The following is a 113,094-nucleotide window of genomic DNA, read 5'->3' as shown; positions in this document are numbered from 1 at the left end:
CCCGGAAATATCCCCTGATAACAAACCGAGGAACAAGCTAATTTGTTCCGCCTGTCCCATTTTTCCATTTGCCACCCATTGCTTCCCGTCCCATTGCATAATGCCGTCTTTTTTTACACGGAGCTGATTGGTAAAGGGTTTTTCCATTTGCCATAAAAGCCCTTTCTGTGCCAATAATACAAATTTACCTTGGGTGGTAATTGGCTTATTTAAAGATTTCAGAAAACGCTGTTGGGTAAAATCACCTTGCACATTTTGCGGGGTTTGTAACAAGGTAATGAGTTCATTTTCAGAAAACGCCCAACTCAACGGACTCAGCCACAATAAACAAATAGCCAATAAAATGCGCATTATGTGTTCTCCTGTTGAAAACTCGGGTGATTTTCCACCGCACTTCGCCAACAAGGCGGTGTCTGCAATTGCATCTCTCCGCTTTTAATTTCTACCGCAACTTGCGTTGTGCTACCCGCAGTGAGTTTCTCGTTCGTTGCAATATCACGAATAATGTAATCAATACGAATGCAAGTTTCATATTCCACCAATGAAAGCTCCACGCGAATTTTTTGACGAAACAACGCCGGTTTCACATATTTCAAATTCAACTGAACAATAGGCCAGCCATAGCCTTTTTCTTTCATTACGTCGTAGGTGTAATGAATTTCGTCCAAAAATGCACAGCGTGCCATTTCTAAATATTTCACATAATGCCCATGCCACATAATATTCATGGAATCCACATCAAAAAACTGGATTTCATATTCAGAGGCATGGTGACAATAAACGTGTTTTTTCTTTCTCAACATTTTAATCATCTTCCCAAAAATCGTAAAAATTGAACCAATACAAGGGGTTTTCTGCACATTCTTGCGCTAATAAATCCGCATAGCGTTGCATTGCCTGTTCAATATTGTCAGCTCGTTGCTTTCCACGCCCCTCGATAGGGCCGGAAAAATGACGCAATTTTAAATGATAGTCTCCCCATTTTTTTAAGCAAAAGACCGTATTAATGGGGGCTTTCAGTAAACTTGCCATCAGCCATACACCTTGTGGAAAGGATGCCTGCGTACCTAAGAAATCCACTTTTTGCGTTTTATCGCCACGTACCGGCACGCGATCGGCCGCAATCGCAATCCACTCGCCACGTTCAAGCCGTTCATGTAATTCCAACATTTTCTGCGCATCCAAATCCTCCACTTGAATTAATGGCAAGGAGGAAGCGCCCGCCTTTTCGAGAGATTCATTAAAGGCTTGTGCATGACGGTTATGCACCAAAATGTTTAGCTTAAAATTGCTATGATTTGGGTTATCGACCAACGCACGACAAATCTCGATATTGCCAAAATGAGAACAGACCAAAATTTGTCCACGACCTTCTGAACGAATGGCTTGATAGACGTTATCTGTGTCATCATCAATTAAATCAGCATAACGAATTTTTTTCTGCCAGACGGCGAAACGATCGGTGATCGCCTCACCAAAGGCTAAAAACTGACAAAATACGGGATAACGAGGCAAATGAACCTGCGGAAAGGTTTGTTGTAGCCGTTGTTGATAGCGGCGAATATTGCGGCGAGCCTTTTGAGACGTCAGGAAAAAATAGCTCACCACAAAAAAAGTGACCAGTTTAATCACCCACAACGGGCAGTACTGCACAATAAGGCGGGTTAAATTTAAGGAAAGCTTACTCCCGCGCTCATTTTGCTCTGCCCAATGCTGAGAGCTCATACTTTTCGCCCCGTCAATACTCGTGCCAACATACCGAAAAATAAACGGCAGTGCATTTTACTGATGCCCCAGTTATCTGCAAAACCACGGAAATGGGATATGCCGTCCTGTTGATAACGCACCGGCGTATCGACCCAAATTAAAGGAATTTGATGCCAATGGGCTTTCACCACAATATCAATATCGAAGTCCATACGATTTCCTAACGACTCCGCTTGCATCAAATCCAAAATCGGCGCTAAAGGATAAAGACGAAAACCGCACATACCATCTTTAATATCAAACGAGAGCGTATGAATAGCATTCCAAAAATCTGTAATTTTACGTCCGTATAAACGCGCTTTCGGTGCATCCTCGCCATAAATCGGTTTACCGCAAATAAGTGCGGTCGGATTTTTTTGCATTTCGAGCAACATTTTTACCATATCTGGAAGGTGGTGCTGACCATCGGCATCCACTTGAATACCATGTGTAAACCCCATTTCAGCCGCTTTCATGAAGCCGATTTTCATTGCAGCGCCTTTTCCCCCGTTCAGCGGACAATAATGCACAAAGACGTTAGGCGTGTGTTGCAATGTTTTTAAGACGGCCACGTGAGCCTCAGAAGAACCATCATCGACAATCAACACCGGGAGATGTTGTTTAAGCACCTTCTGCACAACATTTTCTATCGTGTTGGAATGATTATAGTGAGGAATAATAACAATGACCTTGTTCATAGACCATCCTCTTTTTCTGCTAAAAAGGCTTGCTCAAAGTCAGGCTTACTAATTTTGGATTGGCTATTACGAGGCAATGTTTCCACAAAGCGCCAAAAACGTGGCAACCCTGAATGTTCTTGAGTTTTTATTAGAAAGTGACGTAACTGACTTACCAAGGAACTTCGTCCAAGTTGCTGATAGGATTGTATACCATCGAGATTTAACGCGACCCAAGCCGCCGGTCGAAAATGCACCGGATGCTGTGCGATATAGCAATCCGCCACCCAAGGATGTCGCAATAAATCCTGTTCGATTTTTACTAACGAAATACGTTTATCACCAAATTTCACAATACGATCGATACGCCCTAATAAATGAAATTTGTCCTCAAATAATTCCGCACCATCTGCCGTTTGTTCCCGCTGATTTAACCAGGCAGAATCGACCCACAAAGCCCCTTCGCTATTCAGCCCGACCTTAGTCATTGTAGTCGGCTGCCACAAACCATCATCGGCACGGAAAGCAATTGCACCGGTTTCCGTGCTACCGTAGCACTCAATCACATCAGCTTTCAATTGTTGTCGAATGGCATTACCGGTATCTGCCGGTAACACACCGCCGGAGGAAATCATTCCCAGCAAAGGACATTGGTGTAACTTCGCATCATCCAGGTTTAAGCGGGTCAAAAGCGTTGGGCTGCTAATCCAAATACTTGCCGGCGCAGCAAAACTTTCTTCAATCAAACCTTCAGGGTAAGGCTGTTGCTGACGTGCAATCGTCCACCCCATAATAAGCGGCAACATAATACGATACGAGAGACCGTAATGATGTTGCACAGAAACGCTGGATACTAAATGAATATGATTCCCCTCCGGGAAAGGAAGGGATTGATGGATGGCTTCCGCCTCTAACCACATTTGCTGGGCGGTTTTAACTAATATTTTCGCCTGTCCGCTACTGCCTGAGGTTTTTAGCCAAATTTCCGTGGGATGATGGCAATCAAAGTGCGGTAGGTTTTCAGAGTATTTTTTTTCAATACCGTAATGATTAAACAGAGTGTCATCAAACAGAAAATCCGCATTTTCTTTGATCCATTGTTGATTTTCCGAAAGCAAATTAGGAGGAAGTAAAATACGCGTACCGGAATGAAAACACGCTAGCATAGCGCATGCGAACAATGCCGCATCATCAAACCAAAAAGCCACCGACTTAATTTGTTCTTGCTTTAATTGTGCTGAAATTTGCCATGCTCTTGTCAAAAAATCTTGCCATTGCCAGTCAGGATGGCGGGCAATTAGTGCATTAGGATCCCGTAGATTATTCATAATGTTTTTTTACTTTTTGTCTGACCAACCATTCACCGGCCATCACAATCGCCATAATGCAATAGGAAATCATACCGGTGTAGAGTGCCCAAAAATCATAATATTCCAATCCAATGGCTGTCGCAGTAATCAAGATATTTACAATAAAAACCCCACACCACAGTTGAGTGACTTTTCGGGTATAACGAACACCATGCTCATTTAAATCCGGTGTTTGAAGACGCGCTAAACGCTCCACTACCGTTTGCCCACGCAATAGGCTCCCGCCAAATAACGAGAGCATTAACACATTAATGATGATAGGGTACCAAAACATGGTTTCAATGGAGCGGGTCAGCGCTACCACCGCTAAAATCAATGCCATACACCAGGCAAAATAACGTTGCCCCTGCTGTTGAAAAGCCCCTTTACATGCCCAAAGCAACGCCATAATCCAAGGTAAATGAAACAGCATTTGCTGATTATCGGCGAATAACCAGAGTATCGGATAAGCGATACCGGTTAACGTTAGTAAAAGGTTGATAATAATCTTAATCATATTCACAAGAGGCAACACAATTTATGAGGCAAACAAGTGATAACATGGTTAACGATACGATAACACTGCGACGCCGCTACAGCACATATCATTTTCTACTTTCAGTTGGAAAGTGACTTTATCCCGTTTCTCGGCGACGTTTAATTCAAGAGAAAAACGGTCATTCGGACGTAAGAATTTTTGGAATTTCAATTTATCCAAACGGCTAAATTCAACATCCTGCGCCACCAACGCTTTAATCTTGTCACTAATCCATTGCAATTCAATTGCGCCCGGCACTAAAGGGAAATTTGCAAAATGATCTTTAAGATACAACAAATCTAATGGCACTTTGCCGGTTGCCTGATAATGATGTTCAGTTTGCTGTTCGGTTAACCAAATCGGTTCACGCTGCGGCTCAATACAAGTGCGGTTAAATTCCAGTTTGTTTATTTTAGATTGGCTATTGCGCGGCAATTTATCCGTAAAACGCCAAAAACGTGGAATCGCTGTCTTATCCTGTGTTTCAGCCAAATAGGCTTTAAGTTGATCTATCAAATGACGTCGACCATTCTCTCTTAAAATTTCAATCCCTTGTGCATTTAAGCCGACCCAAGCAGCCAATCGAGGTTGTTCAGGATGTTGCGCAATATAGCAATCCTCAACCCAAGCATGTTGGTTTAACTTGGTTTCAATACCGGCTAATGAAGTACGTTTATCACCAATTTTGACGATACGATCACTGCGCCCTAATAAACGGAATCCACCATCAAGAAACTCCACCACATCTGCCGTTTGCTCACGTGTCGAAAGCCAACATCCCTCGATCCATAACGCACCATCTTCATTACAGCCTAAACGACTATTTGGCAAGGTTTGCCATAAATGAATATCATCACGAATCGCAATCGGGCCGGTTTCCGTACTGCCATAAATTTCAATGACAGGCTGCTGCAATAAATGGCGCATTTGTTCTGAAGTTTCTTCCGGTAATGCACCACCGGAAGAAATCACACCAACGATATTTTTCGGCATTGTCGTATTAAACCAGTCAATACGGGTGAGCATAGCGGGGCTACTGACGATCACTGTCTGTTCAGTATTCCTTGCTTCAGCAAGCATACATTCCGGATAAAATTGTTGCTTACGCCCAATTTGCCAGCCATTGACCAAGGACATCATGATGTGTACGGTTAAACCATAAATATGTTGAATACTGACCGTACTAATAGCCGTCACATTATTCTCTGCTTTAAACGGCAAGGCTTCCGCCAAGACTTCCGCACCGAGCCACATTTGCTCTGCGGTTTTAATGATTGTTTTTGCCTCACCGGTACTGCCGGAGGTTTTCAGCCAGATTTCCGTTTGGTTGTCATAATCAAAGAGCGGTCGATTTTCAGCGTATTTTTGACAAGACTGTTGCGCACCAAAATCATCAAAACACACCACCAAGGAAGAGTGAATCTCCACATCGGTTAGCCACAAATCTGCATGGGCACTGACCCACGCTACACTTTCCGGCGTAACATTCGGCGGGAAAAGCACCCGCACTTTGGCATGCCAAGCGGCTAAAAGCGTACACGCCAATTTGGCGCCGTCTTCAAACCATACTGCAACAGCTCGAATGTGGCGGTGTTGGAATTCTGCGGACACTTGATACGCTTTTTGTTCGAAATCCGAATAGCACCATACAGGGGCAAATGCAATGAGATCGGTTGGGGCATATTTACGCATTATTGAGCGCTCTGGCTGATTTTTAGTACGGCTTTGACCACATCATCTACGGTACGAACATTACGAAAATCTTCCGCTTGCAATTTGTGGCCTGTTTTACGTTTAATGTGATCGATCAAATCAATCGCATCAATGCTATCAATTTCTAAATCTTCATACAGATTGGTTTCCGGCTTAATTCTTTCCGGTTCGATTTCAAATAAAGACTCAAGCGCCTCAGTCAATAAATCTCGAATTTCTTGTTCAGTCATATTACGCCTCACCTTTTTGACTACGAATAAAACTTGCCAAGGTCGCTACACTTTCAAAGTGATTACGTACTTGGGTTTGTTCACTATCCAGTTGCAAATGAAATGTTTTTTGCACTGCCAAGCCCAGTTCAAGCGCATCAACAGAGTCCAACCCTAAACCATCATCACCAAAAAGTGCGGTGTCATTTTCAATATCTTCAACACTGATATCTTCTAATGCCAAACTATCAATAATTAATTGTTTAATTTGCTGTTCCAGTTCCATTTTTGTTGTCCTTTGTGTGTAAATTAAAATAATCTTCTAAATATTTAGTCAATCTACGAGAAGCCATTGGTAAAGATTGGGTTTGTAGCCAGTCTTGAGGATCAATATCTTCCCCAACAATAAGCTCATATTGAATGCGTGTTTTCGGAATTTGATACCACGGTTGACCTTTTTTCAAATTTAACGGAAGCATTCGAATGATAACCGGAGTAATCACTTTAGCGCTACGTAAACCGATAGATACTGCACCTCGGTTAAGTTTAACCACCCCATCCCAACCGGTTCGCGTTCCTTCTGCAAAAAGCAACAAGGCTTGTTCTTTGAGTACTTCGTCGCTTTGTTCTAATAATTCGACAGACTCTGTATTGGGTAAAAAACCACAAGCCAATATCTGATTTCGCATGGTAGGGTTATTTAATAAATCTTTTTTAACAATACAGTTAAGCGTTGGCACTTTACCTAAAATTAATACTACATCTAATAGAGAAGGGTGATTTGGCAGTATTAATTGTCCAGGACGACCAAGCTTTTCAAATCCTTTATAAGTGACTTGTAATACACCAACAAAAGATAAATAACGAATAAAGTAATACCAAATCCGACCAACAAAACGGCGCGTCTTTAATTGATTTTGTAGCGAGTCAGTTTTGCGAGTAAGCATGTAGGGATACAAAACCAACTGAAGTAACACGCCTGCCGTCCCCCAAAAGAAAAAACCAATTGCTGTCCCGATAAATCGTCGAAGCCAATCTAGTTTTTCTGCCATGTCCAAACGCCTCCCGTACTATTTGGCGTTTGCCATTGTGTGCAGTTTAAATGCTGATTTTTAACCCATTCTAAGGCCGAATCCAAAACAGGTTCCATTTCAAAAGCGCTATTAGAAAGACTTAATTGGTATTGCTCCCCAGCTTCCACCACCAATGCCAACGCATAGCTAAAAGGCTGACGCATAACCGGATGAGCGTTGTATTCCAGGGCAAGAGGTGATTCTGCGACAACCACAAGAACCTGCTTTTCACCTTCCCGTAACAGGAGATAGGCTTCCAATAATGCAATCTCCAAATTGTCTTTGTTAGCAACCAGCGCTGTGGTTTCTGCTTTCACTTGACGCAATTCAGACCATTGCCCGATTAATGCATTGTGTACTGATAAACTGAAGGAGGTTGGGGATAAATCCCCTTCCGTTAATAAAGCATGCCATAAACTAAAGTTGCGATTAATTTCACTATTTGCTGACGCATAAACCACCGGTAAATTGGTTTTCTCCTCAACCAGATTCCAAGCCGCCTCAAAAATTAAACGGGCGGAATCGCTTAAACGGCGACGTTTTAATGGCGCTAAAAACTCAAGTTTAGGAACAAAATCAGGAAAACTTTCGCTGTTTTTTTGCCAATGCGTATATCCCAGAGCCCAATCACTGTCGGACAAAGTCTTATTACAAACGATTTTCCACGCTGAAATATTGCAAGAAAACTGACAAATTGTCTTAGTCATTATGGCTTATCGAAACAGTTGGTTAATCATTAAATCCGTTTGACCTTGTAAACCAACCTGATCAACACGTTCTTTCTCATCACCGCGACGTTTATACGATAATGATCCCAAAGATTGTTTTGTTCCCATCTCTTTCAACTCAAATTTAGCACGGCCAATAATATGATTATTTCCTCTCACGTTAAAAAATAAGACGTGATCACAATCCGCTTTATTTCTCATTAATTCAGCTGAAATATTTTTATTTTTTAAGCTACGCGTTAATGCATCAATAAAATTATCCGGCGCAGCTTTAATACTGCCTTTTAAACAAATATGTTTAATGTTCTGAGTCGCACTAACAGGTTTTAAATCAACAACACCGGAAGAACAAGCAGTCAAAGCAAATGCGGCTAAACTCATAGATAACAATAATTTTTTCATGAAATGATCCATTTAATTAAATTTAAAATATCAAAATGCAAATTTTGTCAATTCTACCTACCCGACCTAATTAAAGCAATCGTAAGACAATAAGAAAGGCGATATCGTCAAATAATTGAAAATATTCATTCATAAAATAAAAAAGGCATAGGTTGACTATGCCTTTTTCTTTATCAAAACACGGTAAAAAAGGACCGCACTTTTAACAACACAACGATAACAATGCCGATAAATCCGACATTTCTACCGTTGGTAACAGACGAGCATCGCTGAATTGGTGAATATGCTTTTGGGTTAAGTTTAACCAAACTGCTTGGCAGCCGGCTTGAATAGCTCCTTGTACGTCAGTTTGTAAGTTATCGCCTACGTGCAACAGTTGGTATGGTGAAATATTGAAATGCTGGGCGGTCTGCCGAAACAAATCCTCATGAGGTTTAGCTCTGCCATGCTCACCGCCACGTAATGTTAAATCAAAGTGGTGAAAGCCAATACGTGCTGGTTCTACATTGCCGTTAGTCATCGCGACAAGTTTATAGTGTTGTTTGAGTTGTTTTAGAATCTCGAAACTTTGTGGTGGCACGTCGATTTGATGGCGCCAGTGTAAAAAATACGACATGGCTTTTTCAGAAATAGCGGAAATATCCCCCGCACTTTTTTGTCGTTTTGCTAATAGCGCCTGTAAACTTTGCGTTCGCCATGCGGTAACATTTTCTTGTAGGAGAGGATTTTCTCGCCCAACCGTTTCTTTCCAAAACACCCATTCAGCATGTGTCACGTCTTGAACGCCGTCATATTGGCGTAAAAATGCCAAAAATTCACTTTCCGCTTTAATCATCACCTGTGAGTTATCGTATAAGGTGTCATCCAAATCAAAACTGATCACCTGAAAAGGCTGTAAAGTGCGGTAAAATTTCATGACGTTTCTCTTATTTTTTCCGTTTGGCTCGCGGATGCGCCGCATCATACACGTCTGCTAAATGTTGAAAATTTAAGTGTGTATAAATTTGCGTTGTTGATAAATGACTGTGTCCGAGCAATTCTTGTACCGCGCGTAAATCCGAACTGGCTTCCAACATATGGGTGGCAAAAGAGTGACGGAGTTTATGCGGATTCAAATGGCTATTCAAACCTTGTCGAATGCCCCAGCGTTCCAAGCGCATTTGAATCGTGCGCGTGGACATGCGATTCCCCAACTGACTGACAAACAACGCGTCGTCTTTTGGATTAAATAACAACCGCACTTTGAGCCATTGTTGAATCGCATGGGAAGCATAACGCCCCAGTGGCACAATGCGCTCTTTATTCCCTTTACCAATCACCCGGACTTCACGCACGCGAAGATTAATGCTGTTTAAGTTCAATCCTTGCAATTCCGACAAACGCAAACCTGAGCTGTAAAACAATTCGATCATGGCGCGATCGCGGATATCAATAGGCTCTTTGCTGTCGTTGGCAAGTAATAGCTGAATTTGATCTGTATCGATGTTTTTGGGTAAATGTTTGGGTTGCTTAGGCGCGGAAACGCCCACAGCCGGATTCACCTTGAGCTGCCCTTGATACACCAAATAACTCAAAAAGCGGCGCAACGCAGAAAGGCGTAACGCTAAGCTTTTTTCTTTTAGGCCATCCTGTTTACTGCTTTGCGCCAACACATAGCGCACCACACTTGGCGTGACTTGTTGCCATTGTTGAATTCCGGCGTCCTGCAAAATAGCGATAACGCGCACCAACTGATGTTGATAGTTGGTCAGCGTGAGAGGACTCACTTGACGTTCAATGCGCAAATAAGTCAGGTATTTTTGCAGTTCGTTTTGCATCGCAGATGATCGACCATTAGAGATAAATCACGCCGTCATAGACGTGGGTGGCGCTACCGGTCATATACAGCGGATGCCCTTCGCCTTGCCATTCAATCAGCAAACTGCCGCCGGGCAAATCCACCTGCACTTCATTGTCCAGTACGCCTTGCATAATCCCCACAGCGACTGCCGCACAAGCACCGCTACCGCAGGCTTGGGTTTCACCCGCGCCGCGCTCATGTACGCGTAATTTAATATGTTTACGGTTCACCACCTGCATAAAACCGGCATTCACCCGTTCCGGAAAACGCTCATGATTTTCTAATAAGGGCCCAAGCTGCGCCACGTTGGCGGTATGGATATCATCCACCTGCACCACACAATGGGGATTTCCCATGGATACCGCGCCACAGAGTACCGTTTGAATTTCCGTGCGCAGAATATAATTTTTCTCGAATTTATTGGCGGTAAACGGAATTTTATTTGGCTCCCAAATGGGTTCGCCCATGTTCACTCGCACATTGTCGTCTTCTTTGACGGTCAACACCATTTTGCCATTTTGCGTACTGACGGCGATATCCTTTTTGTTGGTTAAACCTTTAAGCGTCACAAAACGGGCAAAACAACGAGCACCATTACCACATTGCGCCACTTCACTGCCATCCGCATTAAAAATACGATAATGAAAATCCAATTCGGGATCATAAGGCGGTTCCACCACCAACAGCTGATCAAAACCAATGCCACGATGACGATCGGCTAAACGTTTAATGGTGTCAGCAGGAAAATAAACGTTCTGCGTAACCGCATCTACCACCATAAAATCATTGCCGAGTCCGTGCATTTTAGAAAATTGCATGTATATCCTTAAAATCGTTTAAATCATGCCAAGCATTATAATCAGCCCTATCCGTTGAGTAAATCTATTGCTTCTATGCTGAAAAAACACCGCAAAAAGAAACCGCACTTTGCCAAGCAAAAGTGCGGTCGTTTTAGAAGGTATTTTTAATCTGTGTGCCCACTCAAGAAGCCACCACTTTGGTGCTGCCATAATTTGGCATAGAGACCGTTTTGTGCGAGTAATTCGGCATGTGTGCCTTGTTCTACGATTTGTCCGTGATCCAACACAATCAGACGATCCATCGCGGCAATCGTGGATAAACGGTGCGCGATAGCAATAACGGTTTTGTTTTCCATCATTTTATCCAAACTTTCCTGAATCGCCGCTTCCACTTCAGAATCCAAAGCACTGGTGGCTTCGTCCAATAACAAAATCGGCGCATCTTTCAACATCACGCGGGCGATGGCGATACGCTGGCGTTGCCCACCGGAGAGTTTCACGCCACGTTCACCAACGTGCGCATCATACCCCTTGCGTCCCTGCGCATCGCTTAAAAATGGAATAAAATCCGCCGCTTCGGCACGCTCCGCCGCATCAAACATTTCCTGCTCGGTGGCACTTGGTCTGCCGTACACGATATTATCACGCACGGAACGGTGCAATAACGACGTATCTTGCGTCACCAAGCCGATTTGACTGCGCAGGCTTTCTTGTTGCACGTCCATGATATTTTGCCCGTCAATGGTGATAGTGCCTTGCTGTGCTTCATAAAAGCGTAACAGCAAATTCACAATCGTGGATTTACCCGCGCCGGAACGCCCAATCAACCCCACTTTTTCACCCGGTTTGATGGTTAAATTAAAATGGCTCAACAAAGGTTTTGCCGGATCGTAGGCAAAACTTAGGTCGTTAAATTTAATCTCACCGCGCGTGACATTTAACGGTGGGCAATTCGGTTTATCCAAAATGGTCTGCGGCTTGGTCAGCGTATTCATACCGTCATTTACCGTACCGATATTTTCAAACAAGCGTGCCGATTCCCACATAATCCAACGGGACAAACCGTGAACGCGCAATGCCATTGCCGTAGATGTAGCAATCGCGCCAACACCGACTAAACTTTGTTGCCATAGCAATACACCAATGATCGCGGTACTTAAAATCAGCACGACATTATTGATGTAGGTTAAGCTGTCTAGCGAGGTTGCCAAACGCATTTGGGCGTGCACCGTCACCATAAATTCTTCCATGGAACGCTTAGCGTAACCCGCTTCACGAGCACCATGAGAAAACAATTTTACGGTGGCAATATTGGAATAGGCGTCAGTGATTCGCCCCGTCATTAATGAACGGGCATCTGCCTGACGTTGCGCCGTTTTGGAAAGACGGGGAATTAACAAACGCAAAATGGTGATAAACAGCACAATCCAAACAAAGAAAGGTACGAGAAACCAACTATCTAATGAGGCTAACACTAAGCCTGAGGTCACAAAATACACCACCACATAAACCAACATATCGGCGATAGTGAGCACCGTATCGCGCACCGCAAGAGCGGTTTGCATCACTTTCGCGGAAACTCGTCCGGCAAATTCATCTTGGTAAAAACTTAAACTTTGCCCCAACATCAGACGATGAAAATTCCAACGCAGGCGCATTGGGAACACGCCTTGTAAGGTTTGTAGACGCACGGAGGAGGCTAAAAACAACCAAATAATGCTGAAGATTAACAAGCCTCCCATTCCCATGAGTAAATGGCCTTTTTCCTGCCATAAGGTTGTCGATGTATAAGCCCCCAACCAATCCACCAACAAGCCCATAAATTGGAACAACATGGCTTCCATCACGCCGTTGCCAATCGTCAGCACTGCTAACAGCAAAATCCAACCTTTCATGCCGTCGATACTCGACCAAATAAAGCGGAACAAACCGTTTTCCGGTGTTTTCGGCGATTGGTCGGGATAGGGGTTCAAGCGATTCTCAAACCAACTAAAAATTTTATTTAACATATCATCTTTCCTTAAAAACAAAGGGCAACCTTATTCGATGTTGCCCACAAACTGTGGCATATTATAGCCTAAATTGTCTTCAACCCATACTAAAGGGAGACACGTTTACGGTATTGGCTTGGACTCATACCGTAAGCGCTTTTAAAAGCCTTGCTAAAATGCGCTTCCGATTGATAGCCCACGTCTAACGCCACCGCCAATACACTTTTCTGGCTTTGGTTTAATAATAACGCCGCTTGTTGAAGACGAAGCTGAGTTAAAAATTTACCCGGTGCCATACCGATTTTTTGCTGAAACACCCGCATAAAATTCGCCCGCGACATTGCCGCCAACTCGGCCAAAGAATCCATATTCCATGCTTGTTGCGGTGCACTTAATAACTGTGCCAGCACATGACTCAAGCGTTTATCTTGCAACCCCGCCAACACGCCTTGATTTAACTGAGTTGATTGCAATCCGTGGCGCAAAATATAAATAAACAGCACCGTGACCAGTGAATCAATCAAAGATTTCGCCCCACTTTGCGTTTTGTTCGCCTCCTGTTGTAGCACCTGAATCAGTGCTAACAACGGCGTATCATGCAAAGACAAATGCAAATATGTAGGCAACGCCTCTATTAACAACGACGGACGACTGTAATACAACATGCCGCAAAACATTTTCAAATCTGGGGAATTCCGCCCAATATGATAAACCTTAAATAAATCCGTCTGGTTTTCTTGTGGTGTTGCGAGCATTGGCACTGTTTTCATTGCCGCCTGTTGCGTTTGACTGGTAATCAAGTGCGGTCGATTTTGTGGAAGAAAAAAGACATCGCCCGCTTGCAAATGAATCTGTTGATTTTCCAAACTCAACCAACAATTCCCTTGTTCAATCAAATGAAAAATGCCGACATATTGATTTTCACCAACGTCCTGCTGCACCTGCCAATCACCCTGAAATAAACAACGGACGTTCACTTCTCCGCTGACCTGCGCTAACTGAATAAGTTTATCTAAACAATCCATAATGAGATTTTAAGTATAAAAGTTAAGACGAATTGGCAAGTATGATACAAGAATTCGCCTATAATTTGTTCCGAAATTCAGAACACATTTTAAACATATTTAAGGAGAACAAAATGTTTGCAGATTGGAAAAATGATGTTGCCCATGTAAAAAAATCATTCGGCGAATTAGGTAAAAAACACCCGAAAATGTTACAAGCCTACGGCGCACTAAGCGCAGCAGCGGCAGAAGGCGATGTATTGGACGCCAAAACCCGTGAATTAATTGCCCTTGCAGTGGCCGTCACCACCCGTTGCGAAAGCTGTATCGGCGTACACGCAGCCGAAGCGGTTAAAGCCGGCGCAACCGAAGAAGAAGTGGCAGCAGCCTTAGCGATGTCAATCGCACTCAATGCCGGTGCCGCTTACACCTATTCTTTGCGTGCATTAGAAGCTTATAATACACAAAAAGACTAACTTTATTTATTAGGAACTTTATATCATCGGCACCTTTTATAGGTGCCGATTTTTTTATAAAAAACAAGATGAAAAACCACCGAACTTTTACGGCAAGAGAAGGGCTTCCATTTGTTTAACCACCTCTTTCACTTCAATTTGAGCCATCAAATTTTGCCCTTTTAACTTGGTTGCCCAAGGTAATTGCACTGAAGGTTTGCCGTATTCTTTTTGTGCATTTTGTTCATACACGGAAACCACATTGTCTAAATTGCGATAAGGTCCCGTGCGGAGCGGATTATGGTAGGCATATAGCCCAATAACAGGTGTCCCTTGTGTTGTAGCAATATGCGCTGGACCGGAATCCGGTGAAATCACTAAATCTACTTCACGAATTAATGCGGTAAGTTGGGTTAACGTTAACTTACCTGCGACCTCGACAGGAGCAAAATTGCATAAGGTTTTTATTTCCTCAATCATCGCCAATTCACGTGGCGCGGGTGAGCTGCATAAAATCACATTGATATCATGTTGATGTGCCCAATTTGCCACTGCAGCATAACGTTCCACCAGCCAGTCTTTTTCTTTTTTGCTGGAACAAGGTGACATCAGCAGATTTTTGCGATGCGGATCAAGATATTCTCGCACGGCTGTTAAATCCGCTTCCGTCACAGGTAAATCCCACTGAGGTTGAGACGAGGGAACACCAAGATAGTCGGCAAATGCCATAAACCCGTCTAATACATGCGGCTTAGCAGGATCATGAATTCGTTGATTCGTAAACAACCACTGCCCTTCTCGTGCCCGTTGCTTACCGAAACCAATACGGTATTTCGCATGGATTCCGAGAGATAAAATAGAGGCTCGAAAGGCTGTTTGCATATTCAAAAGTGCATCAAATCGACGATGTTTCAATTGCCGCCATAAATCCCACACACCACGCCAACCGCTCTTTTTATCGTACACAATAAATTCAATGCCCGACACATGGCGAAATAACTGAGCTTCCGTTTTACCAATAATCCACGTAATTTGGGTGTTCGGCCAATAACGTTGAATATGTTGCACTGCCGCTAACGCATGACAAACGTCACCGATAGCGGATAAACGTAGAATGCAGAGAGATTGAGGTGCTTGGGAGAAAAGTGCCATGGGGATTTGTTATCTCGGTTAAACTTGGGAATCGGCTTATTTTAAAGTAGAATGCGCCTATCTGCTATCTCATTTTCATCACTTAAAATGCTTGAATTTCAACTCAAAAACGACTTTTTTCTCTTTAATTTTGATCAACAGCTGGCAAACCAAGATCTGTTTTTTAATCCAACATTTTGGCAACAACACCATCGCATTATCGGCTCCGCCAAAGGGCGTGGTACTACGTGGTTTCTCCAAACCGCAGATTTATTTGGCGTAAACACGGCATTACGACATTATTATCGTGGTGGCTTGTGGGGAAAAATCAACAAAGATCGTTATCGCTTCAACGATTTGAACCATACTCGCAGCATGGCGGAATTCAACCTACTCAATCAATTACATCAAGCTGGTTTACCGGTGCCGAAACCGATTGGGGCTCGGGTGCGTAAGGGTAATTTAGGTATTTGTTATCAAGCCGATTTATTAAGTGAAAAAGTAGAAAATGCCCAAGATCTGACCGCACTTTTACAACATCATGCCCTTGAACCCAAACAATGGCAAGAAATCGGTAGACTTATTCGCCGCTTACACGATTTGCAAATCTGCCATACTGACCTCAATGCCCATAATATTCTGTTTCAACAAAACGAAAGCGACAACCAATTCTGGCTCATCGACTTCGATAAGTGCGGTGAAAAATCCGGAAGTTTTTGGAAAGACGCAAACTTACAACGATTACATCGTTCCTTTACTAAGGAAGTGGAACGAATGCACATTCAGTTTGATGAACAGAATTGGCGGGATTTACTCAAGGGATATTCAAGCTAAGGAGAAAATGCTAGTGCCGGCAAAATGCATGCACTAGTGACATAGCAAGTTACAGATGCCTACACACCTAACTCTCGTTTATGCTGCAACGCCTTTAACACGGCCGGCGGAACAAGTTGGCTCATGTCGCCGTTATGAAGATAAATTTCTCGAATCATCGTAGAAGACACATAAGACCATTGTTCGACCGGCGGAAAAAATAGGCTCTCAACACCATGCGTCAACAAACGGTTAAGATGGGCTAACTGAACTTCATATTCAAAATCTGTCGTACTACGCACACCGCGAATAATCGCTTTGACATGATATTCCGCAATGGTGTCCGCTAATAAATTATTAAACCCAATCACTTCAACATTTGGCAAATGCGCTGTTGATTGATGTACCAACTCTACCCGCTCCGCCAAACTGAATAACGGTTTCTTACTTGGGCTTTCGGCTACGGCTACCAAAACGTGAGAAAAAAGCACCGCACTTCGCTCAATAATATTTAAATGGCCATTAGTTAAGGGGTCAAAAGTACCGGGATAAATTACCGTTGTCATTTAGTTTGCCTCATTCAAATAAGGTTTTAACAAATCCATCACTCGTTGCAACGCACCGCGATTTTCATTTAATACGGCATAACCCGCATTACCATAACGTTGGCTAAGCGTCGGTGATTCTAAAAACTGTGCGACAGCCTCTGCCACGGCTTGAGGATTTTCTTCCGTCATTAACACACCTTGACGTTGTTCCAACTTAGTAAAGATTTCAGGAAAATTAAAGGTATGTTTACCACTAATTACCGGCAACTTAAACGCTAACGGCTCCAACGGATTATGCCCGCCATGTGCTACTAAACTCCCGCCAACTAAGGCAACATCTGCCATGGCGTATAGCAACATCAGCTCACCCATCGTATCACCGAGTACTACTTGCGTTTCTGCCTGTGGAATCAAATATCCGCTACGACGTGTATAATTAAAACCTTGTTGTTCAATAAGCTGTGCAACAGAATTAAAACGCTCAGGATGGCGTGGCACTAAAATCAGCAATAAATCGGGAAAGCGCTGCAGTAAAGTGCGGTGGCTTTTTAAGATGATTTCATCCTCGCCTTCATGGGTACTCGCCGCAATCCAAATAGGACGACCAGTATTCCATTGGTTTTTTAATGCCGAAATGTTAACCAATAAATCGTCTGTTAAATTTAAATCGTATTTAATGTTGCCGGTCAATTTTAAGCGTTCTGGCGCAATCCCTAATTGAGCGTAACGCGATAAACTCACCTCATCTTGCGGAGCAATTAAAGTAATATTCTCTAAAAGCGGTTTTAATGCCTTTTTAAACCAACCATAACGCTTGGTAGAACGTGCTGATAAGCGAGCATTCACAATAACAAATGGAATTTGTTTTTTCGCCAGTTGGTGAATCAGATTAAACCAAAGTTCCGTTTCAATCACCACGACTAAACTTGGCTGCACAAAACGAATAAAGCGTGCAACGGCATCAGGTAAATCATAAGGCAAATAAACATGAGTAACACTTTCTCCAAAAACCGCTTTAACGCGATCAGAACCGGTAGGTGTCATAGTCGTGACGGTAATCGGCAAATCCGAATAATCGTGCTGAATACGCTTAATCAGTGGCACTGCAGCGATGACCTCTCCCACAGAAGCGGCATGAATAAGCACACCATTAGGTTTAGGCGAGGAGAACTTACAATACAAGCCATAACGTTCACTCAAACGTTTACGGGAATTAGATGCTTTCATACTACCAACCAGCAGTGACAACCACAAAAATGGCTGGGCAAGATACATTACACAGGTATAAAAAAAACGTAACATAGAAAATACGCCGGCTTATGATAGAATTGCGAAAATTAATAATGATAAACAAGCGCTTAGTATAAGCGTTTGCAACAGATTCACAAAGGATAAAAACATGCCTACTATCAGTGTTGCAATGATTGTCAAAAATGAGGCCCATCACCTCACATCTTGTTTAGATACGGTGAAAGATTGGGTAGACGAAATCATCATTTTAGACTCAGGCAGTACAGACGATACACAACGTATCGCCGAGCAATACGGCGCAAAATTTTACCAGAATATTGATTGGCCTGGCTTTGGTAAACAACGCCAATTGGCTCAACAACATGTCACCAGTGATTATGTACTATGGTTAGATGCAGACGAACGAGTCACACCAGAATTACGCCAATCTATTCAAAATGCAATAGCACAAGATGTACCAAATACAGCATACAAAATCCCGCGTTTAAGCGAAGTGTTCGGTAGCCAAATTCGCTACTCCGGCTGGTATCCCGATTATGTCATTCGTCTTTACCGCACAGATTTCGCCCACTATGGAGATCAATTAGTGCATGAAAAAGTTGAATTGCCTGCCAATGCCGAGATTCAAAAATTAAATGGCGATTTGCTTCATTACACTTATCAAGATATTCATCATTACTTAGTCAAATCTGCCGGCTATGCCAAAGCATGGGCAGAGCAACGAGAAAAAGCGGGTAAAAAAGCCACCTTATGGCAAGGCATAACCCATGCTATCGGTTGTTTTGTAAAAATGTATTTTATTCGATTAGGTTTCTTGGATGGCAAGGCAGGATTATTATTAGCAATTCTTTCTGCACACTCTACTTTTGTAAAATACGCAGATTTATGGGTTAGAAAGAGAACTAAATAAGAGTGATATATTACGATATTTTAAGCCTATAACTCTTTAAAAATAAAAAAGGTCGAATGTTGCCATTCGACCTTTTTAGTTAATAAATTAAAATCTTATTCCGCTACAGCTTCTTCAGTAGAAACTTCCGGACGATCAACTAACTCAATGTAAGCCATTGGTGCATTATCGCCTGCACGGAAACCACATTTAAGAATGCGGGTGTAACCACCAGCACGCTGAGCAAAACGTGGACCTAATTCATTAAATAATTTTGCAACAGTTTCAATATTGCGTGTACGAGCAAAAGCTAAGCGGCGATTTGCCACAGTGTCTACTTTTGCTAAAGTAATTAACGGCTCAACTACTCGACGTAATTCTTTTGCTTTAGGCAAAGTTGTTTTAATGATCTCATGACCAATTAAAGAACTTGCCATATTACGGAACATCGCTTGACGATGACTGCTATTACGGTTTAGTTGACGACCACTCTTACGATGGCGCATAACCTTATCCTTCTCAGAAAAATCTTTAACCTACGACCAAACTAGTCTTCAGCAATACTTGCTGGTGGCCAATTTTCAAGGCGCATACCTAGTGATAAGCCTCTTGAAGCGAGCACATCTTTAATTTCGGTAAGTGATTTTTTACCCAAATTAGGTGTTTTTAACAACTCAACTTCTGTACGTTGTACTAAATCACCGATATAGTGAATTGTTTCTGCTTTCAAACAGTTAGCAGAACGAACTGTCAACTCTAAGTCATCAACAGGACGAAGCAGAATCGGATCGAATTCAGGCTTCTCTTCCTTAACTTCAGGCTGACGAACATCACGCAAATCAACGAATGCATCAAGCTGTTCTGCTAAAATTGTTGCTGCACGACGAATCGCATCCTCAGGATCAATAGTACCATTTGTTTCTAGCTCAATAACCAACTTATCCAAATCGGTACGTTGTTCAACACGTGCTGCTTCAACATTGTAAGCAATACGGTCAATTGGGCTATAACAAGCATCCACTAATAAACGTCCAATTGGACGATCCTCGTCTTGATTCTGAGTACGAGCAGATGCTGGAACATATCCTCTACCACGTTGGACACGAATACGCATATTAATTGACGCATTCTCATCTGTTAAATGGCAAATGACATGTTCAGGATTTACAATTTCAACATCACCATCATGGGTAATGTCTGCAGCAACAACAGGGCCAATTCCAGACTTACTAAGTGTCAAAAGAACATCATCTTTATTTTGTACCTTTACAGCTAAACCTTTTAAGTTTAATAGCACTTCGATAATATCTTCTTGTACACCTTCTTTACTACTATATTCATGCAGTACACCATCAATCTCTACTTCAGTAACAGCACAACCTGGCATTGAAGATAAAAGAATTCGACGTAATGCATTTCCTAGAGTATGACCGAAACCACGCTCTAAAGGCTCTAAGATCACCTTAGCTTGAGTTGAGTTAGTTTGCTCAATGTCAACTAAACGTGGTTTTAAAAATTCTGTAACAGAACCCTGCATTTTATCCTCTCTTTGCTTCTAAGCTCTATTATTTAGAATAAAGCTCAACGATCAGATGTTCATTAATGTCTGCTGATAAATCAGAACGCTCAGGAACACGTTTGAATACACCTTCCATTTTAGCAGCATCAACTTCTAACCAAGTTGGTTTTTCTTTCTGTTCTGCTAATTCTAATGATGCTTTAATACGTGCTTGTTTTTTAGATTTTTCACGAACAGCGATCACATCATCAACTGAAACTTGGAAAGATGGGATGTTTACCACACGACCATTAACAACGATAGCTTTATGGCTCACTAACTGGCGAGCTTCAGCGCGAGTTGCTGCAAATCCCATACGATAAACTACATTATCTAATCGACCCTCAAGTAATACTAATAGATTTTCACCTGTATTACCCTTTAATCGATTTGCTTCTTTGTAGTAATTACGGAATTGACGTTCTAAAATACCGTACATACGGCGAACTTTTTGTTTCTCACGTAACTGACTACCATAGTCAGATAAACGTGGCTTACGTGCACCATGTTGACCTGGCGCAGTATCAATTTTACATTTTGAATCAATCGCACGAACGCCTGATTTAAGAAATAAATCAGTACCTTCACGGCGGCTTAGCTTGAGTTTAGGACCCAAATATCTTGCCATTTTCTTTCTCCAACTATCCTATAACGTCATTAAACACGACGTTTTTTCGGTGGACGACAACCGTTATGAGGAATCGGAGTCACATCAGTAATATTCGTAATACGGAAACCTGCCGCATTTAATGCACGAATAGTTGACTCACGACCAGGACCAGGTCCTTTTACCATAACTTCCAAGTTTTTCAAGCCGAATTCTTTTACAACTTCAGCACAACGTTCAGCAGCAACCTGTGCAGCAAACGGGGTGGATTTACGAGAACCACGGAAACCTGAACCACCTGCGGTAGCCCAAGCGAGGGCATTACCTTGACGATCAGTTATAGTAACGATTGTGTTATTGAAAGATGCGTGAATATGTGCAACGCCATCTACAACTTGTTTTTTTACACGTTTACGTGCACGAACTGGTGTTTTTGCCATCTTAATTTACCCCGACTATTTTTTGATCGGCTTACGAGGACCCTTGCGGGTACGCGCATTAGTTTTAGTACGTTGACCACGTACCGGTAAACTACGACGATGACGTAAACCACGATAACAACCTAAATCTAATAGGCGTTTAATGTTAAGTGTTACTTCACGACGTAAATCCCCTTCGACGGTAAATTTACCAACTTCGTCACGCAGTTTGTCAATCTGCTCTTCAGACAATTCGCTGATCTTAACATCTTCAGCAATACCTGCAGCAGCACAAATGCTTTTTGAGCGGGTTTTGCCAATACCGTAAATTGCAGTTAAAGCGATTACAGCGTGTTTATGATCAGGAATGTTAATGCCTGCAATACGGGCCACTATGCACTCCTATTGTTAATTAGTTGACACTCTGATCTTGAAAAGCCCGTTTTCAGGATACTCAAACAGAGCGTCAAGGAAATAAATGAGTTGGGTAGTATATATACCCAACCTGTTCTTTGCAAGAAAAATATCAACTAACCTTGACGTTGCTTATGCTTAGGATCGCTACAAAGTACACGAACAACACCTTCGCGTTTAACAATCTTACAGTTACGACATAATTTCTTAACGGAAGCACGAACTTTCATTGCTTATCCTTTTTAATAATTGGACTATTGTCCAAAACCTTTGAGGTTTGCTTTTTTCAACGCAGATTCATATTTTGTAGACATCAAATGACTCTGAATCTGAACGATGAAATCCATAATGACCACCACAACAATTAGCAAGGAGGTACCGCCAAAATAAAACTGCACATTCCAAGCTGATGTCATGATATAAGGAACTAAACAAACAAATGTGACATATAGACCACCAATAAGAGTTAATCTAGTCATAATTTTATCGATATACCGAGATGTTTGTTCCCCAGGTCTAATTCCAGGTATAAATGCACCTGATTTTTTCAAGTTATCTGCTGTATCTCTAGGATTATATTGCATTGCAGTATAGAAAAAGCTAAAGAAGATAATTGCAGTAGCATAAACAATCAAGTATAAAGGTTGTCCAGGATGCAATAACATTGATAAATCAGTTAGCCATTCTAAGCTTGACCCTTGCCCAACCCATTGAGTTAATGTTGCTGGGAAAAGAATTATACTTGATGCAAAAATTGCTGGGATAACACCTGCCATATTCACTTTTAATGGAAGATGAGTCGTATGTCCCCCCAAGATTTGTCTACCTTGTTGGCGTTTAGCATACTCAATTTTAATTCTTCTTTGCCCCCGTTCTACGAAAACAACAAAATAAGTAACTACGAAGACAATTACAGCAATTAATATAAGAACAAGAAAATGCATCTGACCAAGACGAGCTTGCTCAATTGTTTGACCTACAGCAGCAGGCAATCCTGCCACAATACCAGCAAAAATAATTAAAGAAATGCCATTCCCAATACCACGCTCTGTAATTTGCTCGCCTAGCCACATTAAAAACATAGTTCCTGTAACTAAACTAATCACGGCAGTAAAATAGAACCCAAACCCAAGATTCGGAACTAGGCCTGGTAGCATGTTAGGTAAACCCGTTGAAATACCAACCGCCTGCAAGGTAGCAAGAACAACCGTAGAATAACGGGTATACTTACTAATTTTACGACGACCAGATTCACCTTCCTTTCTTAACTCAGCAAGTGCTGGATGAACCGATGCTAACAACTGAATAATAATTGATGCCGAGATATAAGGCATAATGCCCAAAGCAAAAATAGAAGCTCGGCTCAATGCACCACCAGAGAACATATTAAACATATCAATGATGGTGCCTTTTTGCTGTTCAATTAATTGAGCTAACACAGCTGCATCTATACCAGGAACCGGAATGAACGAACCAATACGGAAAACAATAAGCGCTCCAAGAACAAATAATAATCTGCTTCTCAGTTCACTTTTACCGTCTTGAACACTTCTCGTTTGATAGCCTGGTTGCTTAGCCATTAATTATTCCTCAATTGAACCGCCAACAGCCTCAATAGCTGCTTTAGCGCCTTTAGTAACACGTAATCCACGAACAACTAACTTAACTTTAACTTCACCAGCTAAAATTACCTTAGCAAACTGAATATCCTTAGTTAAAATATTAGCTGCTTTTAGTGTCTCTAAAGTTACAATGCCATTTTCAATTTTGTTTAGGTCATCTAAACGAACTTCTGCTGTTACTGCAGACTTCATTGAAGTAAAACCAAATTTAGGTAAACGACGATATAAAGGCATTTGACCACCTTCAAACCCGCGACGAACACCGCCACCGGTACGAGATTTTTGACCTTTATGACCACGTCCACCGGTTTTACCTAAACCAGAACCGATACCACGACCAAGACGTTTAGCACTATGCTTAGCACCTTCAGCCGGAGATAGAGTATTTAAACGCATCTATTACTCCTCCACTTTAACCATATATGAAATCTGGTTAATCATTCCACGTACTGCCGGAGTATCAATTAACTCAACAGTATGATGCATATGGCGAAGACCAAGACCACGTAGCGTAGCTTTATGCTTCGGTAAACGAGCAATAGAACTACGAACTTGCGTTACTTTAATAGTTTTAGCCATTATTAATTACCCCAAAATTTCATCAACTGATTTACCACGTTTAGCAGCAACCATTTCTGGTGATTTCATATTTGCTAAAGCATCAATAGTTGCACGAACAACATTGATTGGGTTAGTTGAACCATAAGCCTTTGACAATACGTTACGTACGCCAGCAACTTCTAACACAGCACGCATTGCACCACCGGCAATGATACCGGTACCCTCACTAGCAGGTTGCATAAATACTCTAGAACCTGTATGGACACCCTTAACAGGGTGCTGCAATGTTCCTTCAGTTAAAGTTACATTGATCATATTACGACGCGCCTTCTCCATTGCCTTTTGAATAGCTGCAGGAACTTCACGCGCTTTGCCATATCCAAAACCGACACGGCCATTACCATCGCCCACTACGGTCAACGCAGTGAAACTCATGATACGACCACCTTTCACAGTTTTAGATACGCGGTTTACCGCAATTAGCTTCTCTTGCAGTTCACCAGCTTGTTTTTCGATGTTTGACATCTCAAATTACCTCAATTAGAACTGTAGACCAGCTTCACGAGCAGCATCCGCCAAAGATTGGACACGGCCATGATATTTAAAACCAGAACGATCAAAAGCCACGTCTTTAACGCCTTTTGCTAATGCTCTTTCCGCAACAACTTTACCGACAACAGCGGCTGCTTCTTTATTTCCGGTATATTTCACTTGCTCACTAATTACTTTCTCAACAGTAGAAGCAGCAGCAAGCACTTCCGAACCGTTTGGTGCGATAACCTGAGCGTAGATATGACGTGGAGTACGATGAATAACTAAACGAGTTACTCCCTGTTCTCTCATCATATGACGCGCACGAGCCGCACGACGGATACGAGCTGATTTCTTATCCATAGTGTTACCTTAATTATTTCTTCTTAGCTTCTTTAATACGTACCACTTCATCAGCGTAACGTACCCCTTTACCTTTATACGGTTCAGGGCGACGATAAGCACGAATATCTGCAGCAACTTGACCAATCAACTGTTTATCTGAGCCTTTCAAAACAATTTCAGTTTGAGAAGGACACTCAGCAGTAATTCCTGCAGGTAAAACATGCTCAACAGGGTGAGAAAATCCAAGACTTAAAGCAACAGCATTTCCCTTAATTTGAGCTCTATAACCTACACCTACTAATTGTAGTTTTCTTGTAAATCCTTCAGTCACACCGATAACCATGGAATTAACTAATGCTCTAGCAGTACCTGACTGAGCATTACCACCTTCAATACCTTCGCGAGGTGAAAATGTTAATTCATTATTTTCATGCTTAACTTCTACTGAATGATGAATAGAGCGAGACAACTCACCATTTTTACCTTTAATTGTTAGTAACTGTCCGTTAAGTTTTACCTCAACACCGGCAGGAATACTAACAGGTGCTTTTGCAACACGAGACATTTTCCTACCTCTCCATTAAGCTACATAACAAATGATCTCACCGCCTAAACCCGCTTGACGAGCTGCACGGTCAGTCATTACACCTTTAGATGTAGATACTACAGCAATACCTAAACCACCCATTACTTTCGGTAATTCGTCTTTACGTTTGTAAATACGAAGACCTGGGCGACTTACACGCTGAATACTCTCTACAACCGGTTTATTTTGGAAATATTTTAATGTAATTTCCAATTCAGGTTTTACACCTTCAACTACTTTAACGCTTTCGATATAACCTTCGCTAGCTAATACATTGGCAATTGCAACTTTTAGCTTGGATGAAGGCATACTGATCGCAACTTTATTCGCAGCTTGACCGTTACGAATACGGGTCAACATATCTGCGATAGGATCTTGCATACTCATTGTGCTTTTACTCCGATTCCAAATTAAAGTGGCATACTACCAGCTAGCTTTCTTAAGGCCTGGGATTTCACCGCGCATAGCAGCTTCACGAACCTTAATACGGCTTAAACCAAACTTACGAAGAACGCCGTGAGGACGTCCAGTTTGACGACAACGGTTACGTTGACGACTAGGGCTAGAGTCACGTGGTAAAGTTTGTAACTTCATCACGGCATTCCAACGATCTTCGTCAGAGGCATTAACGTCAGAAATAATTTTTTTCAATTCTACGCGTTGCGCATAAAATTTTTCAGCCAATTTGACGCGCTTTACATCGCGTGCTTTCATTGATTGTTTAGCCATTTGCAACCTGCCTTACTTACGGAATGGGAAATTAAAGGCAGCCAATAGTGCTCGACCTTCTTCATCATTCTTAGCTGTTGTGGTAATAGTAATATCTAAACCACGTACACGATCTACTTTATCGTAGTCGATTTCAGGGAAGATGATTTGCTCACGCACACCCATACTGTAATTTCCACGACCATCAAATGATTTCGCGCTTAAACCGCGGAAGTCACGAATACGTGGAACAGCAATTGTAATTAAACGTTCTAAGAACTCCCACATACGTTCACCACGTAGTGTTACTTTACAACCGATTGGATATCCCTGACGGATTTTAAAGCCTGCAACAGACTTGCGAGCTTTAGTAACCAAAGGTTTTTGACCGCTAATCGCTGCTAAATCTGCTACTGCATTATCTAGCAATTTTTTATCGGTCAATGCTTCACCCACACCCATATTTAGGGTTATCTTTTCGATTCGTGGGACTTGCATGACAGATGAGTAGTTGAATTTAGTTTTCAATTCATTTACTACTTGATCTCTGTAGTAATCATGCAGTTTCGCCATCGCATTACTCCAGTTTGTTAAATAATTTCATTGTTAGATTTGAAGAAACGTACTTTTTTGCCGTCTTCGAATCTAAAACCTACTCGGTCAGCTTTATTTGTTGTTGGGTTGAAAATTGCAACGTTTGATACATCAATTGCAGCTTCTTTCTTCACTAAACCACCTTCTTTACCTAATGCAGGTACCGGTTTTTCATGTTTAGTGATGATATTTACGCCTTCAACAATCACCTTACCGTTAGATAACACTTTTGTTACCTTACCGCGCTTACCTTTGCTTTTGCCGGTAAGCACAATTACTTCATCATTTTGACGGATTTTTGCAGCCATTACATTCTCCTTACAGTACTTCTGGAGCTAAAGAAATGATCTTCATGAATTTCTCAGAACGAAGTTCACGAGTCACCGGTCCAAAAATACGAGTACCGATTGGTTGCTCGGTGTTATTATTTAAAATTACACAGGCATTACCATCGAAACGAATAACTGCCCCATCTGGGCGACGAACACCCTTCTTGGTGCGCACAACAACTGCTTTTAACACATCACCTTTTTTCACTTTACCACGTGGAATTGCTTCTTTTACGGTAATTTTGATGATGTCGCCAATAGCAGCATAACGACGGTGCGATCCACCTAGAACCTTGATACACATTACGCTACGAGCCCCTGAGTTATCAGCAACATCCAGCATAGTCTGTTCTTGGATCATATTAGTGCTCCGTTAAATTAAAAAACTACCCTTGCGGGACGAACCTTCCGAAAATACACATTAAATAAATGTATATGACGGAGAGGTGGCGGAGTTTAGCAAAATTAGATACAAAAAGCAACGGGATTTTATTTCTAAAAATTAACTTATAGGAAAAAATTCCAGTTAGTAAAATCTCATCTCACTCTTATGCTTATGTGAGAAAACAGAAGTGCGGTCAAAATTTCAAGCGTTTAAAAAATGAAAAGCCAATAACTTTACGCTATTGGCTTTTATTTTATTACTTTTTGTTGTTAATTAAGCAATCACTGCTTTCTCAACTACACGAACTAAAGTCCATGACTTAGTTTTAGAAATCGGACGACATTCGCGAACTTCTACTAAATCACCTAATTTAGCTTCGTTATTTTCATCGTGCACATGTAGTTTAGTTGTGCGACGGATAAACTTACCATAAAGTGGGTGTTTAACCTTGCGTTCAATAGCAACAACGAAAGATTTCTCCATCTTGTCACTTACTACACGACCTTGCACGCTACGAATTTTATCAGTCATTACTCACCCGCCTTTTCGGTTAGAACAGTTTTAATTTGTGCAATACTACGACGCACTTGTTTTAACTGATGGGTTTGTTGAAGCTGACCGGTGGCTGCTTGCATACGCAACTTGAATTGCTCACCTAACAAGTTAACCAATTCAGCATTCAGCTCTTCAACACTTTTTGTACGTAGTTCTTGAGCTTTCATTACATCACCGTCTTAGTTACGAAAGTGGTCTTAATTGGCAATTTAGCAGCTGCTAATGCAAATGCTTCTCTTGCGATCTCTTCAGACACACCATCCATTTCATAGAGAACTTTACCCGGCTGGATTAAGGCTACCCAGTACTCAACGTTACCTTTACCTTTACCCATACGGACTTCTAGTGGTTTTTCAGTAATTGGTTTATCTGGGAATACACGAATCCAGATTTTACCTTGACGTTTTACTGCACGAGTCATCGCACGACGAGCGGCTTCAATTTGACGCGCAGTTAAACGACCACGACCAACTGCTTTTAAACCGAAAGTACCGAAGCTAACATCTGTACCACCCGCGATACCGCGGTTACGGCCTTTGTGAACTTTACGGAATTTTGTACGTTTTGGTTGCAACATTTAGCGATTCTCCTTACTTACGACCTTTACCGCGCGGAGCCTTTTTAGGCTTGTCGGCAGGTTGTTGTTCCGGTTGCGCTAGCGCAGCCATTCCACCAAGAATCTCACCTTTGAAGATCCATACTTTAACGCCAATTACGCCGTATGTAGTATGAGCTTCTGCAGTGTTATAGTCGATGTCCGCACGCAATGTATGTAGAGGCACACGACCTTCACGATACCATTCAGAACGAGCAATTTCAGCACCGCCCAAACGACCGCTAACTTCAACTTTGATACCTTTAGCGCCTAAACGCATTGCATTCTGTACCGCTTTCTTCATAGCACGACGGAACATAACACGACGTTCTAATTGTGAAGCGATGCTGTCTGCAACTAATTTTGCATCTAATTCAGGTTTTTTCACTTCAGCAATGTTGATTTGAGCAGGAACGCCGGCAATTTTTGCCACTGCATTACGCAATTTTTCAACATCTTCGCCTTTTTTACCAATGACGATACCCGGGCGAGCTGTGTGAATAGTAACACGAATACTTTTCGCAGGACGTTCAATAGTGATACGTGAAACGGAAGCATTCGCTAATTCTTTGTTTAAGAATTGACGTACTTTGAAATCGCCTTCAAGATTGTCAGCGAAGTCTTGTGTATTCGCAAACCAAGTAGAGCTCCAAGGTTTTACAATACCTAGGCGAATACCATGTGGATGTACTTTTTGACCCATTGTTATTCCTCTACGATTAACGATCTGACACAACCACAGTAATGTGGCTTGTACGTTTTAAAATACGATCTGCACGACCTTTAGCACGTGGCATAACACGTTTCATGCTTGGACCTTCATCTACGAAAATCTTCGCAACTTTAAGATCATCGATATCTGCACCGTCATTGTGCTCAGCATTAGCAATCGCTGACTCAAGAACTTTCTTCACTAAAGCAGATGCTTTTTTATTCGTGTAAGTAAGAATTTCTAGAGCTTGAGCAACTTTCTTGCCACGGATTAAATCCGCAACTAAGCGAGCTTTTTGCGCTGAAGTGCGAGCGTAACGATGTTTTGCAATAGTTTCCATCTTTTACCCCTTACTTCTTAGCTTTCTTGTCCGCAGCGTGACCGCGGTAAGTACGAGTCGGTGCAAATTCGCCTAATTTATGACCGATCATTTCATCAGAAACATAAACAGGAACATGCTGACGACCATTATGGACTGCGATGGTCAATCCAATCATTGATGGAATGATCATTGAACGACGGGACCAAGTTTTAATTGGTTTTTTATCCCCGCTTTCCACCGCCTTCTCTACCTTCTTCAACAAGTGTAGGTCAAGGAAAGGACCTTTCTTGAGAGAACGTGGCATGGCTTATCCTCTTATTTAATTAAAATTATTTACCACGACGACGTACGATATATTTATCAGTACGTTTGTTATGGCGAGTTTTCTTACCTTTAGTTTGAACGCCCCAAGGTGTTACTGGGTGTTTACCAAAGTTACGACCTTCACCACCACCGTGTGGGTGATCTACTGGGTTCATTGCAGTACCACGAACTGTAGGGCGTACACCTCTCCAGCGGTTAGCACCGGCCTTACCCAATACGCGAAGCATATGCTCTGAGTTGCCTACTTCACCAATGGTGGCAGAACATTCAGCTAACACTTTACGCATCTCGCCAGAACGGAGACGTAAAGTCACATAATTACCTTCACGGGCAATGATCTGTACATAAGCACCAGCTGAACGAGCAATTTGACCGCCTTTACCTGGTTTTAATTCAACATTATGTACGGTAGAACCAACCGGGATATTACGCATTGGTAATGAGTTACCAACTTTAATTGGCGCATGTGCACCCGCTTGGATTTGATCACCTGCAGCCAAACCTTTTGGTGCTAAGATATAACGACGTTCACCATCTTTATACAGCACTAAAGCAATATTTGCAGAACGATTCGGATCGTATTCTAAACGCTCAACAACACCAGGAATGTCTAATTTATTACGTTTAAAATCAATTAAACGATAGTGTTGTTTGTGACCGCCACCGATGTGACGAGTAGTAATACGACCATAGTTGTTACGACCACCGGTTTTAGATTTAGTATCTAAAAGCGCAGCAAAAGGTTTACCCTTATGCAACTCAGGATTAACAACTTTAACAACATGACGACGACCAGCGGAGGTCGGCTTACATTTAACGATAGCCATTATCTTCTACTCCTCCGTAATTACTCTGCTGCACCTTCAACGAAGTCCAAAGATTGTCCTTCTTGAAGTGTAACATAAGCTTTTTTCCAGTCACTGCGACGTCCCATCTTAGCACCACGGCGTTTAGTTTTACCTTTCACCACAACGGTACGAACAGAATCCACTTTCACTTCAAAAAGTTGCTCTACTGCATTAGCAATTTCTACTTTATTCGCATCTAAAGCGACTTTGAAAACGATTGTGTTTGACTTCTCAGCGTTATTTGTTGCTTTCTCAGAGACATGTGGTGCTTTAAGCACTTTTAGCAAACGTTCTTGACTCATGCTAACATCTCCTCAATTTGCTTCACAGCATCCACAGTTACAACTACTTTATCGAAAGCAATTAAACTTACCGGATCAATACCTTGAGCATCACGAACATCTACTTTGTATAAGTTACGTGCTGCCAAAAACAGATTTTCATCTAAACTTGCTGTGATGATTAACACATCTTCAAGTGCTAATTCTTTTAATTTTTGTACTAATACTTTGGTTTTTGGTGCATCAATTTCAAATTTATCAACAACAACTAAACGATCTTGACGAACAAGCTCGGAAAGAATGCTTTTGATTGCACCACGGTACATTTTCTTGTTCACTTTTTGGCTGTGATCTTGTGGTTTCGCTGCGAAAGTGACACCACCAGAACGCCAAATTGGTGATTTAATATCACCGGAACGAGCACGACCTGTACCTTTTTGACGCCAAGGTTTTTTACCTGAACCGGACACTTCAGCACGAGTTTTTTGTGCACGAGAACCTTGACGAGCACCTGCTGCATAAGCAACAACAACTTGGTGAATCAACGCTTCGTTAAACTCACGGCCGAAGGTAGTTTCAGAAACAGTGAGTGCATTAGCACCAACAACTTGTAATTCCATCTCTATCTCCTAGACCTATGCTTTAACTGCCGGCTTAACGATAACATCGCTACCAGTAGCACCTGGAACGGCACCTTTTACTAATAACAATTTACGCTCAGCATCTACACGAACAACTTCAAGGGATTGAACGGTTACACGCTCAGCACCTAAGTGTCCTGCCATTTTTTTACCTTTAAACACACGACCCGGAGTTTGGTTTTGACCAATAGAACCGAGAACACGATGTGATAAAGAGTTACCATGGGTAGCATCTTGAGTACGGAAGTTCCAACGTTTAACACCACCTTGGAAACCTTTACCTTTAGAAGTACCGGTAACATCAACTTTTTTAACATCTGCAAAGATGTCAACGTTAATTTCTTGACCTAAAGTGAATTCTTCACCTTCAGTACGAAATTCCCATAAACCGCGACCAGCTTCAACGCCAGCTTTCACGAAATGACCCGCTTCAGGCTTCGTTACACGACTTGCTTTTTTAGAGCCAGTGGTAACTTGAACTGCAGTATAGCCATCGTTTTCAAGAGTTTTAACTTGAGTTACGCGGTTGGCTTCGATTTCGATAACGGTAACCGGTACAGACACGCCATCTTCATTGAAGATACGGGTCATACCGACTTTACGACCGACTAAACCAATCATTGTAATAACCTCTTAATTAACCTAGGCTGATCTGCACGTCAACGCCGGCAGCCAAGTCTAAACGCATTAAAGCATCAACAGTTTTTTCTGTTGGCTCAACAATATCAACTAAACGTTTGTGAGTACGGATTTCATATTGATCACGCGCATCTTTGTTTACGTGTGGAGAAATCAATACTGTGAAACGCTCTTTACGAGTTGGTAAAGGAATCGGACCACGCACTTGCGCACCGGTACGTTTAGCTGTTTCAACGATCTCCGCTGTGGATTGATCAATCAAACGATGATCAAACGCTTTAAGGCGGATACGGATTCTTTGGTTCTGCATGAGACCAGAGCTCCAATAAATTTAGCTAATAAAAAAACTAACACCATCACAATTCTTACATCAAAACAACAAGAAAAGGAGGTGCAAGCTACCTGTTATATAGTCCCCAAATCGGAGACATTGTTAGTATTACATATCGTAATACCCGTTTAATAAATGATTACATTAAACGGCTTCTATAATTAAAGCCCGTGAATTCTACTAAAACCCAGCCTGAACTGCAAGCCTTTTATTACTTTTTACATTGATAAAGTGCGGTGAATTTTAAAAACGTTTTCTAAAACGACCGCACTTTATTAATGAAGCAGAGAATTACAAAGGCAATTCGGTAGTGTATTTAATGGTTTTTAGCGACACTTCCGACTTTAACGTTTTAATGCCGATCTCTTTGGTCAAATATTTGGTTTTTATGGCGTGAAATTCATCCAAATCAGATACCAGCATTTTTAAAATAAAATCGTAACTTCCTGCCATCAAATGACATTCTGTGATTTGCGGAATCAATTTTACTTCAAAAATGAACCGCTCTTTGAGGGCAGGATCTTCTTCAAAAAATATACCCTGCACATAAACAAGTAAATTGCGGTTTAATTTTTTAGGATTCAATAACGCCGTATAACCATCGATAACACCGCTTTCTTCTAAATGGTTTACTCGACGCAAACAAGCGGAATTTGATAGCCCGATTTCTTTGGCGAGCTCATTATTTTGTAAGCGCCCGTTGCGCTGTAAAGCCTTTAAAATGCGCGTATCAATGTTATCGAATAATTTCTTAAACATAAAAAATCCTTTTTTAGGAAAGAAAACGCGTGCGCATTATAACAAGGCCACCTATAAAAAACTGTGATATAGGTGGCCTTTATTAAAATTGATGTTAAACGCTATATAAGGAGACTTGAACAACCAGTAGGATTGCCCCGATGACCAATAAGCAGCCAATCATCGGCATCACAAATTTCACCCATTTATTAAATGGAATGTGCAACATTTGTAATGTCACCAACACCAAACCGGTCGGTGCCAAGAACAACATGGCGTATTGACCCCAGTTATAGGCAGAAACCACGATATCACGCGGAATACCCACTGCGTCCGCAAGCGGTGCCATAATTGGCATGGAAAGCACTGCCAAACCGGAAGAAGATGGCACGATAAGGCCTAAGAAGATGAAGACCACTAATTGACCGAGGATAAAGACGCTACCCGGCATACCACTTACAAGGTTAGACATGTAGTCCAAAATGGTGTCGGAAATCATACCTTGTTCAAGCACTAAGTTTACACCACGCGCCAAACCGATAATCAAGGATACACCGACCAATTCGGAAGCCCCTTCGGTAAAGGATTCCACAATATCTTTTTCTTTCAAGCCACTGATAAACATGATGATAATTGTGATGGACAAGAAAGAAGCAGCCATTTGTGGGAACCACCAACCGCCAGCCATTACCCCCCAAATCATGATTGGGAAAGCAATACAGAAGAGGATTAAGATCAGTTTTCTTCTTAAGGTAAATTCAACCACGGTATTTGGGTCAAAGTTTTTCATATAACGATGATAAAACTCTTCTCTATCTTCATAAGTATAGGAAAAACTCGGATCCGCTTTTACTTTCTTACCATACCAATATAAGTAAGCAATAACGCAAGTTGCCCCTAACAAGAGACCAATGGCACGGAATCCAATCCCTTCAGTAAATTGAATACCGGCAGCATTAGACGCGATAACCACTGAGAATGGGTTAATTGTGGAAAACGCTGTCCCCATAGAGGAAGCCAAGAAGATTGCACCAACACAAATGATGGCATCATACCCCAGCGCTAAAAATACCGGCACCAAGATAGGGTAAAACGCAACGGCTTCTTCTTCGATACCACAAGTTGTACCGCCTAACACCATCAACACGGAAACACTAAATACAATCATAAATTCATTGCCTTTCGTGCGCCGTGCTAGTGCCATGAGCCCTGCATTAAATGACCCTGTTCTATTAATTACACCAATCATACCGCCCAACACGAAGATGAACACCATCACATCCACCGCTTCGATGGTTCCTTCCACCATGCTGATAGGAATATCTTTGATACCTTTGTAATGTTGTTCAATACGTTGATAAGTGCCCGGAATGGCAATCGGTTTTTTGATCACCCCTTCGGTGAAATTGGAGAGTTTAATTTTGATATTAAGATTATTTAAGGTTTCTTCCGTAGCAGGATAAGTTTTATCTTGCTCACCATAAGCTTTTACTACAAAGACTTTTTCGGTCGTATTATAGGTCAACTTAGAATAGGAACCGGAAGGAATAACCCATGTTAATCCCACCGCAAGGATTAAAATGAAGAATAAAATCGTGAACGCTGATGGGAAATTAAAGACCTTTTTTTTATTAGACGCTTCCATAGCAGACTCCTCGTCAATATCGAAGTTAGCAGATCGGCATAATCATTCATCAACCATGCCGACCGCACATTCTACTTTGAACTGCTAAAATACTCAAAGTGAGTTTATTATTATGAATAATAAGAAATTTCTTTCACTTTATTCGTGATACGTGTGCCGGCTTTACCTTTCACAATATCAACGATATCGGAAAGTGAACCAATCACCGCATCTTTACCCGTACTACGTGCAAAATTCACTGCCGCCTGTACTTTCGGTCCCATAGAACCGGCGGCAAAGCCCATTTTTTCAATTTCATCCGGTGGTGCTGACGCGATAGCTTTTTGTGTTGGTTTGCCCCAATCTACAAAGGTTGCTGATACATCAGTCGCGATAATGAATAAATCTGCTTCCAGATTATCGGCAAGTAGTGCAGAACATAAGTCTTTATCGATAACCGCTTCTACGCCGCGCAAATTATGTTGCTCATCGTAGTAAGTCGGAATACCGCCACCACCGGCGCAAATCACGATACTGCCTTTTTCTAACAACCATTTAACCGGATTGATTTCAAAAATGCGTTTTGGTAACGGACTTGGCACCACGCGACGATATTTATCACCATCTTGTGCAATGCTCCAGTTTTTCTCTTTTGCCAAGCGTTCGGCTTCTTCTTTGGAATACACCGGACCGATTGGTTTGGTTGGGTTTTTAAATGCCGGGTCGTTTATATCTACTTCCACTTGTGATAACAATGTGGCGAACGGCACTTCAAACGGCACTAAGTTACCTAATTCTTGTTCAATCATGTAACCAATCATACCCACAGATTCGGCACCCAATACATCCAACGGATAAGGAGGTACTTCTTTATAGGCCGCACTTTGTAATGCTAACAAACCTACTTGTGGACCATTACCATGTGCGATGACCAATTCGTTATTTGGATAAATCTTCGCAATTTGTTCGCAAGCAATACGCACGTTTAATCGCTGGTTCTCAGCGGTGAGCGGCTCGCCGCGACGCAACAAGGCATTTCCACCTAATGCAATAACAATTCTCATATACCACCTCTTAAATTAAGCTGGAATAAAGTACGGCTTTAATGGTGTGCATGCGGTTTTCTGCTTGTTCGAAAGCCACATTCATTGGAGATTCAAAGACATCTTCGGTCACTTCAATACCATTTGCTAATTCAGGGTATTTTTCTGCAATTTGGCGACCTACTTTGGTTTCACTGTTGTGGAATGCCGGTAAACAGTGCATGAATTTCACACGCGGATTGCCGGTGCGTTTCATCAATTCAGGAGTGACTTGATACGGTAATAATAATTTAATGCGTTCGCCCCAGGTTTCTAATGGTTCACCCATAGAAACCCATACGTCAGTATGTACGAAATCAACGCCTTTCACGGCTTTATCAATATCATCAGTCACCGTAATGCGTGCGCCACTTTGTTTTGCAAATTTTTCGCACATGTCAACTAACTCTGCATCCGGCAATAAGGCTTTCGGTCCACAAATACGTACATCCATACCCAATTTAGCACCGATTAACAACAAGGAGTTACCCATGTTGTTACGCGCATCACCGATGTAAACATATTTGATTTCGCTTAATGGTTTGTCGCAGTTTTCAATCATGGTTAACACGTCCGCCAACATTTGGGTTGGGTGGAATTCATCGGTTAAACCGTTGAACACCGGCACACCGGCATATTCTGCTAATTCGTCCACAATTTCTTGTTTGAAACCACGATATTCAATAGCATCGTACATTCTGCCTAATACGCGGGCAGTGTCTTTCATACTTTCTTTGTGGCCAATTTGAGATGAATTTGGATCGATGTAAGTGACTTGGGCGCCTTGGTCATAAGCAGCGACTTCAAAAGCGCAACGGGTGCGGGTAGAGGTTTTTTCAAAAATTAGCGCAATGTTTTTGCCTTTTAATTTTTGTTGTTCGGTACCGGCATATTTTGCTCTTTTTAAGTCTCGGGATAGATCTAATAAATATTTGATTTCACGTTCTGAGTGATTAACAAGACTTAATAAGTGTCTGTTTTTAAGATTGAAAGCCATAATAATCTCCTTGATTTTTGTTTATTGACTTAATCCGAATAGCCAAGCTATTCACAAACTATTTATTCGACATACAACCTACTCCTTGCGAACGTCTTCATTTTAAAAGAAAGGCAAGTGAATATCGTGTCGAATTTCGGCTCCTAATGTAAAGATTTTGAACAAATGTCTAACAAAGGACTTTTTATTGGTATAAAATTCGAACAAAAAATTTTCTATGTGAAAAAATTTTAACCTCATCACCCAACATTAATCTCATCATGAACACTGCGCTTCTTTTTTTACGTCATAACGCCATTAAAGTGCGGTATGTTTTACACAAGAAATTACGTCAAACCTATCGAATCTCCCATAAAACCCTCGAATTTACCTGTTTACTGATCGGCGCCAGCTTGGTCTCGCTGTTTTCCCTTGGCTTTGCCAAACTTGCGGATTTGGGCTTGGAATGGAATGCCCAATGGACACAGCAACATCCGATTGCCGTTTGGTTTATCTTGCCCGGCGGTTTGGCACTCTTAACCTGGTTCGTCGCCAAATACACGCCTTATGTCGGTGGCAGTGGCATCCCGCAAGTGATTGCCTCGCTTAGCCTTCCCCATCACGCCAATAAAAACCGTTTAGTCGCCTTTGGACAAACTCTATGGAAAATTCCACTCACGTTTTTAGCGATGCTTATCGGCGCCTCCGTAGGACGGGAAGGTCCTTCCGTGCAAGTCGGTGCTGCCGTGATGTTATGGTGGGGCAACTTGTGCCGAAAATACGGCGTGGCATTTAATGGATTGAGTGCGAATGAACTGATGGCAACCGGGGCGGCCGGTGGCCTTGCCGCTGCATTTAATGCGCCTTTAGCCGGCGTTATTTTTGCTATCGAAGAATTAGGACGTGGCGTGTTATTGCGTTGGGAACGGCGCGTATTGTTAGGGGTGCTCGCTGCCGGTTTTATTTTGGTGGCGATTGAAGGCAACAACCCCTATTTCCCAACATATCAAGGTGTCACCGATATGCCTTATTTATGTTTATGGGTTTTAGTTTGTGGTGCGGTAAGTGGTGTCAGCGGGGGAATTTTCGGCCGCTTGTTAATCAAAGGGGCTGCTGGCACCATCCCTTTCTGTCGTCATTGGATACGCAAGCACCCTATTTTTACTGCCATTATTTTAGGCCTAATTTTGACCGCACTTGGCGTTTACACCAATGGACAAACTTACGGCACCGGCTACCAAGTTGTCACCCAAGCACTCGATGGCCAAGCGGTACAACGCGACATTGGCATCATGAAACTGTTCGCCACAGTAGGCACATATTGGACAGGCATTGCAGGTGGTATTTTCACCCCATCGCTTACCATCGGCGCAGGACTTGGCGTGCAAGTTGCCGCCTTTACTGATGGTTCAGTCGACCAGCGTTTGCTGGTGTTGTTATGTATGGCAGCATTTCTTGCGGGCGCTACTCAATCGCCGGTCACCGCCAGCGTTATCGTGATGGAAATGACCGGCTGCCAACCCGTGTTAATTTGGCTATTGATTTGCTGCCTGATTTCCTCCATTATTTCACGCCAATTTAATCCGAAGCCGTTTTATCACATGGCGGCAGGGCGTTTCCGCCAGCGGATAAAAGAAGAAATGCAAAAAGACATGAAGGAAAGCCCATAAAAATGTCCCAAAATCAACCGCACTTTTACCGTGGCCGCTTCGCCGTTGCCCCGATGCTGGATTGGACAACGCGCCATTGCCGTTATTTTCACCGCCAATTTTCCCGTCACGCCTTGCTTTATACGGAAATGGTGACAACACAAGCCATTATTCATGCCAAATACGATCATCTTGATTTTGATGCGGCAGAAAATCCGGTGGCACTGCAACTGGGTGGTAGCGATCCTGAGCAACTTCAACATTGCGCTCAATTAGCGCAACAGCGTGGTTACCAAGAAATCAATTTGAACGTAGGTTGCCCATCCGACCGCGTGCAAAACGGTATGTTCGGTGCGTGTTTAATGGCAAAAGCGGAACTGGTTGCGGAGTGCGTACAACAAATGCAAAGTGCGGTGCATATTCCCGTCACCGTAAAAACCCGCATTGGCATTGATGATTTTGACAGCTATGATTTCCTGTGTGATTTCATCCAAAAAGTGGAACAAGCCGGCTGTCAGGAATTTATCGTGCATGCACGCAAAGCCTGGTTATCCGGTTTAAGCCCGAAACAAAATCGTGAAATTCCGCCGCTGAATTACGAACGCGTGTATCAACTAAAACAGGATTTCCCCCATTTGCTCATCAGCATTAACGGTGGCATTAAAACCCTTGAAGAAATGCAGCACCACTTGCAGCATGTAGATGGCGTCATGGTGGGGCGAGAAGTTTATCAAAACCCCGCGTTGCTCGGTCATATCGACCACGCATTGTTTGACGCAAATGCCCCGATTATCACCCCACGCCAAGCGGTAGAAAACATGTTTCCGTACATCGAAAAGCAACTCAGCCAAGGCGTCTATCTGAATCATATCGTGCGCCACATGCTTGGCGCCTTCCAAAACTGCAAAGGCGCACGCCAATGGCGTCGTTATTTAAGCGAAAACGCCTACAAAGAAGGCGCAGGCATTGACGTAGTAGAAACTGCATTAGGGTTTGTGGAAGCGTAAAAGTGCGGTCAGTTTTAGATGCAAAAAAAGCACGCATGAGAAAATGCGTGCCATCAATAAATCAGTTATAAAACAAAAGTGCGGTGGATTTAAAAAACGTTTTGCAAACCCACCGCACTTTTTCATCTATTACAGAATATGTTGATATTCTTCTAACATTTCTTTCGGCCAAACGCTGGATTGCACTTCACCGATATGTTTTTTACGTAATAACAACATCGCCAAACGAGATTGACCGATACCGCCACCAATACTTAACGGCAATTTGCCTTGTAATAATTCTTGGTGCCAATCCATGTTGAGACGGTCTTCATCACCGGTTAAGCTCACTTGTAAACGTAACGCCGCTTCATCCACACGAATCCCCATAGAAGACAACTCAAAGGCTTTGCCGAGTTGGTCGTTCCAAACCAAGATATCTCCGTTCAAGCCTTTGTAGCCGTTTTCTGACTCTGTTGTCCAGTCATCGTAATCCGGTGCACGTCCATCATGTGGTTTACCGTCAGACAATTTACCGCCGATACCGACTAAGAAAACGGCGCCGTATTCTTTACAAATCGCATTTTCACGCTCTTTGCCGCTCATGTTTGGATAACGTTTCACGAGGTCTTCACTGTGTACGAAAGTAATGTGTTTTGGTAGTACGGATGGAATATCAAAACGGGCTTCCACCGCCAATTCTGTTAAGCGAATCGCACGATAAATCGAATTCACGGTTTCTTTTAAATAGGCGAAATTGCGACGACCTTCCGGAATCACTTTCTCCCAGTCCCATTGGTCCACATACACGGAGTGTGTCGGATCTAACGAATCTTCATCGGGACGCAACGCTTTCATGTGCACAAATAAGCCTTCGCCTTCTTTAAAATGGAAACGAGCCAATGTATGACGTTTCCATTTTGCCAAAGAGTGAACCACTTCAAACACCGCATTTGGAATTTGTTTTACATGCACTTGAACCGCTTTTTCAATACCGGAAAGGTTATCTTGCATGCCATTACCAACCTGACTTAAGATTGGGCCTTGAACTTCGATGATGCCTAATTGCTCGATGAGGTTTTGAGTAAATGTATTTTTTACAAAACTAATCTCTTGTTGTTGCAAAATAAATGTCTTTTTCATTGTTTTTACCCTATATTATTTAACGTTTCTACATTAATGCGGTAGATTCTCCCCATTCTTTATGATTAATGCAACACAATTTAGCCAGAATTAAAGAAACTTCATCATTATTTAAATAACATCTAAAAAATAATATAATTATTTAGAGTTTTTAAAACAAAGGAGTGTGTTATGCACAATATCGACAATTTAGATCAACAAATATTGCGTGTATTAACCAAAGATGCCCGAACCCCTTATGCAGAAATGGCGAAAAATTTTGGTGTTAGCCCCGGCACCATTCATGTTCGGGTGGAAAAAATGCGCCAGTCAGGCATTATTGAAGGGACAAAAGTGAAAATCAATGAACGCAAACTGGGTTATGATGTTTGCGGTTTCATTGGCATTATTTTGAAATCGGCAAAAGATTATGACAAAGTGATCAAAAAGCTCGAAGCCATTGATGAAGTAGTAGAAGCCTATTACACCACCGGCAATTATTCTATTTTCATTAAAGTCATGACACACACGATTGCCGAACTGCACTTAGTCTTATCGGCTAAAATTCAGTTAATCGACGAGATTCAATCCACAGAAACCTTAATTTCCATGCAGAATCCGATTTTGCGTGATATTAAACCGTAAAAAACAACGAACAAGAAAGGAGGATGTTATGTCTGAAGTCTTTCACCTTGGCTTAACGAAAGCCATGTTAGATGGGGCTAAATTAGCCATCGTCCCGGGCGCACCGGAGCGTGTGGAACGCATTGCACGTTTATTAGATCGCCCAAAATTCCTCGCCTCCACCCGCGAATTTACCTCTTGGCTCGGCTATATTGAGGAACACGCCGTGGTCGTATGTTCCACCGGTATTGGCGGTCCATCGGTTTCCATCGCGGTAGAAGAGTTAGCCCAACTCGGTGTGCGTACTTTCTTACGTATCGGCACAACCGGTGCCATCCAACCGCATATTCACGTTGGTGATTTATTAGTCACGACAGGAGCGGTACGTCTCGATGGAGCCAGCCGTCATTTTGCGCCGTTAGAATATCCGGCGGTGGCAAACTTTGAGTGTACCGAGGCCCTTTACAAAGTGGCTAAAGAAGAAGTCGGCGATGCCGTCCATGTGGGTATCACCGCCTCTTCAGATACTTTCTACCCGGGTCAAGAACGTTATGACACCTACACCGGCAAGATTTGCCGTCATTTCCAAGGTTCATTAAAACAATGGCAAGAATTGAACGTGATGAACTATGAAATGGAGTCTGCCACCTTGTTCACCATGTGCTCCGCACTGGGTTTACGTGCCGGCATGATCGCAGGGGCTATCGTCAACCGCACCCAACAAGAAATCCCGAATGAGGCGACGATTCAATCCACGGAAGAAACTGCCATTCATGTGGTAGTGAAAGCGGCAGGCTTGTTAGTGTAATTGACGTCAACACACAGCTTATCGCATAAAAAGAGCGGTCGAAAAACACCATGAATTTCGACCGCTCTTTTTATTGTCTGTATTAAATCAATGGCAATAAAAAAGCCTCCGTTAAGAGGCTTTTTTTAGCATTTTATTTTGAGTATAACGGTGCAGGACCTGTTTTACCCATCGTTTTCGTGCCTTCAGCTTTTACTAACGCTCCGGAAGAGGAAATCTCTACACGACGGTTAGGTGCTAAGCAATCTTTTAGTGCTTGACCACTGCCATCACAAGCTTTTACTTGGTTTGCTTTACCGTGTCCGATAGCTACGATGTGCGCTTTCAAGCCTAATTCAGCTAAACGCGCTTTCACACGGTCTGCACGACGTTGTGATAAAGCTAAATTATAACGATCAGAACCTAAGCGATCGGTATAGCCGTCAACAGTGACTTCTTTAGCTTTAGCAGATTTTAACTGCTGTGCAATATTGTCAATCACTTCTACACCTTGTGCAGTTAATGTGTCCTTGTTGAACTCGAATAAAAAGTCACCGGACAAACTGTACGTGTAATTGCTGTTACAAGCGTTTGGATACCAATAGAAATTTTGTGCGTTCATGTCTGAATCGAACAATACTTTAAATTGGCATACTTTATTTGCGCCGTTTTCACGGTAGTTAAACACATAATCCCATTCGCGCACGCCAAATAAGCCTTCCGCAAAATGCGGGCGACCGATCAAATAATAAAGTTGATCTTTATTCATGCCTTTTTCAATCATGCGAACGTTATCCCAGTTCGGCCAAGAACCGTATTGGCTACCGTCATGATTAAATGTGGAATCTTCAACTTTAGGCCACACTAATTGGGTGTTCTCCACCAGTGCGCCATCTTTAGATACGTGACTTAAGTTACCGCAAGCAACCAACATAGTTGCAGCGATAGTTGATAATAACATTTTTGCTAAGGTCATCTCTTCACCTCGTAGAATTCATAAAATAGTTGTTTGTTTCAACCTTGGGTTGCTTCTCTTTGGTTACCAAGGGAAATCACATTATTTAACCGGATTGCACATAAAAGTGCGGTCGATTTTTAGCGTGAAATTCACCTTGGTATGCCTTCAAAAATAGGAAAGCTATCGCTTCCCTATTTTATTAGGCGAACGGTATTACCATTGGTAACCCGCACCTACACCAGCACCAAAGTTGCCACGGGTGTCGCTGTTACCAGTCAATTTCACCACAACTTTACCGTTATCAGAAACGCGGGATACACCTAATGCAATCGCGCCTTCACCACGGTAAGTACCGGCAGAAACAGCAACCATGTTTTTACCCGGCAAGTAAGCTTGCGGTAAAGATGCCGCTGCGTTAGCGCCTGCTACACCGGCACGCAGATTTCTGTCAACACGGTTAACCTTGCCTTCAAGAATGCGTAACTGTCCAACATTCACTGCATCGGTATTGTTCACGCCTGGTGCAACATTTTTGATGGTCATATTGTTAGCATCGATACCATTGCTCTTCGTCATGCTTGGGCCATCTTTAATGGTTACGCCATCATTGGTAATTTTGGTAGTACCACCAACAGTCACGTGTTCAGTTGCAGTAACGCTATTGACATTAACATCTTTTGCCAAGCCTACAGTCACGGTGTTTCCTTCGACTTTGGTCATAATATTGCTACCGCCATCAAATTTAGTCCAATCCGTGTTTGTCGCAGCACCTTTAATATCGACTTGAGTATTAAGTGGGGCCTTATGAACTGCACCGTCATTTGCTCCAAATTTTAATCCGTCATTTAAAGTTGCAACCAATTCACGTGCACTACCGTCAACATCGTAAACGATACGAGTTTTCTTCTCACCCGCTGCACCATTTACGTCAGTTGCACCTTGGGCAACAGTGACCTTGCCTTTAGCATCTGCACCATCAATATCGATAGAACCGTCTTTGCCGTTTAAAGTAACGCTGTTTTGATCGTCTTTACTTTTCACCGCTAAAGTACCGTCTTCTTTTTGACCGTCCTTACCATCAGCACCCTCGCTACCACCGAGAGTAACGTTATTGCTCAAACTAACTTCTAGCGCTTTTTTACCGTCTTTTGCATCAACTACTTTAGTGTTGACATTCTTATCACCGGTAATTTGAGCCGTAGTACCTAAGTTTTGTTTAAACTCATTACCCGCTTTGTCTTTCAAACCGAAAGCGTCTGTCGCTACCTTTTTCAAGTCACCAACATTAACAGCACTTTTTAGTTTTGTGTCATCTTCCACTTTAGTGACATCTGTAACACCATCTAAAACACTCTTAAGTCCAGTAATTGATTTGTCATTCATCGCAATACCGTTCTTAGTCATGCTTGGGCCATCAGTGATGGTAACACCTTGGCTATCAACCGTAGTACTATCGTTACCCTTAACGAACTGAGCACTTGTTAAGTCTTTCAGTTCTTTGTTCAACGTCACGTTAACATCATTACCATTGGCTGTTGTTGTGATGTTGGTATCGCCTTTAATGCCAACTTCATCACCCAATTTTCTTACTTCTGTTTTCGAATTTTTGTCCGCAACAAAAGTTAAGCCTTTAGTATCGACTATAGTTTTAGCATCAACACCTTTTTGAATATCGGCTTTAGCTTTGTCAGATAAGTCAACTTTATAGTTTGTTACATGAACAGTGCCTTTTTTCGCTTCTGCTTCAGCGTCAACTTTAATCATGTCAGAACCGTTTGAAACAGAGGCTGAAGTATCTTTAGCAGAGACGGTGTAAATAGTCTGTTTACCAGTACCTGTTTGAGTAGTAACGGTAACATTTTCACCCGCTTCAACTTCTGTCTTCGCAGCTGTAACCGCAGTCTCAAGATCGGTTTTCACTTTATGCAACTGACCACCGTTAACGGCATCTTTACTGTCTGCTGCAATTGTGCCATCAGCCACATTGGTGATTTTCTCGTTACCTGCGTTGATACCATCAGTTGTCACTGACACCTTACCAGCAGTTAGCCCGTTGTCAGTCACTTTTACATTGGTGCCAACAGCCAAGCCCTCTTTATTCAAGGTAGTTGAGCCAATTTCAACACTGCCGTCTTTAGTAAGATCAAGATTTTTGTTTAATCCAACAGTTACATTACCACGATCGTGAGTCACAGTGATATTTGTATCACCACTGATGTTGACTTCATCCTCAGGCTTAACAACATGCTTGTTGTTATCACCTGTACCGGTACTGAGCGTCCAACCTTTACCTGCTGTTGCCGCAGAATCTGCTACTTTCTTCAACTGACCATAGTTCACTGCATCAGTATCATCTTCACCAGCTTTAACATTAGTGATTTTCTTATCACCTGCATTGATACCGGTAGCTTTCACACTTGGACCATTGTCGATGGTAACGCCACTATTATTCACTGTAGTATTGCCAACTTTGACGCTTCCGTTTTGAGTGAGATCAAGATCCTTGTTTAATTCAAGTTTTACGTTGCCTTGAGTATTGCTTACAGTAATATTTGTATTAGCAGAGCTAATATCGACATCACCACCCGGTGCAACGTTATGCTTAGTAGCAGAGCCAGCTGTGGTAAGATTCCAACCTTTTTCAGCGGTTTCTTTCACTGCATTTAATTGGCTACCGTTAACCGCATCTGTACTGTTTGCGTTAACATCACCAGCTGCCACTTTAGTGATTTTGTTATTGTTAGCATCGATAGAGTTCTTAGTAAAGCTTGGACCATCTTTAATGGTTACACCTGAACTATTAACGGTTGTATTGGCATTATCATCACCGAACTGAGCACTTGTTAAGTTTTTCAGCTCTTTGGCTAATTTGATATCAACTTGATTTGTGCCATTTACAACAGTACCGATATTGTTATCAGAAAGCGCTCCTGTGGCACCACCGTTAAGTTTAAGTGCTTGTCCGGCTGCGCGTTTAACCATAGTGATACTTGCATCATCAATAGCTAAGCCATTCAGATCTTTTCCTTCTGCACCGGAATTATCCGCAACAAATCCCATTGGACGTGTGTGTGCATACAATTGGCTACCGTTGATTGCATCAGTACTGTTCTCTGCCACTAAACCAGCCGCAACACCTTGAAGACGGCGAGTCTCAGTAGCATTACCGATCGTAACAACACCTACCGGTGCACCACCTGCATACTGATAAGCTGGGAAACCTGCAGAGTTAAAATTACTGTAGTTGTCTTTTCCTGCAGAGACTGTACCAGCCCCAATAAATGCAGAGCTTGTACCTAAGTAAACAGAATTTTGCAATGTTGCATTAACGTTGTTACCTAAGATGAAATAACCTTTACCGATCTTAGCTTTTTGACCGGCAGCAGCTGGATCAGATGGATCCTCAGCGTTATCGAGTAGGTCATTTGATTCATTAATGGTGTTTCCGGTACCAATAACATAGGAATCAGTAATTTTTAATCCATTAGCAGCAGGCGACGTACTACCAATAGTATTGCCCGCCCCCATTACAAAAATATTTTTGCTATCTTCTAACGGGTTATTAGCGGTATCAATGGTATTGCCGTGACCGGTAACATAGACATTTTTCACTGGCAATGCATCGGCATCTTTTGCCGCAAGGTTGCCAATTTTGTTGTTATTCCCCATAACACGCATATTTTGAGAACCACGTACTAAGTTATTATTACCGAATACGCCAGACTCATTAGAAGGAATTTCACCATTCATATTACCGATAGAGTAAGTACCACTACCGCGTACTCGCGTTGCTCCTGGACCATAGTCACCTAACAGAGAAGCACCGATACTTTTATTGGTAAATGTTCCTGCATAACCAATACTACCTGAGTTTTCACCAACAACCTGTTGATGTGAACCAATAGCGATAGAGTTTGCGCCTGCCGCCATAGCAGCTGTACCGATCGCATTTGCTGATTGTGCTAATGCTTGTGCTTGGCTACCAAATGCGTTAGCTTGTAGGGAATTTGCTCTAGCACGCTCACCAATCGCATTCGCTTTAGCTCCTGAAGAAACAGCGTAATAACCAAGTGCAATTGCGCGATCAATGCCACCTTCCGCAAGATTTTGAACTGAGGTTGCGGCTAAGCTACCAATGGCAATTGAATTATTACCTTGAGTCTGAGAGCCTGCCCCCAAAGCAATGCCATATTTATAACCTTCGTTTTGTTTAGATACGGCAGTTGTATTGTCAGTTTTTTTACCATCATCTAGTTCATCACTACCAACATATTCTGTCCCGATAGCAATACCACCCTCATCATAGTTGGTCACTTTATTACCTAAAGCAACACTATTATTGGCATAAGTAGCCGCTGAGGTTCCGATTGCCATTGAGCGTTCACCTTTCGCGCCCATATTATCGTAGTTAGCGATACCTGTTTGCTTAGCATCATTGACACTAAAATAATGGTGAGAGTTTTGAGCAATTTCATCTTTCAATTGTTTCACATTTACAGCATCAGTATCACTCTTTCCTGACGCAACATTTTGTAAACGTGTAAGTTTTGCTGGACTACCAGCTGGACTACCAGCTGGTCCACCAAATGTAACACTGTTTGTCTCAGGATCATTATCGCCATCATCAGTGTCATAAAGAACAGCACCGGCAACAGATGCACTGGTATTCTTAGCAACAGTAATTGTTTTTGCTAATTCTACTTCTAGTTTTTTCAATTGTTTTACAGTTACTGCATCTTGATCATCTGCGCCATCTGCAACATTAACTAAACGACGATAAAGGCTATCGTTACCAACAGATACCACCGATTTAGATGTCATTCCAGTATATACACCAGCACCATCTTTATCATTAGCAACTGAATGAGCACCTAAAGCTACACTACCACCATGAGCTTGCGCAGAAGAACCAATTGCAACTGACTCTTCCCCTTCTGTCGCAGACTCATTACCAATTGCTACCGATTTAGATTTTTTAGCTTTAGCGCCATAACCCACGGCAGTTGCCATATCTTCAGCTTGCGTTTGAGAACCTAAAGCCGTTGCTCTCACGACAGAAGACTGACCATCACGGGCATTTGCTTGGTTACCAATAGAAACATTCTCAATCAGCGTCTCAGGACTAGAACTCGAACTGATATTCTTACCAGCCTCTAAACCAATTGCGACACTAGCCTTACCTCTAACATATTGACCAGCTTTCTCACCCAAAGCCACATTAAACTGACCAACTACATTCGTACCTGAGTCAACACCAATATTAATATTTGAATGTTTTGTTCCTGTAACATCAGCATCTTGTCCAACACCCGCATTTAAACCAATAGAAATTGTTTTATTTTGGTTTGCTGAAGCCGACTTACCAATAGCAATCCCATTCGTGGTTGAACTAGCTAACTCACCTAATGCGACACCCGCTTCAGATGATTTTGCAGTAGTACCAATCGCTAAACCGCCTTTCTCTGCGGAAGCTGCATGACCAATTGAGATTGTATTAGCATCTTTAGATTCTGCATCTTGCCCCATTGCGATAGAAGAATCAGCGCCCCAATGATTCAGAGCTCCGTTACCAAAAGCAATAGCAGAATTTGAACCAATGCTCCGCGCTCCAGAACCAATTGCGATACTCTTAGAAGCTAATGTCTCCGCTTTGTCTTTATTTGTTGTTAATGCATCTTTACCAATTGCGATACTCTCATCACCCCTGCTGACAGCATGATCACCAATCGCAATACCACTTTTACCATCACCAATCATAATCTTCTGAGCGCCGTCATATTTAGGGTCCTCAGTTTTAGTACCTACTTGAGCACTATGGCCTAAAACAACTGAAGATGAGGCAGTGCCTGATGCAGCTGCTCCATGACCAACAGTAACAGACTTAGCACCATAAGAAGAAGCGTTCATACCTACTGCAACAGTATTATTCCCAGCTGCTTTAGCTTCTGGACCAATTGCAACAGCGTCAGTTCCACCGGCTGTAGCATCGGCTCCTGTTGAATTTGCACGGAAATATTTAATACCGTTGTAAGTTGTTCCAATGCCTAATTTCTCTGTAGCAGTTTTTAGCTTTTCAAGTTTATCGTCAGTATCAGTTTTGTGGTTATTAAAATCAGTTTTTAATGCATCTAGATCGCCTTGGCTAGCTTTACCATTCACTGTGTTTTGTAATGCAGTTAAATCAGCTTGGTTAGCTTTACCATTCACTGTGTTTTGTAATGCAGTTAAATCAGCTTGGTTAGCTTTATTTGCTAAATCATCGGTAGTCGCTAAATTTTTACCATTCAATGTAGCAGTACCATGTAATGTTGTTGTACCTGTTGCAGCACCACCTGCAGTGCCTGCAGCACCAACAGTTAATGATGTCGTTGCGGTAACATTTGGTGTATTAACATCAGCAGCAAACACTGAAGATGCGCCGAAGCAGAATGAAAGGGCGACAGAAAGTGCGGTTAATTTTGTGCGTACTTTTGCCGTGTTGCTTGATGCCGCTGTTGAATTGCGACCGGATACCCCTTTAGAGCGCGCTAATTCGGATACAACGACTAATACGTTAGTTACCTTACTCCAGATAACCTTGTATATATTATTCATGGAAGTTTTCCTAATGGTTAAATTTAATCAAGATATATTAGTATATAACTTTAATGGATAAATACTTTACTCTTCATAACGAAGATGGATATGTGATGCATGAACAAAAAATATGTTGAGCAATGACTATTGCACAACATAAGAAAAAGCGAATGCATCACTAGTAGGCCTAATAGATACCCATAACTCTAAGGCCTTCTATCAAAACACCTACGGAATCGCTAAAAACAGACTCCTCTCCCTCGAAACAACATCATTGACAACGCCCATACATTTGAACAACTAAACTATACAAATAAATTGTCGCCAATGATGCTGTCGCCACAGGTATAAATTTAAAACAGCTCCTATTGCACTTATTCAATAAGTAACATATAAAAAATTATGCCTATGGTATGGCGTGCGAATTTTAAAGCTAATTCGATTCATCGTCAATTAATACTGCTTCTAATGCAATTTTAATCATTTCATTAAAAGTGAGCTGACGTTCTTCCGCACTGGTGAGCTCGTGGGTGCGAATGTGGTCAGATACAGTACAGATGGTTAATGCGCGTGCACCATATTCTGCGGCAACGCCGTAAATACCGGCAGCTTCCATTTCCACGCCAAGAATGCCGTATTTTTCCATCACATCAAACATGGAGACATCCGGTGTGTAGAATAAATCGGCAGAGAATAAGTTTCCAACGCGAGCTTTCACACCTAACTTATTTGCCGCCTGCACGGCTGCTTGCGTTAAACCGAAATCCGCGATAGCAGCAAAGTCGTTATCTTTAAAACGAATACGGTTTACTTTGGAGTCAGTACATGCACCTACACCGATAACCACATCACGCAATTTCACATCCATACGTACTGCACCGCAAGAGCCAACACGAATCATTTTTTTCACGCCGTATTCAGTGATAAGTTCTTTTGCGTAAATGGAACAGGAAGGGATCCCCATACCATGTGCCATCACGGAAATGCGACGACCTTTATAGGTACCGGTGAAACCTAACATATTACGTACGTTAGTCACTTCCTGTGCGTTTTCCAAAAAAGTTTCCGCAATATACTTCGCACGTAGCGGATCGCCCGGCATTAATACAGCATCAGCAAATGCACCGGCAGGTGCGTTAATGTGTGGAGTCATAAGTTTTTCCCTCTTGTTGACATGATGAAGCAAACGTTTCCGTTGCTTATAAACGACAACACCACGAACGTGGTCGTGGTGTCATCATAAAAAACATGGCAAAATCATACCGCACTTTATAGCACGGCACCACTTAAACCAATAAATAAACCTGCAATTGTTGCGCTCATTAAGTTAGATAATGAACCCGCAACGACGGCTTTCAAGCCTAAACGAGCAACGTCGCTACGACGATTTGGTGCCATACCGCCTAAGCCGCCAATTAAGATCGCGATTGAACTGAAGTTAGCGAAACCACAAAGTGCGAAGGTAATAATCGCTTTGGTTTTATCACTTAACACCACAGCCGAATCCGGTTGTAAATATTTAGCAAATTCTAAATAACCCACAAATTCATTCACTGCTAATTTTAAACCAATCATTTGACCGGCAATGGCAGACTCCTCCCAAGAAATCCCGATTAAGTATGCCAATGGTTTGAAAATCCAACCTAAAATCACTTGTAAAGTTAAATCCGGTTCGCCAATAACACCGCCAAAACTACTTAAAATCCAGTTGATCAAAGCGATCACAGAAACAAACGCGATTAACATGGCACCCACGTTCATCGCTAAGTGCATACCGTCACGCGCACCGTTTGCTAATGCTTCAATCGCATTAGATGGTTTTTCAACGTCCGCACTTTCTTTTAATGAGTCATCCGTTTTTTCGGTTTGTGGGAACATGATTTTAGCAAACAATAAACCACCCGGCGCCGCCATAAAAGAGGCTGCGATTAAGTAAGTTAACGGCACACCCATACCGGCATACCCCGCCATCACAGAACCGGCGATAGAGGCAACACCACCAACCATAACCGCAAATAATTCAGATTGCGTCATACGACTGATAAATGGTTTGACGATTAATGGCGCTTCTGTTTGACCCACGAAAATATTGGCAGCCGCAGACATAGATTCCGCTTTTGATGTGCCTAATAATTTTTGTAATCCACCACCGATTAATTTAATGACCCATTGCATGACGCCAATGTAATAAAGCAAAGAAATCAAAGCAGAGAAGAAAATGATGACCGGCAACACTTTAATCGCAAAGATAAAACCGAAACTTTGGCTTGGGTCAGTCAAACCACCAAATAAGAAACTAATCCCTTCGTTACCGAAGCTAATGATTTTACCGATAAAATCAGAAGCCGTTTGTAACGCACTGCGTCCAGCCGGTACATAAAGTACGAAAGCTCCGATAGCGATTTGAATAGCCAACGCACCAAAAACGGTACGCAGATTGATCGCTTTACGGTTGTTAGAGAACAAGACTGCAATCCCTAACAGGACGAAAATACCAACAACACTAATTAAAATGTCCATAAATACCTCAAAAGTCATTGAATAAAATTTTCCGTATTCTACTGGTTTTCCATAAAAAAGGAGAGTGAATTTTATTGATTAATATCATAATTAGCGCAACCCGCTATCCTTAAAGACAAAAGACATCATTAAAAATGGATAAAGTGCGGTCAAAATTCAACGTAATTTATTTAGACAGCAGTAATAAAGACTGGGATAATGCGCGCCACTTAGTAACAAACGATGGATTAAAGATTAATGAAGAAAGCACATGTTCTGCCGCATACACCTTGGGCAGCAAAATCCCTCTGGGCATTTGAGCCGAAATCATTTAGCGTGCTGCTTTTATCTTTAAGTGTCATGGGATTTGGCGACGCGTTATTACTTCTCTCCGATTTGGGCTCCGCGCCTTGGACCATATTATCGCAAGGCGTGGCGTTACGATGGGAGTTTAGTGTCGGTTGGGCGTCATGGATAATCAGTTCAATCGTGATGTTAGCGTGGTTTCCATTAAAACTGAGGCCGGGACTTGCCACCGTCATGAATATTTTTGTGATCGCCCTCTTTCTTGGCTTAACCGTTTATTTGCTAGAAAAACCTACCGCACTTTATCTGCGTTTCATTTACGCTGTCGTCGGTATCTTATTGTTCGGTATCGGTAATGCCTTTTACCTGACCTGCCACCAAGGGCCTGGCCCGCGCGATGGGTTAATGGTGGGGCTTTGCTATCGTTTCCATTGGAAAATCGGCATCGTGCGAACGTCCATTGAAGTTTTAGTGTGCCTCTTCGGCTATCTGCTCGGTGGCGTGCTAGGCATCGGCACACTCATGTTCGCACTGGGGATTGGCTGGGTAGTGCAATACACCCTATTCTTTATTCGCTGTCGCGCGCCACACTTGAATGACAAACCGCACGATCTCGTCTAATTTCTCATCAATATGAATTTTGCTTAAATCCGTTTGGCTCGCTTTGTCATTCGGCGGACAAAATGCCAAATGTTTATCGACATCATTAATTGGACGCCAACGCAACGGTGTTGCAGAACGACGGCTTGGATAAAAACCGATGGTCGGGACATTTAATGCAGCACTTAAATGCAATGGCCCGGTGGAGCCGGCAATAAACAAATCAGCACACGCCAGAGATTGGGCAAAATCCACCATGCCGTTATTTTTGTCATAAACGACCACCCGAGAATCCTGCACCAAATTTGCCAGTTCGTGGGCTTTTTCACTTTCATTCGGCCCAGCCGTTAAAATCACATAGGCGTCAAACCGCGCTAATAAGCCGCAAATGAGCTCCGCATATTGTGCCAAGGATAAATTATTGGCAGACCCGCCCGAACCGCTGTGTACAAAAATCCATTTTTTCTCAGCATCAATGTTTAACTGATGGCACAAAGATTCACGCTGAAAATCCACCGCACTTTTAGAAAAGCTAAGGTATGGTGGGTGCGGCTCGACAACAGCGATGCCATGATCGCGTAAAAACGTACGGGCCAAATCCAAGTTATATTCAAACTCCGGCTTAGCCGATTGGGAACGGCGTTGCGTTAGACGATGATTATAAAAGAATTGCACCCATTTGGTTGCCGGCGCTAAACGGTAAGGAATGCGACATTTCCATGCTAATTTTGCGTTATGTGTATTGGAAAAGAAACTGATCATGGCATCAAATTGGCGCGCTTTAATGTTGTTCACCACTCGCTGAAACGCGGTTTTATCACCTTTCGGCGCATCAATAATAATGTCATCCAAATAAGGGCACGCGCGAGCAATGTCTGCTGTGTAAGCCGGCACAAGTGCGGTCAGTTTTAGTGATGGTTCTGAGGCTTTTAACATGGCAAAGGATGGCCACGCCAACATAAAATCGCCCAATTTATCGTTACGAATCACCAATACGTTTTTCATTATTTCATCCTATACAGATTCTTTCCCAAATTAGGCGTTATTCTAGCCTGACCAACCGCCATTAAAAAGCGACAAATAAAAAATCAGCGCCTAATCCATTAGAACGCTGATTTTGACTAAATAAAAAAGTTAATCCTTCGACGTACTATTTGTCGATTTGTTCACTTTTTATTTATTTAATTTTGCTTTATAGGTCGGATTCATCAAGTTTTCTACGGAAAGGATGTCATCCAATTGTTCTTTGGTTAACAAGCCTTTTTCCAAGACTACTTCACGCACGCCTTTACCGGTTTGCGCACAGATTTTACCCACTAAGTCGCCGTTGTGGTGACCGATGAATGGGTTTAAGTAAGTCACAATACCGATAGAGTTGTAAACATAGTTTTCGCACGTTTCTTTGTTGACAGTGATGCCATCAACACATTTATCGCGTAAGTTCACACAGGCGTTGCCTAAAATCTCAATGGATTCAAACATGGCTTGTACAATCACCGGCTCCATTACGTTTAATTGTAATTGACCTGCTTCTGAGGCGAAGGTCACCGTGGTGTCGTTACCAATCACTTTGAAGCACACTTGGTTCACTACTTCAGGCACAACAGGGTTCACTTTTGCCGGCATGATAGAAGAACCCGCTTGTAATTCAGGCAAGTTGATTTCTTTAATACCTGCACGAGGGCCGGAGGAAAGTAAACGTAAGTCGTTACAAATTTTTGATAATTTTACGGCAGTGCGTTTTAACGCGCCATGCACGGAAACGTAGTCACCGCAGTCAGAAGTGGCTTCAATTAAGTTTTCTGAGCCAGTGCAATGTAATCCGGTGACATTGGATAAATGTTTCACGATAGAAGGCACATAACCTTGCGGCGTATTTAAACCGGTACCGATTGCAGTTGCGCCCATGTTTACTTCAAGCAAGTGTGCTGCAGCGGCTTTTAAGTGTTTCACTTCTTCCGCCATTAACACCGCAAATGCTTTGAATTCTTGGCCCACAGTCATTGGCACTGCGTCTTGTAATTGAGTACGGCCCATTTTCAACACTTTCTCGAATTCTTTCGCTTTGTTTTCAAAGCCTTGTTGCAAATAAGCGACTTTTTCGAGAAGTTTGATCACGCTGTTGTACACGGCGATGTGGAAACCGGTAGGGTACGCATCATTGGTGGATTGGCTAGCGTTCACATGATCCATTGGGTCAAGGTATTTATATTCACCTTTTTTGTGACCTAAAATTTCTAACGCTAAGTTGGCAATCACTTCATTGGTATTCATATTGACGGAAGTGCCTGCACCACCTTGGTAAATATCGGACGGGAATTGATCTAAACATTTGCCGTTTACTAAGACTTCATCACAAGCTTTTACGATTGCTTCTGCAATTTCTTTTGGAATGGCACCCAACTCACCGTTTGCCAATGCCGCTGCTTTTTTCACCATCACCATGCCGCGTACAAATTCTGGCACATCGGAAATGGTGACATTCGAAATATTAAAATTTTCTACCGCTCTTAAGGTGTGAATCCCCCAATAAGCGTCTGCCGGGACTTCACGTTCACCTAATAAATCCACTTCTTTTCTGTATTGTGTCATTTGAGCTTCTCCTTTTATGCATAACAGACATCTTTAAGTCATTTAAATTATAGAAAGTTTGACTGAAAGTAAATTGATCTAGGTCACAGATTTTTGACGCGCCTTTAAGAGTTATTTTTATTTTTCAGATTAGTTTTTTTAACCCGAAAGATGTTGAAATGAATAAAAGTTGCACCACAAAATAAAGCGGGTAATATGCACATCCAACGTATTTTTAAGGAGCGAACATGCCTTTTATTACCTTTCTTTTCGCTGTTTTTCTATTTATTTATGTGGAACTGAGCCTACTGGTTTGGCTAGGAAGTCAGTTGGGTATCCTCATGCTCATTTTGTTGTTGATTGGCTCTTCGTTACTGGGCATTGCCATTATCCGCGCACGTGGTTGGTACAGCCTCACGCGAGTGAAACAGCAGCTCACACAAGGCGAATTGCCCACTGACACAATTTTCAGCTCGCTACGCTGGCTTGTTGCCGGTGTGCTTTTTGTCATTCCCGGCTTTGTCACTGACATTTTCGCCTGTGTGCTGTTAAGCCCCCTCGGTCGTTACCTGATAAATACATTCATTCGTAGCCGATTCGTGCTCTTCCAACAAAACATCTTTAAAACCGACCGCACTTTTTATTCGTCCCAAGGCAATGGCCAGAATGACAGCGAGATTTTTGAGGCGGAATTTGAAAAGGAAGCGGATGAAAATAAACGGTTAAAATAATTTTGTCTTTCCCTTGAAAGCGGAAAAATGATTCCCATATAGAAGAAGCTTTTTTATTAATTTAAGAAATAGAGGAAATTTCAGATGAATATTCGTCCATTACACGACAAAGTGATTTTAAAACGTGAAGAAGTGGAAACTAAATCTGCCGGCGGTATCGTATTGACCGGTTCTGCAGCCACCAAATCTACCCGCGCGAAAGTGTTAGCGGTCGGCCCTGGCCGTTTATTAGAAAACGGTAGCATTCACCCAATGCACGTAAAAGTAGGCGACATCGTGATTTTCAGCGACAGCTATGGCGTGAAAACAGAAAAAATTGATGGTGAGGAAGTACTCATCCTTTCCGAAGGCGATATTTTAGCGATCGTTGAATAAGCAAAAACACGCTGAAAAACGACCGCACTTTAAACGAAATAGATCATGGTGAGAGCAATCTCACGCAACAAAATAAAAGGAAATTAAACATGGCAGCAAAAGACGTAAAATTTGGCAATGATGCTCGAGTAAAAATGTTAAAAGGCGTAAATATTTTGGCAGACGCAGTAAAAGTTACTCTTGGTCCAAAAGGCCGTAACGTAGTGTTAGACAAATCGTTCGGCGCACCAACCATTACTAAAGACGGTGTGTCTGTGGCACGCGAAATCGAATTAGAAGATAAATTTGAAAACATGGGCGCACAAATGGTGAAAGAGGTTGCTTCTAAAGCCAATGATGCCGCCGGTGACGGTACAACCACGGCAACTGTTCTAGCACAAGCCATCGTAAACGAAGGTTTAAAAGCTGTAGCGGCAGGCATGAACCCAATGGATTTAAAACGCGGTATTGACAAAGCGGTTGCTGCCGTCGTTGCCGAGCTTAAATCCCTTTCCAAACCTTGCGAAACCTCTAAAGAAATCGAACAGGTGGGTACCATTTCCGCAAACTCCGACAGCATTGTGGGTCAATTAATCGCACAAGCCATGGAAAAAGTGGGTAAAGAAGGCGTGATTACCGTAGAAGACGGCACCGGCTTAGAAGACGAATTGGATGTAGTTGAAGGGATGCAATTTGACCGTGGTTACCTTTCCCCGTATTTCATCAACAAACCGGAAACCGCGACTGTAGAATTAGATAACCCATTCATTTTATTAGTCGATAAAAAAATCTCTAATATTCGTGAATTATTACCGGTATTAGAAGGTGTGGCGAAAGCAGGCAAACCGTTATTAATCATTGCTGAAGACGTAGAAGGCGAAGCGTTGGCAACATTGGTAGTGAACACGATGCGCGGTATCGTGAAAGTGGCTGCAGTGAAAGCACCAGGCTTCGGCGATCGTCGTAAAGCGATGTTACAAGACATTGCGATTTTAACTGCCGGTACGGTGATTTCTGAAGAAATCGGTATGGAACTTGAAAAAGCGACATTAGAAGATTTAGGTCAAGCAAAACGTGTTGTAATCAATAAAGACAACACCACAATCATCGACGGTATCGGCGATGAAGCGCAAATCCAAGGTCGTGTGACTCAAATTCGTCAACAAATCGAAGAATCCACTTCCGACTACGACAAAGAAAAATTGCAAGAACGCGTAGCGAAACTCGCGGGCGGTGTTGCAGTGATTAAAGTCGGCGCAGCAACGGAAGTAGAAATGAAAGAGAAAAAAGCCCGCGTTGAAGATGCGTTACACGCTACCCGTGCTGCAGTAGAGGAAGGTGTGGTTGCCGGCGGTGGAGTCGCGTTAATTCGCGCAGCCAGCAAAGTTGCTGATTTACGTGGCGACAACGAAGAACAAAACGTTGGTATTAAACTTGCCCTTCGCGCCATGGAAGCTCCATTACGTCAAATCGTTGCGAACGCAGGTGAAGAAGCCTCTGTGGTTGCAAGTGCGGTGAAAAACGGCGAAGGAAACTTTGGTTATAACGCAGGCACTGAGCAATACGGCGATATGATTGCGATGGGTATTTTAGATCCGACTAAAGTAACTCGTTCCGCATTGCAATTCGCAGCTTCTGTCGCCGGTTTAATGATCACCACCGAATGTATGGTGACCGAATTACCGAAAGACGACAAAGCTGACCTCGGTGCTGCCGGTATGGGTGGCATGGGAGGCATGGGCGGAATGGGCGGAATGATGTAATTCTTCCCTTGTCGAAAAAACAAAAGCCCTTGAGTTAACTCAAGGGCTTTTTTATCTCTGTAAAAACGCTATTTTTTATGACCGGAATTTTACACTAAATTTTCATGCTTTTCATAAGCAGAAAGCGTATTGTACATGAGCATTGCTACCGTCATTGGGCCAACGCCACCCGGCACCGGTGTAATATACGCAGCACGGTCGGCAGCAACCTCAAACTCAACATCGCCAACCAACTTGCCATCAATACGGTTAATCCCGACATCAACGACAACAGCACCTTCTTTAATCCATTCACCTTTAATAAATTTAGGTTTACCCACAGCAACCACTAAAATATCCGCTTGGCGAATATGACTCGCTAAGTCCTCGGTAAAACGGTGAGTTATCGTGACGGTACAGCCGGCAAGTAACAATTCTAATGCCATTGGACGACCAACAATATTGGACGCACCAACAATGACAGCATGTTTGCCATAAAAAGAAATACCGGTGGTTTCCAATAATTTCATCACACCATAAGGCGTACAAGCACGTAATGTTGGAATACGTTGACACAAGCGCCCGACATTATAAGGATGAAAACCATCTACATCTTTTTCCGGTGAAATTTTTTCAATCACTTTGGTGCTATCGATATGCTTTGGTAACGGTAACTGCACCAAAATACCATCAACCTCAGGATCTTGATTTAACTGCTCAATGAGATCTAACAATTCTGATTCAGAAGTGGTTTCCGGTAAATCGTAAGATTTGGAAAAAATACCGATTTCAGCACAACTTTTACGCTTACTTCCCACATAAACCTGAGAAGCCGGGTCTGCTCCAACTAGAATTACTGCCAGACCAGGAGCACGTTTACCCAGCTCAATATACTGTGCAATTTTTTGTGTAATATTCAATTTAATTTGCTGGGATAACTGAGTACCTGAAATAATTTGAGCTGCCATTGAATTCTCCGCATGAGGTAAATATTAACGCACGCTATTTTGTCAGAAAAATCCGTTTTATGTAAACTGAATTGAAATAAATTTAGACGATTGGCAGTAAAACCATAAAAATTGATTGACTGAAAATGAAAGAAAACTATAATGCTACACATCTTTCGGCGAGTAGCGCAGCTTGGTAGCGCAACTGGTTTGGGACCAGTGGGTCGTAGGTTCAAATCCTATCTCGCCGACCACCTTTCTCTATTCTTTCATCATCCCATTTTAAATGCGCCCTTAGCTCAGCTGGATAGAGCAACGCCCTTCTAAGGCGTGGGTCAAAGGTTCGAATCCTTTAGGGCGTGCCATTTAATAAGCCAGACTAAATATTTTTTACTTCCAATCCAAGGAAAATAGAATGAAAAAATTAGCATTTATATTGCTAACATCCTTAGCAACATCGAGCTTTGCTCATAACCTCCAATTCAATACAGCTCTCCCTTATGTTTCCGTTCAAACTGACGGAGAAGTAATCATAAACAATGGAAGCATCAACTATAAAAACTGGGAATCGCCAGCACTTGCAGGAAAAGTACGAGTTCTTCAGCACATGGCAGGAAGAAGTAGCGTTAAAGAAAAAAATGATAGCTTAATGGAAATGATCAAATCTCAACGCTTTGATGCTAGCAAATATCAAACAACAACGATTATTAATGCAGAAGACGCTATCTTCGGCACGGGTGCTTTCGTCAAAAGTAGTGCTGAAAAAGGCAAAAAAAATAATCCACACAGCCAAGTGATTTTAGATCAAACAGGTCAAGTTAAAAAAGACTGGGGATTACAGCCTAAAGAAAGCCTAATTGTAGTATTAGACAAATCTGGAAAAGTGAAATTTGCACATGAAGGGAAGTTATCTGAGCAACAGATGAATCAAGTCATCGAACTAATTAAAAACTTAGTTCAGTAGAAAGTAGTAAAAATAAAAAGTGAAAAGATAAGAAAATGAATGGCAGGGGCGGAGAGGCTCGAACTCCCAACACCCGGTTTTGGAGACCGGTGCTCTACCAATTGAACTACGCCCCTATTGGTACTTAACTTTGGAAAAGTTATAAAATTGGCGGAATGGACGGGACTCGAACCCGCGACCCCCTGCGTGACAGGCAGGTATTCTAACCAGCTGAACTACCACTCCGAGATTGGGATTAGCAGTGACCTACTCTCACATGGGGATGCCCCACACTACCATCGGCGTAACAGCATTTCACTTCTGAGTTCGGTATGGAGTCAGGTGGATCTACTGCACTATGACTGCTAAAAAATTTTTATTACTTTAGTTAACTAATAACATTTAATTAACTAAAGTAATAAATTTGGCGGTGACCTACTCTCACATGGGGATGCCCCACACTACCATCGGCATTACGGCGTTTCACTTCTGAGTTCGGTATGGAGTCAGGTGGGCCCACCGCACTATCGCCGCCAATATTCTTTATGATTTCTATCTCTTCTTATTCGCGTCTTCTTAATCTAAAAACAAGCCTTCTCTCAACTCTCTCTTCTACGTCCATTCTCTTAACTGTTATCCTTCCAACTCGCTCATGTCCAGGGTAACCCCAAAAACACTTGAGCGTTGTATGGCTAAGCCTCTCGGGCAATTAGTATGCGTTAGCTCAATGTATCACTACACTTATACACCGCACCTATCTACGTCTTAGTCTTAAACAACCCTTACTGTCTTAAAGACAGGGAGAACTCATCTCTTGGCAAGTTTCGTGCTTAGATGCTTTCAGCACTTATCTCTTCCGCATGTAGCTACCCAGCAATGCCTCTGGCGAGACAACTGGAACACCAGTGATGCGTCCACTCCGGTCCTCTCGTACTAGGAGCAGCCCCAATCAATTCTCCAACGCCCACGGCAGATAGGGACCGAACTGTCTCACGACGTTCTAAACCCAGCTCGCGTACCACTTTAAATGGCGAACAGCCATACCCTTGGGACCTACTTCAGCCCCAGGATGTGATGAGCCGACATCGAGGTGCCAAACACCGCCGTCGATATGAACTCTTGGGCGGTATCAGCCTGTTATCCCCGGAGTACCTTTTATCCGTTGAGCGATGGCCCTTCCATGCAGAACCACCGGATCACTATGACCTACTTTCGTACCTGCTCGACTTGTCTGTCTCGCAGTTAAGCTTGCTTATACCATTGCACTAACCTCACGATGTCCGACCGTGATTAGCAAACCTTCGTGCTCCTCCGTTACTCTTTGGGAGGAGACCGCCCCAGTCAAACTACCCACCAGACACTGTCCGAGACCACGTTTCGTAATCTTCGTTAGAACATCAAACGTTAAAGGGTGGTATTTCAAGGACGACTCCATAATCACTGGCGTGACTACTTCAAAGTCTCCCACCTATCCTACACATCAAAATTCAATGTTCAGTGTCAAGCTATAGTAAAGGTTCACGGGGTCTTTCCGTCTAGCCGCGGGTACACCGCATCTTCACGGCGATTTCAATTTCACTGAGTCTCGGGTGGAGACAGCCTGGCCATCATTATGCCATTCGTGCAGGTCGGAACTTACCCGACAAGGAATTTCGCTACCTTAGGACCGTTATAGTTACGGCCGCCGTTTACTGGGGCTTCGATCAGGAGCTTCTCTTTCGATTACACCATCAATTAACCTTCCAGCACCGGGCAGGCATCACACCCTATACGTCCACTTTCGTGTTTGCAGAGTGCTGTGTTTTTAATAAACAGTTGCAGCCAGCTGGTATCTTCGACCGGTTCAACCTTCGCCCGCGAGGGACTACAATCTACGCCGGCGCACCTTCTCCCGAAGTTACGGTGCTATTTTGCCTAGTTCCTTCACCCGAGTTCTCTCAAGCGCCTGAGTATTCTCTACCTGACCACCTGTGTCGGTTTTCAGTACGGTTTAGATAAACCTGAAGCTTAGTGGCTTTTCCTGGAAGTGTGGTATCAGTTACTTCAGCTCCGTAGAGCCTCGTCATCATCTCTCAGTGTTAAGGAAGTCCGGATTTGCCTAAACTTCCCACCTACCAACTTAAACGTGCATATCCAACAGCACGCTAACCTAACCTACTCCGTCCCCACATCGCAGTTTATCCAAGTACGGGAATATTAACCCGTTTCCCATCGACTACGCTTTTCAGCCTCGCCTTAGGGGCCGACTCACCCTGCCCCGATTAACGTTGGACAGGAACCCTTGGTCTTCCGGCGAACGGGTTTTTCACCCGTTTTATCGTTACTTATGTCAGCATTCGCACTTGTGATACGTCCAACAGCCCTCTCGAACCATCTTCATCCGCTTACACAACGCTCCCCTACCCAACAGACTTACGTCTGATGCCGCAGCTTCGGTGCTATATTTGAGCCCCGTTACATCTTCCGCGCAGGCCGACTCGACTAGTGAGCTATTACGCTTTCTTTAAATGATGGCTGCTTCTAAGCCAACATCCTAGCTGTCTAAGCCTTCCCACTTCGTTTCCCACTTAATATAGACTTTGGGACCTTAGCTGGCGGTCTGGGTTGTTTCCCTCTCCACGACGGACGTTAGCACCCGCCGTGTGTCTCCTGAGTATCACTCTTTGGTATTCGTAGTTTGCATCGGGTTGGTAATCCGGGATGGACCCCTAGCCGAAACAGTGCTCTACCCCCAAAGGTGTCCGCTCAAGGCTCTACCTAAATAGATTTCGGGGAGAACCAGCTATCTCCCGGTTTGATTGGCCTTTCACCCCCAGCCACAAGTCATCCGCTAATTTTTCAACATTAGTCGGTTCGGTCCTCCAGTTAGTGTTACCCAACCTTCAACCTGCCCATGGCTAGATCACCGGGTTTCGGGTCTATACCTTGCAACTAGCCGCCCAGTTAAGACTCGGTTTCCCTTCGGCTCCCCTATTCGGTTAACCTCGCTACAAAATATAAGTCGCTGACCCATTATACAAAAGGTACGCAGTCACCCTTTCGGGCTCCCACTGCTTGTACGTACAAGGTTTCAGGTTCTATTTCACTCCCCTCACCGGGGTTCTTTTCGCCTTTCCTTCACAGTACTGGTTCACTATCGGTCAATCAGGAGTATTTAGCCTTGGAGGATGGTCCCCCCATCTTCAAACAGGATATCACGTGTCCCGCCCTACTTGTCGTTAGCTCAGTACCACAAAAGTATTTTCGAGTACGGGATTATCACCCTCTACGATTCGGCTTCCCAGCCAATTCCTCTAATACTTCCGCTATCACTAACAGGCTCCTTCGCTTTCGCTCGCCGCTACTCACAAAATCTCGGTTGATTTCTTTTCCTCGGGGTACTTAGATGTTTCAGTTCTCCCGGTTCGCCTCATTATCCTATGGATTCAGATAATGATAGTAGGTTCTTCACCCACTGGGTTTCCCCATTCGGACATCTTGGATTAAACGCCTCTTATCGACTCATCCAAGCTTTTCGCAGATTAGCACGTCCTTCTTCGCCTCTGATTGCCAAGGCATCCACCTTGTACGCTTTGTCACTTAACCATACAACCTCAAGTATTCTTACCTTATTATTTAAATAATATTAAACAACAACTTTCAAACACTTCAGCTACGATTAATAACAGTTAATTAAGAGCAATCGCCTTTTATCAATTACTCTCACTCAGACTTTCTTGAAAGTCTCGTTTTCAGCTTGTTTCCAGATTTTTAAAGAACAGATAAAACAATGTAAGTAAGTCAATTAACTACTTACCATCATCATAGTTAAATTCATTTCAGAGAATAAAGTTTTACACTACCTATCAAGATGGTAATAAAAATATTTAAATAAACTTAACTATGATGATATTGGTGGAGATAAGCGGGATCGAACCGCTGACCTCCTGCGTGCAAGGCAGGCGCTCTCCCAGCTGAGCTATATCCCCAATCACATCCCTTGGCTTTCACTCACACATAGTGGCTTGATATGTTTAAAATTAGTTAATGTAATAAAAACTAATCTACCAAACTCACCAGTCTAAGTGGTGGGTCTGAGTGGACTTGAACCACCGACCTCACCCTTATCAGGGGTGCGCTCTAACCACCTGAGCTACAGACCCAATAGGATTTTGTCTTCGATATTGTTGTTCTTTCCTTGTCTACAACCATCAAACAAACTGTGTGAACACTTAAAGTCGAGTCTATCTTTGGTAAGGAGGTGATCCAACCGCAGGTTCCCCTACGGTTACCTTGTTACGACTTCACCCCAGTCATGAATCATACCGTGGTAAACGCCCCCCCGAAGGTTAAGCTATCTACTTCTGGTACAACCCACTCCCATGGTGTGACGGGCGGTGTGTACAAGGCCCGGGAACGTATTCACCGCGACATTCTGATTCGCGATTACTAGCGATTCCGACTTCATGGAGTCGAGTTGCAGACTCCAATCCGGACTTAGACGTACTTTGTGAGATTCACTCCACCTCGCGGCTTCGTCGCCCTCTGTATACGCCATTGTAGCACGTGTGTAGCCCTACTCGTAAGGGCCATGATGACTTGACGTCATCCCCACCTTCCTCCGGTTTATCACCGGCAGTCTCCTTTGAGTTCCCGACCAAATCGCTGGCAACAAAGGATAAGGGTTGCGCTCGTTGCGGGACTTAACCCAACATTTCACAACACGAGCTGACGACAGCCATGCAGCACCTGTCTCATGGTTCCCGAAGGCACTCTCATATCTCTACAAGATTCCATGGATGTCAAGAGTAGGTAAGGTTCTTCGCGTTGCATCGAATTAAACCACATGCTCCACCGCTTGTGCGGGCCCCCGTCAATTCATTTGAGTTTTAACCTTGCGGCCGTACTCCCCAGGCGGTCGATTTATCACGTTAGCTTCGGGCACCAAGCTTAAAGCCCAATCCCCAAATCGACAGCGTTTACAGCGTGGACTACCAGGGTATCTAATCCTGTTTGCTCCCCACGCTTTCGCACATGAGCGTCAGTACATTCCCAAGGGGCTGCCTTCGCCTTCGGTATTCCTCCACATCTCTACGCATTTCACCGCTACACGTGGAATTCTACCCCTCCCTAAAGTACTCTAGACTCCCAGTCTGAAATGCAATTCCCAGGTTAAGCCCGGGGATTTCACACCTCACTTAAAAGTCCGCCTGCGTGCCCTTTACGCCCAGTTATTCCGATTAACGCTCGCACCCTCCGTATTACCGCGGCTGCTGGCACGGAGTTAGCCGGTGCTTCTTCTGTATTTAACGTCAATTTGTCGTGCTATTAACACAACAACCTTCCTCAATACCGAAAGAACTTTACAACCCGAAGGCCTTCTTCATTCACGCGGCATGGCTGCGTCAGGGTTGCCCCCATTGCGCAATATTCCCCACTGCTGCCTCCCGTAGGAGTCCGGGCCGTGTCTCAGTCCCGGTGTGGCTGGTCATCCTCTCAGACCAGCTAGAGATCGTCGGCTTGGTAAGCTATTACCCCACCAACTACCTAATCCCACTTGGGCTCATCCTATGGCATGCGGCCTTGCGGTCCCGCACTTTCGTCTCTCGACTCTACGCGGTATTAGCGACAGTTTCCCGTCGTTATCCCCCTCCATAAGCCAGATTCCCAAGCATTACTCACCCGTCCGCCACTCGTCAGCAAGAAAGCAAGCTTTCTCCTGTTACCGTTCGACTTGCATGTGTTAAGCCTGCCGCCAGCGTTCAATCTGAGCCATGATCAAACTCTTCAGTTCAAAAAGTTTAATCGCTCAATACTGCTAGCCAAGTAATCTATCTATAAATAAATAAACGTTTTTCGTAGCACTATTCAGTTCAATTTTAAAATCTTTAATGATAAAAACGAATCTTCAAGTGCCCACACAGTTTGTCTGATTGATTGTTAAAGAACAAAAAACGACGCGCGGTTTTATGCTTTACAACGGCGCGTCGTTGTGGGGGCGTATTATAGGCATTTATCACTCCCTTGCAACCCCTTTTTACGATTTTTTTACAAAATATTTTTTAACTGATTATTTTTTAGATCTTTTGAGTAGAAATTAATCTTGGCAGATCCGCAATGGAATCTAATACATAATCTGCTGCACTTTCCCCCTCAGGCGTAATCTCTTTGCCGGTTCGCACTAAAATATTCGTGTTAATCTTTGCCCCTTTCCCCGCAAGTAGATCATCAACTTTGTCACCAATCATAATCGATCTTGACGGATCAATTTTCAGTTCTTCAATCGCCTGCAATAACATCCCCGACTTCGGCTTACGGCAATCACAATCCTGTTTAAACTCCACAAGTTTTGCCTCTGGATGATGAGGACAGTAATAGATGCCATCCAAATCAACACCACGATCCGCCAACGACCAATCCATCCACTCCGTCAACTGCAAAAACTGTTCCTCGGTAAAAAGACCTCGTGCAATGCCAGACTGATTTGTCACCAGAACCAACAAGTACCCCATTTCTTTGAGTTTTTTTAACGCCTCAATGCTTCCTTCAATAAAATGAAAATGATCAATGTCATGCACGTAACCGTAATCAATATTCAACGTACCGTCTCGATCTAAAAAAACCGCTTTTTTCATCTTTGTTTATCCTGTCTATCTATGTATAGCTGTCGATTATCTTCTTTATTTCCATCTCGTGCAAACCTTCTGCCGTTTTATTCTATAGAGGAACAAATAATTATAAGAATGTCGCGGATAAATATTGACATAGCATTCTAGACGTCTAGAATACAAAAATTCTTTTCGATAAAAATTAAACAGCAAAAGGGCTTATATGATTAAGCTAGAGAATGTCAGCAAAATTTTTGACGTTTCAGGTAAAAAACTGACCGCACTTGATAACGTTTCTTTAGATATTCCGAAAGGGCATATCTGCGGCGTTATCGGCGCATCCGGTGCAGGTAAAAGCACCCTGATTCGTTGCGTCAACCTATTGGAAAAACCCACTGTGGGCTCTGTCATTATTGACGGTAAAGATCTCACTCAACTTAGCGATGCGGAACTTGTATTAGAACGCCGTAATATCGGCATGATTTTCCAACATTTCAATTTATTGAGCTCCCGTACCGTCTTCGGTAATGTCGCGCTACCTTTAGAGTTAGAAGCTACACCAAAAGAAAAAATCGAAGCAAAAGTCAACGAATTGCTTTCTTTGGTAGGCTTAAGCGATAAAAAAAATGTGTATCCATCTAATTTATCCGGTGGTCAAAAACAACGCGTCGCCATTGCACGTGCACTAGCAAGCAATCCTAAAGTGTTATTGTGCGACGAAGCCACCAGTGCGCTTGATCCGGCAACCACGCATTCCATCTTAAAATTATTAAAAGAAATCAACCGCACTTTAGGGATCACAATTCTCTTAATTACCCACGAAATGGATGTCGTGAAGCGGATTTGCGATTTGGTGGCCATTATTGACCATGGCAAACTGATAGAACAGGGCTCGGTAAGCGACATCTTCTCCAATCCGAAAACCGAACTGGCACAACAATTTATTCGTTCGACTTTTAGTGTCAATTTACCAGATGAATATTTAGATAACCTGTTGCAAACGCCGAAGCACGCCAAGTCTTACCCGATTATCAAATTCGAGTTTACCGGACGCTCCGTGGATGCCCCATTGTTATCCCAGGCCTCCAAAAAATTCGGCGTGGAATTAAGCATTTTAACCTCCCAAATTGAATATGCCGGCGGTGTAAAATTCGGCTTCACCGTGGCTGAAGTGGAAGGCGACGAAGACGCTATTACACAAACCAAAATTTATTTAATGGAAAATAACGTACGCGTTGAGGTATTAGGCTATGTGGAATGATTTTTTAACGCAACTTACGCCTCAAATGTGGCAAGCGGTGTGGGTTTCTACCTATGAAACCGTGTATATCAGCTTTGCATCGACCCTGTTAGCCGTGCTCATCGGTTTACCTTTTGGTGTGGTGACGTTCCTCACCGGCAAAGGCGAAATTCTTCAAAACGCACGGTTAAATCTCATTTTAAACATTGTGATTAACATCGGACGCTCCATTCCATTCATTATTTTGTTAATCATTTTGTTACCGTTTACCCGTTTCATTTTGAACACGACGCTTGGTACAACGGCGGCAATTATCCCATTAAGTATTTGCGCAATGCCGTTTGTGGCACGTTTGACTGCCAATGCCTTAGTAGAAGTGCCAAAAGGCTTAACGGAAGCCGCAAAAGCGATGGGCGCGACAAACTGGCAAATCATCCGCAAATTCTATTTGCCGGAAGCACTACCAACCTTAATTAACGGCATTACACTCACCTTAGTTACCTTAGTAGGCTATTCCGCCATGGCGGGCATTGTCGGCGGCGGCGGTTTAGGTAGCCTCGCCATTAACTACGGTGAATACCGCAATATGGTGTACGTTAAATGGGTCGCCACAATTATTATTGTCGTATTCGTCATGATTTCACAAAAACTTGGCGATGATTTAGCAAAACGCGTCGATCATCGTTAATTCACTTAGCATTAACATTAAAAGAGGATCTTTTATGAACTTAAAAAAATTACTCGGCGTAGCAACACTTGCCTCCGTATTTGCATTAACAGCGTGTAACGAAGAGAAAAAACCGGAAGCGACAGCAGAAGCTCCGGCAAAAATTAAAGTCGGCGTAATGGCTGGCCCTGAGCACGAAGTGGCTGAAATTGCCGCGAAAGTCGCGAAAGAAAAATATAACTTAGACGTAGAATACGTTTTATTTAACGACTATGCCTTACCAAATACGGCGGTTTCTAAAGGTGATTTAGATGCTAACGCTATGCAACACAAACCGTATTTAGACAAAGATTCCCAAGCGAAAGGCTTAAACAACCTCGTTATCGTGGGCAACACCTTTGTTTATCCGTTAGCGGGTTATTCCAAAAAAATCAAAAGCGTAAATGAGTTACAAGATGGCGCGGTGGTTGCTGTACCAAACGACCCAAGTAACTTGGCACGCGCGTTAATCTTGTTAGAAAAACAAGGCTTAATTAAATTAAAAGATGCCACAAACTTGTTCTCTACTTCCATGGATATCATTGAAAATCCAAAACATTTACAAGTGAAAGAAGTGGATACCTCCGTTGCAGCACGCGCATTAGACGATGTGGATTTAGCGGTTGTGAATAACAACTATGCCGGTCAAGTAGGCTTAAATGCACAAGATCACGGTGTGTTCGTAGAAGATAAAGATTCTCCATATGTGAACATTATCGTGGCACGTACTGACAACAAAGATAGCAAAGCAGTACAAGATTTCGTGAAAGCTTACCAAACACCGGAAGTGGAACAAGAAGCGAAAAAACACTTTAAAGACGGCGTAGTAAAAGGTTGGTAATTTGAAGCCCCTGTAAAAACACCGTAAAATGAGACCGCACTTTTAGGCCATAAAAAGCAAAGTGCGGTCTTTTTTTTACACGTTTTTTACGATGAAATCAGGATAAAAAATCCTCACCATATTGACGAGGATTTTTTATGAGCGCTTTTAGACACCCTTTTTTGCGCCTATAATAAGCTGTTTATTTTATTCAATCGAGAACACCATGTTAGATATTGTTTTATACGAACCGGAAATTCCGCAAAACACCGGAAATATCATTCGCTTATGCGCCAACACCGGCTTTCGGTTACATTTAATCGAGCCACTGGGTTTTACCTGGGATGACAAAAAATTACGTCGCTCTGGCTTGGATTACCACGAATTTGCCGACATCAAAAAGCACAAAACCTTTGAGGCATTTTTACAAAGCGAGCAACCCAAACGTTTGTTTGCCTTAACAACAAAAGGCACGCCTGCACATAGTGAAGTGAAATTTGAATTGGGCGACTATTTAATGTTCGGCCCGGAAACCCGCGGCATTCCAATGGACATTTTAAACAGCATGCCGGCGGAACAAAAAATCCGTATTCCCATGACAGCCAACAGCCGTAGCATGAACCTCTCCAACTCAGTGGCGGTCACCGTGTATGAAGCGTGGCGCCAGCTAGGGTATCAAGGTGCCGTCAATTTAAACCGATAACAAAAAGCCCATCGTCTGATGGGCTTCTTTTTTAAGTGCGGTCGTTTTTTCTCGCATTTTTACGGTAAATATCTAGCGCACGTTTAGTGCAGCTGCCATATTTTCCTGTAATTGTTCCAACATGGCATAACGTTTACGGTACATAGACCGCTTATTGCTTGGAATATCATCCATATTTTTGGTTTCAAAATGCAGCGGTAATTCCCAATAGTCTTTTAACATGCCGGCAGATTCCGCGAAAATCGCATCATAGTCCACCACATAACGTTTGCTTTGCACGAAACGGGACTTGTTTTGATATTTATGCGGAATTCCCCACAAGGCAGAATAACCTAACACATTGGTCAAGGCTTTCATGGCTTCTACCATCAAATAAGCCGGACGCAAACCATGGCATTTCTTGGTCAGCAATTTAACTATTTCTTTTGAACCTTCAAAATTCGGCCCTTGAATCACCGCAATTAAAAGCGCCTGTTGCACTTTGCCGAAGGTCAATAAATAAACCAATTCTTGGCTTGGAGAATGAACCAGTTCTAACGTCCAAAACCCTTCCATCGGCTGATAATCGGTGATAGTAAGCCTCATTTCAAAATCAGGAATCACTTCACCAAAAGAAATAACTTGTTGCCACAACGGCGGTAAACCAAGTGCGGTTAATTTTTCCGGTAAAAACGTCAGGTTGTCGCACATGGCGTCAAAACGTTGTTGCGTATTAAAGCGTTTATCCAAAAAACGATGCACCAACGGATAGCTAAAATTTGCCCGTTGATTAAGCAAGTCAACAAGCCAAGGTTTTTGGTTCACCACGCTTTCGAATTTTTTCACGGCCTGCCAGTGCAACCAAGAACGCAAGCGATAGCGGAAACGCTTCATACGGTAAGATTTCTGATTTCTATCCGGATATAACGCATGAGGATCCGGCCATTGATAAACATGTTGCTGTGTCATAATAAATTTATTTAGGTTCAAATAAGGAAAAATCGGGGCACATTTTCGCATAATCCCACCTTTTTTGCATTTTTTTATCGTTTTTTTACGGCCAATAAAGTATCCTAGCCGGCAATTTATCACCTTGGACACAAAGCACATCATGTCAGAAATTAAACTGAATTATCAAAAAACCCATTTTTTAACCAGTTCACCGAACCTAAAAAGTCTACCGGAAGACAGCGGTGTTGAAATCGCCTTTGCCGGTCGCTCTAATGCGGGGAAATCAACGGCATTGAATGCCTTAACGAATCAAAAAAACCTTGCTCGCACATCAAAAACCCCTGGCCGTACCCAACTCATCAATTTGTTTGAAGTGGAACCGCAATGCAAATTAGTGGATTTGCCGGGCTATGGCTATGCCGCCGTGCCGGAACAAATGAAATTGCAGTGGCAACAAGCCCTTGGCGAATATTTGCAAAAACGTGAGTGTCTTGCCGGAATTGTGATTTTGATGGACATTCGCCATCCGCTCAAAGATTTGGATCAGCAAATGATTGAATGGGCAGTGGCTTCCGAATTACCGGTGTTATTACTGCTCACGAAAGCGGATAAACTGAGCCAAAGCGAACGTAGTAAGCAAGTCAAAATGGTGCGTGAAGCGATTTTACCGTTCCAAGGCGATATTCAAGTAGAGGCTTTTTCTGCCTTGAAACGTACCGGGATTGATCGCTTAGCCGCCAAATTAGACGCCTGGTTTGCCCCGGTTTTCGCCTAAAAAAAGCCACTTCTGCGATCCTGATCGCAAAAAAGTGCGGTGTGAATTTCTTTCATTTCGCACTTTTTTTATGTTTGTCGCTCTGCCTTTTTCTTTTGCATGACGGAGCCCAACATGTCTTTAGCCATCGTTTACAGCCGCGCCTCCATGGGCGTTCAAGCACCACTGGTCACCATTGAAGTACATTTAAGCAACGGCAAACCGGGCTTTACCCTTGTCGGTTTGCCGGAAAAAACGGTGAAAGAAGCCCAAGACCGAGTCCGCAGCGCGTTGCTCAATGCCGAATTTCGCTACCCTGCTAAACGCATTACCGTCAACCTTGCCCCGGCAGACTTACCCAAAGAAGGCGGACGTTTTGATTTGCCTATTGCCATCGGCATGCTAGCCGCCTCCGGCTATATTGATGCAGAAAAATTAAAACAATTTGAATTTATCGGCGAACTTGCCCTGACCGGTCAACTGCGCGCCGTGCATGGTGTCATCCCTGCGATTCTGGCGGCGAAACAAGCTAAGCGGAAATGCATTATTGCACAAGGCAATGCCAATGAAGCCTCTCTGGTTTCAGAGCAAGAAACCTATTACGCCAATTCCTTATTAGATGTGGTGCAATTTCTCAATCAGCAGGGCGAATTGCCTCTTGCAGGCGACATCAAAACCCAAAGTGCGGTGGATTTTTTCCCTGAAAATCCCAAAGATCTAACAGACATCATCGGCCAACAACATGCCAAGCGCGCTTTAATGATTGCCGCGGCCGGGCAACATAATTTGTTATTTTTAGGCCCACCCGGCACAGGAAAGACCATGCTCGCCAGTCGCTTAACCGGATTACTGCCGGAAATGAGCGACCAAGAAGCCATTGAAACCGCCTCTGTGGCCAGTTTGGTACAAAATGAACTGAATTTTCACAACTGGAAACAACGTCCTTTCCGTGCGCCTCACCACAGTGCCTCCACACCGGCATTGGTGGGAGGCGGTTCGATTCCGAAACCCGGGGAAATTTCCCTCGCACACAATGGCGTGTTGTTTTTGGATGAACTGCCTGAATTCGAACGCAAGGTATTGGATGCACTCCGCCAGCCGTTAGAAAGCGGTGAAATCATCATTTCCCGTGCCAATGCCAAGATTCAATTTCCGGCAAGATTTCAGCTGATTGCCGCCATGAACCCAAGCCCCACAGGGCATTATCAAGGCACGCATAACCGCACCTCACCACAACAAATCATGCGCTACTTAAATCGCCTCTCCGGCCCCTTTTTAGATCGTTTCGATTTATCTATTGAGGTACCATTACTGCCGCAAGGTAGCCTGCAAAATAGTGGTGACCGTGGCGAATCCAGTGCCACCGTGAGAGAAAAAGTCTTACAAACACGCGCTATTCAGCTTCAACGTGCCGGCAAAATTAACGCCCATTTAACCAGCAAAGAAATTGAACGGGATTGCAAACTAGAGGAAAAAGATGCGCTATTTTTAGAAAATGCGCTAACCAAACTCGGGCTGTCTGTGCGGGCATACCACCGCATACTCAAGGTTTCCCGCACCATTGCGGATTTAGAAGGAGAAACGCAAATTCATCAGCGACACTTAGCAGAAGCATTAGGTTATCGGGCGATGGATAGGCTGTTGCAGAAGCTTTCTAAAGCATCTGTGTAACAGACCAGCAAGACTAAGGCACGCCACGCAACAATGGTACTGAGGTATAAGGTGGAATGGAGGTGGGCGCAGGCATTTCGCTAAAGAGAAGGATAAAAGGTTTCGGCGGTGCTACTTTTTCGTTTCGCCACAAACTACCCATAGAAACCAGCTGCACGTCCGCAGGCAAATTGGCGATGCCCGCTTGCAAGACGGCAATGGTATTTTTTCGCGGATGCCCGATGGCAATGGCGATGCCGTGTTTCTGTGCATATTGCACGGCGGCTTGAAATTGTCGTTGCACATCAGCAAACGTATCGCTGTCGTCTAAAAAGATATGCCGATCTAACGTGCGTACACCTTGTTCTTTTGCCATTTTACCCGCCACACTGCGACCAATAGTGCGGCTATCCAGGAAAGACAAATGACGCTCACGAAGTGCGGTCATTAATTTGGTCATTAACGGCCCATCTGCCGTGGCGGCGCTTCCCATATGATTGTTCATCCCAATGGCGTTGGAAACAATATTGTGAGCGGTTTGAACGCGGTGATTCACCTCCCCTTGTGACATGCCCAAATGCAAACCACCGTCTTCAATTTTCATTTTAGACTGCGTTTCCATGGGCATATGAATGAGAATATCACGCCCTTGTTGGAACGCCTGTTGATTACGTTGTTTGGCGTAAGGCGCAGCCGGAATAATCGCCACCGACACTGTTTTCGGCATCGCCAAAATCTGGGCATCTTCTTTTGCGTGATAGCCTAAATCGTCAATCACTATGGCAAGTTTAGCGGAATAGGCAAAGGGCGCCGCCAAAAGTGCGGTCGCCAACAACAACGTTTTTCTGATCACCAAGGTCATCGCAACCAACCTAGCGGATTCACTGCCACGCCTTTGCGGCGAATCTCAAAATACAACCCACTTTTCGATTGGCCGCCGCTATTGCCCACTTCGCCGATTTTCTGTCCAGCTTTCACAAGCTGCCCTTCTTTCACCGCAACCGATTGGTTGTAGCCATACAAACTCAAATCGCTATCGCCGTGTTTCACAATCACCATTAAACCGTAACCTTGCAGCCAGTTGGCAAGGATCACCCGCCCGTCAGCAATGGCTTTTACCGGTGTACCGGCGCCCGCCGCAATCACGATACCTTTCCAGCGTAACTCGCCCATTTGAGTTGAACCGAAACTGTTTACGACTTTGCCTGCCACCGGAAAACCATATTGTTTTTTCGGCGTGCCTAACCCGGCAGTGCTGTTCAGCAGTTGGCGCTCTTGCGCTGTTGGTTGATAAGGCTTGTGATTTTTCGTTTCTTCCGCCTGTTTTTTCTGTGCTAACGCCTCACGCTCACGTTGTTCTTGCTGACGCGCCACTTGTTCCGCACGCTGGATTTCTTGGCGCAACGCATTTTCGTTGGCTTTCAGCGCTTCTAATTTATTTTCATCACGCGTTAAGTTTTGGTTCAGTTGGTTCAGCGTAGATTGGCGTTCCTTCTGTACTTTTTGCAATTCTTGCTGCTGTTTTTTCTGTCCGGCAAGCTGCGCCTGTTGCGTTTTATGTTGTTCTGTAATGGCGGCTTTTTGTTTTGCCAGCTGCTCCTGCGTATTCTTAAGTTCCTCAATTAACCCCATCCGAACTTGATTCAAATGTTCATAATACGCTTTCATGCGTTCTGCATTTTGCCCTTTATCGGAGAGCATCCGCTCCGCCACTGATGGGTTCGCGCCGGAACGATAGGCAGAATCCAACTGCTTCGCCAGTTTGGCTTTTTGCTCTTTTTCTTGTTTTTGTAACTGTTTGATTTGTCTATCGGTATCGCTGATTGTTTTACGAATTTCTTTTAAATCCGATTCCGTTTGACGCAATTTACCAATCACGTTGTTAATCTGATTTTCTTGAGTTTTTAATGTGCTCTGTAGTTTCTGCTGTTCCCGCTTTTGCTGCTCAATTTTCTGTTTTTGTTGTTGAATTTGCTGATGAATTTTTGATAAATCCTCGTTAGGTGCAGCAAAAGGAAGGGGCGTGCAGAACAAAAGTGCGGTGAAAATCAGACGCATTTTTTGCCTACTTAACATGTTTTTAGCCCGAACCCGAAGTAGTGACTTATTCATTTGATACTGCATAACCATAATTATTCCTTTCTTGTAACGCCGCACAAATATACCACTAATTTACACCGGTCCTGATTTCTCCTGTTAAAAAAATGAATTATTTTTCATCATTGCGATCTGTTCCCCGATAAAAAAATATAGCCCATCCCACCAAAACTGCGGTTAAAATCTCCCTCGTTTTTAACCGCACTTTCGTAAATTCCCGTTGACTTCCCATCGCCCTCCTCCCCACAATATGCGCTTGTTTATTTCGTTTTAACACAAGGAAAGAAAATGGCGTTTAGCCCTCCAAAAAAATAGCGCGAATCTCCTTACGCGTGCTTATATCTAACTAAAAATAAACAAACTGAAGTTATTCATGAAAATAGTAAAAATCTTAATCAAACGAAATTAATGTTTTGGACACGCGTCAGAAGACACGCGCCATCGTAGGGGCAAACCGGTAAAGAAAGAACGGCTTCAAATGGTTCAATTCGGATTGAGAATCATGCTAGTGACCCAGTAGGTAGTATGCCGATTTTATTGGGGGGAAATCCTGCAACGACATCTGAAAATAATCTGAATAAAAGCTGGTTACAGCGAACAGCAGATATGTTTAGTGATGAACGTTTATCCGTACATAATTGCCATGGCTTAGGGCAACGACAATGTATTACTGACGGATATAGAACTGGAGGAGATCTTAAAATGGGTAATGAAAGAACTATTTTTGAATTAAATAAAGCGAAGGAGAAATAAAATGAAAATAAGATTTTTATTCTTAATACCCTCAATCTTATTGCTTACAAGCTGTAGTGGATGGTTTCAACCACTTCCACCACATGATCATTGGCGCTTACATAATGCAGATGCATTATTCCCTGAATCAGATCCTAATGTTTTAACTAAATATGTTGATAGAAAAGAAAAAGATATGAAGGATTGCGGTATGGATTATGTGGTAGGAGAAAGTGATAATCCGGAGGTAAATCTTTGTTTAGAGAAAAAAGGTTGGTATCTAGAAGGTGGTCCAATCTGTGAAGAAAAAACAATGTGGAATAGACCTGCATGTATTCAATGGCGAAAAAAACACAGCAAGCCTGATGCTAAGCCTTGGCAGTAATTAAAAAAGGCGCTTAAAAGTGCGGTCAATATTCAAGAGATTTTAGAATTCACTGAATATTGACCGCACTTTTCTAAAGGCAAGATCTGCCGCTAGATAACGCGCGCCATCGTGTGGTGGGGGGGGAAATAAAAATGAAAAAGTTTTTGATGATATCTCTATTATTCCTTCATGGTTGCTATTGGCATAATGGGTGTCTGTATACAGCGCAAATGGTTAATTGCTATATGGATAAAGTGCCATTTTCTTCTATCGCTTATTATCAAAAAATAGATAGTATCGGGCATACTGATATAAATCAGCGCTGGAGAGATGCTGAATTGTGTGGAGCTAAATATGGAGATAGTAATTTATGGAGTGTTATTAAACCCCAAAATTTCCGAAATGAATTTCGTATTTGTATGGAAAGTAAAGGATATCATATATTTGACAGCTCAGAATGTGGTGTAAAAGAACCTAAAAGCTTGAACAAGGGGATATGTAATGAATAGCCTACTAAGTAACAATTGCTATTGCAATACCAGTATCCGCACCATTTGCTTTGTCCGAGTAATGTCATCAGATATGTTTGAAATTTTGATGAAAATAGTAGGTAAATAAAATGAGATACTCCTTATTTTTTCTTTGTTTTATATTAAACGGATGTTGGTATTCAAACGGATGTTTTTATACTCCACAAATGGTTAATTGTGTTGATAAGGGGAAAGAATATCCATTAATTGCAGGGTATCAAAAAAAAGAACTACTAGGACATACAAACTCAAAACAACGATGGAAAGATCTTGTTTCTTGTGGAGGAAAGTATGGTGATATAAATCTACACTACTATCCGCAAAACTATCAAATAAATGACAAAAGATATAAAAATCTTGATGAATGTATGAATACTAAGGGGTATATATATCTTTCTCCCGCTGAATGTGGCTATCAAGATCCTAAGTGGGATAAGGGAAAATGTAACTTGTAACGCATTGAATTTATTATTTAAACAGAGTGCGGTCAAAACTTTGGAAGTTTTTAAATTTTAAAAATAATCTGAAAAATGACCGCGTTTTTTTTTAGAGAAAGAAAATTAATTCGTCAGCAAGGTAGCGTGCGTTAATCTTTGGTTCATACACCTTGCGTTAGTTATGGGGATGGAAATAATGAGAATTTTAGTTATATTCTTTATGAATATTTTTATTCAATCTTGCCTTTCATATTCTTCAGATGAGGCTTGGCATAATCTTAATAAAATGTACAAAGAGGCTAATGGAAAGAAAATATGTATGAAATATAAAGGAAATGTACATGTCATGTATTATTGTGAAAATGAAAACAAAGAACAATAGCAAAGTAGAAAGTAAAAAATACCCTAGATAGCGAGCGTCTCCTGATACGTGCTTGAATCTAACTAAAATAGACAAACTGAATAAAGTTGCTAATGAAAATAGATGAAAAACTGAATAAAACGAAATTGATGCTTTGGGCTCGCGTTGGGAAACGCGCGCCATCGTGGGGGAATTTGAAAAAGTAGGAAAAGAAAGATGAAATTTTTAAGTATTGTTATTATTTCTTGTTTTTTATCAGGATGTTGGACAATGTTTACTTATAGAGAAAGTTATACCATAGATAAAATGGCATACTGGGAACACAGAGAAAGTAAAGTTAAAGCATCAGCAGAATTAAAAAATAAATGTTTTGAAAAAATTCACCATATAGATAACAACCAGGATTTATATGCTAAATGCATATATGAAAATGGTTATATATTTAAAACCAGCAGTTGGCTTTATTGTTATCATAGACCTAAAGATTGTGCTATATATGATAAATATAGGAAGTAAAAACAGTCTAATTGTAGCAAAGCGTGAGCAAACTGAAGTTATTAATAAAAATAGTGAAGACCTGCATCAAACAAAACGGATGTTTTAGGCACGCGTTAGGAAACGCGCGCCATCGTGGCGATATAGAACTGAGGGAGATCTTAAAATGGATAATGAAAGAACTATTTTTGAATTAAATAAAGCGAAGGAGAAATAAAATAAAAATAAGATTTTTATTCTTAATACCCTCAATCTTATTGCTTACAAGCTGTAGTGGATGGTTTCAACCTCTACCGCCATACTATAATTGGCGCCTACATAATGCAGATGCATTATTTCCTGATTCAGATCCTAATGTTTTAACAAAATACCTTGATAGAAGGAAAAAAGATATGAAGGATTGTGGTATGGATTTTGTTACCGGTGAAAGTGATGATCCGGAGGTGAATCTTTGTTTAGAGAAAAAAGGCTGGTATTTAAAAGGCGGACCTGTTTGTGAAAATACACTAATGTGGAATAGACCTGCATGTATTCAATGGCGAAAAAAACACAGCAAGCCTGATGCTAAGCCTTGGCAGTAATTAACAAAGGCGCTTAAAAGTGCGGTCAATTTTCAGTGAATTCTAAAATCTCTTGAATATTGACCGCACTTTTCTAAAGGCAAGATCTGCCACCAGATAGCGCGTCTCCTGACGCGTTCTTGAATCTAACTAAAATAGACAAAACTGAATAAAGTTGTTAATGAAAATAGTAAAAATCTGAATTAAATCAATTTGATGTTTTAAGCGCGCGTTAGGAAACGCGCGCCAGCGTGGGGGATGCAATGTCATCAGATATGTTTGAACTTTTGATGAAAATAGGAGGTAAATAAAATGAGATACTCCTTATTTCTTCTTTGTTTTATATTAAACGGATGTTGGTATTCAAACGGATGTTTTTATACTCCACAAATGGTTAATTGTGTTGATAAAGGCAAATTATGGCCAGCTATAGCACATTATCAAAAGCCTTATAGTATAGGTAAAACTGATCAGCAACAGCGTTGGAAAGATGCTGTTAGCTGTGGTAGTAAATATGGAGATCAAGAACTTTACTACATTAATAAAACTGGTAAATACGAAGAATTTCAATCTTGTATGGAAAGGAAAGGATATAAAAGATTTTGGCCCGCAGAATGCGGTTATAAAAATTCTAAATGGGATAAGGGGATATGTAATGAATAGCCTACTAAGTAACAATTGCAATACCGATATCCGCACCATTTGCTTTATCGGATGCATTTTTATCAGATATGGTAGAAATTTTAATGAAAATAGGTGGTCACTAAAATGAAATATTTTATGTTACTTGTCTATTTGTTTTCCTTAAATGGCTGTTTGTTTTACTGGAAAGATGGGTGTTTTCATTCTCCACAATTAGTGACTTGTGATGAACCTAGAATAGCATTTAGCTCGATTGCATATTATCAAAAAAAGCTTTCTGTCGGTAATACTGATATAGAACAACGTTGGAAAGATGCCTTTTCTTGTGGTTCTAAATATAGAGATAAACATTTATCTAGCATTATATATCCCGTGGATCATAGTTTAATTTTTGATAAGTGCATGATTCAAAAGGGATATGTTATTTTTAGCTCAAATGAATGTGGATTAAAAAGTCCGAAAAGAATGAATAAAGGCTTATGTAATGAATGAAAGATGTCAAGGAATGGGAAACCGGGGGACGCCAACGCCGACTGGTGGATTCGGCCATGAACGTACTGAGTACCGCACTTGCCGGCAGACCGGCAGCGGAAGTAGTGGTTTCGGGCTTATCTTCTATGGTAACCCCCTCGATGGCGCGCGTCTCCCGACGCGTGCTTGTATCTATCTAACAAAAAAATAAACAAACTGAAATTATTAATAAAAATAGTGAAGACCTGCATCAAACAAAACGGATGTTTTAGGCACGCGTTAGGAAACGCGCGCCATCGTGGGAAATATTGGGCCTTCATTTAACACAATAAAATTAAATGATAAAGGGAATAAAAAATGAGAAATTTAATATTGTTATTATTTTTTGTTATCTCTGGGTGCTACATAGATAATGGAGCTCCCCATTCAAATTATTATTGGAAAAAAGATGGAAAAAAACTTAGTTATGAAGACATAATGTATTGCTCCAAAAAAGTGAATGAGAAATCTAGCAAAGTTTATGTTAATCCAAGTTGCTATTATGATTTAGGATACAGGTTTACGGCACCAATATATTGGTGTTTATCATTAGATTCTTCAATAAATAAAGAAGTATGTGAACAATATAAAAAATATAGAAACTAATATAAAAGTAAATACCTCATCCACCAAAAGTGCGGTCAAAAACACGAGAGATTTTGACCGCACTTTCGTAAATTCCCGTTGACTTCCCATCGCCCTCCTCCCCACAATATGCGCTTGTTTATTTCGTTTTAACACAAGGAAAGAAAATGGCGTTTAGCTCATTGTTTACTTTATTGGATGATATTGCATCGTTATTGGATGATGTGTCTGTGATGACCAAAGTGGCTGCCAAGAAAACGGTCGGTGTGGTAGGGGATGATTTGGCGTTGAATGCCAATCAAGTAACCGGCGCCACTGCGGAACGGGAATTGCCGATTGTATGGGCGGTGGCAAAAGGTTCCTTGGTGAATAAGGTGATTTTAATTCCTATCGCACTGTTGTTAGCCGCCTTTTTGCCGGCGCTCATCGTGCCTTTATTAATGCTCGGTGGTGCCTATTTGTGCTTTGAAGGCGTGGAAAAAATTCTGCATAAATTTTTTGCTCATGAACACCATCACGAAAAAAGTGCTTTCGATGAAAAAGCCAAAATTCGTGGTGCCGTGCGTACAGATTTCATTCTTTCTGCCGAAATTATTATTATCGCCTTAGGCGAACTCGCTGAATCACCAATTTCCGTGCAAATCATCGCCCTTTCACTCATTGGAATTGGCATCACCGTTTTCGTTTACGGCATTGTGGCGCTTATCGTCAAAGCCGATGATTTCGGTTTATTTTTAATGCAAAAAGGTGGTATCTCAAGCCATTTCGGTAAAGGCGTTTTATTTTTAATGCCCAAATTTATGCGTTCATTAAGCTTCATTGGCACCCTAGCAATGTTCTTGGTCGGTGGCGGGATTTTCGTGCATAACGTTGAAGCCATTCACCACTTTTTAGGAAATCTTCACCTCGCTGAGGGCGTTTTAGGGCAAATCGCCACACTGGTTACCGGTTTGGCTATAGGCGCAATTTGTTGTTTAGTGATATTGCCATTAATAAAATTGTTTGAGAAAAAAGCGGCATAAATCCACCGCACTTTCCAAAAGAAAACGGTATTCTTAGATAAGAATACCGTTTTTTATTTCTCGTTAGTCGGGCTGATTAGCAATCCTGCTTACCATACGCCTCTTGACGTAAAATCGCGCGAACAGCCGCATCAAATTCCGCCAACACATGATCGGCATTTTTCGGATCTGTACCACGCGCATCAAGATAGAATTTGATTTTCGGTTCAGTACCGGACGGACGCGCAATAAGACGGCTGCCGTTTTCCAAAACGAAGACCAAAATGTCGCTTTGACGGTCGGTTTTGGTGTGATCGATAAATTGTGCCACATTGAAACCACCGATTTGGCTTGGTGGGTTATTGCGAAGTGCGGTCATTAATTTGCCGATTTCAGACAAATCGCTCACACGAATAGAAATTTGTCCGCTCACATAAGCACCAAATTCTTTGGTGAATTCCTCTGCATAATCTGCCAAGGTTTTGCCTTGTTTCTTCAAGCTACGCACTAAATCCAAGAACACGATAGCGGCTGAAATACCGTCTTTATCGCGTACTTTGTCCGGATCCACCAAGTAGCCCAATGCTTCTTCAAAACCAAATAACAAGCCTTGAACTTTACCGATGTATTTGAAGCCGGTAAGGGTTTCTTGGGATTCAAAACCATAACGTTTGGCAATCTCTGCCAGGGCAGGCGAGGAAACAAGGGAACAAGCCAATACGCCTTTTTTACCTTGCGCTTGATATTGTTTCGCCAAATACCAACCTAAGAAGCAACCCACCACGTTGCCGTGCAATGGTTTCCAGTTGCCTTCAGCATCCGGCACTGCCACCGCTAAACGGTCAGCATCCGGGTCATTGGCAATAATAAATTCGGCATTGTTTGCTTTTGCCACTTGAATCGCTAAATCTAACGCGCCTTTTTCTTCAGGGTTAGGGAAGTTCACGGTTGGGAAAGTGCCGTCTGGCCAGACTTGTTCAGCAACGATGTGCGGTTGTGGCAAGCCTGCTTTTGTCAACGTTTTGCTCAACACTTCATAGCCCACGCCGTGCATGGCGGTGTAAACATAGTTAATGTCGGTTTGTGGTTCTTTCGCAAGCGAAGCGGTTTTTGCAATGTAAGCATCCACCACGGTGTCATCTAACACAACGTAATCTTGGCTGCGCGGTAAATCTTTCACACTACCTGCCGCGACTTTATCAATTAACGCCGCAATGTCTTTATCTGCTGGAGAAACGATTTGTCCGCCGCCGTTGGCTTTGCCTAAATAAACTTTATAGCCGTTATCTTCCGGTGGGTTGTGGCTGGCTGTCACCATGACGCCTGCAGTAGTATCAAAATATTGAATAGCATAAGCCAACACCGGGGTTGGTAATTTGCGTGGTAATAAATAGGCTTTAATGCCGGCGCCCGCCATGATTTCAGCCGTGTCGCGTGCAAATACATCGGAGTTTTTACGGCCGTCATAACCAATCACGATGGAAGGCTGTTTGTCATACCCTTTTAAATACTCAGCCAACCCGCCGGCAGCTTGCGCCACCAACACGCGATTCATCCCCATAGAACCGGCTTGCAGGCGACCGCGTAAACCGGCGGTACCGAATTGTAAACGTCCATCAAAACGGGCAGCAAGTTCAGCTTCCGCTTTTGCATCGCCACTTTTTGCCGAGCTTAAAAGTGCGGTTAATTCTGCGTGCGTTTCAGCGTCCGGATCTTGGTTTAACCAATTTTGTGCCATCTCGAAAAGTGCTGACATAGTGACTCCTTGTAACATGAATAATTGAAAAACTCCCTCTAGCCTATCTAAAAACATCTGTGATGGGAACGTTTATTTCCGATTAATTCCCTGTATTTTGATCTATTTCACAGATTCACCGAAAGCAATCGGTTGCCTCTTTTTTATTAAAAAAGACGTGCGAAAAAAACCTCGCGAAAGATGCCCTTTTGACGCAAAAGTGCGGTGGAAAATAAACGAGTTTTTCCTTTATAAAAAAGCGTTTTTTTGCTATAACTGAAGCAGTTTTTTTAATTAATCTAGGAGACTTATTATGGAATTAGTTTTTATTCGTCACGGCTTCAGTGAATGGAATGCAAAAAACTTATTTACCGGTTGGCGCGATGTCAATTTGACCGAGCGCGGCGTGGAAGAAGCCAAAACCGCAGGTCAAAAATTATTGAATGCCGGTTTTGAATTCGACATTGCTTTCACCTCCGTCCTTACTCGTGCGATCAAAACCTGTAATATCGTGTTGGAAGAATCTCACCAATTATGGATTCCACAAGTGAAAAACTGGCGTTTAAATGAACGTCACTATGGTGAACTACAAGGCTTAGACAAAAAAGCCACCGCAGAAAAATACGGTGATGAGCAAGTTCACATTTGGCGCCGTTCTTACGATACATTACCACCATTATTAGATCCGAAAGACCCGAATTCTGCCCACAATGACCGTCGCTACGCACACTTACCGGCTGATGTCATTCCGGATGGCGAAAACTTAAAAGTGACCTTAGAGCGTGTACTTCCATTCTGGGAAGACCAAATCGCACCGGCATTATTAAGCGGTAAACGCGTTTTAGTGGTTGCGCACGGTAACTCTCTACGTGCACTTGCAAAACACATTGAAGGCATTTCCGATGCGGATATCATGGATTTAGAAATCCCAACCGGCCAGCCGTTGGTGTATAAATTAGATGACAACTTAAAAGTGGTTGAAAAATCTTATTTGTAATCCCCAATAAAATTCACCCTAAAAAACAACCGCACTTTAGTGACTGAAGTGCGGTTTATTTTTGCGGTGTTTTTAAAAATTAAGCATTCAAGATATTCTGAATTTCCGCCATGCTTAAATGATATTCATGAGGGCACGCTTTCCACGCATCGATCATGCGGGAATATTTGTCTCTCATTGGCGTTTGGGAATCGCAACCGTGTTCGCAACGCATAAATTCCTGATATTTTCCTTCCACGCTTGTGATGAAACGGAGATAGTTAAGGTATTTTTTCTCACGCACGGCGCAGTAACCAACGAACTGTAATCGGTGTTCGCTCAATTCGGATTTATCACTCAAATTGTTATAGGAAATTTGCAACGCTTTATACATTTCCAACGTATCCAATACCGTGCGGCATTCTTCTTCCGAAATCACCGAAAACTCGTTATCCAACTCACGCAATTCCAAGCTAAATCCACCTTTCACAATAGTTTCTAGACGTTGGTATTTTGCCGCATTGGTCGGGTCTAATAACGCCATTAATTTATATTGGTTAACTAAAATTAAACGTTGGGTAGATGACATTTCCATAACCGCTCTCCTATTAATCAATTTGGTTGAGAATATCGTTTGATAAAACCGGATCCGCTTTTTTCTCTTTATCGCCGTTGATGCGTTGTTCCAAACGTTGGAAATAAGCTTCACGGAAAGTAAGATACGGGTCTTGTGCCTGATCTAATAGCGCCTCTTTATCCATCAATTTCGCGCGCGTATCAATGCCTTGCAAACCGGCTTTTAAGAAACCCCAAGGGCCAAGTAAGGAAAGCATTGGATAGGTCGTGTCCGCCAGATTACCAATGTCTTGGCGCGGCGTTGCTGCACCATATAACGGCAACATCACATAAGGACCGGTTCCGACACCATAGCGTCCTAATGTATCACCAAAACGATTATCGCCTTGTTTTTTCAACGGGTCGCTATAACTTGCCACATCAATTAAACCGCCCAAACCGAAAATCGTGTTAATCCAGAAACGGTTAAAATGAATGAGTGCCTGCTTAAAATCCCCTTGAATCAAACGGTTGGCAAAACTTGCCGGCTCATCAAGATTATCCGCCACATTGATGACACCGGTACGCACCGGGCTTGGCACATAGTTTTTCCAACCTTTCGCCAAGGGTTTTAACACATAAGGGTCAGCAACGTGATAGTTGAAATCCCACATTTTACGGTTAAACCCTTCCAAGGCGTCTTTACGTTCGCCGGTTTGTGGATCGATGGAAGAGGAACATCCGGTTAATAACACGGAGCCTAATAGTAAGGCGACAAGGCATTTTTTTATCTGCATAATGACACTCAAGCTGATGAAAAGATGGGCTCATTGTAAACAACTTACCCTACAACTACAAAAACTTTCTAAAAACCCACCGCACTTAAGAAAACAAAAGGCACGATGTTTATCGTGCCTTCATAACAAAGAAAAAATTACAGAATGAAACGGCTTAAATCTTCATTCTCAATCACCTCACCCAAGGCTTCGGTGACATATGCGGCATCAATGTTCACGGTTTGACCGTCCATGTCGCTGGCATTGAAGGAGATTTTATCCATTAAGCGCTCCATCACCGTATGCAAACGGCGGGCACCGATATTTTCGGTTTTTTCGTTGACACGAAATGCCGCTTCGGCGATTTTCTTAATAGCATCTTGTGTGAATTCAATATTCACCCCTTCCGTTGCCATTAAGGCTTTGTATTGCTCGGTTAAAGAGGCGTTCGGCTCAGTCAGAATACGCTCAAAATCCTCCGCCGTCAGTGCAGAAAGCTCCACGCGAATCGGCAAACGGCCTTGCAATTCCGGAATTAAATCTGATGGGCGCGCCACTTGGAACGCACCGGAAGCGATAAACAAGATGTGATCGGTTTTCACCATACCGTGTTTGGTGTTGACGGTTGAACCTTCCACCAGCGGCAATAAATCGCGTTGCACGCCCTCACGGGAGACATCCGCGCCACTGTATTCGCCTTTTTTACAAATTTTATCGATTTCGTCGATAAACACGATGCCGTTTTGCTCCACCGCATCAATGGCTTTTTGTTTCAATTCTTCCGGGTTCACCAATTTCGCCGCTTCATCGTCAATTAAGGTTTTTAGCGCATCCTTAATTTTCATTTTGCGTTTTTTAGTTTGGCTACCGGAAAGGTTCTCAAACATGGATTGTAATTGACTGGTCATGTCTTCCATGCCAGGAGGAGCCATGATTTCCACGCCCATGGATACACCGGCCACATCGATTTCCACTTCTTTATCGTCTAACTGACCTTCGCGTAGTTTCTTACGGAAAATCTGACGGGTGTTGCTTTGACTATCGCGGTTTTCCACTTCCCCCCATTGGTTCTTCGCCGCAGGCAATAAGGCATCTAAAATTCGCTCTTCTGCCGCTTCTTCCGCTTTAGCACGATTTTTGACGATTTCCTGTTGGCGTACCAACTTCATGGCGCTGTCAGTTAAATCGCGAATAATGGAATCCACTTCTTTGCCCACATAACCCACTTCGGTAAATTTGGTGGCTTCTACTTTAATGAACGGCGCATTGGCTAATTTTGCCAAACGGCGGGCAATTTCGGTTTTCCCCACGCCGGTCGGCCCAATCATAAGAATATTTTTTGGGGTCACTTCATGGCGCATTGGCTCTTGCAGCTGCATTCTGCGCCAACGGTTTCTTAGGGCAATCGCCACTGCGCGCTTAGCGTCGCTTTGACCGATAATATGTTGATCTAATTCAGAAACTATTTCACGAGGCGTCATTTCAGACATGGTTTATTCCTTATAAATTTTTAATTCGGCAATTCTTCAATAGTGAAATTGGTATTGGTAAACACACAAATTTCACCGGCAATTTTGAGAGATTTTTCTACAATTTCACGCGCCGATAATTCCGTGTTTTCCACCAACGCACGGGCGGCAGATAAAGCGTAGTTGCCACCGGAACCGATAGCAAGAATCTGATCTTCTTCCGGTTGTACTACATCGCCGATACCGGTAATGATCAGGCTTTCTTTTTCATCCGCCACAATTAGCATCGCTTCCAATTTACGCAACGCACGGTCGGTGCGCCAATCTTTCGCCAATTCCACCGCACTTTTCAGTAAATGCCCTTGGTGCATTTCTAATTTACGTTCAAAAAGCTCAAATAATGTAAAGGCATCTGCCGTGCCGCCCGCAAAACCTGCCAACACTTTGCCGTTATACAAACGACGCACTTTGCGCGCGTTACCTTTCATCACCGTATTGCCAAGGGAAACCTGTCCGTCACCGCCGACAACTACTTTGCCGTTGCGACGTACACTTACAATCGTAGTCATAATGCTATCCTTTAAAAATGGAAAATGTGGAGGTTATATTGAGGTAATTTAGGGGGAATTCAAGGGGGAAAATAATATTGGTCATTTATTCACCAATCACATAATAAAAATGTGATCACGGTCAGAATTTTGTATAGCAAACGATTGCTTGAAATTGCGTAATAGAACAAAAAAGGTAGGATTGCCGCCGGTATATTCACAATCTCATCAGGAGTCACAATGAAAAATCTTGTTAAACTTTCTCTTGTCGCCCTTTTAACCGCGGCAGCAATTCCCGCCATGGCGGCCAAAACCGAACCTTACACCAATCAAGGTACCAATGCCCGTGAAATGCTCGTGGAACAACCAATCCACTGGATTTCCGTTGAGCAACTGAAAAAAGAATTGGAAGGTAAAGCACCGATCAATGTAAGTTTTGATATTGACGATACCGTGCTATTCAGTAGTCCTTGTTTTTACCATGGGCAACAAAAATATTCTCCGGGTAAGCATGATTACTTAAAAAACCAAGATTTCTGGAATGAAGTGAATGCCGGTTGTGACCAATATTCCATTCCAAAACAAATTGCCATAGATTTAATTAATATGCACCAAGCCCGTGGCGACCAAATTTATTTCATCACTGGACGCACTGCCGGCGATAAAGATGGCGTTACCCCAGTATTACAAAAAGCCTTCAATATTAAAGACATGCACCCGGTTGAATTCATGGGCGGACGTGAGCTTACCACCAAATACAACAAAACCCCTGGCATTATCGAACACAAAGTTACTATTCACTACGGCGACAGTGACGACGATATTCTTGCCGCCAAAGAAGCCGGCGTTCGTGGCATCCGCCTCATGCGCGCTGCTAACTCCACTTACCAACCAATGCCAACCCTTGGTGGATATGGTGAAGAAGTATTAATTAACTCAAGCTATTAATTTTTAAAAACACATAAAAAATAGACCGCACTTTGAAATGCTCAAAGTGCGGTCTGTTTTTATAATGAATTTCAGCTTGGGTTAGAAGCGAATTTCAACGGAGGCGGCGAAGTTTCTACCCGGTTGGTAATAACGCTCTAGGCCAGGATAAACCCCATAGGTTGAATAGTACTAGATTATAAAAATAAAAAATGAGGAGAAAAATAGATCTACTTGAGAATAATTTGCATTTTTATGATCTGGTACGACTTATTTATTATCTAAAATCCGACTGATTAATTTCAGCCATTGCACTGCCAATTCGCGCTGCATAACGCTCGCATTAAACACCGGATCTTCGCCCAATACACCGCAAGGCAAATCAGGTGGAATTTCGCCTTGTTCATAGGCGGCATAATCCTCACGCCAGTCACCGTCAAAATAATAGCGTTCCAACGTTTCCATTTTCGGCAGAAACGTCTGCCATTTTTCCAAAAATGCTTCAGCTTCCGCTAAAAAATCATTGGCTTCGTTCAGAATGCCTTCCATTTTTGTGATTTGCTCTAAACGGGCTTTCGATAACATACGATCTCCAAAACATTCAAAAAAATGACCGCACTCTCATTTAAAGTGCGGTCCATTTACAGCGTGTTTTACAAATTACACATCATACGTGGTGGATGCGGTATTGCCGCCGCGCCCCGTCCAGTTGGTGTGGAAGAATTCGCCGCGTGGTTTATCGGTGCGTTCGTAAGTGTGCGCGCCGAAGTAGTCACGCTGCGCTTGCAACAGATTTGCCGGCAAGCGGGCTGAGGTGTAGCCGTCTAAGAAGGTAATCGCAGACGCCATACATGGCATTGGAATGCCCACTTCGATAGATTTTGCTACCACTTTGCGCCATTCGCCCATGGCATTTTCTAAAATGCCTTTGAAGTAGCTGTCGGAACCTAAGAAGATTAAATCTGGGTTCGCTTCATACGCATCACGAATGTTGCCTAAGAAACGGCTGCGAATAATACAACCTTCGCGCCATAACAAGGCAGTGTTGCCGTAGTTGATGTTCCAGTTGAAGTTTTCAGACGCTTCACGAATCAACATAAAGCCTTGTGCGTAAGAAATGATTTTTGACGCTAATAGCGCTTTGCGCACCGCTTCAATCCATTCTTTTTTATCGCCTTCCACTTTGCCTACGGTTTTGCCGAATAATTGGCTTGCGGCAATGCGTTGATCTTTAAAAGCAGATACGCAACGTGCAAACACGGATTCAGTAATTAAGGTCAACGGAATACCGAAATCAAGGGCATTGATCCCCGTCCATTTACCGGTGCCTTTTTGCCCTGCGGTGTCTAAAATTTTATCTACTAAGCGGTTACCGTCTTCATCTTTATAGCCAAGGATATCGGCGGTGATGTCGATTAAGTAGCTGTCTAATTCGGTGTTGCGCCATGCGTTGAAAGTGGCTTCCAATTCATCATCAGACAAGCCCACGCCCTCTTTTAAGAACTGATAGGCTTCGCAAATTAATTGCATATCGCCGTATTCAATACCGTTATGCACCATTTTCACGAAATGGCCTGCGCCATCTTTGCCCACCCAGTCACAGCACGCTTCTCCTTTGTCGGTTTTGGCTGAAATCGCTTGTAATACCGGTTTCACGAATGGCCATGCTTCTTCGTTACCACCCGGCATAATAGATGGTCCGTGGCGCGCGCCCTCTTCACCGCCGGAAACGCCGGTGCCGATAAAGCGAATGCCTTTTTCACGCAACGCCGCCACACGACGGTTGGTGTCCGGATAGTTTGAGTTACCACCATCAATAATGATGTCGCCTTCTTCTAAGTGCGGTAGCAATGCATCAATAAATTGATCCACCACCTCACCCGCACGCACCATTAACATCACTTTGCGCGGTTTTTCTAATTTAGCGGCCAAATCTTCCAAAGAATAAGCACCGATAATGTTCGTGCCTTTTGCCGCACCTTGTAAAAATTCATCCACTTTGGATGTGGTACGGTTATACGCCACCACTTTAAATCCGTGGTCGTTCATATTTAAAATGAGGTTCTGCCCCATTACGGCTAAGCCGATAACACCGATGTCGCCTTTTACTGACATTGTTTTCTCCTGTTTGTGAGGTACAGATGCACCTATCATTTAGTATTTATTGTAAAGTATAAGAAGCTTGTTTCAGATATTCTATAGCAAAACTTCTTTTAAATTTCTCTAATTAAAGAGCTGCCTTGCTCTAACGTGTCTAGCCACTGCCATTTTTCATGACCGACGAGTTTACTTTCTTCTAAAGAAAATGTTGTACAACAACGACCCAGACGATTTTCTAGAGATTGATTTAAATGTTGATACGTAAATTCAATTTGAGTATCGTTAATCCATTTCCCAATTAAAAAACCTTTTAAAATTTCACCACCACCATATTCAGCCCAAATCATTTTACCTTGTTGATGATAATAAAATTCTGTTTGGCTACTCACTTCACCATTTGCGGTGTTTTCAACAGCAACAAATTTTTTATTATCTAAATTCAACATTAAAGTCACTCCGCATCTAATGTATCTATATCTTATTTTTGCATAATGTAATGCATTTCTACATTTTTCGCTTTTGCGGCTTTTTCTAGATCTGCTTTATCGCTTTGACTATCTCCAACAAGGTATAAAGATACATCCTTGCCGACCTTTTCTGCATTATTTAGTCCATACATAGCAACTGCTTTATTCACAGATTGACTGTTCCCTGCAATTCCGATGTGTAAATTATCTGTAGCTAAAAGAGATACGAGTCGTTTTCCTGAAGTACCACCTGCGGTTCTAATCGTTGCTACAAGCATTCCATTTGAAACTGGGTTTCCTGCTTCTGGAACTTGAAGCATTACTGAGCGATTATCTTTTGGCATTTGTGCCGCTAACTGATCTAAAGATGGACCAGATGAACAAGCAAATAACAAAGTTGAAGTAAGTAGTACAAACAGCTTTTTCATTTTTGTCTCCATATCATTCTAATAAATTAACTCTTCGTCCATGCACTCATGTGCTGTGTAAATCCAATATGCGGATAGTAATCCACCGCTTGCGGGGCGGATAACAGCACGATTTTGGCTTGTGGATGTAAGGCTTGTTTAGTGTGTTCGATTAACTGTAAACCAATACCTTGTTTTTGATATTGTTCGTCCACCGCCAAATCAGACAAATAACAACAATAGGCAAAATCCGTCACCGAACGGGCGACACCCACCAATAACTCACCATCCCAAGCTGTCACCAATAAATCGGCATGATGTAACATCGCCGCCACACGTTTTTCATCCTCTAACGGACGGCGTGCGCCTAAGGTACTTTTATTGAGTAGCTCAATAAATTGTTCTACTGAAATAGGAAAATTGGTTTTGTATTCGATCATGTCTTTAAGCCTACTATGCCTAATCGCAATCCGCTATAGCAACTTCGCCGCCGCTTTATCCAAATACCACTCCGTCACGCCGTTTTTCGCCTGAATTTTAGCTGCTGGGTAAGGCAGATTTTCCGCTGGTGTGGTTTGAATTTCTTTGAGGATTTCCGCTTTGCCTTCGCCTGTCACCAAATAAGTAATACGTTTCGCTTGTTCAATTAATTTGGCGGTTTTGGAAATGCGGAGCTGTCCGCTTTCCGGATGTTTAGCGATCACTGCGAGGTTTTCATCCGCAAAATTGGCTTGATTCGGGAACAAAGAAGCCGTGTGCCCGTCTGCGCCCATGCCGAGGATAATCCAATCAAAAACGCCGTCAGGAATGACCGCACTTAATTCTTCTTGAAAGCGTTTAAGCTCTAAGTGCGGTTCGTTTTCGCCACGAATTCGGTGAATGTTTTCTGCCGGAATATTGATGTAGTCGAACAACAGTTTTTGTACTTCGCCGTAATTACTTTCCGAATCAGATGGCGGCACCATACGATCATCGCCCCACCAGAAATGAAGGTTTTTCCAGTTAACGGCATCTGCATAAGGCGCTTGTGCCAAGGTTTTAAACAATAATTTTGGTGTAGAACCGCCGGACAAGGAAATGTGCACCGGGTGATTTACTTGACTATAAATCACAAATTCTAGGGCGATTTTTTCCACCGCGTGTTGAGCAGTAGGGAAAGTAATATAGTTCATTATTTTTCCGTAGAGTGACTAAATTAAACTTTTTTCTTCATCAAACCACTCGGTTTGCGCCATACTTTGCCTTCTTTGGCAATCAGTTTATCGGCGGCTATCGGGCCCCAACTGCCGGCTTCGTAGTCATACACGCGACCGCCTTGAGCTTTGTAATCCAAAATCGGTTGCACGAATTTCCAAGCGGCGTGTACGGCATCAGTACGGGCAAATAAGGTCGCATCGCCTTTCATGGCATCAAGCAATAAACGCTCGTATGCAGTCATCACCGTGGCACCCGCTAAATCCGCATAGCGGAAATCCATGGAAACTTCTTTTGCTTCAAAGCCTGCGCCCGGTTTTTTCAAGCCGAAACGCATGGAAATAGCTTCATCCGGCTGAATACGGATAATCAATTTATTTTCCGGTGCATTTTGACTGAACACCGGGTGCGGTGTGGTTTTGAAATGAATCACGATTTCAGTGACGCGTGCCGGTAAACGTTTGCCGGTACGCACATAAAACGGCACGCCTGCCCAACGCCAGTTTTCAATTTCACAACGCAATGCCATGTAGGTTTCCGTACGGGAGTCTGCCGGCACGCCTTTTTCTTCCAAATAGCCTTTCGCCATTTTGCCGTTAATTTCTGCAGCCGTGTATTGTCCGAGCACCAAATGATGCTCCATGTCTTCATGGGTTAAAGGACGTAAGCAGTGCAACACTTTCGCCACTTCATCACGCATGGAGTCCGCATTGATAATCGCCGGTGGCTCCATTGCCACCATCGCCAACACTTGCAGTAAATGGTTTTGGAACATATCGCGCATTGCACCGGAACCGTCGTAATAGCCACCACGGTCTTCTACGCCAATGGATTCGGCACCGGTAATTTCCACATACTCAATAAAATTGCGGTTCCAAAGCGGCTCAAACCAACCATTAGAAAAACGCAACACAAGCAGGTTTTGTACGGTTTCTTTACCAAGATAATGGTCGATACGATAAATTTGGTGTTCCTCAAAGAAGCGGTGAATTTGAACGTCCAACGCTTCCGCCGTTTTGCGATCATAACCAAACGGTTTTTCCACAATGAGACGTTTCCAACCATTCTCTTCTTTGTTTAAACCATGTTCGGCTAAACATTCCGGAATCACGCCGTATAAACTTGGTGGGGTGGATAAATAATATAAGGTGTTGCCGTTGGTTTTATAGTTTTCATGCAAGGCATCCAAGCGCGGAATCAATTTGGCATAATCCGCTTTGTCTGAGGTGTTAACGGCTTGGTAATATAAGTGGCGACAAAATTGTTCTAAACATTCGCCTTCCGCGCCTTCGTGTTCAATTAGCGTTTGACGCATTTTTTCACGGAAAGAATCGTCATTTAATTCAGTACGCGCCACACCCAAAACGGAGAAATCATCGCCCAACCGATCAATTTTATAAAGGTCATACAACGCCGGAATAAGTTTACGATAGGTCAAATCTCCGGATGCGCCGAAGATAACGATACAACAGTTTTCTGTTTTCATTTGGTTACCACATTAATGTTACGATTTAATAAATGCGTCGTATGATAAGGAAAATCATCCGGCATTTCTAATCACTCTGATAAATCGGAGCGAAAGATATTATCCCATGGAAAATCTCTCGTCGCCCCCATCAAAAAGTTTGGATTAACGAAAGATTCTCGTTGATTGTAGGTCAGCGGTTGATAATTTAAGTCAAAAACCACTCCGCCCATTTCCGCCAGCAAAATCTCTGCGACGGCCGTATCCCACTCACCGGTGCGACCTAAGCGAATATAGCAATCGCATACACCATCGGCGACCAACATGCTTTTTAAGCTACTGGAACCGCAGATGTGAAATGCATAATCAAAATTCGGGCTTAAAATCGACCGCACTTTTTCCGCCGTTGTTGCGGAACCGACGGCAATGCGCAAAGGTCGGTCTAACGCAATGTCACGGAATGGCAATTTACAGGGTTTTCCCTCTTGCAGCTTATAGGCGCCAAATCCTTTCATAGCGTAATAGGTATAGCCCAATATCGGCGCATGAATCACGCCCAACACCGGTTGATGATTTTTCACTAAGCTAATGAGCACGGAAAATTGATCGGTGCGATTAATAAATTGTTGCGTGCCATCAAGAGGGTCAATTAACCAATAAGACTCCCACGCCTGCCGCTCCGCAAGGGGAATGTTGCAATTTTCTTCTGACAAAATAGGAAGATGCGGTGTAAGTGCGGTCAGTTTTTCCGTTAAAAATTGACTGACAAACAAATCCGCTTCCGTCACCGGTGTGTTGTCTGCTTTGATTTGAACAGACACCGAATGTTGATAAAAACGACGTAAATGTTCGCCCGCTTGCTGGGCGATATGAATCACATCCTGTAATAAATGCGTTGTGAGAATTGGCATAGTCTTCCCTCCTATGTTCTCAATCCAAGTCGCAATTTATCTCGTTTTCGGCAACAACAAAGGCAACACGAGAACCGAATACAGTGCCATACCAAAGCTGAGCAAAAATGCCATATCAATGCCGCCGCCATGCAACCACACGCCAAAGGTCATAGCAGGTTGGGTTAGCGTCATATAAATAAAACTCGCGATGTTCCCATAACAAAAGGCAATAGTCAGAGAAATTAACACGATCGCCACCACGTTATAACGCGTATAGCGATAAATCTTTACCCATAACGCAATCAACAGCGCCGGCACGGTTGCCACGATAAATGTGGCTAACAAACTAAATAGCACGACATCCGCTGTGGTGAATAATTCATCTGTGTTGTCATCAACGTAAATGCTCACGAGCGTGCCAATAATTTGAGCAAGCAAAGGAAATAAAACGAGTGCTTTTAGGTATGGAAATTTAGACGGCATAAGAATTCCTGAGTAAAAAAATAGGCTATCAAAAGACAGCCTATTGTAGAGGAATTTTAGCGATTACGCAGATTTTTTTGCACGTAATACACGCAAGGTGAAAATGGTCACACCGGCAATAAATACGGCTAAACCAAGTACTTCACCAATCGTACCCCAGTTTTCCAAATTCAAGGCCAATGGCGCTTCAGAACCACCGGAGGTAACGGAGGCGGCAATAATAAAGGCTAATACAACGCCCATTAAGCTTTCGCCTACAATCAAGCCCGCGGCGAACAAGGTACCAAAACGCTCTGCTCGTTTGTTCACGTCTTTGTCGCTGCTACGCGCTGCATATTTGGTGATATGGCGATTAATTAACCACGCCAAGAATGCCCCGGTGACAACCGGCATATTAATAGAAGGTGGTAAGTAGATACCAATCCCCACAGCCAATACCGGTAAAGCAAAGGCTTTGTTGCTCATTTTTTTCAAGAAACTGTCAATAATAATTAACACCGCACCTAGACCTACACCGGTTAAGATGTAAGTCCACTCTAATTTATTAGAGAAAATCCCTTGTGAAATGGTAGTCATTAACGTTGCTTGCGGTGCAGATAACGCTTGTGAAGGGTCCATATCCGCACGCGGTAACGCGCCGGTGAAACCGTAAGCGTGGTAAAGGATTTCCAATACCGGCGCAATCACTAATGCACCCACGAAACAACCGATAATTAACGCCACCTGTTGACGCCAAGGCGTCGCTTCGACTAATAAACCGGTTTTTAAATCTTGTAGGTTATCGTTAGAAATGGTCGCTGTCGTTAACACGATAGACGCGGTAAACAAGGTAAGTGCGGTCAAGAATTTCTGTCCATCCGCCGTTTCAAATAAACCGGAAGCATTGCCGATAGAAAACAATACTAAAGAAATCACGATCACGGAAATGATCCCGATACCGGAAATTGGACTAGAGGAAGAACCCACAAGCCCCGCCATGTAACCGGAGGCTGCCGCCACGAAGAAACCGATAAATACTGCCAAGAAAGTACAAACGACCACTAACAATAATGCCAATTCCGGAGAAATCGGTGCGGCAGCGATAAAGTGATGTAAGGAAACCACGATTAACGCCACAGCGGCAATTAAAATGTAAATCATGGTTTTTGGTGAAAGGTCGATATCAATACGATGTTCAGACGCACCTTGTGTGCCTTTCAACATACGGAAAGAATGCACCATACCTTGCACCATTGGTTTCATCAGAATCAATAACGTCCAAATAGCCGCAATCCCGATTGTTCCCACACCGATAAAACGTACTTTCGTTTTCCACATGCTCATGGCATAACTCACGATAGTTCCATCAGTTGGCATATCACCGGACATGGTAAAGAACGGTACTGCTAAGCCCCAAGCTAAGAAGGTACCCAACAAAATCGCAATACCGCCCACGATACCGATTAAGTAACCGGCGCCTAATAAGGCTAGAGAAAAGCCCATCGGCAGTTGGAAGATGGCTTTGCCGCCTGGTCCGGTAAACCACGCGCTGGCACCATCTGCCATCAAACGCAAACCGTTGGTTAAGAAAGCCACGACGCTGGCAAAAATACCGCCATAAGCAATATCTTTCACACCGCTGTCTGCATCAGAATTGTTACCGGCTTTTAAAATTTCTGCCGCTGCAACGCCTTCCGGATAAGGTAAATCGCTGTTTACGACCATCGCGCGACGTAATGGAATCGTGAACAACACGCCCAATGTACCACCCGCAGCACAAATCAACATGGTTTGCCAGAACGGGAAGTCTTGCCAGTAGCCCATCATCAACAAGCCCGGCAACACGAAAATTACAGAAGAAAGTGTACCCGCAGAAGACGCTTGGGTTTGCACCATGTTGTTTTCCAAGATGCTGGAATCCTTGAAGAATTTCAGTACCGCCATGGAAATAACTGCCGCCGGAATCGACGACGCAAACGTCATCCCGACTTTCAGACCCAAATAAACGTTAGATGCGGTAAACAACACCGTAATCAACGCCCCAAGGAACATGCCTCGGAAGGTCAACTCTTTTAAGTTTGTAGATTGCATAACACATTACCTATCTTTTAAATAAAAAAACGTTGCCACCTTGACAAAAAAGCGGTGAATAATCAAGTTTCATTCAATTTATTTTTGCTTAAATTGAATTTTATTTAAATATCAGCCATATTTTTAAACTATTTATAATCCTATAACCTATTCAATAGTAAAACTGCCCTCTACCCAACATTGCTATAATCTTAAATCCATCTGATTTAGTCTCAATTATAAAAAATAGCGAGTCTCATCAAGTTATTTATTCTTCATATCCTATATAGTTCGCCGAGCCTATTCCATTTAGGTAAATAACCACTACATTTTGTATCATCCATTGAATGATGAAGTTCTATGAGGCTAAAAAATGAATGCATTAATTGAATTACTCGCGAAAATTGTTGCCCCGATGCAACGCCAATTTATTAACTTTATACGTATCGCCATTTGTATCGTTATGGTATGGATTGGTGGGTTAAAAGTATGTCAATATGAAGCAGATGGTATTGCCCATTTTGTCTCGAACAGTCCATTTTTAAGTTTCCTCTATAAAAACGGACCTAATTTAGTGCAAAACGATAAAGGCGAATTAGTAAAAGAATATACCCTTTATAAAAATCCCGAAGGTAAAATGGTGGCGAAAAATATTGAATGGCACAAAGCTAACGGGACTTACACTGCGTCTTATATTATCGGTGCAATCATTGTGACCATCGGCTTATTAACGTTAGCCGGAATCTGGTCTCCGACTTTCGGGCTACTCGGCGGTTTGCTGACGTTCGGTATGTCCATTGTCACCCTATCGTTCCTCATCTTCACACCGGAAACGTGGGTGCCTAATTTAGGGGGCGATTTGCCTACACCAAATTACGGCTTTCCATATTTATCCGGTGCGGGACGTTTGGTTATTAAAGATATTATTATGATGGCTGGGGGATTAGTTGCCGCTGCCGAATGTGCGAATCGCTACTTAAAATATAAAGCATCCGTCTAATTGAAACACCGATACGAAGCTTATCACTCTGTGATAGGCTTCTTCATTTGTTAATCAGGAGAAAAGTAGAACATGGACTATTTAGATCAGCTTGTCCGACAGTCAGGCATTGAGGGAGAAATCAATATCCTCTGTCGTTTTCAAGGTGACTGGCTAATCCATCATAAACAGGAACCGAATTTAATTGGCAGATTTCATATTGTGTCACGAGGGGAATGCCAAATTCGGCTGAAAGACCAAACCTGCCGGCTCAAACCGGGCGATGTCATTTTTCTACCCTACGGAGAAGAGCACGTTATTTATCACGGCACCGACACAGAAACACAAATTACCAAAACCACACAAGGTGTTTTTACATTACATCGCAATAGCTCAAGCGAATCTGCTGATTTTGAAATGTTTTGCGGTTATTTTCATTATTTAAACGTTGCGCAAAGTTTACTGTTTAATCTACCGCAGTGGCACCTTGCCGGAAATAACGATTCCATCATGGCCTTACTGAAATTGCTGCGCAAAGAAACAGAGGATAACCTCGGCAATGAAGTTGTCGTCAATGCGTTATGCAACATTCTTTTCACTTATTTAATCAGAGATTACCTTCAACACCATCAGGTCAATCAAGGCATCTTCGGCGCATTACAGGACAAGCGTTTAAGAAATGCCGTGAATGCCATCATAGCCAATCCGAAAGAAAGCTGGAGCATGGAGAGCTTAGCAGAAAGTTGCGCCATGTCGCGCGCCAATTTTATTCGTGCATTTAAACAAAAAACGGGCATTTTACCCGGTAAATTTCTCACTATAATGCGAATGAATATGGCAGGAATGTTACTAAAAAACACACAAAAACCGATTAGCGTGATTGCCTCGGAAGTGGGCTACCAATCAGACACCCACTTTACTAAAGTGTTTAAATCCTATTACGGCATTTCTCCGGGGAAATACCGATAAATACCAATTTATGGATTAACACAGGCTTTCCGTTGTAAATAATCCCGAAGTAAATAAAGTGCGGTCAGATTTTTCGCTTCATTGAATTCAGGGTCATACAACAATTCGTTAATGTTTGCCAACGGCACGCGTACCACTTGTAACGGTTCCGGTTCGTCACCTTCCAGCTTGCTCGGATAAAAATTCTGCGCCAATAAAATGTGCATAGGATTATTCATGAAGCCAACGGATGAATTAATCGTGCGCAAATGCACCCAAGATGTTGCGCCTAAACCAATTTCTTCTTGCAACTCGCGATTGGCACTTTGTTCCGGCGTTTCACCGGCATCCATTCTGCCCTTCACAAATCCTAACTCATAGCGCTCTGTTCCCATGGCATATTCACGCACTAACAACATATCCTCGCCATCAATCGCCACCACCATCACCGAGGCATATTTACCTGGGCGAAAACGTTCATAAGTGCGGTGCGTTCCGTTGGCGAATTTCAAGTCCACCGATTGAATTTCAAATATCGTTGATTTTGCTACAGTTTTTATATTGAGAATGGTTGGTTTTTGTAACATTGTTCTCTTCTTCCCTTGTTTTACAAACTACTGAAATAGCGATACCATACCCCACTATTTTTACAAAGAAAAGGGACCACAACAGGGATGGCGCAACAAAAATTTGACTGGCAAGCAATCGACACCGTGATTCTGGATTTAGACGGCACGCTAATCGATCTGTATTTCGATCACCGTTTCTGGAAAAAGGTGGTGCCGCAGGCGTATGCCGACAAATTCAAGCTTTCTGTGGAACAAAGTCGCGAACTGATCCATCGCCGTTATCAACAGGTGGAATTCAGTATGCAATGGTATTGCATTGATTTTTGGGCGAAGAATTTAGATTTACCGTTGCGCGAATTGTTACAACAACAGCGCGATTACATCAAAGTGCGGTCGGATGTTTATCCGTTTTTACAAGCCGCCCGCGAACGCCGCAAGAAATTAATTTTGCTCACCGACAGCCATCCGTTCAGTTTGGCAGAAAAACTAAAACACTGCGATTTAGCACCGCACTTTGACCTGTTGCTTTCCAGCCACCAGTTTAATGCGCCAAAAGTAGAGCAATCCCTGTGGCAACGTTTGCAACAATTCACGCCATTCGATCCGAGCCGAACCCTTTTTATTGACGACACAGAACCAGTGTTAGATAGCGCTAAAAAATTTGGCATTGCCTACACTATCGGCGTGGAAAATCCGGACAGTACCTTGGCGGACAAATCCTTCGAGCGTCATTTCTCCGTCAAAAACTACCGCACTTTACTGTAAGGACGCGGCAACATGGCAAAACATTCTCAAATAGAAGAAAAAGAAGCAGTACGTTTGGACAAATGGCTGTGGGCAGCGCGTTTTTACAAAACCCGCACACTCGCCAAAGAAATGATTGACGGAGGCAAAGTCCATTACAACGGGCAACGTAGCAAACCGAATAAAATCGTAGAAGTGGGTGCCACCCTAAAAATACGCCAAGGCAGTGACGAAAAAGAAATCGTTGTGTTGGCGCTTTCCACCCAACGGAGAGGCGCACCGGAAGCACAGCTGCTTTACCGAGAAACGGAACAAAGCATTGCCAATCGAGAAAAACTTGCCATGGCGCGCAAAATGAACGCGCTGTCCATGCCGCACCCTGATCGCCGCCCGGACAAAAAAGAACGTCGCGATTTACTTAAATTCAAACATCAAAACCAAGCATAAGCGCCACCTTGTAATCGAGAGAAACGCCCTTATATTTGGCGAACAACATTCAATTAGGAATAAAAGATGACCACTTATACTAAAGACAACGACCAACTTTATCGTTACTTGTTCAAAGACCGCGCAGTGCGTGGCGAATGGGTACGCTTAAATCAAACGTTCAACGACACCTTAAACACCCATCATTACCCGCAAGCCGTGCGCAATTTATTAGGCGAAATGATGGTCGCCACCAGTTTGCTGACCGCCACCTTAAAATTTAATGGCGACATCACCGTGCAAATTCAAGGCGATGGCCCATTAAAACTGGCGTTAGTCAACGGCAATGATCAGCAACAAATCAGAGCACTTGCCCGTTTACAAGGTGAGATTGATAACGGTATGAGCCTACACCAAATGATCGGCAAAGGCGTATTAGTAATCACCATTGCACCGAAAGAAGGCGAACGCTATCAAGGAATCGTACCACTGGACAAACCGACCATCAGTGAATGTTTGGAAGACTATTTCGTCCGTTCCGAACAACTCCAAACACAACTGATTATCCGCAGTGGTGAATATGACGGCAAACCGGTCGCCGCCGGCGTGTTATTACAAATTGTCCCGGATGGTTCAGGTTCACCGGACGATTTCGAACATTTAGCCACCTTAAGCGCCACCATTAAAGACGAAGAGATTTTTGGTTTAAGTGCAGAAGAATTATTGTACCGCTTATACCACGAAGAAACCGTTGAACTCTTCGCGCCACAATCGGTGACGTTCCACTGTGGCTGTTCGCAAGAACGTTCAGGCGCTGCCTTGTTATTAATTTCGGAAGAAGAAATTGACCATATCCTTGCTGAACACCAAGGCACCATCGATATGCAATGCGAATGCTGTGGCACGCATTATTTCTTCAATAAAGAAACGATTGAGAAATTAAAAGCAAGTTCGCAAGCTTAACCGCAAACCTACCTCATCTAAGGCGTACATTTTTAATGTGCGCCTTTTTCTTTTATTCCAATTACCACAGGCAAAAGTCTGCTCGGTTAAGTGCGGTGCTTTTTCCATTTATTTTTTACAATAAATCCATGCTGATAACTATTACGTTAAGCCTTATCCACCAAGGCATTAACCCAATATGAACTAAATCAAGAAATACAAAAATAATCCTGCCTAGCTATTGTTCAAACTGCGTAAAACGGGTATAGTTTTGCACGTTTTTTATTTATTACTTTTATAGAATGACGAGGTTTTTATGGGCGGTATTAGCATTTGGCAATTAGCGATTTTAGTCTTAATTATCGTGTTACTGTTCGGTACGAAAAAATTACGTACTTTAGGTACTGATTTAGGTGAATCAGTAAAAGGCTTCAAAAAAGCCATGAACGAAGAAGCCAAACCGGCTGATGCAAGTTTCGACAAAGTGGAACAAAAACAAAGCGCACAACCGGAACAAGAAAAAAACAAAGAAAAAGAACAGGCATAATCCGTGTTTGATATTGGTTTTTCCGAGATTGTATTAGTTTGCATTGTGGGCTTAGTAGTACTAGGCCCACAACGTTTACCGGTAGCGATTCGTACCGTAATGGGTTGGGTACGCACAATTCGCGGCCTGGCGGCGAACGTCCAAAACGAACTAAAACAAGAGCTGAAATTGCAGGAATTACAAGACAGCATCAAAAAAGCGGAAAGTTTAAACCTCAAGGCGTTGTCGCCGGAATTAGGCAAAACCGTGGAAGAACTTAAAGCTTCCGCTGACAAGCTACGCTCGGAGCTAGAACAAAAAGCCAATGAGACCAACACAACACTTCAAGATCAAATCAATGAATTGAAGCAGGTGCAGGCGGATAAAAGTGCGGCAGAAAATCTCACTGAATCGCTACACACAGAAACGCCCGCATTGGAAACTGTCGTTTTAGAAACACCAAAAGAAGAAACAACGGAAAATATAACCGCTCTTTCTCCGGCAGAACAGGCGGAGCAAGAAGAAATTGAATTAGACGAGAAACTCGCCTACTACATCAATCAATATGATCCGGACAACCCGCTACCGGCTCACACGGAATCGGACACGTCAGACAAAGCCTCAGACAAAAGTTAACTGTGCTTTGCGGGACCGCCTCACATCAGGATAACTTATGACCAGCGTTGACGATACTCAACCCCTTATCACTCACTTAGTAGAACTACGCAATCGCTTATTACGCAGCATTATTTTTGTTGCGGTGATATTTGTTGCGCTCGTTTACTTCTCCAATGAAATTTATAACTTTGTGGCGGCACCGTTAACCGAAAACTTGCCAAACGGTTCCAGCATGATTGCCACCAACATCGCCACACCGTTTTTCACGCCGATTAAACTGACCGGGGTTGTCGCTATTTTTATTTCCGTGCCATTTTTGCTCTACCAAATTTGGGCTTTTGTGGCACCGGCATTATATCAGCATGAAAAACGCCTCATTTATCCACTGCTATTTTCTAGCACGCTGTTGTTTTATCTAGGCGTAGCCTTTGCTTATTATATCGTCTTTCCATTAGTGTTTAGCTTTTTAACGAAAACAGCACCGGAAGGCGTCTCGATCGCCACGGACATCAGTAGCTACTTAGATTTTGTTCTTACCCTATTCTTGGCTTTCGGCATTTGCTTTGAAGTGCCTGTCGCCATCATTTTGCTGTGCTGGACAGGTGTCACCACGCCGGAAGATTTAAAAGCCAAACGTCCTTACATTATTGTGGGTGCCTTCTTTATCGGTATGCTTTTAACTCCGCCGGATGTGTTCTCACAAACTCTGCTTGCCATTCCGATGTGTTTGTTATTTGAAGTGGGCATTCTTTTCTCCCGTTTCTACCGTCCGCGGGAAGAAAATGAAACCGCTCAAGAAGAAAACAACACATCTAATCACTAATTGAATTCGGGAGATAATATGACACAACAAATTTTTACCGGTTTTCCAACCCGCCGTTTACGCCGTATGCGTAAACAGGATTTTAGTCGCCGCTTAATGGCGGAACATAAACTGACTGTTGATGATCTGATTTATCCCGTATTTATTATTGAAGGCGAAAATCATCGTGAAGCCGTGCCTTCCATGCCAAACGTAGAACGTTTAACCATCGACCAACTGTTAATTGAAGCGGATTTATTGGTGAAATACGGCGTTCCGGTGATTGCGCTATTTCCTGTGGTAGAACAGGCGAAAAAATCCTTAATGGCGGAAGAAGCCTATAACCCGAACGGCTTGGTGCAACGCGCAGTGAAAGCGCTTAAAGCCGCCTATCCGGAACTTGGCGTGTTAACCGATGTGGCGCTTGACCCTTACACCGTGCACGGACAAGACGGCATTATCGATGAAGAAGGCTATGTGCTGAACGACATCACCACCGAGGTATTAATCAAACAAGCCCTGTCCCACGCAGAAGCCGGCGCAGATGTGGTCGCACCAAGCGATATGATGGATGGCCGAATCGGCAGAATCCGCAACGCTTTGGAAGAAAAAAGCTTTATTAACACCCTCATCATGGCTTACTCCGCTAAATATGCCTCCAACTATTACGGCCCGTTCCGTGACGCTGTGGGCTCTTCCGGTAACTTAAAAGGCAGCGATAAAAAGACCTATCAATTAGATCCGGCTAACAGCGACGAAGGCTTACAAGAGGTGGCATTAGACTTGGAAGAAGGCGCCGATATGGTGATGGTGAAACCGGGTATGCCATATTTAGATTTAGTCTATCGCGTAAAACAACAATTCGGCGTACCAACCTTTGCCTACCAAGTTTCCGGTGAATACGCCATGCACATGGCCGCCATTCAAAACGGCTGGTTAAAAGAAAAAGAATGTATCATGGAATCCTTGCTTTGCTTCAAACGTGCCGGCGCTGACGGTATTTTGACTTACTTCGCCAAACAAGTAGCAGAGTGGTTGTATTTGGAAGGAAAGAATAAATAATTTCTTGATAGAAGATCTAAAGAAAAAGCCGAATAATCCTATTCGGCTTTTTTTATACGGAAAGTGCGGTGGAAAAACACATGATTTTGTGACCGCACTTTTATCTTTTATTGCAACAATGAAATATCCGCCACCTGTAAGAATAACCCTTGCAACGTGTTCAAAATGGCTAAACGGTTTTGGCGCAATTTTGCATCCTCCGCATTTACCATCACATTGTCAAAGAAGTTATCCACCGGTTGACGCAAGCCGGCGAGTTTATCCAACACCGCGGTGTATTCGCCTTGTGCGATTAATGGCTGAACCTCTTTCGCCAGACTTAACACGCTTTGCGCAAGCACTTGTTCTGCCGGTTCAACGCATAACGCCACATCAATTGTGCCAATGTCGTCTTCCGCTTTCGCCAAAATATTCGTCACACGTTTATTAGCAGCTGCCAAAGCTTCCGCAGAATCAAGTGTACGGAAATGTGAAACCGCACGCACACGCGCATCAAAGTCCGCCGGACGGGTTGGACGACGCGCCAATACCGCTTGAATCACATCCACTGCAATGCCTTCATCTTGATACCACGCACGGAAACGACCAAGCATGAAATCCACCACATCGGCGACCACATTTTGATTCGTAAGTTTATCACCGAAAAGTGCGGTGGATTTTTTCACTAAATCTTCCAAATCCAGTGGCAAGTTTTTCTCAACGATAATACGCAATGCACCTAATGCCGCACGACGTAATGCAAATGGGTCTGCGCTGCCTTTAGGCGCTTGTCCGATACCAAAGATACCCGTTAAGGTGTCAAATTTATCCGCTAAAGCGACCGCACTTGCAACGAGTGATTTTGGTAATTCATCGCCGGCAAAGCGAGGCATATATTGTTCGTTTAATGCCACCGCTACTTCTTCATCTTCACCGTCATGACGCGCATAGTGCATGCCCATCACGCCTTGCGTATCGGTGAATTCAAACACCATATTGGTCATTAAGTCACATTTTGACAGTAAGCCGGCACGTTTTGCTTTCGCTTCGTCTGCACCAATTTGTTTCGCAATTTCGCCTGCCAGTTGCTCAATACGGTCAGTTTTGTCTTTCAATGTACCCAGTTGTTGTTGGAACAACACGGTTTCTAAACGCGGTAAACGATCGACTAGTTTTTGTTTTAAGTCAGTTTTGAAGAAGAATTCCGCATCGGTTAAACGTGGGCGAACCACTTTTTCGTTCCCTTCGATAATCGCCGTTGGATCTTCCGGATTGATGTTCGATACAAAAATAAAGTGCGGTAATAATTTGCCATCTTTATCATAAATCGGGAAATATTTTTGGTCGCCTTTCATGGTGTAAACCAAGGCTTCCGCAGGCACCGCTAAGAAGCGTTCTTCAAATTTTGCCGCTAAAACATTTGGATATTCCACCAACGAAGTCACTTCCTCAAGCAAGCTTTCTTCAATGTCCGCTACGCCGCCAAGTGCGGTCGCTTTTGCTTGAGATTTTGCCAAAATTTCTGCTTTACGCTCGTTGAAATCGGCTACTACAGAACCTTTTTCACGTAATAATTGTGGATATTGGTCTGCATGTTGAATTTCAAATTCTTTCTCGCCTAAGAAACGGTGACCGCGAATGGTGCGTGCGCTTGCCACACCTAAAATTTCACCTTCGACTAACTCATCGCCTAACAGCATAGTCACGGTGTGAACCGGACGGATAAACTGCACGCTTTTGTCTGCCCAACGCATCGGTTTTGGAATTGGCAATTTTGCTAACGCGTTTGCCACAATGCCGTTAAGCAAGTTTTTAGTCGGTTGACCTTCAATTTTCGCACGGTGAACTAACCATTCGCCTTTATCGGTCGCAATGCGTTCTGCCTGCTCCACAGTAATGCCACAACCACGCGCCCAGCCTTCTGCTGCTTTAGTTGGTTTGCCTTCTGCATCAAAGGCTGCAGAAACTGCCGGCCCGCGTTTTTCGATTTCTTTGCTCGGTTGCTGTGTGGCTAAGTTCAACACTTTCACCGCCAAACGACGCGGCGCCGCAAACCATTCAATTTTGTCGAAGGTTAAACCCGCTTGGTTTAATTCCGCCTCAACGTTATCCGCAAAAGAGGTCGCTAATGTTTTGAGAGCTTTTGGTGGCAGCTCTTCTGTGCCGATTTCTACTAGGAAGTTTTGGGTTGTCATTTTGTTTTCTCTGGTAAGGTGCACCTTGGCACCATTTTATTTTAATTTAATCTTTTTCAATAATAGCTTCATATTTCACTGGAAAATTAAGTGAATTTGCAATAAAACACGCGTGATGCGCATTTTCATGTAATGCCAATGCCTTAACAGCATCCGACTCACTTGAAATTCTTACACGAGGTTTTAATGTTGCTGAAATAAAACGTCCTGCTTGTTCAGAACTGCCTTCATCCATAATTGCTATTGCTTCATCACGGTATTCTTGCACAATAATGTTATTAACAGCACAAAAATGTAAATACCATAATTTATGACAGGCAGAAATGGAGGCTAATAACATATCTTCTGGGTTCCAACGTGTTTTATCACCACGAAAAGCAGGATCAGCAGAACCTAAAATATTAGGTTTATTCAATGCCGAAGCAATAAAATCTCGCTCATACGCAGTATAAGAGGATGTGCCTCGCCCTAAATTCCCCACCCACTCTACGGTAGTTTGATAAGTATGTTGCTTCATTATATTTTCTTCGTTGTCACTTCTGCCAAATCTCCCCTAACCCCTCTTTGCTAAAGAGGGGATTGGATCTTTGCAGAATTAAATACCTATATTCTACTTTAACGTTTTTTTGAAAGCAGGTAATTTAATCTTTATTGAAATTAAAATGTAAATGAGTCAGTTACTATCAATTTACTCAAGAAATCCCCCTCTTTAGTAAAGAGGGGTTAGGGGAGATTTGGCAGAGCTACTTAACGCTCATACTCAATCCGCCCTTACATTCTCTAAAAATAAATAAATTTGCTCGACTACCGCTTCAATTTCACACATGACTTCATCATTGCTAAATCGCATCACCGTAAAACCAAGTGAATTTAATTGCGCATCTCGCAATGCATCTTTTTCCTGATAATCAGGTTCATAGTGCTGACTACCGTCCAATTCGATAATCAACTTTGCTTTTGCACAATAAAAATCAACGATATAACTTAAAAGTGGCTTTTGTCGATTAAATCGAAAACCTAATAATTGATCTCGATTGATGCGTTGCCATAGCTTTCTTTCCGCATCCGTTTGATCCACTCGCAATTTCTGCGAATTCTCTTTTAAGTATTTTTCATAGGGTTGCATGAAAGCTACTTCTTGCCGTTCTCAATCCCTTCACTCAACACCTGTTGAAACCGCTCATAATCACAAAAGCCCTTTTCATCTTTTTCACAGCCTTTAAGGGTTAATGCTGTTTGGTTTGGTGGTGTCGCTAAGCTCAGTGGCGTGATGTTAATTAGCTGCTCGGTGCTTTGATACACATAATCCAACTTAAATTTGAGATTGCCACTTGGCTTATGCTTCCACACTTCAAATAGTAACTTACCACCGATTGGGATATTTTCTAATGAATCATTCAACTCATAAGGCTCAACGCCTAGTGCTGCAAGCAAAGCGACGATATTCGAATCATGTCCAACCAATAAGCTAATTTTGTTTTCACTATTTAGCTGTTGCTGAATAAATGCTAACAACGGATATGAGGCATTTTGTGCTAACGCTTCGTTGTTTTTAAATAAAGTGCGGTAATATTCGTTTTTAATTTCATTAATCGCACGCCATTTTTCTTGGCTATCCACGCGACCGTTGGCGATTTCTGCATCAGGTTTGCCCACATAATGCGCAAGCAATAATGCACTGACAATTTTCTTTCCTGTGCTGATAGAGCCAGTAATCTTGACCGGCTTGCCATCTTTAATACTGTATTCACCGACTTTTCCACCTAAATCACATTCGCCTTTTTGTAAACAGTTTGGTGAATTTCTATAATCAATGATTTCACTCAATAGCGCATAATTTGGCGCTAATTTTTGCTGTAAAGCGGTTAAATCAACGTTATTTTTTGCAGATTCAATCAAGGCTTGACTTGGATTGTGCGCCTGCGTGTTAAAAATCGGATCTTTTTCTGAACCAATTTTACCATGATGTTGCAGTTGAACATTACAGCCCGCAAATGCACCGGCCACAATGGCTTGCCCTGTTGCAATGGTGCGTTGTACCCCATTGGCATAAGCGAAAATACCTTCACCCGATGCGCAACGTTCTGCAGTTAACAACCCTTTGTCTGCCAGCCACTGACCTAAATATTGCCCAAAATAGGTTTCTAGCACAGTGCCTTTTGCCGTGAGATAACCGGATGGCACATCCCATTTTGCCCAAGCATAGGGGGAATATTTCGCCATTTCCTGTGGATCTTTTTCCACCGGCGAGCGCAATCCATGACGACTAAAAATCAAGACTTTCTCAAGCTCATACTCTGCACTCGGTGTATTTGGGTGATGTTCCTCGGCAAATACACCGTCCGCAAAGGCAGAAACCAGCAAAAGTGCGGTCAGAATTTGAGGTGTTTTTTTCATCTTTTTTACCTTCCTAAATAAGAATAATTCAATAACAGCACAATGCTATCTTCTTTCATGTTTGTATTTGTCGGGTTCAACGGCTTTACCAACGATACCCGACTTTCAAACCAAACTGATGTTGTTTATCCAACTGTTTGCCGCGAGATTGGGCAGCATAACCGCCAACCTGCCAGCCACCAAAACCGGCACTTAAACCGATTTCTTGCTGCCAATAACGATCAAAACGTTGCATCAACGGTATTTGATTCACCTGTACGGCAAGCTTGGAATCGGAGGCATCCACATAATTGACGCTAAGTGATGGACGAAGGGTTACGCCTTGCCATGGCATAAACGAATAATCCACCGTCACGCCCGCTTGGTAAACATTAAAATTCGCGGCAGGTACATGAATTTCTGATTGCTCATATTGGTAATTTTCGCCGGAAATGTGGTAGCGATGAAGACTCATATTTGGTTTAACAGCAAGTTTGCCTAAATTGATTTGATACCCCACCCCTGCGCCTAAAGCGACAATATGGCGTTGAATATCCGCATCTTGCAATTTACCTCGAATTTCACCCGTACTTGAGCCATAACTCATGTCTGCTGTAATGTTCAAGCCGTTAGCAAAATCATATTTACCGAAAGCCGATAGCATCATCAGACGATTTTTGTTTCGGATATTATCATCAAAAGTATTCTTCGCTCGGGCATGAGAGAACAATAAACCGACGCGGTAGTTGTCATCAATATGTTGTGCCCCTAACTGGGTTAAATAGCTTTCTTGCTTGTAACCACGGAATTCATCTGCCTCATAACGACGAGAAGCACGAACCGTATTTGCCCATACATGAGATTGGCTCTCTCCAACAAGATGTTTATTTAATTCATCGATAATGAGCAAAGCGCCATTCACACTTGCAGATAACTCGGATAAGGCGCTATTTGAATAACGGCTGATCATCTCTTTTTGCGTTTGCGCATCTGCTTTGCGTTTTTGTTCGGCTTTACGTTTTTCTGCCTCGATTCGTGCAGCTTCCTCTGCTTTACGTTTATTTTCCGCAATTCGAGCTTCTTCCGCTTTACGCTTTTCTTCCGCAATTCGAAGTGCTTCCTCTAGCTTACGTTTCTCTTCAGCGGTTTTTGCCGCTTCTTCTGCCTTGCGTCTCTCCTCAGCAAGTCGTTTTTCTTCTGCTTTACGTTTCTCTTCGGCGATTCGTGCCTCTTCCGCTTTGCGCTTCTCTTCCTCTAAACGAGCCTGTTCTACCAACTCCAGTTCTTTTTTCGGATTATATAAACGGTAATCGTGATTATCATTTTTTAGCTCGTAGCGATATGTCCCCGCATCGACTTTGCCATTTGCCAAAGAAACCTTAACGTTATCGGTTTGAGCAGCATTTGTCAGAGTCAATAAACTGAGCTGTTGCAAGGTTTGAGGCTCTACGCCGGTATTGCGTACGTTTAACACAAAATCACCTGTTGCCAAGCCATTCACTGTCACATGTGCGCCTTTATTTTCTTGCAAATGAGTAGGATAACTAAACGTTCCCTTTCCGTTTAAATCACCTAGCACCGTAAGTTTCTTAAATGTTTGATCATTCGCTTGAGACGCGATACCCGAATCCAGTGTCACTTGCCCATTATTGAGGCTTAAATTACCGATTGTTGTACTGTTCGGTAACATCCAGTTTGCATTGTCTGACAAAGAAACCAAGGTATCTTTGCTGCCTTGAATTTGATGATCAAAACGAGCATTAATGAAGTTTAATTTTGCCTGTTCAGAAAGCGTTGCATCCCCCGTCAAAGTCGCATTTTCAACCGTTGCTGAGGCTTGGTTATTAAGTGAAAGGGCACCGGTTTGGGTGGCTTTATGTGCCAAGTGATATTGACTTTGCCCGTTTAACACCACATTACCCATAACATCTGCAAGTCCTACAACCGATAATTTCGCACTGTCATTCAGGACAAAATTACCATTGATTTTGCTGCGTTCAATGCTCGCAAAGACTTTATCAGATAAGGTTTGGTTGGCGCATTTCGTCAGCCCCGTCCAGTCAGAACGCGCACAAATGAAATTCGCCTGTTTGTCGGTCACACCTAATGTAGCATTGGCGTTGTTGCTTAATTGCCAATCGCCGTTTATCGCAGAAACGTTTCGAGAAACGACCGCACTTCCACCGTTAATGATGTATTTTTCCGCTTTAAAGGTACGGCTTAGCCAGTCATCATCCATTACCACTTCGCCTTGAGGTCGTCCAATGAGCGCAGGTCTATTCAAGTGGTTGTAAGCAT

At 42.8% G+C, this 113,094-nt stretch carries 124 protein-coding genes, 6 tRNA genes and 4 rRNA genes (2 of these 134 running past the window's edge); 41 read left to right on the top strand and 93 right to left on the bottom strand.

Annotation, left to right across the window (positions count from 1 at the left end):
- The 17 genes from J5A60_RS00955 to J5A60_RS00875 all read right to left on the bottom strand — a co-directional run.
- Positions 1 to 351, bottom strand: partial view of an outer membrane lipoprotein carrier protein LolA gene (locus tag J5A60_RS00955; RefSeq protein WP_212510264.1) — the 5' portion only. The gene continues 234 nt to the left of window position 1, outside the view; 351 of the gene's 585 nt are visible here — the first part of the coding sequence; it begins with the start codon at positions 349 to 351; its stop codon lies off the left edge, out of view.
- Positions 351 to 812, bottom strand: a complete 462-nt coding sequence (locus J5A60_RS00950; RefSeq protein ID WP_204100874.1) for a thioesterase family protein — start codon at positions 810 to 812, stop codon at positions 351 to 353. The genes J5A60_RS00955 and J5A60_RS00950 overlap by 1 nt, the downstream gene beginning before the upstream one ends.
- Positions 805 to 1,725: a glycosyl transferase family 2 gene (locus J5A60_RS00945; RefSeq protein ID WP_212510263.1), complete on the bottom strand. Its 921-nt coding sequence runs from the start codon at positions 1,723 to 1,725 to the stop codon at positions 805 to 807. Before J5A60_RS00945 ends, J5A60_RS00950 begins: the two co-directional genes overlap by 8 nt.
- Positions 1,722 to 2,444 (bottom strand): glycosyltransferase family 2 protein, encoded by a 723-nt coding sequence (locus J5A60_RS00940; protein ID WP_212510262.1) that lies wholly within the window; start codon positions 2,442 to 2,444, stop codon positions 1,722 to 1,724. Before J5A60_RS00940 ends, J5A60_RS00945 begins: the two co-directional genes overlap by 4 nt.
- Positions 2,441 to 3,751 carry an AMP-binding protein gene (locus tag J5A60_RS00935; RefSeq protein WP_212510261.1) on the bottom strand — a complete coding sequence of 437 codons (1,311 nt, stop codon included), beginning with the start codon at positions 3,749 to 3,751 and terminating at the stop codon, positions 2,441 to 2,443. Before J5A60_RS00935 ends, J5A60_RS00940 begins: the two co-directional genes overlap by 4 nt.
- Complete coding sequence (locus tag J5A60_RS00930; RefSeq protein ID WP_212510260.1) at positions 3,744 to 4,289, bottom strand: hypothetical protein; 546 nt, start codon at positions 4,287 to 4,289, stop codon at positions 3,744 to 3,746. Before J5A60_RS00930 ends, J5A60_RS00935 begins: the two co-directional genes overlap by 8 nt.
- A gap of 48 nt (positions 4,290 to 4,337) precedes the next feature.
- Positions 4,338 to 6,002, bottom strand: a complete 1,665-nt coding sequence (locus J5A60_RS00925; protein ID WP_212510259.1) for an AMP-binding protein — start codon at positions 6,000 to 6,002, stop codon at positions 4,338 to 4,340.
- Positions 6,002 to 6,253: an acyl carrier protein gene (locus J5A60_RS00920; RefSeq protein ID WP_109103882.1), complete on the bottom strand. Its 252-nt coding sequence runs from the start codon at positions 6,251 to 6,253 to the stop codon at positions 6,002 to 6,004. The genes J5A60_RS00925 and J5A60_RS00920 overlap by 1 nt, the downstream gene beginning before the upstream one ends.
- A 1-nt stretch (position 6,254) precedes the next feature.
- Positions 6,255 to 6,518 (bottom strand): phosphopantetheine-binding protein, encoded by a 264-nt coding sequence (locus J5A60_RS00915; protein ID WP_005715810.1) that lies wholly within the window; start codon positions 6,516 to 6,518, stop codon positions 6,255 to 6,257.
- Positions 6,496 to 7,284 (bottom strand): 1-acyl-sn-glycerol-3-phosphate acyltransferase, encoded by a 789-nt coding sequence (locus J5A60_RS00910; protein WP_109103880.1) that lies wholly within the window; start codon positions 7,282 to 7,284, stop codon positions 6,496 to 6,498. Before J5A60_RS00910 ends, J5A60_RS00915 begins: the two co-directional genes overlap by 23 nt.
- Positions 7,269 to 8,012, bottom strand: coding sequence for a beta-ketoacyl synthase chain length factor (locus J5A60_RS00905; RefSeq protein WP_212510258.1), 744 nt, complete (start codon positions 8,010 to 8,012; stop codon positions 7,269 to 7,271). The genes J5A60_RS00910 and J5A60_RS00905 overlap by 16 nt, the downstream gene beginning before the upstream one ends.
- A 6-nt stretch (positions 8,013 to 8,018) precedes the next feature.
- Entirely contained in the window at positions 8,019 to 8,435 is a 417-nt protein-coding gene (locus J5A60_RS00900; protein ID WP_212510257.1) for a hypothetical protein, read from the bottom strand.
- 202 nt (positions 8,436 to 8,637) lie between these two features.
- Entirely contained in the window at positions 8,638 to 9,351 is a 714-nt protein-coding gene (gene yigB / locus J5A60_RS00895) for a 5-amino-6-(5-phospho-D-ribitylamino)uracil phosphatase YigB (RefSeq protein ID WP_212510256.1), read from the bottom strand.
- Positions 9,352 to 9,361: 10 nt separating this feature from the next.
- On the bottom strand, positions 9,362 to 10,252 hold the full coding sequence (gene xerC, locus J5A60_RS00890; RefSeq protein ID WP_212510255.1) for a tyrosine recombinase XerC: 891 nt from the start codon (positions 10,250 to 10,252) through the stop codon (positions 9,362 to 9,364).
- 16 nt (positions 10,253 to 10,268) lie between these two features.
- Complete coding sequence (gene dapF, locus J5A60_RS00885) at positions 10,269 to 11,093, bottom strand: diaminopimelate epimerase (protein ID WP_005715797.1); 825 nt, start codon at positions 11,091 to 11,093, stop codon at positions 10,269 to 10,271.
- 146 nt (positions 11,094 to 11,239) lie between these two features.
- Positions 11,240 to 13,084: an ABC transporter ATP-binding protein gene (locus J5A60_RS00880; RefSeq protein WP_212510254.1), complete on the bottom strand. Its 1,845-nt coding sequence runs from the start codon at positions 13,082 to 13,084 to the stop codon at positions 11,240 to 11,242.
- An 89-nt stretch (positions 13,085 to 13,173) separates the two neighbouring features.
- Positions 13,174 to 14,091: a cupin domain-containing protein gene (locus tag J5A60_RS00875; protein WP_212510253.1), complete on the bottom strand. Its 918-nt coding sequence runs from the start codon at positions 14,089 to 14,091 to the stop codon at positions 13,174 to 13,176.
- Positions 14,092 to 14,204: 113 nt separating this feature from the next.
- On the opposite strand from J5A60_RS00875, the gene J5A60_RS00870 reads away from it, so the two are divergent.
- The gene (locus J5A60_RS00870; protein ID WP_032997740.1) at positions 14,205 to 14,546 is read left to right on the top strand and encodes a carboxymuconolactone decarboxylase family protein; all 342 of its coding nucleotides are present in this window, start codon (positions 14,205 to 14,207) and stop codon (positions 14,544 to 14,546) included.
- 87 nt (positions 14,547 to 14,633) lie between these two features.
- Here J5A60_RS00870 and J5A60_RS00865 read toward each other — a convergent pair whose 3' ends face one another.
- Positions 14,634 to 15,677 (bottom strand): glycosyltransferase family 9 protein, encoded by a 1,044-nt coding sequence (locus J5A60_RS00865; protein ID WP_212510252.1) that lies wholly within the window; start codon positions 15,675 to 15,677, stop codon positions 14,634 to 14,636.
- 87 nt (positions 15,678 to 15,764) lie between these two features.
- On the opposite strand from J5A60_RS00865, the gene J5A60_RS00860 reads away from it, so the two are divergent.
- A complete protein-coding gene (locus tag J5A60_RS00860) occupies positions 15,765 to 16,490 on the top strand; it encodes a 3-deoxy-D-manno-octulosonic acid kinase (RefSeq protein ID WP_212510251.1) in 726 nt (241 codons plus the stop codon).
- Positions 16,491 to 16,549: 59 nt separating this feature from the next.
- Here J5A60_RS00860 and coaD read toward each other — a convergent pair whose 3' ends face one another.
- Together coaD and waaA are read right to left on the bottom strand one after the other, a co-directional pair.
- On the bottom strand, positions 16,550 to 17,035 hold the full coding sequence (gene coaD, locus J5A60_RS00855) for a pantetheine-phosphate adenylyltransferase (protein WP_212510250.1): 486 nt from the start codon (positions 17,033 to 17,035) through the stop codon (positions 16,550 to 16,552).
- Positions 17,036 to 18,319 (bottom strand): lipid IV(A) 3-deoxy-D-manno-octulosonic acid transferase, encoded by a 1,284-nt coding sequence (gene waaA, locus J5A60_RS00850; RefSeq protein ID WP_212510249.1) that lies wholly within the window; start codon positions 18,317 to 18,319, stop codon positions 17,036 to 17,038.
- A 97-nt stretch (positions 18,320 to 18,416) separates the two neighbouring features.
- Between waaA and J5A60_RS00845 the strand changes: the two genes are divergently transcribed.
- Positions 18,417 to 19,178, top strand: coding sequence for a glycosyltransferase family 2 protein (locus J5A60_RS00845; RefSeq protein WP_212510248.1), 762 nt, complete (start codon positions 18,417 to 18,419; stop codon positions 19,176 to 19,178).
- 95 nt (positions 19,179 to 19,273) lie between these two features.
- On the opposite strand, the gene rplQ is transcribed toward J5A60_RS00845, so the two are convergent.
- The 32 genes from rplQ to J5A60_RS00685 all read right to left on the bottom strand — a co-directional run bounded on the left by rplQ (position 19,274) and on the right by J5A60_RS00685 (position 37,505).
- Positions 19,274 to 19,663, bottom strand: coding sequence for a 50S ribosomal protein L17 (rplQ, locus tag J5A60_RS00840; protein ID WP_048750157.1), 390 nt, complete (start codon positions 19,661 to 19,663; stop codon positions 19,274 to 19,276).
- Between the two features lie 41 nt (positions 19,664 to 19,704).
- A complete protein-coding gene (gene rpoA, locus J5A60_RS00835) occupies positions 19,705 to 20,694 on the bottom strand; it encodes a DNA-directed RNA polymerase subunit alpha (protein WP_212510247.1) in 990 nt (329 codons plus the stop codon).
- A gap of 28 nt (positions 20,695 to 20,722) precedes the next feature.
- Positions 20,723 to 21,343, bottom strand: coding sequence for a 30S ribosomal protein S4 (gene rpsD / locus J5A60_RS00830; RefSeq protein WP_048750159.1), 621 nt, complete (start codon positions 21,341 to 21,343; stop codon positions 20,723 to 20,725).
- Between the two features lie 29 nt (positions 21,344 to 21,372).
- Positions 21,373 to 21,762, bottom strand: coding sequence for a 30S ribosomal protein S11 (gene rpsK / locus J5A60_RS00825; protein WP_005701868.1), 390 nt, complete (start codon positions 21,760 to 21,762; stop codon positions 21,373 to 21,375).
- 15 nt (positions 21,763 to 21,777) lie between these two features.
- Positions 21,778 to 22,134, bottom strand: a complete 357-nt coding sequence (rpsM, locus tag J5A60_RS00820; protein WP_005548758.1) for a 30S ribosomal protein S13 — start codon at positions 22,132 to 22,134, stop codon at positions 21,778 to 21,780.
- A gap of 137 nt (positions 22,135 to 22,271) precedes the next feature.
- A complete protein-coding gene (rpmJ, locus tag J5A60_RS00815; protein WP_005548767.1) occupies positions 22,272 to 22,385 on the bottom strand; it encodes a 50S ribosomal protein L36 in 114 nt (37 codons plus the stop codon).
- A 24-nt stretch (positions 22,386 to 22,409) separates the two neighbouring features.
- Positions 22,410 to 23,735: a preprotein translocase subunit SecY gene (secY, locus tag J5A60_RS00810; protein ID WP_005715771.1), complete on the bottom strand. Its 1,326-nt coding sequence runs from the start codon at positions 23,733 to 23,735 to the stop codon at positions 22,410 to 22,412.
- A 3-nt stretch (positions 23,736 to 23,738) separates the two neighbouring features.
- Positions 23,739 to 24,173, bottom strand: coding sequence for a 50S ribosomal protein L15 (gene rplO / locus J5A60_RS00805; RefSeq protein ID WP_005715768.1), 435 nt, complete (start codon positions 24,171 to 24,173; stop codon positions 23,739 to 23,741).
- A gap of 3 nt (positions 24,174 to 24,176) precedes the next feature.
- Positions 24,177 to 24,356 carry a 50S ribosomal protein L30 gene (gene rpmD, locus J5A60_RS00800; protein ID WP_005715766.1) on the bottom strand — a complete coding sequence of 60 codons (180 nt, stop codon included), beginning with the start codon at positions 24,354 to 24,356 and terminating at the stop codon, positions 24,177 to 24,179.
- Positions 24,357 to 24,362: 6 nt separating this feature from the next.
- Positions 24,363 to 24,863, bottom strand: a complete 501-nt coding sequence (gene rpsE, locus J5A60_RS00795; RefSeq protein WP_005715763.1) for a 30S ribosomal protein S5 — start codon at positions 24,861 to 24,863, stop codon at positions 24,363 to 24,365.
- Between the two features lie 15 nt (positions 24,864 to 24,878).
- The gene (gene rplR, locus J5A60_RS00790) at positions 24,879 to 25,232 is read right to left on the bottom strand and encodes a 50S ribosomal protein L18 (RefSeq protein ID WP_048750160.1); all 354 of its coding nucleotides are present in this window, start codon (positions 25,230 to 25,232) and stop codon (positions 24,879 to 24,881) included.
- Between the two features lie 13 nt (positions 25,233 to 25,245).
- Positions 25,246 to 25,779 (bottom strand): 50S ribosomal protein L6, encoded by a 534-nt coding sequence (rplF, locus tag J5A60_RS00785; RefSeq protein WP_005715756.1) that lies wholly within the window; start codon positions 25,777 to 25,779, stop codon positions 25,246 to 25,248.
- Positions 25,780 to 25,794: 15 nt separating this feature from the next.
- Complete coding sequence (gene rpsH / locus J5A60_RS00780; protein WP_005715755.1) at positions 25,795 to 26,187, bottom strand: 30S ribosomal protein S8; 393 nt, start codon at positions 26,185 to 26,187, stop codon at positions 25,795 to 25,797.
- A 36-nt stretch (positions 26,188 to 26,223) separates the two neighbouring features.
- The gene (gene rpsN / locus J5A60_RS00775) at positions 26,224 to 26,529 is read right to left on the bottom strand and encodes a 30S ribosomal protein S14 (protein WP_005715753.1); all 306 of its coding nucleotides are present in this window, start codon (positions 26,527 to 26,529) and stop codon (positions 26,224 to 26,226) included.
- A gap of 12 nt (positions 26,530 to 26,541) precedes the next feature.
- A complete protein-coding gene (gene rplE / locus J5A60_RS00770; protein ID WP_005715751.1) occupies positions 26,542 to 27,081 on the bottom strand; it encodes a 50S ribosomal protein L5 in 540 nt (179 codons plus the stop codon).
- A 17-nt stretch (positions 27,082 to 27,098) separates the two neighbouring features.
- Positions 27,099 to 27,410, bottom strand: coding sequence for a 50S ribosomal protein L24 (rplX, locus tag J5A60_RS00765; protein WP_005548785.1), 312 nt, complete (start codon positions 27,408 to 27,410; stop codon positions 27,099 to 27,101).
- Positions 27,411 to 27,420: 10 nt separating this feature from the next.
- Positions 27,421 to 27,792, bottom strand: coding sequence for a 50S ribosomal protein L14 (gene rplN / locus J5A60_RS00760; RefSeq protein ID WP_109128314.1), 372 nt, complete (start codon positions 27,790 to 27,792; stop codon positions 27,421 to 27,423).
- A 297-nt stretch (positions 27,793 to 28,089) separates the two neighbouring features.
- Entirely contained in the window at positions 28,090 to 28,347 is a 258-nt protein-coding gene (gene rpsQ / locus J5A60_RS00755; protein ID WP_005539352.1) for a 30S ribosomal protein S17, read from the bottom strand.
- The gene (gene rpmC / locus J5A60_RS00750; protein WP_005539356.1) at positions 28,347 to 28,538 is read right to left on the bottom strand and encodes a 50S ribosomal protein L29; all 192 of its coding nucleotides are present in this window, start codon (positions 28,536 to 28,538) and stop codon (positions 28,347 to 28,349) included. Before rpmC ends, rpsQ begins: the two co-directional genes overlap by 1 nt.
- Positions 28,538 to 28,948, bottom strand: coding sequence for a 50S ribosomal protein L16 (gene rplP, locus J5A60_RS00745; RefSeq protein ID WP_212510246.1), 411 nt, complete (start codon positions 28,946 to 28,948; stop codon positions 28,538 to 28,540). Before rplP ends, rpmC begins: the two co-directional genes overlap by 1 nt.
- Before the next feature lie 13 nt (positions 28,949 to 28,961).
- Positions 28,962 to 29,669: a 30S ribosomal protein S3 gene (rpsC, locus tag J5A60_RS00740; RefSeq protein WP_005715746.1), complete on the bottom strand. Its 708-nt coding sequence runs from the start codon at positions 29,667 to 29,669 to the stop codon at positions 28,962 to 28,964.
- Positions 29,670 to 29,685: 16 nt separating this feature from the next.
- Positions 29,686 to 30,018 carry a 50S ribosomal protein L22 gene (gene rplV / locus J5A60_RS00735; protein WP_005539363.1) on the bottom strand — a complete coding sequence of 111 codons (333 nt, stop codon included), beginning with the start codon at positions 30,016 to 30,018 and terminating at the stop codon, positions 29,686 to 29,688.
- Between the two features lie 10 nt (positions 30,019 to 30,028).
- Positions 30,029 to 30,304: a 30S ribosomal protein S19 gene (gene rpsS, locus J5A60_RS00730; RefSeq protein ID WP_005539416.1), complete on the bottom strand. Its 276-nt coding sequence runs from the start codon at positions 30,302 to 30,304 to the stop codon at positions 30,029 to 30,031.
- Positions 30,305 to 30,329: 25 nt separating this feature from the next.
- Positions 30,330 to 31,151 (bottom strand): 50S ribosomal protein L2, encoded by an 822-nt coding sequence (gene rplB / locus J5A60_RS00725; RefSeq protein ID WP_005701883.1) that lies wholly within the window; start codon positions 31,149 to 31,151, stop codon positions 30,330 to 30,332.
- Positions 31,152 to 31,171: 20 nt separating this feature from the next.
- Positions 31,172 to 31,474, bottom strand: coding sequence for a 50S ribosomal protein L23 (gene rplW, locus J5A60_RS00720; protein WP_005701885.1), 303 nt, complete (start codon positions 31,472 to 31,474; stop codon positions 31,172 to 31,174).
- On the bottom strand, positions 31,471 to 32,073 hold the full coding sequence (rplD, locus tag J5A60_RS00715) for a 50S ribosomal protein L4 (RefSeq protein WP_005556240.1): 603 nt from the start codon (positions 32,071 to 32,073) through the stop codon (positions 31,471 to 31,473). The genes rplW and rplD overlap by 4 nt, the downstream gene beginning before the upstream one ends.
- A gap of 15 nt (positions 32,074 to 32,088) precedes the next feature.
- The gene (gene rplC / locus J5A60_RS00710; RefSeq protein ID WP_005704440.1) at positions 32,089 to 32,715 is read right to left on the bottom strand and encodes a 50S ribosomal protein L3; all 627 of its coding nucleotides are present in this window, start codon (positions 32,713 to 32,715) and stop codon (positions 32,089 to 32,091) included.
- Between the two features lie 16 nt (positions 32,716 to 32,731).
- Positions 32,732 to 33,043 (bottom strand): 30S ribosomal protein S10, encoded by a 312-nt coding sequence (gene rpsJ, locus J5A60_RS00705; protein WP_001181005.1) that lies wholly within the window; start codon positions 33,041 to 33,043, stop codon positions 32,732 to 32,734.
- 312 nt (positions 33,044 to 33,355) lie between these two features.
- On the bottom strand, positions 33,356 to 33,823 hold the full coding sequence (locus tag J5A60_RS00700) for an Lrp/AsnC family transcriptional regulator (RefSeq protein ID WP_212510245.1): 468 nt from the start codon (positions 33,821 to 33,823) through the stop codon (positions 33,356 to 33,358).
- A gap of 94 nt (positions 33,824 to 33,917) precedes the next feature.
- Positions 33,918 to 35,447, bottom strand: coding sequence for a YfcC family protein (locus J5A60_RS00695; protein WP_212510244.1), 1,530 nt, complete (start codon positions 35,445 to 35,447; stop codon positions 33,918 to 33,920).
- A gap of 110 nt (positions 35,448 to 35,557) precedes the next feature.
- The gene (gene arcC, locus J5A60_RS00690) at positions 35,558 to 36,490 is read right to left on the bottom strand and encodes a carbamate kinase (RefSeq protein WP_048750166.1); all 933 of its coding nucleotides are present in this window, start codon (positions 36,488 to 36,490) and stop codon (positions 35,558 to 35,560) included.
- A 10-nt stretch (positions 36,491 to 36,500) separates the two neighbouring features.
- A complete protein-coding gene (locus J5A60_RS00685) occupies positions 36,501 to 37,505 on the bottom strand; it encodes an ornithine carbamoyltransferase (RefSeq protein ID WP_005715736.1) in 1,005 nt (334 codons plus the stop codon).
- A gap of 260 nt (positions 37,506 to 37,765) precedes the next feature.
- On the opposite strand from J5A60_RS00685, the gene J5A60_RS00680 reads away from it, so the two are divergent.
- Both J5A60_RS00680 and dusA read left to right on the top strand, forming a co-directional pair.
- The gene (locus tag J5A60_RS00680; RefSeq protein ID WP_212510243.1) at positions 37,766 to 39,154 is read left to right on the top strand and encodes a chloride channel protein; all 1,389 of its coding nucleotides are present in this window, start codon (positions 37,766 to 37,768) and stop codon (positions 39,152 to 39,154) included.
- Positions 39,155 to 39,156: 2 nt separating this feature from the next.
- The gene (gene dusA / locus J5A60_RS00675; RefSeq protein ID WP_212510242.1) at positions 39,157 to 40,140 is read left to right on the top strand and encodes a tRNA dihydrouridine(20/20a) synthase DusA; all 984 of its coding nucleotides are present in this window, start codon (positions 39,157 to 39,159) and stop codon (positions 40,138 to 40,140) included.
- Positions 40,141 to 40,269: 129 nt separating this feature from the next.
- Here dusA and asnA read toward each other — a convergent pair whose 3' ends face one another.
- Entirely contained in the window at positions 40,270 to 41,262 is a 993-nt protein-coding gene (asnA, locus tag J5A60_RS00670) for an aspartate--ammonia ligase (protein ID WP_048749696.1), read from the bottom strand.
- Between the two features lie 171 nt (positions 41,263 to 41,433).
- On the opposite strand from asnA, the gene asnC reads away from it, so the two are divergent.
- Both asnC and udp read left to right on the top strand, forming a co-directional pair.
- Positions 41,434 to 41,886, top strand: a complete 453-nt coding sequence (gene asnC / locus J5A60_RS00665; RefSeq protein WP_005715729.1) for a transcriptional regulator AsnC — start codon at positions 41,434 to 41,436, stop codon at positions 41,884 to 41,886.
- A gap of 28 nt (positions 41,887 to 41,914) precedes the next feature.
- A complete protein-coding gene (gene udp / locus J5A60_RS00660) occupies positions 41,915 to 42,673 on the top strand; it encodes a uridine phosphorylase (protein ID WP_212510241.1) in 759 nt (252 codons plus the stop codon).
- A gap of 133 nt (positions 42,674 to 42,806) precedes the next feature.
- Here udp and J5A60_RS00655 read toward each other — a convergent pair whose 3' ends face one another.
- The 4 genes from J5A60_RS00655 to J5A60_RS00640 form a co-directional block, all read right to left on the bottom strand.
- Positions 42,807 to 43,628 carry an OmpA family protein gene (locus J5A60_RS00655; RefSeq protein WP_212510240.1) on the bottom strand — a complete coding sequence of 274 codons (822 nt, stop codon included), beginning with the start codon at positions 43,626 to 43,628 and terminating at the stop codon, positions 42,807 to 42,809.
- A gap of 195 nt (positions 43,629 to 43,823) precedes the next feature.
- Positions 43,824 to 50,204, bottom strand: a complete 6,381-nt coding sequence (locus J5A60_RS00650) for a YadA-like family protein (RefSeq protein ID WP_212510239.1) — start codon at positions 50,202 to 50,204, stop codon at positions 43,824 to 43,826.
- Between the two features lie 415 nt (positions 50,205 to 50,619).
- Positions 50,620 to 51,339 (bottom strand): purine-nucleoside phosphorylase, encoded by a 720-nt coding sequence (gene deoD / locus J5A60_RS00645; RefSeq protein WP_212510238.1) that lies wholly within the window; start codon positions 51,337 to 51,339, stop codon positions 50,620 to 50,622.
- A gap of 116 nt (positions 51,340 to 51,455) precedes the next feature.
- Entirely contained in the window at positions 51,456 to 52,706 is a 1,251-nt protein-coding gene (locus J5A60_RS00640; RefSeq protein ID WP_212510237.1) for a NupC/NupG family nucleoside CNT transporter, read from the bottom strand.
- A gap of 237 nt (positions 52,707 to 52,943) precedes the next feature.
- Here J5A60_RS00640 and J5A60_RS00635 point away from each other — a divergent pair, with 237 nt between their 5' ends.
- A complete protein-coding gene (locus J5A60_RS00635; protein WP_212510236.1) occupies positions 52,944 to 53,612 on the top strand; it encodes a YitT family protein in 669 nt (222 codons plus the stop codon).
- On the opposite strand, the gene J5A60_RS00630 is transcribed toward J5A60_RS00635, so the two are convergent.
- Positions 53,553 to 54,596, bottom strand: a complete 1,044-nt coding sequence (locus J5A60_RS00630) for a glycosyltransferase family 9 protein (protein ID WP_212510235.1) — start codon at positions 54,594 to 54,596, stop codon at positions 53,553 to 53,555. The genes J5A60_RS00635 and J5A60_RS00630 overlap by 60 nt on opposite strands.
- Positions 54,597 to 54,764: 168 nt before the next feature.
- Positions 54,765 to 56,183: an aspartate ammonia-lyase gene (aspA, locus tag J5A60_RS00625; protein WP_212510234.1), complete on the bottom strand. Its 1,419-nt coding sequence runs from the start codon at positions 56,181 to 56,183 to the stop codon at positions 54,765 to 54,767.
- A 227-nt stretch (positions 56,184 to 56,410) separates the two neighbouring features.
- On the opposite strand from aspA, the gene J5A60_RS00620 reads away from it, so the two are divergent.
- The 3 genes from J5A60_RS00620 to groL all read left to right on the top strand — a co-directional run bounded on the left by J5A60_RS00620 (position 56,411) and on the right by groL (position 59,010).
- Positions 56,411 to 56,893: an FxsA family protein gene (locus tag J5A60_RS00620; RefSeq protein WP_212510233.1), complete on the top strand. Its 483-nt coding sequence runs from the start codon at positions 56,411 to 56,413 to the stop codon at positions 56,891 to 56,893.
- A gap of 84 nt (positions 56,894 to 56,977) precedes the next feature.
- Positions 56,978 to 57,268 (top strand): co-chaperone GroES, encoded by a 291-nt coding sequence (locus J5A60_RS00615; RefSeq protein ID WP_005715710.1) that lies wholly within the window; start codon positions 56,978 to 56,980, stop codon positions 57,266 to 57,268.
- 89 nt (positions 57,269 to 57,357) lie between these two features.
- Positions 57,358 to 59,010, top strand: a complete 1,653-nt coding sequence (gene groL, locus J5A60_RS00610; protein WP_212510232.1) for a chaperonin GroEL — start codon at positions 57,358 to 57,360, stop codon at positions 59,008 to 59,010.
- Between the two features lie 89 nt (positions 59,011 to 59,099).
- On the opposite strand, the gene folD is transcribed toward groL, so the two are convergent.
- Complete coding sequence (gene folD / locus J5A60_RS00605) at positions 59,100 to 59,957, bottom strand: bifunctional methylenetetrahydrofolate dehydrogenase/methenyltetrahydrofolate cyclohydrolase FolD (RefSeq protein ID WP_212510231.1); 858 nt, start codon at positions 59,955 to 59,957, stop codon at positions 59,100 to 59,102.
- A 156-nt stretch (positions 59,958 to 60,113) separates the two neighbouring features.
- Between folD and J5A60_RS00600 the strand changes: the two genes are divergently transcribed.
- From J5A60_RS00600 to J5A60_RS00590, 3 genes are all read left to right on the top strand, one after another.
- Positions 60,114 to 60,190, top strand: a tRNA-Pro gene (locus J5A60_RS00600).
- A gap of 34 nt (positions 60,191 to 60,224) precedes the next feature.
- A tRNA-Arg gene (locus J5A60_RS00595) sits at positions 60,225 to 60,301 on the top strand.
- A gap of 50 nt (positions 60,302 to 60,351) precedes the next feature.
- Positions 60,352 to 60,900 (top strand): YtfJ family protein, encoded by a 549-nt coding sequence (locus J5A60_RS00590; protein WP_212510230.1) that lies wholly within the window; start codon positions 60,352 to 60,354, stop codon positions 60,898 to 60,900.
- 40 nt (positions 60,901 to 60,940) lie between these two features.
- Here J5A60_RS00590 and J5A60_RS00585 read toward each other — a convergent pair.
- From J5A60_RS00585 to gmhB, 9 genes are all read right to left on the bottom strand, one after another.
- Positions 60,941 to 61,016 (bottom strand) — tRNA-Trp (locus J5A60_RS00585).
- Between the two features lie 32 nt (positions 61,017 to 61,048).
- Positions 61,049 to 61,125, bottom strand: a tRNA-Asp gene (locus J5A60_RS00580).
- Positions 61,126 to 61,133: 8 nt separating this feature from the next.
- Positions 61,134 to 61,249, bottom strand: a 5S ribosomal RNA gene (rrf, locus tag J5A60_RS00575).
- A gap of 52 nt (positions 61,250 to 61,301) precedes the next feature.
- Positions 61,302 to 61,417, bottom strand: a 5S ribosomal RNA gene (gene rrf, locus J5A60_RS00570).
- Positions 61,418 to 61,567: 150 nt separating this feature from the next.
- A 23S ribosomal RNA gene (locus J5A60_RS00565) occupies positions 61,568 to 64,464 on the bottom strand.
- A gap of 307 nt (positions 64,465 to 64,771) precedes the next feature.
- Positions 64,772 to 64,847: transfer RNA gene (locus J5A60_RS00560), tRNA-Ala, on the bottom strand.
- 97 nt (positions 64,848 to 64,944) lie between these two features.
- Positions 64,945 to 65,021: transfer RNA gene (locus tag J5A60_RS00555), tRNA-Ile, on the bottom strand.
- Positions 65,022 to 65,112: 91 nt separating this feature from the next.
- Positions 65,113 to 66,652, bottom strand: a 16S ribosomal RNA gene (locus tag J5A60_RS00550).
- The 16S, 23S and 5S rRNA genes sit together here with 4 tRNA genes alongside, the layout of an rRNA operon.
- 283 nt (positions 66,653 to 66,935) lie before the next feature.
- Positions 66,936 to 67,493 carry a D-glycero-beta-D-manno-heptose 1,7-bisphosphate 7-phosphatase gene (gene gmhB, locus J5A60_RS00545; RefSeq protein ID WP_212510229.1) on the bottom strand — a complete coding sequence of 186 codons (558 nt, stop codon included), beginning with the start codon at positions 67,491 to 67,493 and terminating at the stop codon, positions 66,936 to 66,938.
- A 196-nt stretch (positions 67,494 to 67,689) separates the two neighbouring features.
- On the opposite strand from gmhB, the gene metN reads away from it, so the two are divergent.
- The 4 genes from metN (at position 67,690) to trmL (ending at position 70,935) form a co-directional block, all read left to right on the top strand.
- The gene (gene metN, locus J5A60_RS00540) at positions 67,690 to 68,727 is read left to right on the top strand and encodes a methionine ABC transporter ATP-binding protein MetN (RefSeq protein ID WP_212510228.1); all 1,038 of its coding nucleotides are present in this window, start codon (positions 67,690 to 67,692) and stop codon (positions 68,725 to 68,727) included.
- Entirely contained in the window at positions 68,717 to 69,394 is a 678-nt protein-coding gene (locus J5A60_RS00535; RefSeq protein WP_109433400.1) for a methionine ABC transporter permease, read from the top strand. The genes metN and J5A60_RS00535 overlap by 11 nt, the downstream gene beginning before the upstream one ends.
- A 34-nt stretch (positions 69,395 to 69,428) precedes the next feature.
- Positions 69,429 to 70,253, top strand: a complete 825-nt coding sequence (locus J5A60_RS00530; protein ID WP_212510227.1) for a MetQ/NlpA family lipoprotein — start codon at positions 69,429 to 69,431, stop codon at positions 70,251 to 70,253.
- A 205-nt stretch (positions 70,254 to 70,458) separates the two neighbouring features.
- Positions 70,459 to 70,935 carry a tRNA (uridine(34)/cytosine(34)/5-carboxymethylaminomethyluridine(34)-2'-O)-methyltransferase TrmL gene (gene trmL / locus J5A60_RS00525; protein WP_005704903.1) on the top strand — a complete coding sequence of 159 codons (477 nt, stop codon included), beginning with the start codon at positions 70,459 to 70,461 and terminating at the stop codon, positions 70,933 to 70,935.
- 72 nt (positions 70,936 to 71,007) lie between these two features.
- Here trmL and J5A60_RS00520 read toward each other — a convergent pair whose 3' ends face one another.
- The gene (locus J5A60_RS00520; protein ID WP_212510729.1) at positions 71,008 to 71,883 is read right to left on the bottom strand and encodes a VirK/YbjX family protein; all 876 of its coding nucleotides are present in this window, start codon (positions 71,881 to 71,883) and stop codon (positions 71,008 to 71,010) included.
- A 142-nt stretch (positions 71,884 to 72,025) separates the two neighbouring features.
- Here J5A60_RS00520 and yihA point away from each other — a divergent pair, with 142 nt between their 5' ends.
- Both yihA and J5A60_RS00510 read left to right on the top strand, forming a co-directional pair.
- Positions 72,026 to 72,640 (top strand): ribosome biogenesis GTP-binding protein YihA/YsxC, encoded by a 615-nt coding sequence (gene yihA, locus J5A60_RS00515; RefSeq protein ID WP_109859916.1) that lies wholly within the window; start codon positions 72,026 to 72,028, stop codon positions 72,638 to 72,640.
- 114 nt (positions 72,641 to 72,754) lie between these two features.
- Positions 72,755 to 74,290 carry a YifB family Mg chelatase-like AAA ATPase gene (locus tag J5A60_RS00510; protein WP_212510226.1) on the top strand — a complete coding sequence of 512 codons (1,536 nt, stop codon included), beginning with the start codon at positions 72,755 to 72,757 and terminating at the stop codon, positions 74,288 to 74,290.
- 13 nt (positions 74,291 to 74,303) lie between these two features.
- Here J5A60_RS00510 and J5A60_RS00505 read toward each other — a convergent pair whose 3' ends face one another.
- Together J5A60_RS00505 and envC are read right to left on the bottom strand one after the other, a co-directional pair.
- A complete protein-coding gene (locus J5A60_RS00505; RefSeq protein ID WP_212510225.1) occupies positions 74,304 to 75,131 on the bottom strand; it encodes a divergent polysaccharide deacetylase family protein in 828 nt (275 codons plus the stop codon).
- Positions 75,128 to 76,345 (bottom strand): murein hydrolase activator EnvC, encoded by a 1,218-nt coding sequence (gene envC / locus J5A60_RS00500; protein WP_212510224.1) that lies wholly within the window; start codon positions 76,343 to 76,345, stop codon positions 75,128 to 75,130. Before envC ends, J5A60_RS00505 begins: the two co-directional genes overlap by 4 nt.
- 546 nt (positions 76,346 to 76,891) lie before the next feature.
- On the opposite strand from envC, the gene J5A60_RS00495 reads away from it, so the two are divergent.
- From J5A60_RS00495 to J5A60_RS00450, 10 genes are all read left to right on the top strand, one after another.
- Positions 76,892 to 77,119: a hypothetical protein gene (locus J5A60_RS00495; protein WP_080351559.1), complete on the top strand. Its 228-nt coding sequence runs from the start codon at positions 76,892 to 76,894 to the stop codon at positions 77,117 to 77,119.
- A gap of 1 nt (position 77,120) precedes the next feature.
- The gene (locus J5A60_RS00490; RefSeq protein WP_209363613.1) at positions 77,121 to 77,483 is read left to right on the top strand and encodes a hypothetical protein; all 363 of its coding nucleotides are present in this window, start codon (positions 77,121 to 77,123) and stop codon (positions 77,481 to 77,483) included.
- 134 nt (positions 77,484 to 77,617) lie between these two features.
- Complete coding sequence (locus J5A60_RS00485; RefSeq protein WP_212510223.1) at positions 77,618 to 77,974, top strand: hypothetical protein; 357 nt, start codon at positions 77,618 to 77,620, stop codon at positions 77,972 to 77,974.
- 110 nt (positions 77,975 to 78,084) lie between these two features.
- Positions 78,085 to 78,450: a hypothetical protein gene (locus J5A60_RS00480; RefSeq protein ID WP_249113877.1), complete on the top strand. Its 366-nt coding sequence runs from the start codon at positions 78,085 to 78,087 to the stop codon at positions 78,448 to 78,450.
- Positions 78,451 to 79,009: 559 nt separating this feature from the next.
- Entirely contained in the window at positions 79,010 to 79,309 is a 300-nt protein-coding gene (locus J5A60_RS00475) for a hypothetical protein (RefSeq protein ID WP_212510222.1), read from the top strand.
- A gap of 386 nt (positions 79,310 to 79,695) precedes the next feature.
- On the top strand, positions 79,696 to 79,869 hold the full coding sequence (locus J5A60_RS09505; RefSeq protein ID WP_249113876.1) for a hypothetical protein: 174 nt from the start codon (positions 79,696 to 79,698) through the stop codon (positions 79,867 to 79,869).
- 291 nt (positions 79,870 to 80,160) lie between these two features.
- Entirely contained in the window at positions 80,161 to 80,511 is a 351-nt protein-coding gene (locus J5A60_RS00465; RefSeq protein ID WP_105890994.1) for a hypothetical protein, read from the top strand.
- A gap of 117 nt (positions 80,512 to 80,628) precedes the next feature.
- Complete coding sequence (locus J5A60_RS00460) at positions 80,629 to 80,982, top strand: hypothetical protein (RefSeq protein ID WP_162541233.1); 354 nt, start codon at positions 80,629 to 80,631, stop codon at positions 80,980 to 80,982.
- The gene (locus tag J5A60_RS00455) at positions 80,979 to 81,161 is read left to right on the top strand and encodes a hypothetical protein (RefSeq protein WP_111296865.1); all 183 of its coding nucleotides are present in this window, start codon (positions 80,979 to 80,981) and stop codon (positions 81,159 to 81,161) included. Before J5A60_RS00460 ends, J5A60_RS00455 begins: the two co-directional genes overlap by 4 nt.
- Before the next feature lie 591 nt (positions 81,162 to 81,752).
- Entirely contained in the window at positions 81,753 to 82,607 is an 855-nt protein-coding gene (locus tag J5A60_RS00450; RefSeq protein WP_212510221.1) for a DUF808 domain-containing protein, read from the top strand.
- Positions 82,608 to 82,683: 76 nt separating this feature from the next.
- Here the strand turns inward: J5A60_RS00450 and J5A60_RS00445 are convergent, their stop codons facing one another.
- Positions 82,684 to 84,342 (bottom strand): phospho-sugar mutase, encoded by a 1,659-nt coding sequence (locus J5A60_RS00445; RefSeq protein WP_212510220.1) that lies wholly within the window; start codon positions 84,340 to 84,342, stop codon positions 82,684 to 82,686.
- Positions 84,343 to 84,634: 292 nt separating this feature from the next.
- Between J5A60_RS00445 and J5A60_RS00440 the strand changes: the two genes are divergently transcribed.
- Positions 84,635 to 85,318 (top strand): 2,3-diphosphoglycerate-dependent phosphoglycerate mutase, encoded by a 684-nt coding sequence (locus J5A60_RS00440; protein ID WP_048749730.1) that lies wholly within the window; start codon positions 84,635 to 84,637, stop codon positions 85,316 to 85,318.
- 79 nt (positions 85,319 to 85,397) lie between these two features.
- Here the strand turns inward: J5A60_RS00440 and J5A60_RS00435 are convergent, their stop codons facing one another.
- The 4 genes from J5A60_RS00435 to hslV form a co-directional block, all read right to left on the bottom strand.
- Positions 85,398 to 85,892, bottom strand: coding sequence for a YfbU family protein (locus tag J5A60_RS00435; protein WP_109433271.1), 495 nt, complete (start codon positions 85,890 to 85,892; stop codon positions 85,398 to 85,400).
- Between the two features lie 13 nt (positions 85,893 to 85,905).
- Entirely contained in the window at positions 85,906 to 86,649 is a 744-nt protein-coding gene (locus tag J5A60_RS00430; protein ID WP_212510219.1) for an MlaA family lipoprotein, read from the bottom strand.
- 137 nt (positions 86,650 to 86,786) lie between these two features.
- Positions 86,787 to 88,118, bottom strand: a complete 1,332-nt coding sequence (gene hslU, locus J5A60_RS00425) for an HslU--HslV peptidase ATPase subunit (protein ID WP_005715625.1) — start codon at positions 88,116 to 88,118, stop codon at positions 86,787 to 86,789.
- Positions 88,119 to 88,138: 20 nt separating this feature from the next.
- Positions 88,139 to 88,666, bottom strand: a complete 528-nt coding sequence (hslV, locus tag J5A60_RS00420; protein WP_005704683.1) for an ATP-dependent protease subunit HslV — start codon at positions 88,664 to 88,666, stop codon at positions 88,139 to 88,141.
- A 219-nt stretch (positions 88,667 to 88,885) separates the two neighbouring features.
- Between hslV and aphA the strand changes: the two genes are divergently transcribed.
- On the top strand, positions 88,886 to 89,593 hold the full coding sequence (gene aphA / locus J5A60_RS00415; RefSeq protein ID WP_005715621.1) for an acid phosphatase AphA: 708 nt from the start codon (positions 88,886 to 88,888) through the stop codon (positions 89,591 to 89,593).
- A gap of 249 nt (positions 89,594 to 89,842) precedes the next feature.
- On the opposite strand, the gene J5A60_RS00410 is transcribed toward aphA, so the two are convergent.
- The 10 genes from J5A60_RS00410 to J5A60_RS00365 all read right to left on the bottom strand — a co-directional run bounded on the left by J5A60_RS00410 (position 89,843) and on the right by J5A60_RS00365 (position 98,651).
- Entirely contained in the window at positions 89,843 to 90,157 is a 315-nt protein-coding gene (locus J5A60_RS00410) for a DUF4298 domain-containing protein (RefSeq protein ID WP_212510218.1), read from the bottom strand.
- 75 nt (positions 90,158 to 90,232) lie between these two features.
- Positions 90,233 to 91,687: a decarboxylating NADP(+)-dependent phosphogluconate dehydrogenase gene (gene gnd / locus J5A60_RS00405; protein ID WP_212510217.1), complete on the bottom strand. Its 1,455-nt coding sequence runs from the start codon at positions 91,685 to 91,687 to the stop codon at positions 90,233 to 90,235.
- 98 nt (positions 91,688 to 91,785) lie between these two features.
- Positions 91,786 to 92,118: a hypothetical protein gene (locus J5A60_RS00400; RefSeq protein ID WP_005715611.1), complete on the bottom strand. Its 333-nt coding sequence runs from the start codon at positions 92,116 to 92,118 to the stop codon at positions 91,786 to 91,788.
- 32 nt (positions 92,119 to 92,150) lie between these two features.
- Complete coding sequence (locus tag J5A60_RS00395) at positions 92,151 to 92,567, bottom strand: hypothetical protein (protein ID WP_032822542.1); 417 nt, start codon at positions 92,565 to 92,567, stop codon at positions 92,151 to 92,153.
- A 26-nt stretch (positions 92,568 to 92,593) separates the two neighbouring features.
- Positions 92,594 to 92,986: a GNAT family N-acetyltransferase gene (locus J5A60_RS00390; protein ID WP_212510216.1), complete on the bottom strand. Its 393-nt coding sequence runs from the start codon at positions 92,984 to 92,986 to the stop codon at positions 92,594 to 92,596.
- 33 nt (positions 92,987 to 93,019) lie between these two features.
- Positions 93,020 to 93,718 carry a 6-phosphogluconolactonase gene (pgl, locus tag J5A60_RS00385; protein ID WP_212510215.1) on the bottom strand — a complete coding sequence of 233 codons (699 nt, stop codon included), beginning with the start codon at positions 93,716 to 93,718 and terminating at the stop codon, positions 93,020 to 93,022.
- Between the two features lie 23 nt (positions 93,719 to 93,741).
- Entirely contained in the window at positions 93,742 to 95,226 is a 1,485-nt protein-coding gene (zwf, locus tag J5A60_RS00380; RefSeq protein ID WP_212510214.1) for a glucose-6-phosphate dehydrogenase, read from the bottom strand.
- A 71-nt stretch (positions 95,227 to 95,297) separates the two neighbouring features.
- Positions 95,298 to 96,116 carry a 3'(2'),5'-bisphosphate nucleotidase CysQ gene (cysQ, locus tag J5A60_RS00375; protein WP_212510213.1) on the bottom strand — a complete coding sequence of 273 codons (819 nt, stop codon included), beginning with the start codon at positions 96,114 to 96,116 and terminating at the stop codon, positions 95,298 to 95,300.
- Between the two features lie 36 nt (positions 96,117 to 96,152).
- Entirely contained in the window at positions 96,153 to 96,581 is a 429-nt protein-coding gene (locus tag J5A60_RS00370) for a hypothetical protein (protein ID WP_212510212.1), read from the bottom strand.
- A 63-nt stretch (positions 96,582 to 96,644) separates the two neighbouring features.
- Positions 96,645 to 98,651 (bottom strand): OPT family oligopeptide transporter, encoded by a 2,007-nt coding sequence (locus tag J5A60_RS00365; protein WP_212510211.1) that lies wholly within the window; start codon positions 98,649 to 98,651, stop codon positions 96,645 to 96,647.
- A gap of 352 nt (positions 98,652 to 99,003) precedes the next feature.
- On the opposite strand from J5A60_RS00365, the gene J5A60_RS00360 reads away from it, so the two are divergent.
- On the top strand, positions 99,004 to 99,630 hold the full coding sequence (locus J5A60_RS00360) for a YkgB family protein (RefSeq protein WP_005715604.1): 627 nt from the start codon (positions 99,004 to 99,006) through the stop codon (positions 99,628 to 99,630).
- 72 nt (positions 99,631 to 99,702) lie between these two features.
- Positions 99,703 to 100,578 (top strand): AraC family transcriptional regulator, encoded by an 876-nt coding sequence (locus tag J5A60_RS00355; RefSeq protein WP_212510210.1) that lies wholly within the window; start codon positions 99,703 to 99,705, stop codon positions 100,576 to 100,578.
- Positions 100,579 to 100,586: 8 nt separating this feature from the next.
- Here J5A60_RS00355 and nudE read toward each other — a convergent pair whose 3' ends face one another.
- On the bottom strand, positions 100,587 to 101,144 hold the full coding sequence (nudE, locus tag J5A60_RS00350) for an ADP compounds hydrolase NudE (protein WP_212510209.1): 558 nt from the start codon (positions 101,142 to 101,144) through the stop codon (positions 100,587 to 100,589).
- Positions 101,145 to 101,231: 87 nt separating this feature from the next.
- Here nudE and yrfG point away from each other — a divergent pair, with 87 nt between their 5' ends.
- From yrfG to hemB, 7 genes are all read left to right on the top strand, one after another.
- Positions 101,232 to 101,891 (top strand): GMP/IMP nucleotidase, encoded by a 660-nt coding sequence (gene yrfG / locus J5A60_RS00345; RefSeq protein WP_109859940.1) that lies wholly within the window; start codon positions 101,232 to 101,234, stop codon positions 101,889 to 101,891.
- A 12-nt stretch (positions 101,892 to 101,903) separates the two neighbouring features.
- Positions 101,904 to 102,317, top strand: coding sequence for a ribosome-associated heat shock protein Hsp15 (hslR, locus tag J5A60_RS00340; RefSeq protein ID WP_212510208.1), 414 nt, complete (start codon positions 101,904 to 101,906; stop codon positions 102,315 to 102,317).
- A 66-nt stretch (positions 102,318 to 102,383) separates the two neighbouring features.
- Positions 102,384 to 103,259 carry an Hsp33 family molecular chaperone HslO gene (hslO, locus tag J5A60_RS00335; protein WP_212510207.1) on the top strand — a complete coding sequence of 292 codons (876 nt, stop codon included), beginning with the start codon at positions 102,384 to 102,386 and terminating at the stop codon, positions 103,257 to 103,259.
- A 295-nt stretch (positions 103,260 to 103,554) separates the two neighbouring features.
- Positions 103,555 to 103,785 (top strand): Sec-independent protein translocase subunit TatA, encoded by a 231-nt coding sequence (tatA, locus tag J5A60_RS00330; protein WP_005715595.1) that lies wholly within the window; start codon positions 103,555 to 103,557, stop codon positions 103,783 to 103,785.
- A gap of 3 nt (positions 103,786 to 103,788) precedes the next feature.
- On the top strand, positions 103,789 to 104,400 hold the full coding sequence (gene tatB, locus J5A60_RS00325; RefSeq protein ID WP_212510206.1) for a Sec-independent protein translocase protein TatB: 612 nt from the start codon (positions 103,789 to 103,791) through the stop codon (positions 104,398 to 104,400).
- Between the two features lie 37 nt (positions 104,401 to 104,437).
- Positions 104,438 to 105,205, top strand: a complete 768-nt coding sequence (gene tatC / locus J5A60_RS00320) for a Sec-independent protein translocase subunit TatC (RefSeq protein WP_212510205.1) — start codon at positions 104,438 to 104,440, stop codon at positions 105,203 to 105,205.
- Between the two features lie 18 nt (positions 105,206 to 105,223).
- Positions 105,224 to 106,246: a porphobilinogen synthase gene (hemB, locus tag J5A60_RS00315; protein ID WP_212510204.1), complete on the top strand. Its 1,023-nt coding sequence runs from the start codon at positions 105,224 to 105,226 to the stop codon at positions 106,244 to 106,246.
- Positions 106,247 to 106,353: 107 nt separating this feature from the next.
- Here hemB and glyS read toward each other — a convergent pair whose 3' ends face one another.
- The 5 genes from glyS to J5A60_RS00290 all read right to left on the bottom strand — a co-directional run.
- A complete protein-coding gene (gene glyS / locus J5A60_RS00310; RefSeq protein WP_212510203.1) occupies positions 106,354 to 108,420 on the bottom strand; it encodes a glycine--tRNA ligase subunit beta in 2,067 nt (688 codons plus the stop codon).
- Between the two features lie 46 nt (positions 108,421 to 108,466).
- Positions 108,467 to 108,937, bottom strand: a complete 471-nt coding sequence (locus J5A60_RS00305) for an OsmC family protein (protein WP_212510202.1) — start codon at positions 108,935 to 108,937, stop codon at positions 108,467 to 108,469.
- A gap of 243 nt (positions 108,938 to 109,180) precedes the next feature.
- Positions 109,181 to 109,546 (bottom strand): endonuclease domain-containing protein, encoded by a 366-nt coding sequence (locus tag J5A60_RS00300; RefSeq protein ID WP_212510201.1) that lies wholly within the window; start codon positions 109,544 to 109,546, stop codon positions 109,181 to 109,183.
- Positions 109,547 to 109,551: 5 nt separating this feature from the next.
- Positions 109,552 to 110,817, bottom strand: coding sequence for a histidine-type phosphatase (locus J5A60_RS00295; RefSeq protein ID WP_212510200.1), 1,266 nt, complete (start codon positions 110,815 to 110,817; stop codon positions 109,552 to 109,554).
- 85 nt (positions 110,818 to 110,902) lie between these two features.
- Positions 110,903 to 113,094, bottom strand: partial view of a S6 family peptidase gene (locus J5A60_RS00290; RefSeq protein ID WP_212510199.1) — the 3' portion only. The gene runs 1,828 nt beyond the window's last position; only the last 2,192 of its 4,020 coding nucleotides appear in the window; its start codon lies beyond the right edge, outside the window — the gene reads right to left on this strand; its stop codon occupies positions 110,903 to 110,905.

Source organism: Aggregatibacter sp. oral taxon 513 (assembly GCF_018128305.1).
Lineage (GTDB): Bacteria > Pseudomonadota > Gammaproteobacteria > Enterobacterales > Pasteurellaceae > Aggregatibacter > Aggregatibacter segnis_A.
This window is presented reverse-complemented; position numbering and strand designations above follow the sequence as displayed.

Excerpts from the sequence above, each read along its gene's own strand:
- J5A60_RS00860 (WP_212510251.1), top strand. The coding sequence starts at position 15,765 with ATGCTTGAATTTCAACTCAAAAACGACTTTTTTCTCTTTAATTTTGAT.
- J5A60_RS00630 (WP_212510235.1), bottom strand. The coding sequence starts at position 54,596 with ATGAAAAACGTATTGGTGATTCGTAACGATAAATTGGGCGATTTTATG.
- J5A60_RS00945 (WP_212510263.1), bottom strand. The coding sequence starts at position 1,725 with ATGAGCTCTCAGCATTGGGCAGAGCAAAATGAGCGCGGGAGTAAGCTT.
- rplW (WP_005701885.1), bottom strand. The coding sequence starts at position 31,474 with ATGAGTCAAGAACGTTTGCTAAAAGTGCTTAAAGCACCACATGTCTCT.
- rplF (WP_005715756.1), bottom strand. The coding sequence starts at position 25,779 with ATGTCTCGTGTTGCAAAAGCACCTGTTAGTATTCCTGCCGGTGTTGAG.
- rpsK (WP_005701868.1), bottom strand. The coding sequence starts at position 21,762 with ATGGCAAAAACACCAGTTCGTGCACGTAAACGTGTAAAAAAACAAGTT.
- J5A60_RS00930 (WP_212510260.1), bottom strand. The coding sequence starts at position 4,289 with ATGATTAAGATTATTATCAACCTTTTACTAACGTTAACCGGTATCGCT.
- J5A60_RS00915 (WP_005715810.1), bottom strand. The coding sequence starts at position 6,518 with ATGGAACTGGAACAGCAAATTAAACAATTAATTATTGATAGTTTGGCA.
- J5A60_RS00300 (WP_212510201.1), bottom strand. The coding sequence starts at position 109,546 with ATGCAACCCTATGAAAAATACTTAAAAGAGAATTCGCAGAAATTGCGA.
- J5A60_RS00870 (WP_032997740.1), top strand. The coding sequence starts at position 14,205 with ATGTTTGCAGATTGGAAAAATGATGTTGCCCATGTAAAAAAATCATTC.
- asnA (WP_048749696.1), bottom strand. The coding sequence starts at position 41,262 with ATGAAAAAGACATTTATTTTGCAACAACAAGAGATTAGTTTTGTAAAA.
- J5A60_RS00865 (WP_212510252.1), bottom strand. The coding sequence starts at position 15,677 with ATGGCACTTTTCTCCCAAGCACCTCAATCTCTCTGCATTCTACGTTTA.
- udp (WP_212510241.1), top strand. The coding sequence starts at position 41,915 with ATGTCTGAAGTCTTTCACCTTGGCTTAACGAAAGCCATGTTAGATGGG.
- hslO (WP_212510207.1), top strand. The coding sequence starts at position 102,384 with ATGACCACTTATACTAAAGACAACGACCAACTTTATCGTTACTTGTTC.
- asnC (WP_005715729.1), top strand. The coding sequence starts at position 41,434 with ATGCACAATATCGACAATTTAGATCAACAAATATTGCGTGTATTAACC.
- hslU (WP_005715625.1), bottom strand. The coding sequence starts at position 88,118 with ATGTCTGAAATGACGCCTCGTGAAATAGTTTCTGAATTAGATCAACAT.
- deoD (WP_212510238.1), bottom strand. The coding sequence starts at position 51,339 with ATGACTCCACACATTAACGCACCTGCCGGTGCATTTGCTGATGCTGTA.
- J5A60_RS00390 (WP_212510216.1), bottom strand. The coding sequence starts at position 92,986 with ATGATCGAATACAAAACCAATTTTCCTATTTCAGTAGAACAATTTATT.
- dapF (WP_005715797.1), bottom strand. The coding sequence starts at position 11,093 with ATGCAATTTTCTAAAATGCACGGACTCGGCAATGATTTTATGGTGGTA.
- J5A60_RS00695 (WP_212510244.1), bottom strand. The coding sequence starts at position 35,447 with ATGGAAGCGTCTAATAAAAAAAAGGTCTTTAATTTCCCATCAGCGTTC.
- glyS (WP_212510203.1), bottom strand. The coding sequence starts at position 108,420 with ATGACAACCCAAAACTTCCTAGTAGAAATCGGCACAGAAGAGCTGCCA.
- J5A60_RS00450 (WP_212510221.1), top strand. The coding sequence starts at position 81,753 with ATGGCGTTTAGCTCATTGTTTACTTTATTGGATGATATTGCATCGTTA.
- J5A60_RS00905 (WP_212510258.1), bottom strand. The coding sequence starts at position 8,012 with ATGACTAAGACAATTTGTCAGTTTTCTTGCAATATTTCAGCGTGGAAA.
- aphA (WP_005715621.1), top strand. The coding sequence starts at position 88,886 with ATGAAAAATCTTGTTAAACTTTCTCTTGTCGCCCTTTTAACCGCGGCA.
- gnd (WP_212510217.1), bottom strand. The coding sequence starts at position 91,687 with ATGTCAGTAAAAGGCGACATCGGTGTTATCGGCTTAGCCGTAATGGGG.
- J5A60_RS00925 (WP_212510259.1), bottom strand. The coding sequence starts at position 6,002 with ATGCGTAAATATGCCCCAACCGATCTCATTGCATTTGCCCCTGTATGG.
- hslV (WP_005704683.1), bottom strand. The coding sequence starts at position 88,666 with ATGACTACGATTGTAAGTGTACGTCGCAACGGCAAAGTAGTTGTCGGC.
- J5A60_RS00495 (WP_080351559.1), top strand. The coding sequence starts at position 76,892 with ATGCCGATTTTATTGGGGGGAAATCCTGCAACGACATCTGAAAATAAT.
- rpsS (WP_005539416.1), bottom strand. The coding sequence starts at position 30,304 with ATGCCACGTTCTCTCAAGAAAGGTCCTTTCCTTGACCTACACTTGTTG.
- pgl (WP_212510215.1), bottom strand. The coding sequence starts at position 93,718 with ATGAACTATATTACTTTCCCTACTGCTCAACACGCGGTGGAAAAAATC.
- J5A60_RS00445 (WP_212510220.1), bottom strand. The coding sequence starts at position 84,342 with ATGTCAGCACTTTTCGAGATGGCACAAAATTGGTTAAACCAAGATCCG.
- dusA (WP_212510242.1), top strand. The coding sequence starts at position 39,157 with ATGTCCCAAAATCAACCGCACTTTTACCGTGGCCGCTTCGCCGTTGCC.
- yihA (WP_109859916.1), top strand. The coding sequence starts at position 72,026 with ATGTCAGAAATTAAACTGAATTATCAAAAAACCCATTTTTTAACCAGT.
- rplE (WP_005715751.1), bottom strand. The coding sequence starts at position 27,081 with ATGGCGAAACTGCATGATTACTACAGAGATCAAGTAGTAAATGAATTG.
- rpmD (WP_005715766.1), bottom strand. The coding sequence starts at position 24,356 with ATGGCTAAAACTATTAAAGTAACGCAAGTTCGTAGTTCTATTGCTCGT.
- trmL (WP_005704903.1), top strand. The coding sequence starts at position 70,459 with ATGTTAGATATTGTTTTATACGAACCGGAAATTCCGCAAAACACCGGA.
- rplD (WP_005556240.1), bottom strand. The coding sequence starts at position 32,073 with ATGGAATTACAAGTTGTTGGTGCTAATGCACTCACTGTTTCTGAAACT.
- J5A60_RS00430 (WP_212510219.1), bottom strand. The coding sequence starts at position 86,649 with ATGCAGATAAAAAAATGCCTTGTCGCCTTACTATTAGGCTCCGTGTTA.
- J5A60_RS00920 (WP_109103882.1), bottom strand. The coding sequence starts at position 6,253 with ATGACTGAACAAGAAATTCGAGATTTATTGACTGAGGCGCTTGAGTCT.
- rplX (WP_005548785.1), bottom strand. The coding sequence starts at position 27,410 with ATGGCTGCAAAAATCCGTCAAAATGATGAAGTAATTGTGCTTACCGGC.
- envC (WP_212510224.1), bottom strand. The coding sequence starts at position 76,345 with ATGTTAAGTAGGCAAAAAATGCGTCTGATTTTCACCGCACTTTTGTTC.
- J5A60_RS00520 (WP_212510729.1), bottom strand. The coding sequence starts at position 71,883 with ATGACACAGCAACATGTTTATCAATGGCCGGATCCTCATGCGTTATAT.
- metN (WP_212510228.1), top strand. The coding sequence starts at position 67,690 with ATGATTAAGCTAGAGAATGTCAGCAAAATTTTTGACGTTTCAGGTAAA.
- rpmJ (WP_005548767.1), bottom strand. The coding sequence starts at position 22,385 with ATGAAAGTTCGTGCTTCCGTTAAGAAATTATGTCGTAACTGTAAGATT.
- yigB (WP_212510256.1), bottom strand. The coding sequence starts at position 9,351 with ATGAAATTTTACCGCACTTTACAGCCTTTTCAGGTGATCAGTTTTGAT.
- J5A60_RS00650 (WP_212510239.1), bottom strand. The coding sequence starts at position 50,204 with ATGAATAATATATACAAGGTTATCTGGAGTAAGGTAACTAACGTATTA.
- J5A60_RS00480 (WP_249113877.1), top strand. The coding sequence starts at position 78,085 with ATGAGATACTCCTTATTTTTTCTTTGTTTTATATTAAACGGATGTTGG.
- J5A60_RS00590 (WP_212510230.1), top strand. The coding sequence starts at position 60,352 with ATGAAAAAATTAGCATTTATATTGCTAACATCCTTAGCAACATCGAGC.
- J5A60_RS00510 (WP_212510226.1), top strand. The coding sequence starts at position 72,755 with ATGTCTTTAGCCATCGTTTACAGCCGCGCCTCCATGGGCGTTCAAGCA.
- J5A60_RS00460 (WP_162541233.1), top strand. The coding sequence starts at position 80,629 with ATGTTACTTGTCTATTTGTTTTCCTTAAATGGCTGTTTGTTTTACTGG.
- J5A60_RS00530 (WP_212510227.1), top strand. The coding sequence starts at position 69,429 with ATGAACTTAAAAAAATTACTCGGCGTAGCAACACTTGCCTCCGTATTT.
- J5A60_RS00845 (WP_212510248.1), top strand. The coding sequence starts at position 18,417 with ATGCCTACTATCAGTGTTGCAATGATTGTCAAAAATGAGGCCCATCAC.
- J5A60_RS00305 (WP_212510202.1), bottom strand. The coding sequence starts at position 108,937 with ATGAAGCAACATACTTATCAAACTACCGTAGAGTGGGTGGGGAATTTA.
- J5A60_RS00360 (WP_005715604.1), top strand. The coding sequence starts at position 99,004 with ATGAATGCATTAATTGAATTACTCGCGAAAATTGTTGCCCCGATGCAA.
- waaA (WP_212510249.1), bottom strand. The coding sequence starts at position 18,319 with ATGTTACGTTTTTTTTATACCTGTGTAATGTATCTTGCCCAGCCATTT.
- rpsN (WP_005715753.1), bottom strand. The coding sequence starts at position 26,529 with ATGGCTAAACAATCAATGAAAGCACGCGATGTAAAGCGCGTCAAATTG.
- rplV (WP_005539363.1), bottom strand. The coding sequence starts at position 30,018 with ATGGAAACTATTGCAAAACATCGTTACGCTCGCACTTCAGCGCAAAAA.
- rpsE (WP_005715763.1), bottom strand. The coding sequence starts at position 24,863 with ATGTCAAACATCGAAAAACAAGCTGGTGAACTGCAAGAGAAGCTAATT.
- J5A60_RS00465 (WP_105890994.1), top strand. The coding sequence starts at position 80,161 with ATGAGATACTCCTTATTTCTTCTTTGTTTTATATTAAACGGATGTTGG.
- rpsH (WP_005715755.1), bottom strand. The coding sequence starts at position 26,187 with ATGAGTATGCAAGATCCTATCGCAGATATGTTGACCCGTATTCGTAAC.
- J5A60_RS00640 (WP_212510237.1), bottom strand. The coding sequence starts at position 52,706 with ATGGACATTTTAATTAGTGTTGTTGGTATTTTCGTCCTGTTAGGGATT.
- J5A60_RS00935 (WP_212510261.1), bottom strand. The coding sequence starts at position 3,751 with ATGAATAATCTACGGGATCCTAATGCACTAATTGCCCGCCATCCTGAC.
- J5A60_RS00455 (WP_111296865.1), top strand. The coding sequence starts at position 80,979 with ATGAAAGATGTCAAGGAATGGGAAACCGGGGGACGCCAACGCCGACTG.
- groL (WP_212510232.1), top strand. The coding sequence starts at position 57,358 with ATGGCAGCAAAAGACGTAAAATTTGGCAATGATGCTCGAGTAAAAATG.
- tatC (WP_212510205.1), top strand. The coding sequence starts at position 104,438 with ATGACCAGCGTTGACGATACTCAACCCCTTATCACTCACTTAGTAGAA.
- J5A60_RS00475 (WP_212510222.1), top strand. The coding sequence starts at position 79,010 with ATGAAATTTTTAAGTATTGTTATTATTTCTTGTTTTTTATCAGGATGT.
- J5A60_RS00620 (WP_212510233.1), top strand. The coding sequence starts at position 56,411 with ATGCCTTTTATTACCTTTCTTTTCGCTGTTTTTCTATTTATTTATGTG.
- hemB (WP_212510204.1), top strand. The coding sequence starts at position 105,224 with ATGACACAACAAATTTTTACCGGTTTTCCAACCCGCCGTTTACGCCGT.
- J5A60_RS00940 (WP_212510262.1), bottom strand. The coding sequence starts at position 2,444 with ATGAACAAGGTCATTGTTATTATTCCTCACTATAATCATTCCAACACG.
- J5A60_RS09505 (WP_249113876.1), top strand. The coding sequence starts at position 79,696 with ATGGATTTTGTTACCGGTGAAAGTGATGATCCGGAGGTGAATCTTTGT.
- rplO (WP_005715768.1), bottom strand. The coding sequence starts at position 24,173 with ATGCGTTTAAATACTCTATCTCCGGCTGAAGGTGCTAAGCATAGTGCT.
- J5A60_RS00295 (WP_212510200.1), bottom strand. The coding sequence starts at position 110,817 with ATGAAAAAAACACCTCAAATTCTGACCGCACTTTTGCTGGTTTCTGCC.
- J5A60_RS00655 (WP_212510240.1), bottom strand. The coding sequence starts at position 43,628 with ATGACCTTAGCAAAAATGTTATTATCAACTATCGCTGCAACTATGTTG.
- cysQ (WP_212510213.1), bottom strand. The coding sequence starts at position 96,116 with ATGCCAATTCTCACAACGCATTTATTACAGGATGTGATTCATATCGCC.
- rplB (WP_005701883.1), bottom strand. The coding sequence starts at position 31,151 with ATGGCTATCGTTAAATGTAAGCCGACCTCCGCTGGTCGTCGTCATGTT.
- J5A60_RS00355 (WP_212510210.1), top strand. The coding sequence starts at position 99,703 with ATGGACTATTTAGATCAGCTTGTCCGACAGTCAGGCATTGAGGGAGAA.
- rpsJ (WP_001181005.1), bottom strand. The coding sequence starts at position 33,043 with ATGCAGAACCAAAGAATCCGTATCCGCCTTAAAGCGTTTGATCATCGT.
- rpsQ (WP_005539352.1), bottom strand. The coding sequence starts at position 28,347 with ATGACTGATAAAATTCGTAGCGTGCAAGGTCGTGTAGTAAGTGACAAG.
- yrfG (WP_109859940.1), top strand. The coding sequence starts at position 101,232 with ATGGCGCAACAAAAATTTGACTGGCAAGCAATCGACACCGTGATTCTG.
- J5A60_RS00485 (WP_212510223.1), top strand. The coding sequence starts at position 77,618 with ATGAAAAAGTTTTTGATGATATCTCTATTATTCCTTCATGGTTGCTAT.
- rplP (WP_212510246.1), bottom strand. The coding sequence starts at position 28,948 with ATGTTGCAACCAAAACGTACAAAATTCCGTAAAGTTCACAAAGGCCGT.
- hslR (WP_212510208.1), top strand. The coding sequence starts at position 101,904 with ATGGCAAAACATTCTCAAATAGAAGAAAAAGAAGCAGTACGTTTGGAC.
- gmhB (WP_212510229.1), bottom strand. The coding sequence starts at position 67,493 with ATGAAAAAAGCGGTTTTTTTAGATCGAGACGGTACGTTGAATATTGAT.
- J5A60_RS00535 (WP_109433400.1), top strand. The coding sequence starts at position 68,717 with ATGTGGAATGATTTTTTAACGCAACTTACGCCTCAAATGTGGCAAGCG.
- J5A60_RS00615 (WP_005715710.1), top strand. The coding sequence starts at position 56,978 with ATGAATATTCGTCCATTACACGACAAAGTGATTTTAAAACGTGAAGAA.
- J5A60_RS00365 (WP_212510211.1), bottom strand. The coding sequence starts at position 98,651 with ATGCAATCTACAAACTTAAAAGAGTTGACCTTCCGAGGCATGTTCCTT.
- J5A60_RS00700 (WP_212510245.1), bottom strand. The coding sequence starts at position 33,823 with ATGTTTAAGAAATTATTCGATAACATTGATACGCGCATTTTAAAGGCT.
- J5A60_RS00950 (WP_204100874.1), bottom strand. The coding sequence starts at position 812 with ATGATTAAAATGTTGAGAAAGAAAAAACACGTTTATTGTCACCATGCC.
- zwf (WP_212510214.1), bottom strand. The coding sequence starts at position 95,226 with ATGAAAACAGAAAACTGTTGTATCGTTATCTTCGGCGCATCCGGAGAT.
- coaD (WP_212510250.1), bottom strand. The coding sequence starts at position 17,035 with ATGACAACGGTAATTTATCCCGGTACTTTTGACCCCTTAACTAATGGC.
- J5A60_RS00435 (WP_109433271.1), bottom strand. The coding sequence starts at position 85,892 with ATGGAAATGTCATCTACCCAACGTTTAATTTTAGTTAACCAATATAAA.
- secY (WP_005715771.1), bottom strand. The coding sequence starts at position 23,735 with ATGGCTAAGCAACCAGGCTATCAAACGAGAAGTGTTCAAGACGGTAAA.
- rpmC (WP_005539356.1), bottom strand. The coding sequence starts at position 28,538 with ATGAAAGCTCAAGAACTACGTACAAAAAGTGTTGAAGAGCTGAATGCT.
- J5A60_RS00880 (WP_212510254.1), bottom strand. The coding sequence starts at position 13,084 with ATGTTAAATAAAATTTTTAGTTGGTTTGAGAATCGCTTGAACCCCTAT.
- rplQ (WP_048750157.1), bottom strand. The coding sequence starts at position 19,663 with ATGCGCCATCGTAAGAGTGGTCGTCAACTAAACCGTAATAGCAGTCAT.
- J5A60_RS00505 (WP_212510225.1), bottom strand. The coding sequence starts at position 75,131 with ATGACCTTGGTGATCAGAAAAACGTTGTTGTTGGCGACCGCACTTTTG.
- arcC (WP_048750166.1), bottom strand. The coding sequence starts at position 36,490 with ATGAGAATTGTTATTGCATTAGGTGGAAATGCCTTGTTGCGTCGCGGC.
- rplR (WP_048750160.1), bottom strand. The coding sequence starts at position 25,232 with ATGGATAAGAAATCAGCTCGTATCCGTCGTGCGGCTCGTGCGCGTCAT.
- J5A60_RS00490 (WP_209363613.1), top strand. The coding sequence starts at position 77,121 with ATGAAAATAAGATTTTTATTCTTAATACCCTCAATCTTATTGCTTACA.
- J5A60_RS00680 (WP_212510243.1), top strand. The coding sequence starts at position 37,766 with ATGAACACTGCGCTTCTTTTTTTACGTCATAACGCCATTAAAGTGCGG.
- tatA (WP_005715595.1), top strand. The coding sequence starts at position 103,555 with ATGGGCGGTATTAGCATTTGGCAATTAGCGATTTTAGTCTTAATTATC.
- rplC (WP_005704440.1), bottom strand. The coding sequence starts at position 32,715 with ATGATTGGTTTAGTCGGTCGTAAAGTCGGTATGACCCGTATCTTCAAT.
- J5A60_RS00635 (WP_212510236.1), top strand. The coding sequence starts at position 52,944 with ATGAAGAAAGCACATGTTCTGCCGCATACACCTTGGGCAGCAAAATCC.
- folD (WP_212510231.1), bottom strand. The coding sequence starts at position 59,957 with ATGGCAGCTCAAATTATTTCAGGTACTCAGTTATCCCAGCAAATTAAA.
- J5A60_RS00875 (WP_212510253.1), bottom strand. The coding sequence starts at position 14,091 with ATGGATTGTTTAGATAAACTTATTCAGTTAGCGCAGGTCAGCGGAGAA.
- aspA (WP_212510234.1), bottom strand. The coding sequence starts at position 56,183 with ATGACACAATACAGAAAAGAAGTGGATTTATTAGGTGAACGTGAAGTC.
- J5A60_RS00410 (WP_212510218.1), bottom strand. The coding sequence starts at position 90,157 with ATGTTATCGAAAGCCCGTTTAGAGCAAATCACAAAAATGGAAGGCATT.
- J5A60_RS00910 (WP_109103880.1), bottom strand. The coding sequence starts at position 7,284 with ATGGCAGAAAAACTAGATTGGCTTCGACGATTTATCGGGACAGCAATT.
- J5A60_RS00370 (WP_212510212.1), bottom strand. The coding sequence starts at position 96,581 with ATGCCGTCTAAATTTCCATACCTAAAAGCACTCGTTTTATTTCCTTTG.
- rplN (WP_109128314.1), bottom strand. The coding sequence starts at position 27,792 with ATGATCCAAGAACAGACTATGCTGGATGTTGCTGATAACTCAGGGGCT.
- rpoA (WP_212510247.1), bottom strand. The coding sequence starts at position 20,694 with ATGCAGGGTTCTGTTACAGAATTTTTAAAACCACGTTTAGTTGACATT.
- J5A60_RS00900 (WP_212510257.1), bottom strand. The coding sequence starts at position 8,435 with ATGAAAAAATTATTGTTATCTATGAGTTTAGCCGCATTTGCTTTGACT.
- J5A60_RS00685 (WP_005715736.1), bottom strand. The coding sequence starts at position 37,505 with ATGGCTTTCAATCTTAAAAACAGACACTTATTAAGTCTTGTTAATCAC.
- J5A60_RS00400 (WP_005715611.1), bottom strand. The coding sequence starts at position 92,118 with ATGTTGAATTTAGATAATAAAAAATTTGTTGCTGTTGAAAACACCGCA.
- nudE (WP_212510209.1), bottom strand. The coding sequence starts at position 101,144 with ATGTTACAAAAACCAACCATTCTCAATATAAAAACTGTAGCAAAATCA.
- J5A60_RS00395 (WP_032822542.1), bottom strand. The coding sequence starts at position 92,567 with ATGAAAAAGCTGTTTGTACTACTTACTTCAACTTTGTTATTTGCTTGT.
- rpsD (WP_048750159.1), bottom strand. The coding sequence starts at position 21,343 with ATGGCAAGATATTTGGGTCCTAAACTCAAGCTAAGCCGCCGTGAAGGT.
- rpsC (WP_005715746.1), bottom strand. The coding sequence starts at position 29,669 with ATGGGTCAAAAAGTACATCCACATGGTATTCGCCTAGGTATTGTAAAA.
- xerC (WP_212510255.1), bottom strand. The coding sequence starts at position 10,252 with ATGCAAAACGAACTGCAAAAATACCTGACTTATTTGCGCATTGAACGT.
- J5A60_RS00440 (WP_048749730.1), top strand. The coding sequence starts at position 84,635 with ATGGAATTAGTTTTTATTCGTCACGGCTTCAGTGAATGGAATGCAAAA.